92 protein-coding genes, 7 tRNA genes and 1 other RNA gene (2 of these 100 running past the window's edge) are annotated in these 115,343 nt (G+C 69.4%); 68 read left to right on the top strand and 32 right to left on the bottom strand.

Annotation, left to right across the window (positions count from 1 at the left end; translation table 11 throughout):
• From BLR49_RS01480 to BLR49_RS01415, 13 genes are all read left to right on the top strand, one after another.
• Positions 1-1,292 carry the 3' portion of an AAA family ATPase gene (locus BLR49_RS01480; protein ID WP_143013663.1) on the top strand. The gene continues 70 nt to the left of window position 1, outside the view, so the window shows 1,292 of its 1,362 coding nt (coding positions 71-1,362); the start codon falls outside the window, past its left edge; its stop codon occupies positions 1,290-1,292.
• Positions 1,293-1,396: 104 nt separating this feature from the next.
• Positions 1,397-2,461, top strand: coding sequence for a 3-isopropylmalate dehydrogenase (locus BLR49_RS01475; protein ID WP_092532284.1), 1,065 nt, complete (start codon positions 1,397-1,399; stop codon positions 2,459-2,461).
• A 157-nt stretch (positions 2,462-2,618) separates the two neighbouring features.
• Positions 2,619-3,788 (top strand): branched-chain amino acid aminotransferase, encoded by a 1,170-nt coding sequence (locus BLR49_RS01470; RefSeq protein WP_092532281.1) that lies wholly within the window; start codon positions 2,619-2,621, stop codon positions 3,786-3,788.
• Between the two features lie 75 nt (positions 3,789-3,863).
• Positions 3,864-4,991, top strand: a complete 1,128-nt coding sequence (locus tag BLR49_RS01465) for an LCP family protein (RefSeq protein ID WP_092532278.1) — start codon at positions 3,864-3,866, stop codon at positions 4,989-4,991.
• A gap of 127 nt (positions 4,992-5,118) precedes the next feature.
• Positions 5,119-6,369 (top strand): UDP-N-acetyl-D-mannosamine dehydrogenase, encoded by a 1,251-nt coding sequence (wecC, locus tag BLR49_RS01460; RefSeq protein WP_092532275.1) that lies wholly within the window; start codon positions 5,119-5,121, stop codon positions 6,367-6,369.
• A gap of 638 nt (positions 6,370-7,007) precedes the next feature.
• A complete protein-coding gene (locus BLR49_RS01455) occupies positions 7,008-9,449 on the top strand; it encodes a CDP-glycerol glycerophosphotransferase family protein (protein WP_176765725.1) in 2,442 nt (813 codons plus the stop codon).
• Entirely contained in the window at positions 9,442-11,352 is a 1,911-nt protein-coding gene (locus tag BLR49_RS01450) for a CgeB family protein (RefSeq protein WP_245690289.1), read from the top strand. The genes BLR49_RS01455 and BLR49_RS01450 overlap by 8 nt, the downstream gene beginning before the upstream one ends.
• Complete coding sequence (locus tag BLR49_RS01445) at positions 11,349-13,727, top strand: CDP-glycerol glycerophosphotransferase family protein (RefSeq protein ID WP_092532266.1); 2,379 nt, start codon at positions 11,349-11,351, stop codon at positions 13,725-13,727. Before BLR49_RS01450 ends, BLR49_RS01445 begins: the two co-directional genes overlap by 4 nt.
• A 50-nt stretch (positions 13,728-13,777) precedes the next feature.
• Positions 13,778-14,902 carry a glycosyltransferase family 2 protein gene (locus BLR49_RS01440; RefSeq protein ID WP_245690287.1) on the top strand — a complete coding sequence of 375 codons (1,125 nt, stop codon included), beginning with the start codon at positions 13,778-13,780 and terminating at the stop codon, positions 14,900-14,902.
• 163 nt (positions 14,903-15,065) lie between these two features.
• A complete protein-coding gene (gene tagD / locus BLR49_RS01435; protein ID WP_092532260.1) occupies positions 15,066-15,461 on the top strand; it encodes a glycerol-3-phosphate cytidylyltransferase in 396 nt (131 codons plus the stop codon).
• Between the two features lie 5 nt (positions 15,462-15,466).
• Positions 15,467-19,261: a bifunctional glycosyltransferase/CDP-glycerol:glycerophosphate glycerophosphotransferase gene (locus BLR49_RS01425; protein WP_143013662.1), complete on the top strand. Its 3,795-nt coding sequence runs from the start codon at positions 15,467-15,469 to the stop codon at positions 19,259-19,261.
• Between the two features lie 11 nt (positions 19,262-19,272).
• Entirely contained in the window at positions 19,273-20,145 is an 873-nt protein-coding gene (locus BLR49_RS01420; protein WP_092532257.1) for a capsular polysaccharide synthesis protein, read from the top strand.
• 19 nt (positions 20,146-20,164) lie between these two features.
• Positions 20,165-20,908, top strand: a complete 744-nt coding sequence (locus tag BLR49_RS01415; RefSeq protein WP_176765724.1) for a CatB-related O-acetyltransferase — start codon at positions 20,165-20,167, stop codon at positions 20,906-20,908.
• Positions 20,909-21,243: 335 nt separating this feature from the next.
• Here the strand turns inward: BLR49_RS01415 and BLR49_RS01410 are convergent, their stop codons facing one another.
• From BLR49_RS01410 to BLR49_RS01375, 8 genes are all read right to left on the bottom strand, one after another.
• Positions 21,244-22,155, bottom strand: coding sequence for an ABC transporter ATP-binding protein (locus tag BLR49_RS01410; RefSeq protein WP_092532251.1), 912 nt, complete (start codon positions 22,153-22,155; stop codon positions 21,244-21,246).
• Positions 22,139-23,065 carry an ABC transporter permease gene (locus tag BLR49_RS01405; RefSeq protein ID WP_245690286.1) on the bottom strand — a complete coding sequence of 309 codons (927 nt, stop codon included), beginning with the start codon at positions 23,063-23,065 and terminating at the stop codon, positions 22,139-22,141. The genes BLR49_RS01410 and BLR49_RS01405 overlap by 17 nt, the downstream gene beginning before the upstream one ends.
• Entirely contained in the window at positions 23,062-24,786 is a 1,725-nt protein-coding gene (locus BLR49_RS01400) for a glycosyltransferase (protein ID WP_245690285.1), read from the bottom strand. The genes BLR49_RS01405 and BLR49_RS01400 overlap by 4 nt, the downstream gene beginning before the upstream one ends.
• A 10-nt stretch (positions 24,787-24,796) precedes the next feature.
• Complete coding sequence (locus BLR49_RS01395) at positions 24,797-26,041, bottom strand: glycosyltransferase family 4 protein (protein ID WP_092532242.1); 1,245 nt, start codon at positions 26,039-26,041, stop codon at positions 24,797-24,799.
• 5 nt (positions 26,042-26,046) lie between these two features.
• Positions 26,047-27,084, bottom strand: coding sequence for an MraY family glycosyltransferase (locus BLR49_RS01390; RefSeq protein WP_092532239.1), 1,038 nt, complete (start codon positions 27,082-27,084; stop codon positions 26,047-26,049).
• A complete protein-coding gene (locus tag BLR49_RS01385) occupies positions 27,081-29,063 on the bottom strand; it encodes a polysaccharide biosynthesis protein (RefSeq protein ID WP_245690284.1) in 1,983 nt (660 codons plus the stop codon). The genes BLR49_RS01390 and BLR49_RS01385 overlap by 4 nt, the downstream gene beginning before the upstream one ends.
• Positions 29,060-30,232 (bottom strand): non-hydrolyzing UDP-N-acetylglucosamine 2-epimerase, encoded by a 1,173-nt coding sequence (gene wecB / locus BLR49_RS01380; RefSeq protein WP_176765756.1) that lies wholly within the window; start codon positions 30,230-30,232, stop codon positions 29,060-29,062. The genes BLR49_RS01385 and wecB overlap by 4 nt, the downstream gene beginning before the upstream one ends.
• A gap of 115 nt (positions 30,233-30,347) precedes the next feature.
• Positions 30,348-31,118: a DUF6270 domain-containing protein gene (locus BLR49_RS01375; RefSeq protein ID WP_092532234.1), complete on the bottom strand. Its 771-nt coding sequence runs from the start codon at positions 31,116-31,118 to the stop codon at positions 30,348-30,350.
• Positions 31,119-31,295: 177 nt separating this feature from the next.
• Here BLR49_RS01375 and BLR49_RS01370 point away from each other — a divergent pair, with 177 nt between their 5' ends.
• A complete protein-coding gene (locus tag BLR49_RS01370) occupies positions 31,296-33,098 on the top strand; it encodes an alpha-isopropylmalate synthase regulatory domain-containing protein (protein ID WP_092532232.1) in 1,803 nt (600 codons plus the stop codon).
• 455 nt (positions 33,099-33,553) lie between these two features.
• On the opposite strand, the gene BLR49_RS01365 is transcribed toward BLR49_RS01370, so the two are convergent.
• The 3 genes from BLR49_RS01365 to BLR49_RS01355 all read right to left on the bottom strand — a co-directional run bounded on the left by BLR49_RS01365 (position 33,554) and on the right by BLR49_RS01355 (position 34,675).
• Positions 33,554-33,629, bottom strand: a tRNA-His gene (locus BLR49_RS01365).
• Between the two features lie 205 nt (positions 33,630-33,834).
• On the bottom strand, positions 33,835-34,455 hold the full coding sequence (gene orn, locus BLR49_RS01360) for an oligoribonuclease (protein WP_092533329.1): 621 nt from the start codon (positions 34,453-34,455) through the stop codon (positions 33,835-33,837).
• Between the two features lie 144 nt (positions 34,456-34,599).
• A tRNA-Arg gene (locus tag BLR49_RS01355) sits at positions 34,600-34,675 on the bottom strand.
• Positions 34,676-34,814: 139 nt separating this feature from the next.
• On the opposite strand from BLR49_RS01355, the gene BLR49_RS01350 reads away from it, so the two are divergent.
• The 3 genes from BLR49_RS01350 to BLR49_RS01340 all read left to right on the top strand — a co-directional run bounded on the left by BLR49_RS01350 (position 34,815) and on the right by BLR49_RS01340 (position 40,689).
• Positions 34,815-37,457 carry an ATP-binding cassette domain-containing protein gene (locus BLR49_RS01350; protein WP_092532229.1) on the top strand — a complete coding sequence of 881 codons (2,643 nt, stop codon included), beginning with the start codon at positions 34,815-34,817 and terminating at the stop codon, positions 37,455-37,457.
• A 149-nt stretch (positions 37,458-37,606) separates the two neighbouring features.
• Positions 37,607-39,202: a GTPase domain-containing protein gene (locus BLR49_RS01345; protein ID WP_092532227.1), complete on the top strand. Its 1,596-nt coding sequence runs from the start codon at positions 37,607-37,609 to the stop codon at positions 39,200-39,202.
• Positions 39,199-40,689, top strand: coding sequence for a GTPase (locus tag BLR49_RS01340; RefSeq protein ID WP_092532225.1), 1,491 nt, complete (start codon positions 39,199-39,201; stop codon positions 40,687-40,689). Before BLR49_RS01345 ends, BLR49_RS01340 begins: the two co-directional genes overlap by 4 nt.
• A 189-nt stretch (positions 40,690-40,878) precedes the next feature.
• On the opposite strand, the gene ssb is transcribed toward BLR49_RS01340, so the two are convergent.
• Positions 40,879-41,550, bottom strand: a complete 672-nt coding sequence (gene ssb, locus BLR49_RS01335; RefSeq protein WP_092532222.1) for a single-stranded DNA-binding protein — start codon at positions 41,548-41,550, stop codon at positions 40,879-40,881.
• A gap of 282 nt (positions 41,551-41,832) precedes the next feature.
• Positions 41,833-42,483 (bottom strand): hypothetical protein, encoded by a 651-nt coding sequence (locus tag BLR49_RS01330; protein WP_092532219.1) that lies wholly within the window; start codon positions 42,481-42,483, stop codon positions 41,833-41,835.
• Positions 42,484-42,634: 151 nt separating this feature from the next.
• Between BLR49_RS01330 and ftsE the strand changes: the two genes are divergently transcribed.
• The 4 genes from ftsE (at position 42,635) to smpB (ending at position 46,349) form a co-directional block, all read left to right on the top strand.
• Positions 42,635-43,324, top strand: coding sequence for a cell division ATP-binding protein FtsE (ftsE, locus tag BLR49_RS01325; RefSeq protein ID WP_092532216.1), 690 nt, complete (start codon positions 42,635-42,637; stop codon positions 43,322-43,324).
• 60 nt (positions 43,325-43,384) lie between these two features.
• Complete coding sequence (gene ftsX, locus BLR49_RS01320) at positions 43,385-44,299, top strand: permease-like cell division protein FtsX (protein WP_092532213.1); 915 nt, start codon at positions 43,385-43,387, stop codon at positions 44,297-44,299.
• A 5-nt stretch (positions 44,300-44,304) separates the two neighbouring features.
• Positions 44,305-45,639, top strand: a complete 1,335-nt coding sequence (locus BLR49_RS01315; protein WP_092532210.1) for a peptidoglycan DD-metalloendopeptidase family protein — start codon at positions 44,305-44,307, stop codon at positions 45,637-45,639.
• Between the two features lie 179 nt (positions 45,640-45,818).
• Positions 45,819-46,349 carry an SsrA-binding protein SmpB gene (smpB, locus tag BLR49_RS01310; RefSeq protein WP_092532207.1) on the top strand — a complete coding sequence of 177 codons (531 nt, stop codon included), beginning with the start codon at positions 45,819-45,821 and terminating at the stop codon, positions 46,347-46,349.
• A 108-nt stretch (positions 46,350-46,457) separates the two neighbouring features.
• Here smpB and BLR49_RS01305 read toward each other — a convergent pair whose 3' ends face one another.
• On the bottom strand, positions 46,458-47,453 hold the full coding sequence (locus BLR49_RS01305) for an aldo/keto reductase (RefSeq protein WP_092532204.1): 996 nt from the start codon (positions 47,451-47,453) through the stop codon (positions 46,458-46,460).
• Between the two features lie 175 nt (positions 47,454-47,628).
• Between BLR49_RS01305 and ssrA the strand changes: the two genes are divergently transcribed.
• Positions 47,629-47,999: a transfer-messenger RNA gene (gene ssrA / locus BLR49_RS01300) on the top strand.
• Between the two features lie 433 nt (positions 48,000-48,432).
• Here ssrA and BLR49_RS01295 read toward each other — a convergent pair.
• The gene (locus tag BLR49_RS01295) at positions 48,433-48,636 is read right to left on the bottom strand and encodes a hypothetical protein (RefSeq protein ID WP_092532201.1); all 204 of its coding nucleotides are present in this window, start codon (positions 48,634-48,636) and stop codon (positions 48,433-48,435) included.
• A gap of 307 nt (positions 48,637-48,943) precedes the next feature.
• Between BLR49_RS01295 and BLR49_RS01290 the strand changes: the two genes are divergently transcribed.
• From BLR49_RS01290 to BLR49_RS01275, 3 genes are all read left to right on the top strand, one after another.
• Positions 48,944-49,876, top strand: coding sequence for a restriction endonuclease (locus BLR49_RS01290; RefSeq protein ID WP_092532198.1), 933 nt, complete (start codon positions 48,944-48,946; stop codon positions 49,874-49,876).
• A 538-nt stretch (positions 49,877-50,414) separates the two neighbouring features.
• The gene (locus BLR49_RS01280; protein ID WP_092532195.1) at positions 50,415-51,260 is read left to right on the top strand and encodes a MerR family transcriptional regulator; all 846 of its coding nucleotides are present in this window, start codon (positions 50,415-50,417) and stop codon (positions 51,258-51,260) included.
• A gap of 194 nt (positions 51,261-51,454) precedes the next feature.
• The gene (locus tag BLR49_RS01275; protein ID WP_092532192.1) at positions 51,455-52,576 is read left to right on the top strand and encodes an alpha/beta hydrolase fold domain-containing protein; all 1,122 of its coding nucleotides are present in this window, start codon (positions 51,455-51,457) and stop codon (positions 52,574-52,576) included.
• A 72-nt stretch (positions 52,577-52,648) separates the two neighbouring features.
• Here BLR49_RS01275 and BLR49_RS01270 read toward each other — a convergent pair whose 3' ends face one another.
• Complete coding sequence (locus BLR49_RS01270; RefSeq protein WP_245690361.1) at positions 52,649-53,365, bottom strand: FadR/GntR family transcriptional regulator; 717 nt, start codon at positions 53,363-53,365, stop codon at positions 52,649-52,651.
• 201 nt (positions 53,366-53,566) lie between these two features.
• Here BLR49_RS01270 and BLR49_RS01265 point away from each other — a divergent pair, with 201 nt between their 5' ends.
• The 13 genes from BLR49_RS01265 to BLR49_RS01205 all read left to right on the top strand — a co-directional run bounded on the left by BLR49_RS01265 (position 53,567) and on the right by BLR49_RS01205 (position 68,515).
• Positions 53,567-55,195: an ABC transporter substrate-binding protein gene (locus BLR49_RS01265; RefSeq protein ID WP_092532185.1), complete on the top strand. Its 1,629-nt coding sequence runs from the start codon at positions 53,567-53,569 to the stop codon at positions 55,193-55,195.
• 50 nt (positions 55,196-55,245) lie between these two features.
• Complete coding sequence (locus BLR49_RS01260; protein ID WP_092532182.1) at positions 55,246-56,211, top strand: ABC transporter permease; 966 nt, start codon at positions 55,246-55,248, stop codon at positions 56,209-56,211.
• Positions 56,211-58,355, top strand: coding sequence for a dipeptide/oligopeptide/nickel ABC transporter permease/ATP-binding protein (locus tag BLR49_RS01255; RefSeq protein WP_092532179.1), 2,145 nt, complete (start codon positions 56,211-56,213; stop codon positions 58,353-58,355). Before BLR49_RS01260 ends, BLR49_RS01255 begins: the two co-directional genes overlap by 1 nt.
• Positions 58,355-59,179, top strand: coding sequence for an ATP-binding cassette domain-containing protein (locus BLR49_RS01250; protein WP_086614381.1), 825 nt, complete (start codon positions 58,355-58,357; stop codon positions 59,177-59,179). Before BLR49_RS01255 ends, BLR49_RS01250 begins: the two co-directional genes overlap by 1 nt.
• A 49-nt stretch (positions 59,180-59,228) precedes the next feature.
• Positions 59,229-60,146, top strand: a complete 918-nt coding sequence (locus BLR49_RS01245; RefSeq protein WP_092532176.1) for a dihydrodipicolinate synthase family protein — start codon at positions 59,229-59,231, stop codon at positions 60,144-60,146.
• 1 nt (position 60,147) lies between these two features.
• Positions 60,148-61,188: an ROK family protein gene (locus BLR49_RS01240; protein ID WP_086614380.1), complete on the top strand. Its 1,041-nt coding sequence runs from the start codon at positions 60,148-60,150 to the stop codon at positions 61,186-61,188.
• A gap of 55 nt (positions 61,189-61,243) precedes the next feature.
• Entirely contained in the window at positions 61,244-61,933 is a 690-nt protein-coding gene (locus tag BLR49_RS01235; protein ID WP_086614379.1) for an N-acetylmannosamine-6-phosphate 2-epimerase, read from the top strand.
• Between the two features lie 204 nt (positions 61,934-62,137).
• Positions 62,138-62,422, top strand: a complete 285-nt coding sequence (locus tag BLR49_RS01230; RefSeq protein ID WP_092532173.1) for an HU family DNA-binding protein — start codon at positions 62,138-62,140, stop codon at positions 62,420-62,422.
• 230 nt (positions 62,423-62,652) lie between these two features.
• On the top strand, positions 62,653-63,483 hold the full coding sequence (locus BLR49_RS01225; protein ID WP_092532170.1) for an ABC transporter ATP-binding protein: 831 nt from the start codon (positions 62,653-62,655) through the stop codon (positions 63,481-63,483).
• The gene (locus tag BLR49_RS01220) at positions 63,459-65,189 is read left to right on the top strand and encodes a transporter (protein ID WP_092532167.1); all 1,731 of its coding nucleotides are present in this window, start codon (positions 63,459-63,461) and stop codon (positions 65,187-65,189) included. Before BLR49_RS01225 ends, BLR49_RS01220 begins: the two co-directional genes overlap by 25 nt.
• 205 nt (positions 65,190-65,394) lie before the next feature.
• Complete coding sequence (nagB, locus tag BLR49_RS01215) at positions 65,395-66,135, top strand: glucosamine-6-phosphate deaminase (protein ID WP_092532164.1); 741 nt, start codon at positions 65,395-65,397, stop codon at positions 66,133-66,135.
• Positions 66,136-66,320: 185 nt separating this feature from the next.
• Positions 66,321-66,701, top strand: coding sequence for a DUF3039 domain-containing protein (locus BLR49_RS01210; RefSeq protein WP_092532160.1), 381 nt, complete (start codon positions 66,321-66,323; stop codon positions 66,699-66,701).
• The gene (locus BLR49_RS01205) at positions 66,698-68,515 is read left to right on the top strand and encodes a DEAD/DEAH box helicase (protein WP_092532157.1); all 1,818 of its coding nucleotides are present in this window, start codon (positions 66,698-66,700) and stop codon (positions 68,513-68,515) included. The genes BLR49_RS01210 and BLR49_RS01205 overlap by 4 nt, the downstream gene beginning before the upstream one ends.
• A gap of 46 nt (positions 68,516-68,561) precedes the next feature.
• Here the strand turns inward: BLR49_RS01205 and BLR49_RS01200 are convergent, their stop codons facing one another.
• Complete coding sequence (locus tag BLR49_RS01200) at positions 68,562-69,956, bottom strand: nicotinate phosphoribosyltransferase (RefSeq protein WP_176765723.1); 1,395 nt, start codon at positions 69,954-69,956, stop codon at positions 68,562-68,564.
• Positions 69,957-70,242: 286 nt separating this feature from the next.
• On the opposite strand from BLR49_RS01200, the gene clpS reads away from it, so the two are divergent.
• From clpS to BLR49_RS01175, 5 genes are read left to right on the top strand one after another with little or no spacing between them, the layout of a single operon-like run.
• Positions 70,243-70,566, top strand: a complete 324-nt coding sequence (clpS, locus tag BLR49_RS01195) for an ATP-dependent Clp protease adapter ClpS (protein ID WP_092533323.1) — start codon at positions 70,243-70,245, stop codon at positions 70,564-70,566.
• Positions 70,566-71,294 (top strand): DUF2017 family protein, encoded by a 729-nt coding sequence (locus BLR49_RS01190; RefSeq protein WP_092532154.1) that lies wholly within the window; start codon positions 70,566-70,568, stop codon positions 71,292-71,294. The genes clpS and BLR49_RS01190 overlap by 1 nt, the downstream gene beginning before the upstream one ends.
• A 31-nt stretch (positions 71,295-71,325) precedes the next feature.
• Positions 71,326-72,174, top strand: coding sequence for a glutamate racemase (murI, locus tag BLR49_RS01185; RefSeq protein ID WP_218121292.1), 849 nt, complete (start codon positions 71,326-71,328; stop codon positions 72,172-72,174).
• Positions 72,171-72,971 (top strand): MBL fold metallo-hydrolase, encoded by an 801-nt coding sequence (locus BLR49_RS01180; protein WP_092532148.1) that lies wholly within the window; start codon positions 72,171-72,173, stop codon positions 72,969-72,971. The genes murI and BLR49_RS01180 overlap by 4 nt, the downstream gene beginning before the upstream one ends.
• 3 nt (positions 72,972-72,974) lie before the next feature.
• The gene (locus BLR49_RS01175) at positions 72,975-73,568 is read left to right on the top strand and encodes a DUF3054 domain-containing protein (protein ID WP_342706615.1); all 594 of its coding nucleotides are present in this window, start codon (positions 72,975-72,977) and stop codon (positions 73,566-73,568) included.
• Positions 73,569-73,627: 59 nt separating this feature from the next.
• Here BLR49_RS01175 and BLR49_RS13395 read toward each other — a convergent pair whose 3' ends face one another.
• The 5 genes from BLR49_RS13395 to BLR49_RS01155 form a co-directional block, all read right to left on the bottom strand.
• Positions 73,628-73,945, bottom strand: a complete 318-nt coding sequence (locus BLR49_RS13395) for a transcriptional regulator (RefSeq protein WP_218121277.1) — start codon at positions 73,943-73,945, stop codon at positions 73,628-73,630.
• Positions 73,938-74,384, bottom strand: coding sequence for a hypothetical protein (locus BLR49_RS13390; RefSeq protein ID WP_218121276.1), 447 nt, complete (start codon positions 74,382-74,384; stop codon positions 73,938-73,940). The genes BLR49_RS13395 and BLR49_RS13390 overlap by 8 nt, the downstream gene beginning before the upstream one ends.
• Before the next feature lie 198 nt (positions 74,385-74,582).
• Entirely contained in the window at positions 74,583-75,287 is a 705-nt protein-coding gene (rdgB, locus tag BLR49_RS01165; RefSeq protein WP_092532142.1) for an RdgB/HAM1 family non-canonical purine NTP pyrophosphatase, read from the bottom strand.
• Positions 75,287-76,138, bottom strand: a complete 852-nt coding sequence (gene rph / locus BLR49_RS01160) for a ribonuclease PH (RefSeq protein ID WP_092532139.1) — start codon at positions 76,136-76,138, stop codon at positions 75,287-75,289. The genes rdgB and rph overlap by 1 nt, the downstream gene beginning before the upstream one ends.
• 119 nt (positions 76,139-76,257) lie before the next feature.
• Positions 76,258-76,339 (bottom strand) — tRNA-Leu (locus BLR49_RS01155).
• A gap of 207 nt (positions 76,340-76,546) precedes the next feature.
• Here BLR49_RS01155 and BLR49_RS01150 point away from each other — a divergent pair.
• Positions 76,547-77,668 carry a Gfo/Idh/MocA family protein gene (locus BLR49_RS01150; RefSeq protein WP_092532136.1) on the top strand — a complete coding sequence of 374 codons (1,122 nt, stop codon included), beginning with the start codon at positions 76,547-76,549 and terminating at the stop codon, positions 77,666-77,668.
• A gap of 130 nt (positions 77,669-77,798) precedes the next feature.
• Here the strand turns inward: BLR49_RS01150 and BLR49_RS01145 are convergent, their stop codons facing one another.
• The 4 genes from BLR49_RS01145 to pip all read right to left on the bottom strand — a co-directional run bounded on the left by BLR49_RS01145 (position 77,799) and on the right by pip (position 80,373).
• A complete protein-coding gene (locus BLR49_RS01145; protein ID WP_092532133.1) occupies positions 77,799-78,278 on the bottom strand; it encodes a peroxiredoxin in 480 nt (159 codons plus the stop codon).
• Between the two features lie 345 nt (positions 78,279-78,623).
• Positions 78,624-78,791, bottom strand: a complete 168-nt coding sequence (locus BLR49_RS13195; protein WP_176760795.1) for a hypothetical protein — start codon at positions 78,789-78,791, stop codon at positions 78,624-78,626.
• 347 nt (positions 78,792-79,138) lie between these two features.
• Positions 79,139-79,215: transfer RNA gene (locus tag BLR49_RS01140), tRNA-Lys, on the bottom strand.
• Positions 79,216-79,320: 105 nt separating this feature from the next.
• Positions 79,321-80,373 carry a prolyl aminopeptidase gene (gene pip / locus BLR49_RS01135; RefSeq protein ID WP_092532130.1) on the bottom strand — a complete coding sequence of 351 codons (1,053 nt, stop codon included), beginning with the start codon at positions 80,371-80,373 and terminating at the stop codon, positions 79,321-79,323.
• Positions 80,374-80,443: 70 nt separating this feature from the next.
• Here pip and BLR49_RS01130 point away from each other — a divergent pair, with 70 nt between their 5' ends.
• The 3 genes from BLR49_RS01130 (at position 80,444) to BLR49_RS13495 (ending at position 82,813) form a co-directional block, all read left to right on the top strand.
• Complete coding sequence (locus tag BLR49_RS01130; RefSeq protein WP_092532127.1) at positions 80,444-81,364, top strand: ATP-grasp domain-containing protein; 921 nt, start codon at positions 80,444-80,446, stop codon at positions 81,362-81,364.
• A gap of 181 nt (positions 81,365-81,545) precedes the next feature.
• Positions 81,546-81,929 (top strand): YccF domain-containing protein, encoded by a 384-nt coding sequence (locus tag BLR49_RS01125; RefSeq protein ID WP_092532124.1) that lies wholly within the window; start codon positions 81,546-81,548, stop codon positions 81,927-81,929.
• A gap of 377 nt (positions 81,930-82,306) precedes the next feature.
• On the top strand, positions 82,307-82,813 hold the full coding sequence (locus BLR49_RS13495) for a GNAT family N-acetyltransferase (protein ID WP_092532121.1): 507 nt from the start codon (positions 82,307-82,309) through the stop codon (positions 82,811-82,813).
• 39 nt (positions 82,814-82,852) lie between these two features.
• Here the strand turns inward: BLR49_RS13495 and BLR49_RS01115 are convergent, their stop codons facing one another.
• On the bottom strand, positions 82,853-85,543 hold the full coding sequence (locus BLR49_RS01115) for a DEAD/DEAH box helicase (protein WP_176765722.1): 2,691 nt from the start codon (positions 85,541-85,543) through the stop codon (positions 82,853-82,855).
• A 126-nt stretch (positions 85,544-85,669) separates the two neighbouring features.
• On the opposite strand from BLR49_RS01115, the gene BLR49_RS13190 reads away from it, so the two are divergent.
• The 6 genes from BLR49_RS13190 (at position 85,670) to BLR49_RS01085 (ending at position 94,270) form a co-directional block, all read left to right on the top strand.
• Positions 85,670-86,905: a DUF4241 domain-containing protein gene (locus tag BLR49_RS13190; RefSeq protein ID WP_176765721.1), complete on the top strand. Its 1,236-nt coding sequence runs from the start codon at positions 85,670-85,672 to the stop codon at positions 86,903-86,905.
• Between the two features lie 118 nt (positions 86,906-87,023).
• Positions 87,024-88,484: an alanine/glycine:cation symporter family protein gene (locus tag BLR49_RS01105; protein WP_092532119.1), complete on the top strand. Its 1,461-nt coding sequence runs from the start codon at positions 87,024-87,026 to the stop codon at positions 88,482-88,484.
• A gap of 45 nt (positions 88,485-88,529) precedes the next feature.
• Entirely contained in the window at positions 88,530-90,041 is a 1,512-nt protein-coding gene (locus BLR49_RS01100) for an alanine/glycine:cation symporter family protein (protein ID WP_245690279.1), read from the top strand.
• A 3-nt stretch (positions 90,042-90,044) separates the two neighbouring features.
• Positions 90,045-91,565, top strand: coding sequence for an alanine/glycine:cation symporter family protein (locus tag BLR49_RS01095; protein WP_092532116.1), 1,521 nt, complete (start codon positions 90,045-90,047; stop codon positions 91,563-91,565).
• 241 nt (positions 91,566-91,806) lie between these two features.
• Positions 91,807-93,315 carry an alanine/glycine:cation symporter family protein gene (locus tag BLR49_RS01090; protein WP_425425745.1) on the top strand — a complete coding sequence of 503 codons (1,509 nt, stop codon included), beginning with the start codon at positions 91,807-91,809 and terminating at the stop codon, positions 93,313-93,315.
• A 124-nt stretch (positions 93,316-93,439) separates the two neighbouring features.
• Positions 93,440-94,270, top strand: coding sequence for a fumarylacetoacetate hydrolase family protein (locus tag BLR49_RS01085; protein WP_092532110.1), 831 nt, complete (start codon positions 93,440-93,442; stop codon positions 94,268-94,270).
• A gap of 72 nt (positions 94,271-94,342) precedes the next feature.
• Here BLR49_RS01085 and BLR49_RS01080 read toward each other — a convergent pair whose 3' ends face one another.
• Both BLR49_RS01080 and BLR49_RS01075 read right to left on the bottom strand, forming a co-directional pair.
• Positions 94,343-95,629 (bottom strand): MalY/PatB family protein, encoded by a 1,287-nt coding sequence (locus BLR49_RS01080; RefSeq protein WP_092532106.1) that lies wholly within the window; start codon positions 95,627-95,629, stop codon positions 94,343-94,345.
• A 143-nt stretch (positions 95,630-95,772) separates the two neighbouring features.
• Entirely contained in the window at positions 95,773-96,582 is an 810-nt protein-coding gene (locus BLR49_RS01075; protein WP_092532103.1) for a hypothetical protein, read from the bottom strand.
• 177 nt (positions 96,583-96,759) lie between these two features.
• Here BLR49_RS01075 and gltX point away from each other — a divergent pair, with 177 nt between their 5' ends.
• Both gltX and BLR49_RS01065 read left to right on the top strand, forming a co-directional pair.
• Positions 96,760-98,334, top strand: a complete 1,575-nt coding sequence (gene gltX / locus BLR49_RS01070; RefSeq protein ID WP_092532100.1) for a glutamate--tRNA ligase — start codon at positions 96,760-96,762, stop codon at positions 98,332-98,334.
• A 463-nt stretch (positions 98,335-98,797) separates the two neighbouring features.
• Positions 98,798-99,847 carry a hypothetical protein gene (locus tag BLR49_RS01065; protein WP_092532097.1) on the top strand — a complete coding sequence of 350 codons (1,050 nt, stop codon included), beginning with the start codon at positions 98,798-98,800 and terminating at the stop codon, positions 99,845-99,847.
• A gap of 268 nt (positions 99,848-100,115) precedes the next feature.
• Here BLR49_RS01065 and BLR49_RS01060 read toward each other — a convergent pair whose 3' ends face one another.
• Complete coding sequence (locus BLR49_RS01060) at positions 100,116-100,925, bottom strand: RAD23 family protein (RefSeq protein WP_245690278.1); 810 nt, start codon at positions 100,923-100,925, stop codon at positions 100,116-100,118.
• Positions 100,926-101,188: 263 nt separating this feature from the next.
• Between BLR49_RS01060 and BLR49_RS01055 the strand changes: the two genes are divergently transcribed.
• From BLR49_RS01055 to BLR49_RS01030, 6 genes are all read left to right on the top strand, one after another.
• Positions 101,189-101,260 (top strand) — tRNA-Gln (locus BLR49_RS01055).
• A gap of 84 nt (positions 101,261-101,344) precedes the next feature.
• A tRNA-Glu gene (locus tag BLR49_RS01050) sits at positions 101,345-101,417 on the top strand.
• A gap of 34 nt (positions 101,418-101,451) precedes the next feature.
• Positions 101,452-101,527 (top strand) — tRNA-Glu (locus BLR49_RS01045).
• A 192-nt stretch (positions 101,528-101,719) separates the two neighbouring features.
• Positions 101,720-103,354, top strand: coding sequence for a ribonuclease J (locus BLR49_RS01040; protein WP_092533308.1), 1,635 nt, complete (start codon positions 101,720-101,722; stop codon positions 103,352-103,354).
• A gap of 47 nt (positions 103,355-103,401) precedes the next feature.
• Entirely contained in the window at positions 103,402-104,316 is a 915-nt protein-coding gene (locus tag BLR49_RS01035; RefSeq protein ID WP_092533305.1) for a PfkB family carbohydrate kinase, read from the top strand.
• Between the two features lie 54 nt (positions 104,317-104,370).
• On the top strand, positions 104,371-107,079 hold the full coding sequence (locus BLR49_RS01030) for an FtsK/SpoIIIE family DNA translocase (protein ID WP_092532092.1): 2,709 nt from the start codon (positions 104,371-104,373) through the stop codon (positions 107,077-107,079).
• 50 nt (positions 107,080-107,129) lie between these two features.
• Here the strand turns inward: BLR49_RS01030 and BLR49_RS01025 are convergent, their stop codons facing one another.
• Complete coding sequence (locus BLR49_RS01025; protein ID WP_092532089.1) at positions 107,130-108,422, bottom strand: CapA family protein; 1,293 nt, start codon at positions 108,420-108,422, stop codon at positions 107,130-107,132.
• A gap of 68 nt (positions 108,423-108,490) precedes the next feature.
• Here BLR49_RS01025 and pgsA point away from each other — a divergent pair, with 68 nt between their 5' ends.
• The 6 genes from pgsA (at position 108,491) to BLR49_RS00990 (ending at position 112,615) form a co-directional block, all read left to right on the top strand.
• Positions 108,491-109,096, top strand: a complete 606-nt coding sequence (pgsA, locus tag BLR49_RS01020; protein WP_176765720.1) for a CDP-diacylglycerol--glycerol-3-phosphate 3-phosphatidyltransferase — start codon at positions 108,491-108,493, stop codon at positions 109,094-109,096.
• Positions 109,093-109,671, top strand: coding sequence for a CinA family protein (locus BLR49_RS01015; protein WP_092532084.1), 579 nt, complete (start codon positions 109,093-109,095; stop codon positions 109,669-109,671). Before pgsA ends, BLR49_RS01015 begins: the two co-directional genes overlap by 4 nt.
• 173 nt (positions 109,672-109,844) lie before the next feature.
• Positions 109,845-110,267, top strand: coding sequence for a helix-turn-helix domain-containing protein (locus BLR49_RS01010; RefSeq protein WP_176760792.1), 423 nt, complete (start codon positions 109,845-109,847; stop codon positions 110,265-110,267).
• A 217-nt stretch (positions 110,268-110,484) separates the two neighbouring features.
• A complete protein-coding gene (locus BLR49_RS01000) occupies positions 110,485-110,715 on the top strand; it encodes a DUF3046 domain-containing protein (RefSeq protein ID WP_092532078.1) in 231 nt (76 codons plus the stop codon).
• Positions 110,716-110,921: 206 nt separating this feature from the next.
• Complete coding sequence (gene recA / locus BLR49_RS00995) at positions 110,922-112,124, top strand: recombinase RecA (RefSeq protein WP_092532075.1); 1,203 nt, start codon at positions 110,922-110,924, stop codon at positions 112,122-112,124.
• The gene (locus BLR49_RS00990; RefSeq protein WP_092532072.1) at positions 112,124-112,615 is read left to right on the top strand and encodes a regulatory protein RecX; all 492 of its coding nucleotides are present in this window, start codon (positions 112,124-112,126) and stop codon (positions 112,613-112,615) included. The genes recA and BLR49_RS00990 overlap by 1 nt, the downstream gene beginning before the upstream one ends.
• 465 nt (positions 112,616-113,080) lie before the next feature.
• On the opposite strand, the gene BLR49_RS00985 is transcribed toward BLR49_RS00990, so the two are convergent.
• A complete protein-coding gene (locus BLR49_RS00985; RefSeq protein ID WP_092532069.1) occupies positions 113,081-114,373 on the bottom strand; it encodes a hypothetical protein in 1,293 nt (430 codons plus the stop codon).
• 226 nt (positions 114,374-114,599) lie between these two features.
• Here BLR49_RS00985 and BLR49_RS00980 point away from each other — a divergent pair, with 226 nt between their 5' ends.
• Positions 114,600-115,343, top strand: the 5' end (the start) of a protein-coding gene (locus tag BLR49_RS00980; RefSeq protein ID WP_092532066.1) for an NAD(P)/FAD-dependent oxidoreductase. The gene runs 759 nt beyond the window's last position; the window shows 744 of its 1,503 coding nt (coding positions 1-744); the start codon lies at positions 114,600-114,602; the stop codon falls past the right edge of the window.

Here is a 115,343-nt window from a genome sequence, read left to right as displayed (position 1 = left end):
CCTGCATCGCCGGCCCCAATGCGGTGGGCAAATCCAACCTGCTCAACGCCCTGGAGTTCCTCTCCCTGCTCAGTTGCAATTCCTTCCATGATGCCTGCGTGCAGGTGCGTCCCACCGCCCAGCAGCAGTTCGACGTCGCGGCCCTGCTCTCCGCCGATGTCTTGGCCGGGCGCAGTCACCTGTGCCTGGCGGCCGAGATGATCCTGCCTCCGCGGGCGGAGGATGAGTTCGGGCAGGCAGTGGCGCCATCGTGCGGATATGTGCGCTACGAGGTCCAGATCGCCGTGCAGCGCGATGTCGCCGTCCCCGGGGGACTGCGTATGCGGCTGGCGGGGGAGCGGCTTAGTCCCGTGAGCGGCGACGAACGCCCCCTCCGCTTCCCCGGGGCGGACACCTGCAGCCGGTTCATCGGCTCTCGTCCGGATGATTCTCGCGACTGCTATTTGGATTATGAGACGTCGGGAAACAAAAGCGTGGTACTTGTGCACCGCGAGGCCTCGGGCAGGTCACGTCAGGTGCTCGCCGACGGCGCCCAGAGAACGGTGCTCTCGGCCGTCGCCAGTGCCGAGTATCCGACCATTCTGGCGGCGCGCACGGAAATGGCCTCGTGGCGATTTCTGGCGCTGGAGCCCAGCGCCATGCGGGCTCCCGACGATCTAATGGAGCGCCGCCCAATAACTGCCGCCGGAGCGCATGTGGCGGCAGCACTGTACCGGCAGGATCTGGCAGCCGGGAGGGACGGCGCGGTGCTCCGGCGCGTGTGCGACGCCGTCAGCACGATGGTCGATATCCGCAGCCTGTCGATCGTGGAAGACCCGGTGCGGCAGGCGCTCGAGTTGCGTGCCCAGGTCGGGGACTCGCCGGAGCTGCCCGCGCGAGCGCTCTCGGACGGGACCCTGCGCCTGCTCACGCTTGCGGCCATCGGCGCCGCCCCCGACTACTCCGGGATGCTGTGCCTGGAGGAGCCCGAGAACGGGATCCACCCGGCCAAGATCGCCGATCTGTACAACCTGCTGCATGACTTGTCCGAGCCCACGGCGCAGCACCTGCGGCAGGTGGTCGTCAACACCCACTCGCCCTACCTGTTCCAGTGCGCCGACGACGACGAGCTGCTGTGTGCCGTCGGCAGGACGGCGCGCGGCGGGGACGGCGCCAGAATCCGGGTGGCGGACTTCCACCCACTGGCCGGGACCTGGCGCGCCCGCGGCTGGCGCGGCGGCGACGGCATCCGCCCGGTGCCACGCAGCGCCGTCCTCGCCTACCTGAAGAACCCGCAGCTGGCCGCCGACTAGCTGCCGCTGAGCCGGATCGCCGAGCGGCGCGCCCCTTTGCGTGCACTCCGCCGGTATCTGAGATGCCCGCCCGGGGCGTTGGCGGATCCGCCTAGGGTCGCGGCATGACGCAGACCATCAAGCTTGCAGTGATCCCCGGCGACGGCATCGGCAAGGAGGTGGTGCCCGAGGGGCTGAAGGCGCTTGAAGCCGCCCTGGAAGGCAGCGGCGTCGCCCTGGAGACCACCGCCTTCGACCTGGGTGCCGAGCGCTGGCACCGCACCGGCGAGACCATCACGGATGCCGAGCTGGAGGAGATCAAGGCCCACGACGCCATCCTGCTGGGCGCCGTCGGCGACCCCTCCGTCCCCTCCGGCGTGCTTGAGCGCGGCCTGCTGCTGCGCCTGCGCTTCGCCCTGGACCACTACGTCAACCTGCGCCCCTCCAAGTACTACCCGGGCGTGGCCACCCCCCTGGCCAACCCCGGAGACATCGACTTCGTGGTGGTGCGTGAGGGCACCGAGGGCCTGTACTGCGGCAACGGCGGCGCCGTCCGCGTCGGCACCCCCCACGAGATCGCCACGGAGGTCAGCGTCAACACCGCCTACGGTGTGGAACGGGTGGTGCGCTACGCCTTCGAGACTGCCCAGTCCCGCCCGGCCCGCCACCTGACCCTGGTGCACAAGCACAACGTGCTGGTCAACGCCGGGCACCTGTGGCGCCGCACCGTCGAGGCCGTGGGCGCCGAGTACCCCGAGGTGAAGGTGGACTACTCCCACGTGGACGCCGCCACCATCTACCTGGTCACCGACCCGGGCCGCTTCGACGTCATCGTCACCGACAACCTCTTCGGCGACATCCTCACCGATGAGGCCGGTGCCATCACCGGCGGCATCGGGCTGTCCGCATCCGGCAACCTCAACCCGGCCGGCGAGTTCCCCTCCATGTTCGAGCCCGTCCACGGCTCCGCCCCGGACATCGCCGGCCAGGGCAAGGCCGACCCGGTCGCCACCATCTCCGCCGTCGCCATGCTGCTGAACCACTTGGGCATGGCGCAGGCCGCCGCCCGCGTTCAGGCCGCCGTGGATGCCGACATGGCGGCCCGGGCCGTCGCCGAGGCCGCCGGGGCCCCGCTGGTACGTACCACCAGCGAGATCGGGGACGCCATCACCGCCGCCCTGCGCGGCTGACTCGCTCGCACCCACAGTCATCATCGCCCGGGCGGGCGACGTCGTCGTCGACGTGCTCGCCCGGGCACCGGCTCCGGCCCGGGAAGGACACGGGACGTATGGAGCCAGCATGTGAGAGACGCCCGTCCGCTCCGTGGAGCGGCGGTACAGTGCCGGTATGTCTGTGACCCCAGCCGCCGCTTCCACGCCCGATTCTCTCGAGACGCCTCTGGCTCGCGCCGCCGCTGTCCCGGTCCCTCCCGCCGACTCCCTCGCCGGCCGCTTCCCGCTGCAGCCACACCCGCGCCCCGCCACCGACGCCGAACGGGCACAGGCGCTGACCGACCTGCACTTCGGCCGGGTGTTCACCGACCACATGGCCCACGCCCGCTGGACCCGCGAGGGCGGCTGGGCGGGCCACGCCGTCGTCCCCTTCGGCGACCTGACCCTCTCGCCCGCCGCCGCCGTCCTGCACTATGCGCAGGAGGTCTTCGAGGGCATCAAGGCCTACCGGCACGCCGACGGGTCTATCTGGACCTTCCGGCCCCGCTACAACGCCGCCCGGATGAACCTGTCCGCCCGCCGCATGGCCATCCCCGAGCTGCCCGAGGAGGACTTCATCGCCTCCCTGGTGGACCTGGTGCGAGCCGACGCCGAGTGGGTGCCCTCCGGGGAGGGGGAGTCCCTCTACCTGCGGCCCTACGCCTTCGCCTCCGAGGCCTTCCTCGGGGTGCATGCCGCTAGCACCATTGACTACTACGTGATCGCCTCCCCGTCGGGCGCCTACTTCACCCACGGCCTGCAGCCGATCTCCATCTGGGTGTCCCAGGACTACCACCGGGCCGGCCGTGGTGGCACCGGCTTCGCCAAGACCGGCGGCAACTATGCCTCCTCCCTGCTGCCGCAGCAGGAGGCGGACGCCGAGGGCTGCGACCAGGTCTGCTTCCTCGACGACGTCACCGAGAAGAACCTGGAGGAGCTCGGCGGCATGAACGTGATGGTGGTGGACGCCGACGGCACCGTGCGCACTCCGCAGCTGACCGGAACCATCCTGGAGGGCAATACGCGCAGCGCCATCATCCGCCTGCTCAAGGACTCCGGCCGGAGGGTGGTGGAGGAGACCATTCCGCTGGAGAGCCTGCTGGAGGACATCTCCTCCGGCAAGGTGCGCGAGGTCTTCGCCTGCGGCACCGCCGCCGTCGTCGTCCCGCTGGGGCGCCTGAAGGGTAGGGGCTTTGATGTGGCCATTGAGGGCAGCGAAGTCACTCACGAGATCTACGAGCGGCTGACCGGCATCCAGTACGGCCGCCTGGAGGACCCCTACAACTGGATGTACCGCCTGGTGTGACGTCGCAGCCCGCTTGTGACCTGAACCCCACGCTTGCGTGGCTCTAAGCGGCGCCTGGTGTGGTCAGATTGAGCCATGAGCGATAGCGAACAGCGCGCGGGCGACGGCGCTCCCGGCAAGCTGAACGACGACGTGCTCGGAGGCGTCGGGCAGACCGACTCCGCGAGCAGAAGTTCCGGGAAGAGCCGCAGCGGGCGGCGCTGGCGCATTGCGCTGGTATCCGTGCTCGCCGTCGTGCTGGTCCTGGTCGCCGGGACGGCGGTGGGGGGCCTGTGGCTGCGCAACCGCCTGTCCTCCAACATCGAGACGATCGGCGATCCCTTCGCGTCCATCGCCACCGAGGACCGCGCCCCCGAGCAGGAGGCCGAGGACCCGGCCACGAACATCCTCGTGCTCGGCTCCGACTCGCGCATCAGCGCCGGCGACCCCGATCAGTGGGAGGCCGGCGCCCAGCGCACCGACGCGATCATGCTCGTACAGATCAGCCATGATCGCGAGGACGTCTCCGTGATGTCCATTCCACGTGACTCCTGGGCGGACATCCCCGGCTACGGGGAGAACAAGATCAACGCGGCCTTCTCCTACGGCGGGCCGAGCCTGACCATCCAGACCGTCGAACAGCTCACGGGCGTGCGCATCGACCACTTCGTGGTGGCGGACTTCGAGTCCTTCAGTGCGATCACCGACGCCATCGGCGGCGTGACCATCAACCTCAAGACCGCCCAGACGCTCGCCGGCACCGAGTTCCCAGCCGGGGCGCAGCTGCTCAACGGCCAGCAGGCGCTCGCCTACGCGCGGGAGCGCAAGAGCCTGCCGGGCGGCGACTTCGATCGCGTCAACCGCCAGCAGGCGTGGATGCGCGCCATGGTCGGCGCCGTGCTGAACAACGGCATCCTGTCCAATCCGACCAAGCTGTATTCCTTCCTCACCACGGTCACCGAGACCCTGGCCGTGGATGACGGCTTCACTATCGACGAGATGCAGTCCCTGGCCATGGGCCTGCGCGGTATTCACTCCACGGACATCAACTTCATGACCGTGCCTACCTCCGGCACCGGCACGAGCTCCGACGGGCAGTCGATCGTCATCCTCGACGCCGAAGCCGACGCGCCCCTGTTCGAGGCCTTCCAGAACGGTGACGTGGACGCCTACCTGGAGGAGAACCCCGACGCCGTCGAGCTGTTGCCCGCGACGGTGAACTGAGGCCCGTCCGACGCCGTCCTGGCTCTTTCGCGGCGGGACTGCTTGTGTCACTTATCGTCTAGGCTGTACGCAACCCACTGGCCAGGGCCCCGCTGGCCGTGGTCGATCCTTAGGAGATGGCCCGCCCATGACCTCGATCTGCGTGGTTGGACTCGGATATATCGGCTTGCCGACGGCGGCTGTGCTGGCGCGCACGGGGGCCGAGGTGATCGGGGTAGACGTGTCTGATCGGCACGTCGATGCGGTCAATCGGGGTGAGCTGCCGTTTGTTGAGGCGGGGCTGGGCGAGGCTGTGGCCGACGCGGTTTCCCGGGGCCGGTTACGGGCACAGAAGGACACGCCAGACGCAGACGTATACATCGTTGCGGTGCCTACGCCGTTCAGACAGGGGCCGACCGGCGATCATGAGGCAGACCTGTCATACGTGGATGATGCGGCGCGGGGGATTGCACCGCAGCTAGTCGGGGATGAGCTGGTGGTGTTGGAGTCGACCTCGCCCCCCGGGACCACCGAGCGCGTGGCCGAGGTGATCATGGGAGAGCGTCCGGACCTGTCGTTGGACGGGTCCGGGGGCCGGCCGGTGGTGCACTTCGCGCACTGCCCGGAGCGAGTACTGCCGGGTAGGATCATGACGGAGATGGTCACCAACTCTCGGATCATCGGAGGCCTGACACCGCGCGCGGCGGAACTGGCGCGTGATCTGTACGCCACCTTTTGCGAGGGCGAGTTGCGTTTGACGGACGCCCGCACGGCGGAGATGGCGAAGCTGACGGAGAACTCATTCCGTGATGTGAACATCGCCTTCGCCAACGAGCTCTCGATCATCTGCGAGAAGCTCGGTATCGATGTGTGGGAGCTGATCGAGCTGGCCAACCTGCACCCGCGTGTGAACATCCTGCAGCCCGGCCCCGGGGTGGGCGGTCACTGCATCGCCGTGGACCCGTGGTTCATAGTGTCTGCGGCGCCGGATGAGGCGCGGTTGATTCATATGGCACGGCAGGTCAACGATTCGAAGCCTCTGCATGTGATCCAGCGCGTGCGGGAAGCTGTTGCTGGCATGAGCTCCCCGAAGATTGCGACGCTGGGCCTAGCCTTCAAGCCGGACGTGGACGATTTGCGTGAGTCGCCCGCTCTATCCATCACCCGGGACCTGGCATCCCAGCTTCCCGCTGCAAAAGTGCTCGCGGCAGAACCGAATATCACCGAGCCGCCTGCTTCACTCACCGCAGCTCCGAACATTGCCTTCGTGGATTACCGCGCCGCGATTGCCGCCGCGGACGTGGTGGTGCTGCTGGTGGATCATCGGGAGTTCAAGGAACTGGACCGATCACTGTTGGAAGGCAAGCGCATGATTGACATACGCGGTGCTTGGCGCTGAACCGCCTGCACCGACCAGAGAGCAACGACGCCGTGGGGGTGAAAAGCACGCTACACAAGCTGGTTCGTCGTCGACGGCCGATGCTGAGCGTCGTCCTCTTGGCCGATGCTGGTGCTCATGTTGATCGAGCCGTGCGCTCCTTGCTGAATCAGCGTCCTGGGGACACTGAGATACTCGCCATCATTACATGTGAGTGCCCGACGGACGAGCAGACGGCACTGATGGCTCTCGCACGTCGCAACCGGAGCATTCGCATCGTCGATGGCGGATTGGCTGCTGCACTCGGTGCGGCTCGGGGGAGAGCACTCACCGTCATCTCTGCCGCGGACGCGGCAGCCAGGGACGGATATGCCCGGGTACCCGTCGATGACGCGGTCCACTTCGGGGGCGCCCGTCCACTTGCTCGGGGACCAGGCAACCACACGACCGCGCGAAGATGCCTTGGAGGGATCACCCACGAGCCTGAACTGCTGGACGGCTTCAACCCCGGCAGGGTGGTTGCATCTCCTCGTGTGTGGGCCGCTGCAGCCCAGTCGGTCTCGACTCCGGCGGGCGGCGCGGAGGCCGCTCCGGGCACAAACCCGGCCGAGGATGCTCGCCTCGCCGCGCTCAGGGTGATCGCTGCCGCGGATGAGCTCATGATCGAGCCGCAGGATCTGGTTCTGAGAGGGACCGCGCAGACCTCGGGCTGGGGCGCGTGCATGGCGGCGCTGGCAGCCAACGTCGCCGCGGACCGCCGAACGCTGGCTGACCTGGACCCCAGCTTGCTTGGTCACCTGCACCATCGCGCCCTGCTCGGCTTGGCGGCAGGAGCATCCGCCCAGCCGGATGCCGCAGTCGAGCGCCTGCGCGCCCTCGCCCGCACCGTGCTCCCTGAGGACGCCGCCGCGCCCCTGTGGTACGCGCTGCCGCTGCTCGATCGCGTACGGCTGTGGGTCCTCGCTCACGGGACCACGGTCGACCTACTCGAGGTCCTGGCCTCCCAGTACGAGGACACCACCGCCGTCCCACTCACCCTCGGGAAGGGCGACCTGCGCGCCGACCCGCCGGTTCTCGAGCGGATCGCGCCGATGCCCGCCTGCCTGTGTGCCGTCACCGAGGCGGATCTGTGCATACGCCAGGTGCTGCGCGAATGCAGCTGGTTGGACGCTGACCGGCTGGTGCTGGACGGTTGGGCATACGTCCCCGGCCTCGGCCCCGATGTCCTCCCCGCTCCTGAGATCGTGCTGCTCCCTGCCGATAAGGAAGTCGCTCCTGAGACCGTCGTCGGCGCCTGCGTCGAACGCGTCGAAGCACCGCTGGCTGACCTGGACGCCAATGACCCGTGGCGCACCTATACGGGCTCCGGGTATCGCGCCGTCCTGGACCTGGCGGGCCTCCCGGCCCGCCCCCTGCGCGCGCAGCTGCGCATCCGGGCCGGGGAAGCGCTCCTGGCCCAGCCGATTCCGCCTCCGCTCGGCTCACGCCGACTGTGCCCCTCACCTGCGGGGTGGAGCGTCGACGTCGACGGCGAAGCACTGCTGATCCGCCCCACCCTCCCCGGGGAATCGGCGGCAGGCAGCGCAGAGCCGAACTTCCACCCCACCGGCATGGTTGTGGTGGATGCCGCCGCCCTGGATGGCGACCGGCTAGTTCTGAGTGGAAGCATCCCCCGGGCTGCCGGACTCGCTGTCGAAGCTGTCTCCTCCCGCGTGGACATCCCGCTCGTGACCACCGTCACGGCTGAGGGTTGGACCGCGATCTTGGACCTCGCCGACCCCACATTCCCCTCCGGCGGGTATTTCCTGCGCTGGACCATGGCCGATGCCACAGGACGTTGCATAGCCGGAGTGGACCTGGACGGGCCCCCGACCGAGCTCGCCGGCCATGCCCGCCGCGTGCGCCTGCGCCCGCAGCCCGATGGCAGCCTGGACTTGAGCATTATTGCCCCGGTCGCCCCACAACACCGCTCCCTGTACGCGCGCAGGCTGCTGATCGAAGAGGATTGGGGCCCACTCGTCCCCGGCATCTTCTTTGAGACCTTCAGCGGTAAGTCCGTCGGCGACAACCCCGGTGCCATTCGGGATGAACTCATCCGCCGTGGTACCCAGGTCCCTCTGTGGGTATCCGTGCGGGACGGGACCGTGCCCGTGGCGGCGGGAGCCACGCCGGTCGTCGTCGGCACCCCCGAGTGGTTCCGGGCACTGCACACCGCCCAGCTGCTCGTGATCAATGACAACCTGCCTCACTGGTTCGCCAAGCACCCCGACCAGACGATTCTGCAGACCTGGCACGGCACCCCCATTAAGCACCTGCTTGCCGATGCCCCACGCAAATCGATCACCCTGCCCTACCGGCGGCTTATGGCCCGACAGGTGCCCCAGTGGGACCTCCTGCTCGCCCAGACCCCGGACGCCGCGGACGACCTACGTCACGGTCTGGGGTACGCCGGGCCGGTGCTCATTGGTGAGCAGCCGCGCAATGCTGGCCTTCTAGGCGGAGCGACGACGGCGCGGAGCACACGGCGGGAACTAGGCATCAGCGAGGACGAGGCCGTCATCCTGTACGCCCCCACCTGGCGCGAGGGATTGCGCCAGCCCCAAGGCGACGCCCCGGTCCTGCTGGATGCCGGAGCTTTGGCCCGCGCCACCGGTGCCGTGGTGCTGTTGCGCAGTCACCATATGAACGCACTGCAAGACACGAGCGAGCGAGTCCTCGACGTGAGTCGCCACCCGAGCATTGAGGCACTAATGCTCGCCTCCGATCTGCTCATCACCGACTACTCCTCGGTGGTCTTCGACTGGGCCCTGACCGGTCGTCCCGCCGTCCTCCATGTGCCGGACCTGGAGGCCTACCGGGACAGGGAGCGGGGCTTCTACCGGGACTGGCCTGGCGACTCGGGCCTGCCGGTAACCCGTACCCAGGCCGAGGCGGAGGCGCGGGCAGCCGAGCTGCTGGCCTCCGGCGAACAGCCGCCACAGGTGGACGGCGGGCCGATACGCGAGAGCCTGGACGCCATTTGCGCCTGGGTGGATATGGTGTTGTCAGGGTTGCCGGATGTGGCGCCGGCCCGCACAGGCGAGGAGGAGCCCCGTGAGTGACCTGATCCGCACAGCTCGAAAGACCCTGTGGCACGCCCGCCACGGCGGGATTGCGGGCGTGAAGGAGTTCCGCCGTCGGCGGCGTGCGAGCGCCTGGGCCCGTCCTACTAGGGGCCGCCGTTCCCGCAAGGGACAGGGCACCTTCCCCGAATGGGATGTACCCGCTCCCGAAGCCGCGGTACCGCGCCACGAGCTGACGGTCGGTGTGATCGCCGACGAGTTCACTACCCTCGCCCTGCAGTACGAGTGGCACGCCGTTGCCCTGACTCCGGCTGACTGGCGCGAGCAGATCGCCGCTGACCCGATTGATCTGCTGTTCGTCGAATCCGCGTGGCACGGCAACGGGGACGCGTGGCGCTACCAGGTCATCGGCAAGAATGGCCCCTCAGCCCACCTGCGCGAGCTGGTGGCGCAAGCGCGTGCCGCCGGCATTCCCACGGTGTTCTGGAACAAGGAGGACCCCGCCCACTACGACGAGGCCATCGCCACCGCCCGCCTGTTCGACTGGGTGTTCACCACCGACGCCACGCTTCTGGACCGCTACCGCACCGAGCTGGGCCACAACCGCATCGGTGTGCTGCCCTTCGCCGCCCAGCCCACCATCCACAACCCGATCCGCCTGTGCGACGACGACGGGCGTCCCGTGCCATTGCGGGACATCGCCTTCGCCGGCATGTACTTCGCCCACAAGTACCCCGAGCGGCGCGAGCAGATGGAGACCCTGCTGGGCGCCGCCGTGGACGCCGCCCCGAAGTTGGAGCACGGCCTGGATATCTTCTCCCGCTACCTCGGCGCCGACGCGAATTACCAGTTCCCGGCACCCTTCGACGCCTTCGTGCGCGGTTCGCTGAGCTACCCGGAGATGCTGTCCGCATACCGCGGCTACAAGGTCTTCCTCAACGTCAACTCGGTGGTCAACAGCCCCTCCATGTTCGCCCGCCGGATCTTCGAGATCACCGCCTGCGGCACACCGGTGGTGACCATGCCGTCGCCCGCCACGGGGCGTTTCCTGCCCGCCGGGACGCTCGCCGTCGTCGGCGACCGCAGGGAGGCCTACTGGGTGCAGGGCGCCCTGGTGAACAACCCGGAGCTGCGCGAGCGGATGACCTACCTCGCCCAGCGGGAGATCTGGCTGAAGCACACCTACACCGCCCGCGTCGACCAGGTCCTGGAGGCCGTCGGCATGGGGGGGCGGGCCTACCGCCGCCCCGCCATCGCCCCGCTGATCTCCACCATCCGCCCCGAGCGCATTGACGGCGTGCTCGACACCCTGGTCCGCCAGCAGGAGGTGGAGCAACGGCCCATCATCCTCACCCACGGCTTCGAGGCGCCCGATGCCGCCCGCGCCCGTGCCCGCGAGCTCGGCCTGGAGGTCGACTGGGTTGTGGGAGATGCCGCCGACTCGCTCGGCGCCAACTACAACCGCATGTTGGCGCGGGTGGAGGCGGACTTCATCGCCAAGCTGGACGACGACGACCTGTACGGCGACTACTACCTGTTCGAATCCCTGGCCGCCGCGGACTACGCCCGCGCGGAGGTGGTGGGCAAGCACGCCCACTACGTGCACCTGGAGGACCAGGACGCTGTGGTTCTGCGCTTCCCCGAGTGGGAGCACCGGTACACGGCGTTCCTGTCCGGGCCCACGCTGGTGGCCGCCACGGAGCTGGCGCGCGAGGTCGGCTTCCCCGACACGACCATTGGGGAGGACACCGGCTTCCTCAAGCGGGCATCCGCCGCGGGCGCCCGGATGTACTCCGCCTCCCGCTTCGGCTTCGTGCAGCGCCGCGGCGCCGGACCGGGCCACACCTGGGGAATCTCCTCCGCCGAGGTGCTGGCTACCGGCGGGATCGCCCACTGGGGCGCCCCCGGAGATGCGGAAATCCCCGGCTGGCGGGCGTCATGATCAGTATTACACCCCGCGTGGTGGTCATTGTCGACGGCGGCGGAGACCTGGAGACGACCCTCATCGGCCTGGCCGACGAGGGGATCAGCGACGTCGTCGTGTGTGTGGGCCGGGAGGGGCCCACCCCGGCGGAGGCCGCAGCGCTCGCGGAGCACGGCCTGGAGCCCGTGGCGGGGGAGACGGCTCTGGATGCCGCCCGGACGGTGCTCGCCAGCCTGCGCGGCGGCCGGGTGCTGGTGCTGCGGGCGGGGGACGTCCCGGAGCCGGGGCTGGTAGAGGAGCTGCCGACGAGCGGCAGCGCGGCGGTGGTCATGGTGCCGCTCAAGCGAATGGCTGACGGCCACGTATCGGACACGCACCCGCTGCGGGCACGCTTCCCCCATGGGTCGAGAGACACCAGCCTGTCGGCGGAGCCGCACCTGTTCACGCAGCGACTGTCCGGAGCGGTGATGGAGGTGCCCGCGGGTGGTCTTCCCCCCTGGGATGAGGACGACGCCGACGGCACCACACTGCTAATTCGTCTGCTTACGGACACCGGCCAGCGGGTGCGCCTGCATGCGGGGCCGGGGATCATTGAGCGCCCCCGCCCGGAGGACCCGCCCCCGCTGTCCACGCTGCCCGAGTACACCCAGGTGCTGGAGCGGGACATCCCCGCCTGGTATTCGGCGGCACGTGAGGGCGGCCGGACTCCGTCCTGGGTGCACCAGCTGGTACTGGCGCGTCTACTCGATGTCACCGACGCCGACCGGGGCCTGCGCTTCGCGGCCCACGCGTTGAGTCAGACCGAGCGGGCGCGCGTGGCCGAACTGCTGGTCGGCGTGCTGGCGCGTGTACCTGCAGACCAGGTGGAGGCGTACTGCGCCACGCCGGTGGCCCTCAACCGGCAGGCAGCATTGCTGGCCGCCACCGGCGCCCGCCTGCCCGACCCGGTGCTGCCATCGGAGCGATCATTCCGGGCGGACCGCCAGGTGTCCTACTTCTTCACCGGCTCCCTGCCAGACGAGCAGTGGTACGTGGACGGTGAAACGGTCGAGCCGACGAGCACGAAGATCGTCGACCACACCTACTTTGATCGCGTGTTCGTTCACGAGCGGCTCGTCTGGCTGCCCAAGGGATCGGTAACAGCCGTTATCGGCGGACGCGAGGCAACTCCCGCCGCCTATCGGGGCATGCGGCGTCCACCCGCGCCCCTGCCTGGCCCGGGTAACCGGGTGCGGCGCGCCGTGACCCGGAGGGCGCGGGCTCTGCGACGCCGTGCGTCCCGACTACTCGGCCGCGCCGGGACGACAGAGCGCACTCGCTTGGCTGTGCGAACGCCACCGGAGGAAGCGCCGGCGGTGGCGCTGGACGTGCCCAGCACCTGGCTGTACATGGACCGCCACGACTCGGCCGGGGACAACGCCGAGCCCCTGTACCGCTACGCCCGCGAACACGCTCACGGCATCCGGCACGTGTTCGCCGTCGACCGGCGCTGCGCTGACTGGGAGCGGTTGGAGGCGGAGGGATTCGAGCTGGTCTCTCCGGGAACGGCAGCCTTTGAGGACGCCTGGACGCAGGCCGACACCCTGCTGCTGGCCGACATCGGCGACACCGCCATCGCCGGACGCCTGATGGGTGCGGGCACGCGTAAGGACCAGCGGGTGGTATTCCTCCAGCACGGCGTGACCATGCGGCATATGTGGCGGTGGTTCAACACACGCCGCATTGACGTGCTCATCACGGCCCACCGCGCCGAGTACGCGGCTATCACCGCCGACCACAGTCCCTACCTGCTCACCGACCGGGAGGTGTGGCTGACCGGCTTCCCGCGCCACGATGCGATGTATGCGCCGCTCGGCCGTCGGCGTGACCGGGTGGTGCTGGCCCCGACCTGGAGCCCGTCGCTTTCGCGGACGCTTGATCGGGAGCCCAACCGCACCGACCTGCTCGATGCCTTTTATGAGCCCTGGCTCCAACTTGCCGAGGCACTGGGGGAAGCCGGTGTAGACGTGGTCCTGTTCGCGCACCCGAAGCTCGCCCTGACAGTGCCGGAGTGGTTTGCATCTCTGACCGTGCCTACGACTACGGGCACGGACGTGCCCGAGCAGCTCTCGCGGTCCTGGGCCGTGATCTCGGACCGCTCCTCGATCCTGGATGACGCGATGCTGCTCGGCGCCGTGGCGATTGTCTGGAGTCCGGACGGAACCGCCGACGCCGACGCCTACCGTCGCATGCACGTGGCGGCTGGCGCCGTCTCTGCGGCGAGCGTCGGGCAGGCGCTCGCGGCGGCGGTGGATGCGCGTGACGGCCGGCTGCAACCGGCCTCGGAGCTGATCATCACGGATGCGGGGGCGTGCGAGCGGATCCTGTCCCGGCTGGAGAAGGAGACGATCTGATGGCACCTGTTTGTCGTCGCCGGATTGGCCGAGGTCCGACCGTATCTCTGGTGGTCGCCGTGTACGGGGTGGCCGAGTACCTGCCGGGGTTCCTCGCCTCGTTGGATGCACAGGACTATCCGCATGACCGGCTGGAGGTGGTGCTCGTCCTGGACGGTGCCCGTGACGACAGCCCGGCCATCTGCCGGGACTGGGCTGAGCGAACAGACTTGCGCAGCCAAGTCATTGAGACCGACAACGGCGGTCAGGGGAGGGCAAGGAACCTCGGTCTGGCGCGGGCCGCGGGGGAGTGGATCGGTTTCCCCGACCCCGACGACGAACTCGCTCCTGCCTTCATCTCCACGCTGGTGGGTGCCCGGGACAGCGATGCGGGCATGCTCATCGGACGCACCCTCATCCGCCAGAGGGGAGTCGTCTCCCCGCACCCCTTGGACTTCCGCTTCCAGCGAGGGAGACGGAACATCGACGCGATCCGGTCTCCGGACGTGGTGCAGCTGTCCACACATGAGGTGCTGGTGCGCGGCGACATAGCCCGGAGATGCTGGTTCCCGGAGGACAGGGACGCGCCGACCTTCGAAGATGGGATGTTCATCGGCCGGGTGCGCGCCATCGAGCCGAGTTGCGTGCTGGTGCCCGACGCCGTCTACTACTACAACAAGCGTGCCGCCGGAGACTCGGCGGTCCAGACGGCGTGGGATCGGCCCGGCCGCTACATCGAGCAGCTCACTGATCGCTACCTGCCGTACCTAGAAGCGACCGACGGCGCCCCCTGGGCCCAACAGACGGTTCTGTACGACTTGGGCTGGTACTTCGGGGTTGTCGACCGTGGGGAGGCCCCGAACGTTCCCGGACTCGCTAAGCGGCACGAAGCGCTGATGCGGCGTCTCGTAGAACAGCTCGATGCTGGGCTGATCCGCCGGGCGCCGTGGCCGCACCTGAGTGCTGCAGCGCGCGCACGCATGTTGCTTTGGAAGGGCACAGAGGCGGTGGTCGTCGTCGACCGTGGGCAGGTGACGAGCTTGTACACCCGGGTCCCCTTGACTGCTTCGGCCACGCCGACGAACTATTGGGAACGGGACTGTGGTTACGTCGCCCATGGCGAGGCCGCTGAACGCGCCTATGATCCCGCCCACTGTGCACGCCTGACGGAGCAGGCTCGCCAGCCACGTTTGTGACGGGGCGATGACTGGCGCCGTTTCGTGATCCTCTACGTACATCGACAGGGGGAGATCCGTGGGCGGACGCAGCTAGGATCGTCACGTTCGCGTCTTCCGTGCTAGTCACATTTTGGCAAGCACCCAGCCGCAGCACGACTCCCCATCACCCATGCGAGGACCCATGAAGCGCGTAATCACCTACGGCACTTACGACCTGCTGCACTACGGGCACATCGAGCTGCTCCGTCGCGCGAAGGCGCTCGGCGACTATCTGGTGGTGGTGCTCTCCTCTGACGAGTTCAACGCCGGGAAGGGTAAGAAGGCCTACTTCTCCTACGACGAGCGCCGCCGGATGCTCGAGGCGATCCGCTACGTGGACCTGGTGGTTCCCGAGTACACCTGGGAGCAGAAGGTCGACGACGTCAAGAAGTACGGCATCGACATCTTCGTCATGGGCGACGACTGGAAGGGCAAGTTCGACGAGCAGCTTGCCGGCCTGTGCGAGGTCGTCTACCTCCCGCGCACGCCGGAGATCTCGACGACCCAGATCAAGCACGACATGCAGGGTAAGGACTAATAGCGATGGGAGCGAAAACCGCGATCGCAAAAGTAGTTCGCAGTCTTGGCGGTGACTTCATCGTCGAGTCTCCACGTGTTCGAGCGATGTTCGGTGCACCAATATACAAGCGAATGCTACCGAATTCTGTGTCTCGCGAAAATGGCTGGCGTTCAGGTGGAGTCGTAGCCGTCGCAAATGAGGCAAAGGAAATCGACCAGAAAGCGCCGGTGGAGCCAAAAGGTGGAAATGCGCGAACGTCCGTGAGCGGGCCGAAGCTATCTGTGATCGTTCCATCATATAACGTTGAAGAATACATTGCTGAGTGTTTGGAGTCCGTGCTACGGCAGACGCATAGCAATCTGGAGATCATCATCGTAGATGACGGGTCAACTGATCGCACTGGGGTTATTGCTGATCAGTATAGCCGCAAGGACTCTCGGGTCAAGGTAATTCATAAGGTCAATGGCGGTCTGGGTGCAGCGCGCAACACCGGCTTGAAGAGCGCAACCGGCAAGTACGTTACCTTTATTGACTCAGATGATGACATTCCGCAGACGGCATACAAAGCCCTAGTGTCAACTCTCGAGCGTACAGGATCCGCATTTGCGTCAGGGGCGATATCGCGATTCAATAGTCAGAAGGAATGGACTCCCGCTTGGGTACATGAGGTACACAGTGAGCAGAGGGAATCCATCTCCGCCACTGACTTCCCTCCCGTATTATGGGACCTGTTTGTGTGCAATAAGGTGTTCCGACGCGAGGTGTGGGACAATCTCGTCGGAAGTTTCCCAGAAGGCACGCTGTACGAGGATCAGGAATGCACTGCGAAGCTATTTGCGGCTGCTGTGAAGTTCGATCTGATCAAAGATAACGTTTACCGCTGGCGCTTGCGTGATGACGGGTCATCGATTACCCAGAATAAGTCAGATGTCAACGACCTGCGGCAACGCATTGGTGTTGCTGACACTGTGAGGCCAATCATCGAAAGTAGTGACGACGCGGGGCTCATTAGCTACTGGTACTCAAAGCTGCTGTGCGAGGACTTGTATTATTACTATCGCGAGGTTCCACGCGCAGTTCCGGAGTTCTGGGATGTGCTGTGTCAGGGTGTCGAGCGTTTTTACGACGACGAATCGCTGAAGTTGACCGGATGGCCGCTGGGACGTCGGCTGATGGCGCTCGCAGCTCGGCGAAAAGACTACCAGGCGTTTGAAACCGTCCTCATGGAGACCCTCGAACGTGGCGAAAAAACTCAACTCGTCCGAGGGGACGACGGCCTCATACGGGAGACAATGCCGTCTATGGCTACATTCAGCTCGACTGTGCCGGATGAGGTGTGCGCTGTAGCGGATGAGGGATCTATAGCCAATCAGGCGTTCATCACGCATATTGAATACGCTCCTGATGGACTGCTACGTTTGGATGGCGTCGTCTACTACGACGGAATGCTGCCGTCCGAGGAAAGGCAGCTAGAAGCCAAGCTAATTGATGGATCGGCAGACTCTCTTGCCGGGTTCGAATTGGAGGTCAGGGCCGATAAACGCGTGGATGAAACAGCTAATTCGTTCACAGAAAACCCCTTCGTCTCGGCTGCTGGCGGCGGGTTCACTGTCACTGTTTCACCGCAAGATATCTCCACGATTGCTTCCCATTATGGATCTACTGAGACGCCAGTACTTAAACTGTACATCCGGCTCGCCGAGCATGGGTTGAATCGGTGGGTGCCGGTGACCCGTGTCGTTTCGATGGCGAGCCGAAACACACTGCATGTCGGGTCATTTACCGCCGACGGGCATCGTGCGCTGCCAGCGTCCGATGGAGCAGAATACGGAGTGAAAGTATTGTCACCTCGTATTCGGGCGCGACGGCATCAACTGTCATCCGATGGGGCGCTAGAATTAGCGCTAGAACTCAATAACCGTAGCCCTGAGTCGCTGGCAAGGCGGTTCGATGTTAGTGAGCTGTATGTCGAGGCCGTCATCGATGGCGAGGTGGTCGCTAGCAACCGGCTCACTCTTGCGCGGGAGGGATCCCACCGGCTATGGCGGGGCGTGCTTCAATTGTCTACTCGGCGTTCGTATGCTGCACAGAACCTCGTATGGATTGACATTCGAGTGCGAACACCTGGAGGTGCGGTAGCGCCGATTGCAGCTAACAGCGGCGGGCCCTCGGCCCAGCTTGCTGGTGTATTCTACACGGAAGCAACCGGATATGGGTATCTGCGTGTTGCGTATATTAACCAGGCAGCGTATGTTTCGGATGTCAGCTTTGACGCGTGCAGTGGAATCCTGACAATTTGCGGGCGTGCTCAGATCAACGATCGCAGCGTCCGTCAGACGACGCCGTCATTTGCACTAGTCGGAAAGACCAGGAACATACTGCCTGCCGCAACGAAGTACGATAAGTCGTCGTCAAGTTATGAGGTGACATTTGATCTGCTCGAACTTGACATTGATGGCCGTCGTACCGCAGTTCCCGCTCAGAACTACGTATTCGAGATTCTGACCGCGACCGGGCGCAAGCTGCCGGCATCGATGTGGCCGCGACGTACTGTAGAACTCGCTGACCGGTTGCCGCTCCGCTATTACGGTGGCACCTATCGGTTGATCGTACAACCTGTGCAGAATAACGGCATCTCGGTAAATGTCGGCTCTCGGTTCACTTGGGACGAGTCTGGACCTTACTCGCAGCGCAGACTTTCCGAAATGAATTTCAGTGTCCTGACTCGGAAGATTGAAGACGCTGTCCTGTTCGAATCCTTCGGCGGTAGAGCCGTGACGGATACGCCGAAGGCGCTAGACGCATATGTGGCTAGCAATCGGACAGATCTGAAGCGTTATTGGACGGTCCGTGATGGGAGTGTTGCTGTTCCGGAGGGTGCTACGGCAGTAACCTTGTACTCAGAAGAATGGTACAGGGCAGCGTCACGATCGCTCTATTTGGTCAACAATAACAATTTCCCGTTCTCGTTCCGTAAGGCTCCTGAACAGGTATACGTACAGACGTGGCACGGTACTCCACTTAAGCGAATCGGTAATGATGTTCCGTCGGCTAACCTGTCGTTGTCATATAGACGTTTGATGCTGCGAGAAGCGCGCTACTGGAATTGGCTTATTGCACAGTCTCACTGGGCAGCACCTGTCCTCTCCCGTGCTTTCGGCTATGAGGGCGATGTCGTCACTGAGGGCTACCCGCGTAATGACTCTTTGTTGCAGGGCCGCGTGTCGGATGAACGGCGCGATCGAGTTCGGCGCTATTTGGGGATCCCGGACGGACAGCTCGCCGTTCTGTACGCACCGACGTGGCGCGACAACCGGCGAGCTGCCAATGGGCACTATGCTCAAACGCTGTTCCTCGAGTACTCGAAGGTGCAGAATGCACTAGGAGACTCAGCGGTCGTGCTCCAGCGAGGACACGTCAACACGGCATACACGCAGGGTGGGACGTACGGTCCGAACGTTATAGATGTAAACTCCTACGCAGACGTTAACGACCTGTATCTCGCCGCTGATGTGTTGATTACAGACTATTCTTCCGTAATGTTCGATTTCGTGACGACGGGCAAGCCGATCATGTTTTTGGCACCCGACCTGGCGACATATCGCGATGTGACACGCGGTTTCTATTTCGATTTTGAAAGATCAGCGCCTGGTCCTATCCTGTCGACGACTGCGGAATGCATCGACTGCTTGCGAAGCCTGCCGGAGATGGCGGCACGTTATGATGGCGCATACGGCAGATTCGTTCGCCGGTACGCGCCGTTCGACGACGGGCGTGCGGCGGAGCGTGTCGGCAAGATCGTTTTTGGTAGTAAGTAGGGAGTTGTCTGATGGTTGGGGAATCGCCGACGGTTTGGCTCTATTGGGATTCGCCAGAGTCGGGCGACCCCGGATATATTGAGCTTTGCATTCGGTCTATCAGGAAATGGGCGGGGCGGTTCGACGTCGTTGTTCTTTCGTCAGATTCGATTCGGAATTGGGTTCCGGACATTCATCCCGTTTTTTCAGACATTCCGGTGATAGCTCACCGTGCCGACTATGCTCGGGCTGCAACACTCGCGGTTAACGGGGGCATTTGGCTCGATATAGATACGGTTGTTGTTTCTCCGATTCAGCTCTTGTGGGAGCTCACTGCGCTCAATGGTGCCGTTTTCTATGGCTGGCGGTCGAAGGAACCTAGCATTGGGATGATCGCGGCGCGTGCAGGCCACCCGATGATCGTCGCCTGGAGGCAGGCAATCGAGCGGCGCATATCAGAGTCCGTTGAACAACGTTGGGCTGGATTCGGCTACGATTTGCTCTGGCCGATCGCAGCATATTCGGCTTTCTGTCAGGTTCCGCGTGAGCAGTGCGCGCCGACACATTGGACAGAGACCGGGCTTTTCGGTAGGAGAATGGGGGCGGAGAAGATCGTCGATGACGCGACGATGATGGTTCAGCTTTATAATCGGGGCCTATCGGAGAAGATGGGCGCGATGTCGGCTTCGGAGATTTGTTCCTCGGGCACTCTATTGGCCAGTTTGTTCGAGTTGTCCGAGGAGCGCTTGTTCAATGGGGCTGTCGTCGATCGCATTGTTGAAGATATCCGACTATCTGTCGCCGCCGCTCAGGACATTGGCGGGGGTTCCACCGACCGGTGGCTTGATGTCCGCCATTTGTCGATGCAGATGGTTCGTTCGTACTGGCGTGCCCTGGAAGATTGATGCGGATTGGACTTGTGTTATGCGTGAGGTGATATTCGGATCGCCGGAACTTGAAGGTTTCCTCGATGAGAGGGCGGTCTTCCTTGATGTCGTAAGAGGATGGGGTGCATCCACGGAGCGGCGCATCGAGTTCGATAGCGGCGTACGTGTTGAGGGCTACACCGGTTTTTACGGTGGCGGTCCGATCGTGGATATGGGGGCTTTTTCGTACTCTCAATCTCCACTGACTCTGGGTATGATCATTGGCCGGTACTGTTCTATTGGTTCCGGACTGACGGTGCAGAAGACTGTTCCGCGAATTGGTGCTTTTTCAACGTCTAATGTGGCGTATGAAAGGGGAGGGCCGGTCATGCGGCGTGCGGCAACGCTGACGTCCCTGCCTGACGCGGATCGCAGCTATCGCGTCGTTCATCGTGCGCCTGTTATTGGGCATGATGTATGGATTGGGATGAACACGTTCTTAGGGCGGGGCGTCAAGGTTGGCATTGGTGCGGTGGTTCGTGATTGCAGTGTCGTTCTTGATGATGTCCCTCCGTATGCCATAGTCGAAGGCAATCCTGCGAGCATCGTAGGATTCCGGTTTTCCGCGGATATTATTGAAAGGCTATTGGCGACCCGGTGGTGGAAGAGACCGCTTGATCAAGTCGTGGGGGTTTTGACTTCTGACGTCGAAAGTGCCATTGACGATCTTGAGCGGCAGCAACCCGGCGTTCTGGCGGTGCCAGTGGTTACAGGGAGCGACTTAATCGGCTTCTCGCGTTGATCGCTATTACGTGCTTGTTTTCAAGGTTGTCGATCTTGGAGGGTTAGGGGGCGATGCGCGTTAGTTTGTGGGGGTTCGTGTAGGGGGAAGGCTTTTTTGGGCTGTTCCGCATGAGTGTAAATGATGTGCTTGGGTATTGAGGGCATCTAGGTCAATGAGCGTCGAAGGCATACACGGTTGGGCTGTGGGGTGGTAGCGATCGTGTTTGTTCGGTTCCTGTAGTGTAGTGGGTTGGTGCGATGCTTGGCGGAGTCGCTTGAGCGTATGTGCGCTGCCTGTCTTGGTCGGTATTTGGCTGGGTGTCTGTTATTCTGCTCACCGCGCTTGGGGAATGCTCAGTATGCGTGTCGGGGCGCCCGCTTGTACATATCGGGATCGGCGATGACGGGTTCCCGGGGTGCCCACTTCTGGCGGCAGCGCGCCAGGATCTCGTCGGCCTTGGCGAACTCGTTCTTGGTGATGTTCCAGGACCACCAGCGGTAGTCGTGCGCGATTTCCGGGCCCGGCCCATCGCCAATGATCTCACCCTCCATGAGCCAGACTGCCCGCGAGCACATCTCCTCTATGGTCTGCGCGGCGTGGCTGACGATGAAGACCGTACCGGCTGCCTTGCGCAGCTCCGCCATCTTCCGCTCGCTACGCTCCTTGAAGGCCGCGTCACCGGTGCTCAGCGCCTCATCGATCAGGAGGATATCCGGGTTCGCGGCAGCGGCGATGGCAAACCTGAGCCGGGACCCCATACCAGAGGAGTAGGTCTTCATCGGGCGGTAGATGGCCTTGCCGATGCCGGCCAGCTCCACAACCTCCGGCAGCAGCTCGCGAGCCTGCGCCTTGGACAGGCCCATGGCCAGGCAGCCAAGGATAACGTTCCGTTCCCCGGGCAGGTCCGGCACCAGGGCTGCGTTCACCCCGAGCAGCACCGGTGTGGATCGCGCCATGACGTTGCCGGCTAGCGGTGTCTCCAGGCCGGCAATGATCCGCAGCAGCGTGGACTTGCCCGAGCCGTTGCGACCGAGAATACCGATGGACTCCCCGGCCCTTGCCACCAGGGAGACCCCCTTGAGCGCGTCTACCGTGACTTTCGGCTGCTGCCCGGTGGCTCGCAGAAAGGCGCGCTTGGCGGGGGAGACGGCGCGCATGGCTGCGGCGTCGCTCGAGGGGGAGCGGTAGCGTACGCGCACGCTGCGAACAACGACGGTCGGATCGGTCATAACCGAGTCCTCTTCATCGTCAGCGCTCCAAGCCATAGTCCACCTCCTTGGCCCAGAAGAACACGAACCCGAGGGCAAAGGTACCGAAGGCCCAGGCGATCAGCATGACCCATGAGCGCGCATCCGGCACGGTGCTGTACAAGATGCAATTGCGGTACATCGTCAGTATCAGGTAGCCGGGGTTCACGTCCATGAAGGCGAGCATGGTCGGATGGTCGATGAAGCGCTCATAGGAGAAGAAGACGCCCGAGCCGTAGAACCAGAATTGCGTGAGGAAGGGCCAGATGTTGCGCATGTCAGGCAGCAGGGCGGTGATCCGCGCCGTGAAGAAGGTCAGCCCCAACCCGAACGTGAACTGCAACAAGAAGATCGGTGCGATCAGGACCCAGTGCCAGGTGGGTAGTGCATGCGGCGGCAGCGCCATCACCAGCAGTAGCACCGCCAGCAGCGGTGGCAGCGAGTCGATCGCGGAGCGCAGTGTGTAGGAGATCGGCAGCACTGCCCGAGGGAAGGAGAAGCCCCGGATCATGTTCCGGCCGTTCTGGATCACCTGGGCCCCGCCGGTGATCGCCCGCTGCAGGGGTGGGAACAGGGTGACTCCGATGATCAGGTAGCCGATGAAGTTCTCGATCCCGCGGGAGGTCTGCAGCAACAGGCCGAAGATAATGAAGAAGACGAGCGAGTCCAGCATGGGCTTGACGATCAGCCAGGCGTTGCCGAGCAGCGTGCCGCGCTGAGAACCCAGGGCCTTCGCCCGGGCGTCCGCCCAAATGAAGTGCCGACGCTGCCACAGCTGTGCAATGTACTTCCCGAGCCGCGGCCGCTGGCCCACGGGGGAGAGCCTCTGAAGCTGTTGCACGGAGACCACGTGGGAACTGCGCGCGTACGCCTCGTACGCGCGGTCCAGCCACGTCATGGGGAATGACTCATGCGAGTGCTCGCTCATCTCAACCCCTCGTACAGTGTGGCGTAAACGGTTCCATTGCGACTCCAGGTGGGCAGGTCAGCGGGAACACTGGTATGACTCCCATTCTGCCCGCTAGCGTGTGGATTCCCTGCGCACCCGGCCGCCGCCGCTAAAGCCGTGGCCAACGCCACGGCGTCCTCGGCGGGAAAAACGCTGCCGTCGCCGTAGGCGGCCACCTCCCGCAGCGCCGGCAGATCGGACACCAGCACCGCTCGCCCCAGCGCCATGGCGGTGAAGGGCTTGATCGGTGTCACCGAGCGGCACACGGGCGTATCCCGCCGCGGCACACAGAACAGGTCCAGCGCCTGATACCAGGCCACGGCATCCTGCGGCGGCACCCGCCCGGGCAGCACGCACACCTCGGTTCCCAGGCCGAGCTCTGCGGAGCGCGCCTCCAGCCCCGCTCGGCTCACGCCGTCGCCCACCAGCAGGCAGCGCACATCCACCCCGCTCGCACGGCACCGGGCCACCGCCTCCAACAGCACATCGAAGCCCTCATAGTCCACCAGGGAGGAGACACTGCCCGCCCAGAAGCCCCCGCGCGGCAGCCCCAGCCGGGCGCGGGCCTCCGCTGCACTAACCTCCGGTACCTCCAACACCGCGTCATCCACCGCGTTGGGAATGATCCTGATGCGCTCCGTCGGCACCCCGCGGGCAATCAGGTCCTCGCGTTGCACCTGAGACAGGACCACCACCGCGTCGGCCGCGACCGCCATCTCGGTTTCCCTGGCACGCAACAGGCGGAACCGCTCTGAGGCCAGGGCCTCCGCCTGCTGGTCGGTCGGACGGGAGGCCACCCACGTCTGCTCCAGCACGCCGCGCATCTCATACACCCAGGGCAAGCCGTAGGACTCGGCCACGGCCCGCGCTACCAGGGCGTTCTGGAAGTTCGTGGTGGTGTGCAGCACGTGTGGGCGGTAGTCCTCAACCTCACGCGCCAGCAGGCGGGTCATCTGCACCAGCCGCGCCGCCGGGGTCGGGGCCAGCCGGGCCGGTAGCAACCGCCGGTAGGTGATCCCGTCCACCACGTCCTCACTGGCTGCGTTTACCAGCCCCACCGTCACCGGATAGCCGATCCGAGTCACCGCCCGCACCTCAACGCCCGCAGCGCGCTGGGCTCGCAGCACCGCGTGCGAGCGCACCGCGTACCCGGACTGGGTGCGCGAGAAGGAGTTAGTCAGCACGTGCAGCACGCGCGTGGGGCCGTCGCTTCGCGGCCCCTCCCACGCGGGGGAGGGGACGACCGCCGGGAGGGCGAAGCCCGGGCTCATCACCGCCAGCTGGGAACGCAGCCGCGCCCGTTGCGCCCGCGCTCCGCGCACGCCGTCGAGCACCGCCACCGCCGCATGCAGCCGACCCTGGGACCACAACTCGCGGGCCCGCACCGACGGCGGCAGTTGCACCTGCGCCTTGGGGGCGACTCGGCCGAGCTGAACCGCCAGCTCCGCCGCCACACGCCTACCCGCCCCTGTGCGCGGCGTAGCGGCCGCCAGTGCCTGCCCGGCCTGAGCGCGCCGGTCGGCGAGGAACTCGCCCAGCGCCAGCCGCACAGACTCGGCGCCGGCCCCCGCGCTCACCGCCCGCGCCAGGTGCCCCCGCACTCCGGGCGGCAGCCGCCGGGCCGACTGCACCGCCAGCAGCAGCGGGTCCTCCGCCACATGCCGGGCGGCTGTATCCAACAACAGAGACAGATTCCGCAAGCGCTGAGCCTCAGGCACCGGTCACCTCCGTAAGCAGTGACTCGTAACGGGATACCAGGGCTTCCTCGCGTGCGTGCTCCTCCAGCCACCGCCTGCCGCCGGTGGGGGCCAGGCGGGCGCGGTCGACCGCCAACTCCGCCCACAGCGCGGCCAGTGCCTGCGGATCCTGCGGGGCGACGACGTCGCCGGCGCCCGACTCACGTAGGATCGCCGCGGCCTCGCCCGCTACGGCGCCGCTGATGTGCCGACCGGTGGCCAGGACCTCATACAACTTGGACGGCACCGTCAGTGACATCGCCGGCCAGTCCTGCAAGGACACCAGCACCGTATCCGCCCACGCGTAGTGCTCGCCCACCTGTTCCGCCGGGACGGGTGCCAGCGCCTGAACGGGGGCACCCAGCCGCGCCGCCTCCTCACGCACGGCCGTGGCCTCCGCGCCGTCGCCGACAATCCGCAGTACCACGGGGGTGCCCTGCTGGGCTGCCAGGGCGGCGGCGCGCACGGAACTGACCATCCCCTGGGCTCGGCCCACCGTGCCCAGGTACAGCACGTGCAAGGCGCCGTCCTCCCTCGCGGCGGGCACAGGTGCCGACGAAGGGGTGCTGGAGGGCGAGGTGTTGCGCACCGTGACCACACGCCCCAGGCCGCGCCCGCGCAGTACCGCAGCGAAGGAGTCCGTGGTGGTCACCACGGCGTCGGCGTCGCGCTCCAGCCGGGTGATTACCGGCGGGACAGCACCGCGCATGGCGTACACGGCCCGACGTCGCAGACGGGGGCGCTCTGCTCCGGCCCAACTGGAGGCGGAGTCCAGAATGTCCGGCCAGGCGTCGCGCAGCTCGGCCACCACCGGGCGGCGCAGCACTCGCCCCAGTGCCAGGGCCGCCGGCAGCGTCGGCAGGCCCGGCACCGATCCGACGACGACGTCTGGACGCCACTGCCCGGAAAAGCGCCGCAGCCCCAGCCGCAGGGCGTCGGCCGCCGCCACGGCCTGGTCAGCGCCCCGGCCGCCCAGGCCCGCGTCGTAGGGGCGGAAGGCGGTGCGGTGGATCATCGCCCCCGTCGCATCCCGGCACGCGGCCCCCGGGGCATGCCGCGGATCGGCGTCGAGCAGGCGTCCGGCGGGGTAGTGCGGGGACGGTGCCAGCACGGCCAGCTCGTGGCCGCGCCCCACCAGACCGCGGGCCAGCCAGCGCCAGCGTTTCTGTGGGGCACCCGTCTCCGGCGCCCAGTAGTGGGTCAGCAGCAAGATTCGCATGGCCCTCACCTCACCGGCCTGAGCGTGCGGAACGGGTCCCCGGCCCCCACGGCCAGCGGGAGGTACAGGTACGCGATCAGGACCACGGAAATAAGCCCCCAGGCGAGCGATTGCCGGTTCAGCACCAGCCCCGCCCACGCCAGCGTCGAGCACAGCGCGGCCGTGCTCGCGACCAGCAGCGCCACGCCCCAGTGCGGCCACCCGAAGGTGACCAGCCGCTGATAGACGTGCAGCTTGTGCGGCTCATACCAGCGCTGCCCGGTGCGCACCCGCATCCACAGCGTGAATCCGGCATCGGTCACCAGCACCAGCAGCGGGGCCACTGCGGCGCTCACCGGAGCCCCGGAGGCCAGACAGACGGTGGCCGCGAAGGCCCAGGCTCCGCCCAGTGCGTAGGAGCCCGTGTCGCCCAGGAACAGGCGTGCGCGCGGCGCGTTGAAGGGCAGGAAGCCGGCTGCCGCCCCGGCCACCGTGATCATGACGAAGCCCAGCCCCGGCACCGGGTGCATGACGGAGACCACCACGAACCACAGGGCGCAGACCACCGCATGCCCCGCGGCCAGCCCGTTTGCGCCGTCCATGAAGTTGGTGGCATTGACCACCCCGGTCGTGCACACGGCCACCGGCACCGCCACCCACGGGCTCGCCCCCGCCTGTGCGGCCGCCGCCAGCCCCAGGAACAGGCCCAGCCCCAGTTGCAGGCACAGGCGCGACTGCGTCGACAGGGCGAACAGGTCCTCCACCAGGCCCACGACCGCGAAGGCCAGAATCGCCACGAAGCCCAGCATCACTGTGCTGAAGCGGGCTGACAGGTCGGTCAGTCCAACCCGGTGCCAGGCGATCAGGGGAGCCACCCCCATCACCAGCACGGCGGCCAGCACCACGGCCAGGCCACCGCCGCGCGGCGTCGGCGCCGCGTGCAGTGAACGACCCACCGGGATGTCGACGACCTGGGCACGCCGCAGCATCGGGATCAGCGCCAGTGTTGCCAGCGCCGACGTGGCTGCGGCGGCCAGGAAGCCGAGGAGAAGGGCAAGTGTCATGCCCCGCTCTCCGCTTCCATCCAGCGGCGTACCAGGGCGCCGTGCTGCCCCCACTGGGCGCGTTCGCGCAGGTCGGCTATGGCCTCCAGCTTCTCCATCGGGAACGGTGGGACCGAGGTCTGCGAGATGAGCGGGTGATTCGGACGCAGATCCGCCTCGCCCCGGCCGAACAGGTCCTCGGTGAGCTTCTCTCCCGGGCGCACGTGCGTATAGGTCACCTTGGTGTCGGGCTGACCCATCAGGGTGGCGAAACGCCGTGCAATCTCCTCAATGTTGTGCGGCTCGCCCATGTCCAGGATGAGGACCTCGCCCGAGCGGCCGAGCACGCCGGCCTGGAGGACCAGCTGACAGGCCTCGTCCACGCTCATGAAGAAGCGCTCCATGCTCGGGTCCGTGATCGTCAGCGGCAGCCCGCGCTCCAGCTGGGCGGCGAAGGTCAACAAGGCCGAGCCGCGTGACCCCAGCACATTCCCGAAGCGCACCGACATGAAGCGGCGGTCCGGTGCCAGCGTCCGGCCTACTGTCGCCGTCAGTCGCTCCGCTACCCGCTTGGAGTAGCCGAGCACGCACTGCGGGTCCGCGGCCTTGTCCGTGGAGATGTTGATGAAGCGCCGTACGTCGTGGCTCGCCGCCGCCAGGAGCAGGTCACGTGTGGCTGCCACATTCGTAAGGAACGCCTCCTCCGGGAAGCGCTCCGTGAGCGTCACGTGCTTCAGGGCGGCAGCGTGGAAGACGATGGTTGGCCGGTTCTCATCGAACAGGGCCTGAATGAAGCCCGGGGTGCGCAGGTCCCCGAGAATCAGGTCGGGGGAGTCGAGCATGGCCTGCCCGTCCAGGGACAACTGCACCGCGTGCAGGGCCGAGTCGTCCCGGTCCACCATGATCAGCCGCTCGGGCTCGTAGCGGGCGATCGCCTGGCAAAGCTGGGAGCCGATCGACCCGCCCGCACCGGTCACCAGGACCCGCTCGCCGGTCAGGTAGGCGCCGATGGCGTCGACGTCGGTGTCGATCTCACGGCGTCCGAGCAGGTCTGCGATCTGCGGGGCGCGGAAGACGTTTGTTGACTGCAGCTGTGAGGCATCAGGGCGGTATGAGGGTGCTCGGTCGACCAGCTCCTCCATGGAGGGCATGATGCGGATCTCGAGCCCGAGGTTCTGGGCGTTTCGTACCACCTCATCGACCTTGTCCGGACCCGCAGAGGGGACCGCCAGCAGTACCAGGTCGGCGCGCGTCTCCTGGGCGACCTGCCCCAGGGCGTCCCACGGGCCGAGCACGCGCACTCCGCTGATGCGCAGGTGCCGCTTGGACGGGTCGTCGTCAAGGATGGCCACCGGCGTGAAGACGCCATCCTGATCTTGCTGCATCAGGCTGATCGCCTGCACCCCGCCGTAGCCGGCGCCGAGCACGATCGTACGCCGGGTGCGGTGCGCCTGCGGGCGACGCCGCCAGGCAACGAAATGCTGAAAGAGCCACCGCGCCGCCAGGTGCAGGGTCAGCGCCACCGCGCCGGAAACCCCAGCGGTGCCCAGCGGCAGCAGCACGCCCTGGGACAGGGCCGAGGTGAGCATGAGGACTGCTGCCACGAACAGGTCGGTGACCAGGATCTGCGGGATCTCGTCGCTGGTGGCGAAGCGGACGCGGCCACGTAGGAACAAAAGCCAGGCCAGCAGCTGCAACACCACCGCGAGCAGTATGGTGACGCCGACGGCGGCGCGGGCGGGCTCGGCGGGACCGCCGTCGATATTCAGAGAGACGACCAGCACGATCGCCAGCACCCACATAGCGCAGTCAAGCGCCGGAATGGTCCCGTGGGGCAGGTGCAGGCGGGAGCCGCCAATGTCCGTCGTCGGCCAGGAATCGCGGACGCTATGCGCCACGCTGCGGCCCGCCGCCGGGACGGACGCGGGGTGGGATGCGGCCGCGGAGTCGCCACCGGGCTGGGAGTCGGGCGGTGCGGTGAACGAGTTCAGGGAATTCACAGTGATACTGACCTCAGGTGATCGGTGGGACGTGACGGGACAGGACGGAAGTCGGGCAGACGTTCACCCACACCGAGCAGCGCGGCGATCGCCGCCACCGCTCGCTGGGCGGCTTGGCCGTCCCCATAGGGGTTGGCGGCATGAGCCATCTGCTGATACAGGGCGGGGGAGTCGATCAATGCGGAGACTTCCGTGACCAGACGGTCCTCCGCCGTGCCGATCAGGCGCACGGTGCCGGCCTCCACGCCCTCGGGGCGTTCGGTGTTCTCGCGCATCACCAGCACCGGCTTGCCCAGGCTCGGTGCCTCCTCCTGCACGCCTCCGGAGTCCGTCAATACGATCTGGGCGGCACTCATGACGGTGGTGAACTCCCCGTAGGCCAGCGGTTCGGAGACGAGTACATTGTCCAGGCCTTCCACCCGTGGCAGCACGGCCTCCCGCACGAGCGGATTGCAGTGCGCCGGCAGCACGATCATATGCTCGGGGTAGCGGGCCGCCAGGCGGGCCAGCGCGCGGCCGACATTCGCCATTGCCTCGCCCCAGTTCTCGCGCCGGTGCGCCGTCACCAAGATGATGGGACGTTCCTGCCTGATCGCCTCCCGCAGACGGCTGTTCGCCGGGAGTATGTTCTGGGCGCGCGTGTGCAGGAGCGCGTCGATCACTGTGTTACCCGTGACCACAACGTCTTCGGGCGTCACTCCCTCGCGCAGCAGATTCGCGCGGGAGGGATGTGTAGGTGCCAGGTGCAGAGCGGTCAACTGCGTGGTGACCCGCCGGTTGGCCTCCTCGGGGAAGGGCGAGGAGATATCACCTGACCGCAGTCCCGCCTCCAGATGGACCACCGGTACCTGCCGGTAGAAGGCCGCCAGCGCGGCGGCGGCGACCGTCGTGGTATCGCCCTGCACCAGCACCGCGTCCGGGTTAACGGCGTCAAGGACGGGGTCCAGGCGAGCGAAGATCTTGGCGGTGAGCGTGTTCAGGTTCTGCCCGGCCTCGAAGACGTCGATGTCATGGTCGGGCCTCAGGCCGAAGATCTCATTGACCTGCTCCAGCATCTCCCGGTGCTGCCCGGTGGATACCAGTGTGGGATGCAGCTCAGGGTGCTCCCCCAGTCCTTGGATGACCGGTGCCAGTTTGATCGCCTCGGGGCGCGTGCCGTAAACGACCATGACATTCTTTGGCACGGGCACTCCTGATGGGAACTCTGATGTCAGAGAGGGGGTTCCCTGACAAAGATGTTTCAAAGGATAACCGGTGAGTCGGATACCGCCTGCACGCTGTCCACTACGCGGCGGTACCGTGACCTTTGGCGACGAAGTGTGCGATCCGGTCCGCCAACCACGTGTAGGCGGCGTCCTGGTAGTGGAACGGTGCCGGACCCCAGGTGTGGTGGGTGCCCGCAACGGTCAGCTCGTCCGGCAGTCGCAGCACCCGCACGCCCGTCGCCTCCGCCGCGGCCTGGTAATAGCGCTCGGCGAACCAGTTCGCCTCCACCGCGCCCACGCCCCACGACGTCGGCGTGTGCTCGCCGCCCTCGTCCACGATCGCCCACGGTGTATGCAGCAGCAGCGTCCGGTCGGCCAGGCCAAGCCCGGCCAGCTCCGCGCGCCAGGCCGGCAGCGCCGCCTCCCATCGCTCGAAGTGCTCATCCGAGCCGAACTCCAGCAGGCGCGCCCCCTCCAACGAGTCGTACAGGCCCGCCGTGAGCCCCTCGGTGGTGCGGGTCAGCAGCTCGCCGTCGGGCAGCTCCAGCACTCCCAGGCGCTCGTCCACGATGTCCCACAGCAGTACGTCTGTGCGCGCCGCCGCGGCCGCCAGGCGGGAGTGGCGGTCGCCCGCCAGGTCCTCGGCGTGTACCCGCCTGACGAAGGCGGAGTCGAAGCCCTCCAGATCTAGGGCGTCCCCCGGCGCTCGCGAGCCCGCCGACAGCAGGGACTGGCGCGCCACATACGCCCCTACCCGCCAGCCCCGGCGGCGCAGCACCTCCACCGTGTCCCGGCTCACGCAGGAGCCGAACACGGAGACGGTGCGCGCGGTGCCGACGTCAGCGCTCATCGGTTCCTCCTTCACGTCTGCTCTTGTGCCGGCGGGGTGGCGCGGCAACGCGTAGACGCTACCGGGCTCGCCATGCGCATGCCATGGATTGGCGCCGCCAGGTGAGCACCCTCTCAGCCGGGAGCCGACACTGTGTCAGACTCTGCGGTGAAGGACCCAACCCATCGGGGAGAGCAAATGCCCGCACAGACTCCCGCCACCGCTACGACTCCGGCCGCTGCCGACCGGGCCGTTCGCGTCGCCGCCTATGACACCACCCTGCGCGACGGCGCCCAGCAGCAGTCCATCGCCTTCACCGTCACGGACAAACTCGCCGTCGCCCGGCTGCTGGACGAGCTCGGCGTGGCCTACATCGAGGCCGGCTGGCCCGGCGCCATCCCCAAGGACACCGAGTTCTTCGCGCGCGCCCGCACCGAGCTGGAGCTGCGTACCGCCCGGCTGGTCGCCTTCGGCTCCACCTGCAAGGCGGGCGTGTCCGCGGCCGACGACCCGCAGGTGCGGGCCCTGCTGGACTCCGGCGCGCCCGTGGTAACCGTGGTCGCCAAGTCCGATCCGGTGCACGTCGAGCGCGCCCTGCGCACCAGCCTGGAGGAGAACCTGCGCATGGTGCGGGACACGGTGGCGGTGCTGGCCGCCGCTGGGCGTGAGGTGATGGTTGACCTGGAGCACTTCTTCGACGGGATCGACCACGCCGAGGCGCGCGCTGCCGGTGAGGCGGTCGGGGGCGGCCAGGCCGCGGCAGGCGCGGTTGCCAGTGACGCGGCGGGCGTCGTCGACCCGGCAGCCGGAGAAACAGACCTGCCCTACCCGATCGCCGTCGCCCTGGCCGCGGCGCAGGCCGGTGCCGGCGCCGTGATCCCCTGCGACACCAACGGCGGCACCCTGCCCGACGTCGTCGGTCGCCGGGTGGCCCGACTGCGGGACGCGCTGCGGGAAGCCGGATACGGCCAGTGCACCATCGGCATCCATACCCATGACGACGCCGGCGTCGCCGTCGCCGGGGCCCTGGCCGCCGTCGAGGCCGGCGCCCGGCAGGTGCAGGGCTGCGTCAACGGTCTGGGCGAGCGCACCGGTAACGCCAACCTGCTCACGCTCATCGCCGACCTGGAGCTCAAGACCGACTGGACGGTGCTGCCCGGCGACGCCGCCGAGCGCGCCCGCCGCCTGGCGGAGCTGTCCGCCGTCTCCCGGCACGTGGGCGAGATCGTCAACCGTCCGCCGTCGGGACGCCTGCCGTACGTGGGCGCGAAGGCCTTCGCCCACAAAGCCGGGCTGCATGCCTCCGCCATTCGCGTGGACCCGAACCTGTACCAGCACATCGACCCGGCGCGCGTGGGCAATACCATGACCATGCTGGTCTCGGAGATGGCCGGGCGCGCCTCCATCGAGCTCAAGGCCCGCGAGTTCGGCATCGACGCCGCCGGAGACCACGAACTGCTTACCCGGGTGACCGAGACCGTCAAGGCGCGCGAGGCGGTCGGCTACACCTACGACGCCGCCGACGGCTCCTTCGAGCTGCTGCTGCGTGCCGCCCGGGGCGACCTGCCCGAGTACTTCCGCATCGAGTCCTGGCGCGCCTCCATTCAGGCCCGGCCGCTGCCCGGGCAGCGGCTGCTGTCCACCGAGGGCGATACGGTCACCGAGACCGAGGCCACCGTGCGGCTGTGGGCCGGCGGGCGCCGCTACGCCGTCCTGGGGGAGGGCAACGGCCCCGTCAACGCCCTGGACCACGCCCTGTGCGCGGCACTGGAGCAGGTCTACCCCGAGACGGCCGAGTTCGAGCTGACCGATTACCGGGTGCGCATCCTGGATACCGAGCGCGGCACCCGCTCGGTGGTGCGCGTACTGATCGACATCACCGACGGGGAGGACACCTGGTCGACCGTCGGGGTGGGCACGGACGTGGTCGAGGCCTCCTGGGAGGCACTGATCGACGGGCACATCGTGGGCCTGCTGCGCCGCGGCGTCGAGCCGCGGTAGGCGCGCGCAGGAATCCGTCGGCCCGCGGGGTCGGTCGGGAGTCGGCCCGCGGGGCGTCGGCCAGACTGTCCTAATCGATTACAAACGTCATTCGCGCCCGTTCGACGAGCTTCGTAAACCGCATGATTCCAACGTTTTGGTCGTGGCCTGGGACGCTGCCTGCACCGTTTGTCCCGAATCTGGACACTTTTCAGGCCTCCGCCCATCGGGATGTGCGGCGGCGATTGCCTCTGCCGGTCGGCCTACCGCAGGTGGGCAGAGCAGCACTCGACCCACGCGCGCGCCAGACAACACACCCTCAAGCCGGAAGAGCAGGAAAACGCTGCGCGTTGCACTGGGTGCCTTTGTCATCGATTTTGATAGCTTGCGGGCGCGGGCGGGGTCGGCGCATGCGTCGACCCGGCACGGATCGAAAAAAGAAAACCCCGGCATACGTTGGAATGCCGGGGGAATCGTGGGGTGGCTGACGGGGCTTGAACCCGCGACCTCCTGGACCACAACCAGGCGCTCTACCGACTGAGCTACAGCCACCATCGGGCGACGGCGTCGCACCGAGTCGGTACTTTATCGGCTAGCCCGTGCTGGCACCAATCCAGGCTCCGTGTACTGCGTCACCCTCGCGGCAGGGCAGCGAGCGCAAGCGCCCGGGGATGGGTGCCGTCGTCGGGGTAGTGGCCCTGGCGACGCGGGGGCGCCGCCGTCCGCCGGCGGCGAGAAGCCGGGAGAGCCGACGTCGTCAGAGCAGCTCCGCCGTCGGGTGCGCGACGATCTCGGCGGCGGCCGCCTGGCACTCCTCGCTCGTGGGGCCCTCGTCCTTGGGGAACAGCACCGCGCGGTAGTAGCGCAGCTCGTCGATCGACTCCAGGATGTCCGCCAGCGCGCGGTGGCCGCCCTGCTTCTCCGGGGCGTGGAAGAAGGTGCGCGGGAACCAGCGCTTGGCGACCTCCTTGATGGAGGAGACGTCCACGATCCGGTAGTGCAGGTAGTCGATGAGCTCCGGCATGTCGCGTGCCAGGAAGGCCTTGTCGGTGCCCACCGAGTTGCCGGCCAGCTGCGCGGAGCCGGCCTCCGGCACCAGGGACTTCACGTACTCCAGGACGGTGCGGCCGGCTGCTTCCAGCGTCAGCCCCTCCTGGAGCTCCTCCAGCAGGCCGGAGCTGGTGTGCATCTCGCGCACGTAGTCGCCCATCTGCTCCAGGGCGGCGGCCGGGGGCCTGATCAGGACGTCGATGCCCTCGTCCAGCGGCTTGAGCTCGTAGTCGGTGACGATCACGGCCACCTCGATCAGTGCGTCCCTCTCCAGGTCCAGGCCCGTCATCTCGCAGTCGATCCACACCAGGGGATCGGCGGTAGTTATCTGTCGACTCACGGTCGCCGAGTCTAGACCCGGGGGCACGAGCCGGGGCCAGTGCCCACGAGGGGAGAGGCGGTAGCCAGCGGGCGGCGACGTCCCCCAGGGCCGTGTTCGGGGAGGCGACGGGTCGCGTGATTCCGCGGTTTGTGGTGCCCCCGCCCGGACTCGAACCGGGAACCTGCGGATTAGAAGGCCGATGCTCTATCCATTGAGCTACGGAGGCTTGCCGGGTCAGCGTACGTCACGATCGGCATGAGTTCACACTCGGGGCGCCCCGGGAATCGCGGCCCGCCACCGGGCAATGAAGGTATCGTTTCGGCCAAGCTGGTGAGCTTTCGCCCCACGATCCCGGAAGGACCCCCGTGCCAACAACAGCGCTCGCGGTTCGCTTGACCAACGCCCCCGCCTACGAACAGCCGCGCGTCTTCACCGCCGCCTTCACCGTAGGCAGACGGCCCACCTGCGACGTGGTGGTGTCCACCTCCAATGTCGTCTCCGGCGAGCACCTGCGGGTGACGCCGACGCCGGAGGGCTGGGTGGTCGAGTGCATCTCCCGCACCAACGGCATGGTGGTGGCAGGCCAGGACACCCGCCGCGCCCTCATCGCCGGTCCCACCCGCGTCTATCTGGCCAACAGCTCCGGCCCCGGCATTGACTTCATGCCGACGACGCCGACCGCTTCCGCCCCCGCGTCGGCTTCCGGGACGGCGCCTGCCGCCCCCGCATCCAAGACACAGCAGTACGCGCCCGTGGCCTACGGCTACCAGACCCCGGCGCCCGCCCCGGTCGGCTATGGCATCGCCACCGGCTCGGCGGCGTCGGCCACCGCCACCGGCGCTGCCCCGGCCTCTTCCGCTGCCACGGTTGCTGGCCCTCCAACGCCTCCCGGGCCGCCCCGATCGGTCGGCTCCGCCGGCACCGGCGACTTCCCCGCCGGGCGACGTCGAACCGTCGCCAAGGTGACCATCACCTCCTCCGGCACCATCGGCCGCGCCCCGGACGCCAGCCTGCGCCTGGACGATCCGCGCGTGTCCGGCCATCACGCGCGTGTGGACTTGACCCCGCAGGGCATTGTGGTGACGGACCTGCGCTCCACCAACGGCGTTTTCGTGGGGCAGCAGCGCGTGCAGAGCTACACGGTCACCCGGCCGACCACCTTCGGCATGGGCTCGACCTTCGTGGTCATCAGCCCTGACGGCACCTGTGAGGTGCAGGTGGCTACGGCCGCCGGGGAGCTGGTGGGCCGCGATCTGACCTTCTCCGTCAACGACGGCAAGCTGACCCTGCTCGACGGCGTCTCCTTCGCCCTGCCGGGCAATGAGCTGCTGGCGGTGGTCGGCCCCTCGGGCGCGGGGAAGTCCACGCTGCTCAAGGCCCTGACCGGGGAGCAGAAGGCCCAGCGGGGGCAGGTGCTGTTCGACGGGCTGGACGTGTACGAGCACTACCCGGTCATGCGCAACAAGATCGGGGTGGTGCCGCAGAACGACGTGGTCCACGCCGCCCTGACCGTGCGCCAGACCCTGGAGTACGCGGCCGAGCTGCGCTTCGCCAAGGACGTGACCAAGGCCGAGCGGCGCGCCCGCATCAGCGAGGTCCTGGAGGACCTGGACCTGTCCGAGCACGTGGACAAGAAGGTCAAGCAGCTCTCCGGCGGGCAGCGCAAGCGCGTGTCCACCGCCATCGAGCTGCTCACGCGCCCCTCCCTGCTGTTCCTGGACGAGCCCACCTCCGGCCTGGACCCGCAGCTGGACCGGGACGTGATGGACCTGCTGGCCTCCCTCGCCCACGGCACCCGCCCCGGGGATGCCGGCCGCACCGTGGTGGTGGTCACCCACAACGAGAACCACATCGACCGTGCGGACAAGGTCCTCATCCTGGCCGCGGGCGGTACTCCGGTGTACTTCGGGGCGCCCCGTGAGGTGATCGGCTACTTCCGGGGCCGCCTGGCCGAGTTCGGGCGGGCCGGGCGGCTGGTGGTCAATCCGCCGCGCGGTGGCTTCCCGGACCCGGTGTCGATTGACGGCTTCGCCGATGTTTACGCCCTGATCCGCAACCACGCCGCCGAGCTGCGCGCCCACCTGGAGGCCACCGTCCCCTCCACTCGCCGCGGCGACGGCCGCAGGCTCACCACGTCCGCCGACGTCGCTGCCCGGCAGGCGCCGCAGCAGACCGCCCTGCGGCAGGTGTCCACCCTGGTGCGCCGCCACCTGCGGATCATCGCCGCCGACCCCTCCTACTTGCTTTTCATGCTGGCGCTGCCCGCGATAATCGGCTTGCTGACTAAGGCCATAACCGGTGCCGACGGCTTCGCCGTCCCCGACCTGCCCGAGCCGACGGCCGAGCAGCCGTGCGTGAACTACTCCATGCAGGCCCTTGAACTGCTGGTCATTCTCATCACCGGTGCCGCCTTCTCCGGCATGGCCGCCACCGTCCGCGAGTTGGTGGGGGAGCGGGACGTCTACCTGCGGGAGAAGGCCGTGGGCCTGCGGGCGGGCTCATACCTGGCGGCCAAGGCGCTGGTACTGGCCCTGATCGTCACGGTGCAGACCGCCATCATGGTTGGGATTGCGCTGACACTGAACCAGGCCCCCACCGACGCCGTCCTGCTGGGTGCCCCGGGCCTGGAGCTGGCCGCCTGCTGCTGGGCGGTGGCCTTCGTCTCCGGTCTGCTGGGGCTGGCGGTCTCCGCCTTTGTCTCCTCCTCCGAGCAGGTCATGCCGGTGCTGGTGGTCACCATCATGGCGCAGCTGGTGCTGGCCGGCGGCGTGATCCCCATCGCCGGGCGGGCCGTGTTCGAGCAGCTGGCCTGGTTCGTCCCCGCCCGCTGGGGCTACGCCATGGCCGCCTCCACCGTGCAGATGAATGAGATCCTGCCCGGCCGTGCCGAGGACCTGTGGGAGCACACCATCTCCCAGTGGGGAGTCGACCTCGCCGCCCTGTCCGCCATCGGGCTGGTCTGCCTCCTGGCCTGCTACATCGGCCTGGCCCGCCGCGACCGCCGCTGACCCGCCCCGGTGCAACTCTCCGGGCAGCCCGGAACGACCGTGCGGACGTCCGGGGGCGCGCTTGCGTGCCCGGCCTCCTCATGACCGCCTTAGGGCGGTGAGGGCGGGTCAATACCGGCTGCGCACCGCCTTCCGCCTAAGGTTGGACCATGGCCTCAATTGCCTCCCCGCTGCCCGCCGGAGAAGACGTCCCCGTCTCTGCGCTCAGCCGCGCGCAGCTCATCGACGTCCTCACCGACACCGTGGGGGACCTGGAGAACCTCGATCTCAGCCTCAACGCGGACGGCGTCGAGGACGCCCGACGCCTGCGCTCCGGCCTGGTAGCCCAGATCCGCGACCACGTCCTGCCCAGGCTGGCCGACGCCGACATTCCGGCGATCGTCGTCGTCGGCGGCTCCACCGGCGCCGGCAAGTCCACCCTGGTCAATTCCGTGCTCGGTCAGGAGGTATCCGACGCCGGGGTCCTGCGTCCCACCACGCGCACGCCGGTCCTCGTGGTCAACCCCGAGGACCGTGACGCCCTTGACGACCACCCGATCGCCTCGGTGTGCCTGACCGTCGCCTCCGCGGCCGTCCCCGCCGGGCTGGCCCTCGTGGACGCCTCCGACCTGGATTCCGTGCAGGAGAGCAACCGGGTGCTTGCCTCCCGGCTGCTGGAGGCCGCCGACCTGTGGCTGTTCATCACCACCGCGGCCCGCTACGGCGACCACACCCCCTGGGCCTCCCTGGAGGAGGCGGCCGGGCGGGAGACGCCCATCGGCGTCGTGCTGAACCGGGTGCCCGCCACCGTGCTGCCGGAGGTGCGCCGCGACCTGATCGGGCGCCTGGACGCACTCGGCCTGGCCGAGTCCCCCTTCTTCGTGGTCCCCGACGCCGGCCCCCACGAGGGGCTGCTGCCGGACGCCTCCGTCGGCGAGCTGCGCGACTGGCTGCGCCTGCTGGCCGGTCGACACCGGGCCGCCGGACTCGTGCGCCGCACCGGCCGCGGACTTTGGACCGGCCTGCGCGCCGACCTGATCACCCTCGCCGACGGCGTCGACGCCCAGGACGACGCCGCCACCCGGCTGGAAGCGGCCTCCCGCAGGCTCCTGGAGGCTCCCAGTGCCGATCTGCGCGCCGACGTCGCCCGCGGCACCTGCGGCCAGGGCGCTCCCACCACCCGCTGGGTCACGCTCGCCTCCTCCGGCGGTCCGCTGGCCCCGCTCGCCCAGGGAGGCAAACTCCGCTCCGGCTGGTTCGGCCGCACCGGCAAGGCGCGCGCCGCCGCCCTGGAGACGCTCGCCGCCGACGCCCGCGAGTCGATCGTCTCCCGTCTGGAAGCGGCCCTGGTCTCTGTGCAGGACGACGCCGCCCGCATCTGGCAGGCCGCCGGTGCCGCCTCGCGCAGCCGGGAGCTTCTGCCCGCCGGTGCCGACGCTGCCGTCGTCGTCGATGCGTGGGCGGCGGAGCAGACCGCCCATGTCACCGCCCCTCCCAAGGGCCTGACCCCACAGGGAACCGGTGACCTGGTGGTCTCCGCCGCCGCCGGCATCGAGGGGTCCCGCGCCGCCGCCGAGCGCCTGGGGCTGGGGCAGGCGATCATCGAGGCCAAGGACTCCCTGACTGAGGTGCTGACCGGGGTGCTCGACGCCGCCGTCCCGGTCGGCGCCGCCCGCGCCCTGGCCCCCGATCCCGCCCTGGCCGCCGCGCTGCGACTACGCGCCGGCGAACTCGCACCGTTCACCCGCCCCGGAGCCTCCGCATGACCACAAACCCGACCGCCGCCCCCGCCGGGGACAACAACGTGCTCGACGCCGCCCATCTGCAGGCGCGCCTGGAGCGCCTGCGCGCCGCCCTGGACGACTGCCCCATGGAGATCCCCGCCTCCCTGGCCATCCCCGCCCGGGAACGCCTGGACGAGGTCTCCGAGCGGCTCGCCCTCGGAGTGGATCACACGGTGGTGTCCCTGTTCGGCGGCACCGGCTCGGGCAAGTCCTCCCTGTTCAACGCCCTGACCAGCCTGCAGTTCGCCGACGTCGGCGCCCGCCGCCCCACCACCTCCCGCGCCACCGCCTGCACCTGGGGCGACGATGCCGAGGCCCTGCTCGACTTCCTCGAGGTGGCCGACGACCGCCGCATCCGCCGCGAATCCCTCCTGGACGCCACCGATCAGGACGCCTTTGCCGGCCTGGTGCTGCTGGACGTTCCCGACTACGACTCGGTTAACACCGAGCACGCCCTCCAGGTGGACCGGCTGGTGCCGCTGGCCGACATTCTGGTGTGGGTAGTTGATCCGCAGAAGTACGCCGACGCGGTCCTGCACGAGGGCTATCTGAGGGGGCTCGGCGCCCGCCAGGAGGACATGCTCGTCCTGGTCAACCAGGTGGACACGCTGCCCGCGGGCGGCACCGACGCGCTGCTGGCGGATGTACGCGCCCTGCTGGACGCCGACGGTCTGCGCGACGTGCAGGTCCTGCCGGTCTCCGCGGTGCGCGGCGACAACCTCGCCGCCGTGCGCGAGCTGTTCCTGGAGCGGGTCTCGCGCGAGTCCAATGCCGCCCGCACCGCATCCGCGCAGCTCGACGACATCGCCATGCAGCTGCGTCCGGCGGCCGCCGCACAGCCGGTGGTCACCCGCCCCGAGCTCGCCGACGCGGCCGTGACCACGCTCGTGCACGCCTGCGGCGCCCAGGCGGTGGAGGACTCCGTGCGCTCCGGCCTGGCCCACACCTTCCCGCGCGCCATGGCCCGGCCCGGCCCGCCCGCCCGCGACGCCGTCGCCTCCATCCAGACCACCTGGCTGCGCCGCACCACCGAGGGGCTGCCCGGTGCGTGGCTGCGCAGCGTGGAGAACGTCGTCGCCACCCCCGAGGCGCTCGCGGCCCGTACGGCCGAGGCGGTCGGCAGCGTGCAACTGCCCCGACACCGCGCCCCCGTCATTGAACTGGCCTGGTGGGGCGGTGTGCTGGCCGCGCTGGTCGGGGTGGTGTGGACGGTAGTCGCCCTGTTGCAGGGGCAGGATTTCGGCACCGGTCTGGTCGCTCCACTGGCGGCAGCGGGGGTCGGACTGGTGGCGATGGCGAGCGCCCTGCTCGCCCGCCGTTCCCGAGCCCGCCGAGAGGCCGACGAGTACGCCCGGGCCGTGCGTGCGCGTCTGGTCTCGGTGGTCGCCCGTGACCTCACCCGCCCCGCCGACTCCGTGCTGGCGCGGCACCGGATGCTCCGCCAGGCGTTGGAGCTGCCCCGGCAGTAGCCCGGCAATAGCTCGGCAGCGGCCCGGCAGCAGCGGTGCTGCACTCGTCGCCCACCCGCGCCGAGATCGGTAGAAATCACCGGCGAGATCGGTAGAAGTAACGTGCCGAAATCGGTAGATATGGCACGGCTCCAAGTGTCCTGGCCGGCTTGTGCCCGGCTGCGGCAATGGCGTGTGACGCGGCCCGGCTCAGTCCTCCTCGTCGGCAAGCAGGTAGTCCGTGTCGAACTGACCGTCAACGGCCTGCGGCTCGGAGGCCGGCTCATCACCACGGGGATCTCTCAGTTCCTCCTGATGCTGTGGCGACGTCGAGTGGTCGGCGAAGGGCTCAGCGGCCGGCGTGGTGTCGAGGGGCGCTGTGGCGGGCGGCAGACACTGATCGGAACTCGACTGCCTGGGTTCGTCCGGGGAAGGCGCGGATCCGGCGGTCTGCGCCGAGCCGGAGGAGGTGGTTGCCGCCGCGTCCGGCGCGCCGGCATCACCGTTATCGGCGGGGTCGGCCTTGTGGATGATGCGCATGAAGCGCGACTCTCCGCGAGTGAGGTCATGTCCGCCGCAAGACACGTTCAGGACGTTGGTGAGGTACTCGTCGGAGCCCTTCGACCAACTCTCTTGGGTGAAGCGCCCAACCAGCACCACCGGGTCGCCCTTGTGCAGGGAGCGGCCGAGGTTCTCCGCTAGCGCTCCCCACGCCTTGGCGGTGAACCAAATGGTCTGCCCGTCCCGCCAGCCCTCGGCGGTGCGGAATGACGGGGACGTGGCCAGACGGAAGTAGCAGTAGGCGCGTCCACCGGTAGTGCGGGTGACGGCGGGGTTCGTGCCGAGGACGCCCTGGACGACGAGATCGAGTTGACGGCTCATGAGATGCTCCTTGCGTTGAGCGCCGGCACCGTGCCGGCTGCTTCAACGGTCCCGCAACCGCGCTCCGAGCCGCCACCGACCTGTTGATGCCGGATGAGCACCCCTGCACGAACGCCGCCTGTGGACGCCGGTGCCTTCGCCCGCCCGCAGGTACTTGATGGCGCAGACGGCAGGCGATGAGCCATAGCAACCGATCTGGGCGCGTGACTTCTACCGATTTGGGCGCGTGAGTTCTACCGATCTCGGTACGTAACTTCTACCGATCTCGGTGAAGGGGGCGGTTCAGGCTGCGGGCGGCACCGCATGCTCGACGGCGATGGCCAGGTCCGCCGGATGGGCGACGTCGAACACCTCGATCAGCACCCGCGCCGCCAACCGGGCCGCCGACTCCGCCCCCAGCGCACTCTGCATCATGGCGCCCTCACGGCGTCGCCAGCCCAGGGCGGCCAGTGCTGCCAGGGCATCCTCGCCGAGCAGGGCTCGGCCGGCGTCGTCGCGCAGCGGTGCCGTCAGCTTCACGCCGTCTAAGCGGGACTGCGCCGCAAGCATCGGCGGCAGTGGTGAGGGCGGGAGGCGGTGGCGACGGCGCAGCAGGCGCAGGGGGCCGGGTCCCGAGCGCTCCCGCGGGGCCGTCTCGGTGGTGACGATCGGTACGGCGGCGGCGAGGCGCACGGCGGGCACAACATCCTCCCGGCCCGTTTGCAGCCACCGGGTCAGAGACGGGATGAAACGGTTCCAGGAGCCCACATCGATGGCGGCCTCCGCATCTTGACGGGCGTCTTCGCGGCTGGCCGGCGCAGTCTGGGCCGCATGGTTGGCGGCCTCGCGGGTGGCGCCGTCACGGTCGGCGCGGGCCGATCCGTCCGGGACCGCGGCGCCGGCACTGGGCGGGGGAGCCGTGGGGGAGCCGTCGTCGGGATGCGTTTCAGCCATGTCCGGAACGGTAGAACGCCGAAGCGGGCGGCACCACACCTCGACTCGGCGTGTTCTGGCGTGTCACCGCCGGGATTCCAAGCCCAACTGGTTACCGTGGCTTGTAGCCCCGGCGTGCCTGCGTCGGCCACGAGCAGGAAGCAGCTACCCCATGATTCGATTCGACAACGTCTCCAAGGTGTACAAGCGCGGAGCCCGGCCCGCGCTCGACGACGTCTCCATAGAGATCGAGCGCGAGGAGTTCGTGTTCCTGGTGGGCGCGTCCGGCTCCGGCAAATCCACCTTCCTGCGGCTGACCCTGCGCGAGGAGCGCCCCACCTCCGGGCGCATCCACGTGCTTGGACGCGATCTGTCGCAGATCTCCAGCTGGAAGGTTCCCAAGCTGCGCCAGGAGATGGGCTTCGTCTTCCAGGACTTCCGCCTGCTGGAGAACAAGAACGTCTTCGAGAACGTGGCCATAGCCTCCCAGGTGATCGGCAAGCCCCGGCACTACATCCTCTCGGCCGTGCCCGAGGCACTCGAGCTGGTGGGACTGTCCGGCAAGGAGAAGCGCCTGCCGCACGAGCTGTCCGGCGGTGAGCAGCAGCGCGTGGCCATCGCCCGCGCCATGGTCAACCGTCCCAAGCTGCTCATGGCGGACGAGCCCACCGGCAACCTCGACCCATCGACCTCCGTGGGCATCATGCGTCTGCTCGACCGCATCAACCGGCAGGGCACCACCGTGGTCATGGCCACCCACGACGACGAGATCGTCGATCAGATGCGCAAACGCGTCATCGAGCTCAAGGCCGGCGAGGTCGTGCGCGACCAGGCGCGCGGCGTATACGGATCGGACCGTTGAGCCCGGCCCCGTCGGCAATCGGGGCCGCGACTCCCGTGAAAGAGGTATTGAGGTAACCGCATGCGATTCCGTTTCATCGTCTCCGAGACCTTCAAGGGGCTCAGCCGCAACCTGGTCATGACCGTCTCGGTGATCCTGGTGTCCTTCGTGTCACTGCTGTTCGTCGGCGCCTCCGTACTGCTGCAGAACCAGATCTCCGTGATGAAGGGCGACTGGTACGACAAGGTTGAGGTCAGCGTCTACATGTGCCCGGCGTCGTCCACCGCGGCGGCCTGCGTCGATGGCGAGGCCACGCAGGAGCAGATCGACGCCGTGGAGGACCTGGTCAACTCCGACACCCTGGCCCCCTATATCGAGAACTACAGCATCGAGTCCAAGGCCGACGCCTACAAGCGCTTCATGGACGCCTACGGCGAGTCGCGCATCGGCCGCAACGCCACCGAGGACATGATGCCGGTGTCCTTCCGCATCAAGCTCGTCGACCCCGAGAAGTACCAGGTGGTCGCCGAGCAGTTCACCGGCCGCGCTGGCGTCGAGCGCGTCATCGACCAGGCGGACACGCTCGAGCCCCTGTTCGTGGTGATGAACCGGGTCACCTGGATCACTGGGGGACTGGCCGCCATCCTGGCGTTGACGGCGGTGCTGCTGATCTCCACCACCATCCGGCTGTCCGCCATGAGCCGCTCCAAGGAGACCGGCATTATGCGGCTGGTCGGCGCCTCGAACCTGTTCATCCAACTGCCCTTCATGCTAGAGGGGGCCATCGCCGCCCTGATCGGTGCTATCGGGGCCGTGGCCGGGCTGTGGGCGATGGTGCGCTACGTCGTCGTCGACTGGCTGGCCACGTCCGTGCAGTTCACCGCCTTCATCGGCACCGGCGACGTGCTGCGCCTGGCCCCCTGGCTACTGCTGTCCGCCGTCGTACTGGCGGTGGCCTCCTCCGCCTTCTCACTGTCGAAGTACACAAGGGTCTGATTCCCATGCTCTCAGTGCGCTCCCCGCTCCACCCCCGCCCCGGCAGCCGTCGCCTCAGGCGGCGGGCCCGCCGTGCCCTCGTCGGCGCCGCCACGCTCGTGCTGGTTGCCGCCCCCCTGTGCGCCGGGGCGCAGGCCGATGAGCGCCAGGACGCCGTCGACGACCAGGCCGCCGCCCAGCGCAAGCAGGCCGAGCTGGCCGCCTCGCTGGAGGGCGTGTCCGCGGAGCTGGGCCAGGCCTACATCGAGCTGCAGAACGCGGAGGCGTCCCTGGCCACCGCGCAGTCCGAACTCGACGACGCCGAGACCGTCCTGGCGCAGAAGGACCGCGAGCAGCAGACCGCCGCTAACCGCCTGGCCGTCGCGGAGTCCGAGCTGGCCGCCCTGCAGGAGGAGTCGGAGCAGACACAGACCACCGTGGAGGAGAACACCAGTTCCGTGGCAGACCTGGTAGTGGCCACCTACCAGGGCGACAGCGCGGTGACCTCCTGGACTTACGTGCTCTCCTCCGACTCCGTGGAGCAGCTCACCGACCGGGCCTCCACCATGGAGATCGCCACCGGCGTGCAGGAGTCCGTCCTGTCCGCCGCCGAGGAGGAGCGCGCCCAGGCGGCCAACCGGGAGGCCCGCCAGGATGCCACCACCGAGCGTGTGGGGACGCTCAAGGCAGAGGCCGACGCCGCCAAGGAGGCCGCGCAGACCGCCAGGGACGCCGCCCAGACCAAGCGGGACGAGGTCGCCACGCTCAAGAGCGAGAAGGAGACCGCGGCCGCCAACCTGGAGAAGCAGAAGTCCGGGCTGGAGGCGCAGCAGGCGCAGGCCGCCGCCGATGAGGAGGCCGCGGCCGCAAAGATCGCCGAGCTCGACGCCGCGAACCAGGCGGCCGCTGGATACACCGGATCGTCATCGGGCGCGAGCGCGTCCTCCTCATTGGGAAGCGGGGCGATCGGCCATCCCATCGCCGGACCGCTAATCGTCGCCTCTCCCTTCGGCTACCGCATCCACCCCATCACGGGGCAGAGTCGGCTGCACGCCGGGGTGGACCTGGTGGCCTCCTCCGGCACGCCCCAGTACGCGGGCGTAGCCGGCACGGTCACCCACAACATCAACAGCTCGTGCGGTAACGGCGTCTTCATCAACGGCGGTGTCATTAACGGCCAGTCGGTTGTGCTGGCTTACTGCCACCTGTCCGCGATCTCGGTGCCCAACGGCGCCACCGTAACCAGGGGACAGACCATCGGGCTCACGGGCATGACCGGAGGCGCTACAGGACCTCACGTCCACTTCGAGGTAATCATCAACGGTACCGAGATCGACCCCATGACCCTGCCGGGGTTCTGAGGGGAGAGCCGGCTACGTGCGTCGGTGCCGTCGCCTCCGGCCTCGGAGGCGACGGCACCGCGGTGTTGATAAAGACCCGGGCTTGCGCCGGCTCGGGCGGGTGCCTTGGCGGTCGCCGTCGGCCGCAGTATTATGCGGCGCCGAAGTATTAGCGCCGAGGACGAGGGAAGGAGACGCCGGTGGCCAAGAAGACCGAGGGAACGAGGAAGCCCACCCCGGCGGAGCGCGCCAAGGCGGCCGCCGACGCGCACAAGACCATCGCCCGCAACCGCAAGGCGACGCACGACTACTTCATCGAGGACCGCTACGAGGCCGGACTCGCCCTGACCGGCACCGAGGTCAAGGCCCTGCGCATGGGGCGGGCCTCCCTGACCGAGGCGTGGATCGAGATCGACCGCAACGGCGAGGCCTGGCTGCAGGGCGCCCACATCCCCGAGTACCTGCAGGGCACCTGGAACAACCACTCCCCGCGCCGCAAGCGCAAGCTGCTGCTGCACCGCGCCGAGCTGGACAAGCTCGCGCAGCGGGTGCAGGCCAAGGGCTACACGATCGTGCCCCTGGAGCTGTACTTCACCGGTGGGCGCGTGAAGCTGGAGATCGCCCTGGCCCGCGGCAAGCAGGACTGGGACAAGCGCCAGGCCCTGCGGGAGGCGCAGGACAAGCGGGAGGCGGCCCGCGCCATGGCCGCCGCCAACCGACGCCGCGGCTGACGCGGAGCGCACGGCTCGCGTCAACCGCGACGGCGTCTGGTGGTCAAGGGGACGGCGCGGTCCCGTCGTCGTCGGGCGCGGCGTCCGGACGACGACCGGGACGGCGCGCTACCAGCGGTCGTGCACGTGGGCGCGGATGCGCCGGTCGTACAGGTCCGCCAGGGCGGCGTGCAGCTGCTCGCTCAGCGGCTCCAGCGCGGCGGCTGCGGCGTTGGCACGGGCCTGCTCGGCGTTGCGCGCCCCGGGGATCACGGTGGTCACGCCCGGCTGATCCAGGATCCAGCGCAGCGCCACCTGGGCGGGGGTGGCGCCCGCGGGGCCGAGCTCGCGGCACAGGGCGGTGAATTCCTGGGCGGCCTTGACGCCGACGTCGAAGGGCACGCCGGAGAAGGTCTCGCCGATGTCGAAGGCGGAGCCGTCGCGGTTGTAGTTGCGGTGGTCGGAGGCGGGGAAGGTGGTGTCCTCGCGGTAGCGGCCGGACAGCAGCCCGGAGGCCAGCGGCACACGGGCGATGATGGCGGTGCTGGTGGCCTGCGCAGCCGGCAGCACCTGCTCCAGCGGCTTGCGGCGGAAGACGTTGAGGATGATCTGTACGCTGGCGCAGCCGGGGCGCCGCATGGCCTCCAGCGCCTGCGCGCAGGTCTCCACGCTGACGCCGTAGGCGCGGATGCGACCGGCGGCGACCATCTCCTCCAGCCAGTCCCAGGTGTGCTCGGCGGCGATGACCTCGCTGGGCGGGCAGTGCAGCTGCACCAGGTCGAGGGTGTCCACGCCGAGGTTCTCCCGGGAGCGGTCGTTCCAGGCGAGGAAGGCCTCGCGCGTGTAGTTCTCGGGGAGCTGGGCCACGCGCCGCCCCATCTTGGTGGCGATGGTCAGTCCGGCGTCGGGGTGCGCGGCGGCGAAGGCGCCGACGAAGCGCTCGGAGCGGCCGTCGCCGTAGACGTCGGCGGTGTCGATGAAGTTGACGCCGGCGTCGAGCGCCGCCTGCAGGGTGGCGGTGGCGGCCTCGGCGGTGACCTCGCCCCAGTCGGTGCCGAGCTGCCAGGTGCCGACGCCGACGGCGGAGATGCGGCGGTCCAGAGCGGGAAGCGGACGGGTCTCCATGGTGTTGTGCCTCCTGTGGTGTGAGCTGATGGCACCAGCCTAGCGGCTCTAGTGGCTCGGTGAAACAAAACCAGTGGTGAAGGTCTCGTGCCGGGGGAGGGGGTGGCTGGTATCCTTGAATCGCTGAGGTTTCAGCGTGTTCCCGCCGGCCCTGCCGGGCGGGGATAACTCAACAGGGGATGATCGGTTTCGACGACGGTCGTGGATTCAGGAGAAGCGGGTCGAGGATGCACAGTCATCTCGTCAACGCTCTGTGCGAACCAATAGGTGCCGATAACACTCGCACCGACTTCGCCCTCGCCGCCTGAGGCGAGCCTCGAAGTCCGTCAGCCCGGGGGAGCTTCCGCCCCGGTTCCTGGCGTCATCTAGGAAGCCACTGCTGAGGCCCCACGCCACCGGGGGTCTCGGGACTTTCAGGTGGCTGAGCCCGTCGGCGTCCTTGTTCGCGTGAGACGCCGGGGCCGAGAAAAACAGCAGCGAACTGCACCCGGAGAAGTCCTGTTGCACCACCGTCGGACCGGGGTTCGATTCCCCGCATCTCCACTACCCGTTGAAATACCAACGAAAACCCTCCCGTGAGCCCCCCTGTGGGTACATGGTGGGTACATGAGAATGGGCAACACGGTACGGGCGCGCCTGAACAGGAAGGCCCAGCCATGACCACTCCCACGCTCCCCACCCGCGCCTCCCGTCGCGCCCTCGCCCGCGCCGTCGTCGTCCGCCCCGGCGACACCACCGGCGACGCGATCCGACGCCTCTTCGGCACGGGCACCGCGCTGCGCGTGCGCCGGGCACCGCTGCGCTACCTCGAAGACCCCGACCGCCCCGGGCTCCCCTACTGCGAGGCCGCCACCGCCCATCTACAGGCCGTTCGGATCACGCCTGCCCGCGCTCGCGGTCCACTCCGCCTCAGCCCGCGCACCCCCACGTGTCCGCCCCTGGCTCCACCGAGACGGCCATACGGTCCAGAATCTCCCGCTCATATTCCGCCATATTCCGCGTCCGCCCGCTGATAGGCCATCGCCTGCTCCGGCTTACTCCACCCGTACCAGTGGATGAGCGCCGCCGTCGTCGCCACCGCCTGCCCGAGCCGGGTAGCCGAGTAATGGCGGAACATTTGCCAGCCACCGAGCTTGTCCGCCGGAATCACGATGCCGACATCTGCCATCAGCCCCCAGGTCATCAATCCCCAGCGTGAGGGTGCCGGAGGCAAACTCCTTGACCACCTCAGATGCATAGTCATCGGCATACAAGGTTGCCTCGGCGACCTCCCTCCAACTCGGCAGAGATCGGCTTGGCCAGCTGTAGGTATCGGCACCCGTAGCCGGGTCCTTGGTGATCGTGGCGTAGTAGGGTTTGTCCAACCTGATCGGAGCCATGGTGATGTCCTTTCAAGAAGCAGACGGCAAGAGATTCCGAGGACGGGGTGCCCTTGGTGGGAGACTGTGTGGGCAATGGGCTGAAACCAGGCGTTTTCGAGGAGGCTGGCAATGCAGGCAGATCTGACCCCGACAATCGACGAGTTCCGTCCTGTGGTGCTGCGGGTTCTGGCTGACGGTCAGACCCGCCAGGTGCGGGATGTGTGCGAGCTCGTCGCCGGCCACATGGGCCTGACCCCTGATGTCCGGGCAGAGAAGATCGCCTCGGGGCAGTTGCGATACGTGAACCGGATCAACTGGGCCTGCTCCGCACTGACGCATGCCGGGCTGCTGGACCGCCCGGTGCGCGGCCATTACCGCATCACCGACGACGGCCGCAGCGTCGATGCACGGTCGCTGACCAGCTACTCCGAACAGGACATGCTGGAATGGCCGATCTGGCGCGACTATCAAGCTGAACTCGCCGCCCGAAAGTCAGACAGCGTTCCCGCGCCGGTGGTGACCGAGTCCGGTCAAGTCGACCCGGTCGAGGTGATGGGGGCCGCGGAGCGGGACTTCAACGCCCAAGTCGAGGCGGAACTGTTGGCGAACCTGAAGAACTCGTCGCCGGAGTTCTTCGAGAAGGCCGTCATCGACGTGCTGTGGGCGATGGGGTATGGCGGCGACTACGGCGAGAAGCAGCACGTTGGCCGCACTGGCGACGGTGGCGTGGACGGCATCATTCGCCAAGATGCTCTCGGGTTGAGCAACATCTACGTTCAGGCCAAGCGCTACACCACCAGTTCGGTCGGCAGTGGCGACATTCGCGACTTCATGGGTGCCATGGACACGCGTGGCGCATCTCAAGGCGTGTTCATTACCGCCTCCACGTTCGCGCCTGCCGCGGTCGAGACCGCCCAGAACTACCGCCACGGCAAGATCGTGCTGATCAACGGTCTCGAGTTGACCTCGCTCATGATGCGCTACGGCGTCGCCGTCCAGAAGACCCACGAGTTCGCCCTGTTCGAGATAGACGAGGACTACTTCGACACTGAGCTTGGCTGAACTGTCCACCTGGTTACGTCGATGGCGTGGTGGTGGAATCTGGTGTCGGGTTCGTAACCGACATACTGCCACCGGTGATCGTGAGCCCGGCCCCCCAACAGGGCGGTGGTGATCCGGTCACGGAGGGGTAGATAGTTGCTGCGTGTGTAGACCGCAACGCATGCCTTCTCGGTCTGGAAGCCGGGAGTGTTGTCGGCGAACACCTTGAGTGTGTCGGCCAGTGGCGTGATCACCAGGTACGTGTCGGGGCTGGTATCTTCGTGTACAGCGCAACGGCTGACGCGGTATGCCGAGCCCTGGGTTTTGTGGAGGGTGTTTCATCTGGTTCCGATGGTTGCTGGCTAGCTGTTGTGGGTCATGACGCTGTAGACGCCGGGGCATGTACATGTAGGGGCGGCGTCGGGTGGTCCATGCCCCGACGGCCTCCGCCCGGACTTTGACGCGCTGCGTCAACTACGACTCGAGTTACAAGCACCGCGCTCGCATCGACGACCCTGCGGGTTGACCCTGACACGGTGTGAGGGCGCATGGTGGAGCCATGGCCGAGACCACGAGCCTCATGACGATCGGGGAGTTCAGCGCATTGACGCGCCTGTCGGTGCGCATGCTGCGCCACTATGACGCGCACGGTGTCCTGGTACCCGCAGAAGTCGACCCGTGGACGGGATACCGCCGCTATGCGCCGCACCAGCTGCGCGACGCTGCGGACATCCGGAATCTGCGCGATGTCGGGTTCGGCGTCTCCGCCATCTCGGCCCTGCTCGCCGCCCGCGGCACCCCGGCATGGTCCGCTGCGCTGGAGCTCCAGCGCGAGACCGTCGTCGAGGAGGCGCGCGCCGCCCAGGCTCGGCTGGCTCTCATCTCTCGCCTCATCGAAGGAGAAACCAGCATGTCCATCACCGTCGAGCGCCGCACCATTGCGGCCATGACCATCGTCGCCCTGCGCGACGTCATCCCCACCTACGCCGACGAGCACCTTCTCTGGGCTCGCATGATGCCCGAGATCGCCCGCCAGGGCATCAAGCCCATCGGCCCGTGCGGAGTGATCGAGCACGACGCCGAGTTCACCGAGCACGATGTCGACGAGGAGATCTTCCTGCCCGTCGCGCCCGGGACGACGGCCGCGGCGCCGCTGCAGGTCCACGAGCTTCCGGCGCGAGACTGCCTCGTGGCCCACGTCGTCGGGCCGTACGACCAGATCACCGAGGCTCATGACCGGCTGGCCACCCGCATCGCCGCCGAGGGGCTGACGCCGCCGACCGACGACTTTCTGCCGGGCAAGGCGTTCAACATCTACCTCACGACGCCGGACGAGGTCCCGGCAGACCAGCTCGTGACCGAGGTGTGCCTCCCGCTCGGTTGGGCGTGCGGCCGCACGGCGTAGAAGCCCTGGCGCGCCTGCGGCAATTCACCTTGCCAGCGAAGCACAGGACGGGTGCATCAGCGGCGGTGATCGAGCCATACGGGACGGGTGATTGACCCGGCAGTGGATAGATGACGACACATGAGTGGGAATCGTGACCGCGGTGCGGGCCTTCGACGCGCTTCAAGCCCCGGCGCCCCACGTACGCTTCGCGCATGCCGACGTCGTCTCCCCGGCCGCCCTACGAGCCCGCCACCGCACTGGTGCTGCAGCGCCTGGAGGAGGCGGGTGGTATCCCGCCCCTGAACGACGCCACGCTCGCCTCCCGCCGCATTCCCGTTGCCGCCCGGCGCGACGCCTACCTGGCCGCCTGCCCGGACGCGCGCCTGCGAGAGGAGGCCCTGCTCCGCGACGACGGCACAACCATGCCGCTGACCGTGGTGCTCCCGCCCGACGGCGCGGTGCAGCCGGGCGCCCCGCTGCTGCTGTCGATCCACGGCGGCGGGCGGGTCATGGGCTGCCGCTTCGACGACCTGGCCGCCCCCACCGCCTGGGCGCGGCGCTTCGGCGGCGTCGTCGTCGCCCCGGAGTACCGCCTGGCGCCGGAGCACCCCGCCCCGGCCGCGGGGGAGGACTGTCTGGCCGCGCTGACCTGGGCCGCCGATCACGCCGCGGACTACGGGGCCGATCCGGGGCGCATCGTCGTCGTCGGTCCCAGCGGCGGCGGGGGACTGGCCGCCTGCCTGGCCCTGGCCGCCCGGGACCGCGGCGGGCCCCGCGCACTGGGCTACCTGCTCGACTACCCGATGCTGGATGACCGCACCGGGCTGGTCGGCCCCGACGGCGCGGTGCAGCCGCCGTCGGCCCGGCAGTACCCCGACGACGGGCTGTGGCCGGCGCACTGGAACGACTGGGCCTGGGAGCAGATCCTGCCCGGCCGGCGGGGTGGAGCGGCGGTGAGTGCGCATGAGGCGGCCGGCCGCGCCGTCGACCAGCCGGGCGCGCTGGCCGGGCTACCCCCGATCTTCCTGTCCGTCGCCGGGGCCGAGACCTTCCGGGACGAGGTGGTCGCCTTCGCCGCGGCCCTGTGGCGCGACGGCGGGGACTGCGAGCTGCACGTGTGGCCGGGCGCCACCCACGCCATGGAGCACGTCAGCGCCACCTGGCTGCGCGACGGCCTGGAGGCGGCGCGGCTGAGCTGGCTCACCCGGCTGCTTCGGCCCGAGGACCCGCGCATCAACCTGGCGCGGGTGGTGGGGGAGGGGACCTTCCCGATGATCGCCGCGAATGACTGCGGTGGCGAGCTCGATGATGAGCTCGGGCGGCCGCAGCCGTGACTTCTACCGATCTGGGCACGTAACTGCTACCGATCTCGGCGAGGGGGCGCGGGGATTAGACGGCGGCGGGGCTCAGGAGCGGGTGAGGGCGTTTGCCAGTGGCTCGTAGTGGGCCACCACCGCCTCGCGGTAGGCCTCCACGTCGCCGGAGCGGGCCGCCTGGAGCATGGCCCGGTGGGCCTTGGCGGTATTGACGATGTCCTCCGGGCGGGGGGCGTCGAGCATGGGGACGGTCAGCGTGTGGACCGCCCAGAAGGCCTCCATCAGGTGGGCGAAGAGCTGGTTGGGGACCGGCGCCAGCAGCATCCGGTGAAAGCTGCGGTCCTGGTCGGTGAAGGTCTCTCCCCGCTCGGCCAACGCCTCCATCTGATCCACGACGTCGTCGATCGCAGGGTCCTCACGCCCCTGCCACGCCTCCACCACCGCCTGCGCCAGGGCGGTGTCCAGGGTGCGGCGAACCTGAACCACCTCGCGCAGGCTGCGGTAGTCGTCCCCGGGCTTGAGCAGACCCCGGAAGACGAGGGACTCGACCATGGGCCGCATGGAAACCTGCCCCACGAACATGCCGTGTCCGTGGCGCACCTCGACGATATCCAGCGCCGCCAGGGTGCGTACGGCCTCCCGCACGGAGGAGCGGGACATGCCCAGGGTCTCGCACAGCTGCGACTCGGTCGGCAGCGGATCGCCGGGCTGGAGGTGGGACTGGAGGATGTAGTCCTTGATGGAGTTCATCGCACTGGTGGCCTGCGTCGTCGTTCCACTCGTTGAGGCGTAGGCGCCTCGCTTCATATCCACCACGGTTCGTTCCTCTTCAGCTTCGGTCTCGGTGTTCTGCGCGTGCGTGCGGGCCGGCCAGGGGCGGCCGGGCCGGTTCCCAGGTCATCGTTACACATAATCCACACTCCATCCGGGGATTGATCAGATGTCTGATACCTGCTACAGTCATTCTACCGACGTCAGACAACAGACGTCCGATCTCAGGAGACCTCAATGACGATCTCGACTCCCCGCGCCTCCCGCCGCGACTTCATCCGCCTCACCTCCACCATGGGGCTCGCAGCCGGACTGGCCGCCACCCTCGCCGCCTGCGGCGGCTCCGAGTCCGCCGACGCCGGCTCTACGGAGGTGGCGGGCGACTCCGCAGCCAATGCCGCTGCCTCCAACTCCGAGGGCACCATCACCGCCGGCATCTCCTACGAGCTGGGCACCAACGGCTACGACCCCATGACCACCACCGCCGCACTCACCGTGGCCGCCAACTGGCACACCATGGAGGGGCTCACCGAGCTCCACCCCGCCACCCGCGAGTGCTACGCCGCCCTCGGCGCCGACCTGCCCACCCGGGTGGACGACACCACCTACGAGGTCACCCTGCGCGACGGCGCCGTCTTCTCCGACGGTACGCCCGTGACCGCCGACGACGTCGTATTCTCCTTCGAGCGCGTCCTGGATCCGGACAACAACTCGCTGTACTCCCAGTTCATCACCTTCGTCGACGCAGTGACGAAGAAGGACGACGCCACCGTAACCATCACCACCAAGTACCCATACTCTCTGGTGGCCGAGCGCATCAGCGTCGTCAAGATCGTGCCCCGCGCCGCCGTCGAGGCCGACGCCGCCGCCTTCGACATGAACCCCATCGGCACCGGCCCCTACACCATGACCGACAACGGCGCCGCCTCCCAGACCATCGTCTTCGAGCGCAACGACCACTACAACGGCCCCCACCCGGCGCTGGCCAAGTCCATGACCTGGCAGATCCTGCCCGACGACACCACCCGCACCAACGCGATCACCTCCTCCGCCGTCCAGGCCATCGACGCCGTCCCCGTGGCCAACCTCGCCACCATGCAGGCGCCCATCACCGTGGCCGCCCAGCAGGGCTTCTCCCTGCTGTTCGCCATGTTCAACAACGCCACGCTCTCCGACGTCAAGGCCCGCCAGGCGATCCTGTACGCCCTGGACTACAACAAGATCTGCGAGACCGGCATGGGCACGCTCGCCACCCCCGCCACCTGCTTCGTCCAGGAGGACCACCCCGCCTACAAGCAGGCCGGCACCGTCTACACCTACGACGCCGACAAGGCCAAGACCCTCCTCGCGGAGGCCGGCGTGACCAGTGTCAACCTGCTGTGCTCCGACCACGGCTGGTTCGCCTCCGTCCGCCCGATCATCCGTGAGAACCTCGAGGCCCTGGGCATCACCGTCAACTACGAAGAGAAGAAGTCCGCGGACGTCTACGCCTTCCTGGACTCCGACCAGGGCGACTGGGACGTCGTCATCGCCCCCGGCGATCCCTCCGTCTTTGGCAATGATGCGGACCTGCTCCTGCGCTGGTGGTACGCGGGCGACATCTGGACCGACACCCGCATGCACTGGAAGGGCGCCGACGCCTACAACCAGGTGCAGGCCGCCCTGGACGAGGCCGTCCAGCTCGACGGCGACGCCCAGGTGGCCAAGTGGCAGGAGATCTTCGACCTCATCGCCGCCGAGGTTCCGCTCTACCCGATCTTCCACCGCAAGTCGCCCACCGCCTACGACACCGAGGCCCTGGTCGGCTTCCAGCCGATCGCACTGACCGGACTGTCCTTCGTCGACGTCGGCACCACTGCCGCCTGACCGGCCGCCCCGAAGACTCCCGACGCAGATCCCGGTAAAGGAGCAACCCGGTGTCCAACCTCCTCCGCCTGATCGGCCGCCGCCTGCTGGCGCTGCCGATCATGGTGCTGGGCGTGACGCTGCTCGTGTTCGTCGTCATGTCGTTCTCCTCGGCCGATCCGGCGCGCCTGGCGCTGGGGGAGGCCGCCTCGGCAGACGCGCTTGAGCAGTACCGCCAGGCCCACCACCTCAACGATCCGCTGTTGCAGCGCTACTGGGACTACCTGGTGGGGCTGGCGCACGGCGACCTCGGCACGACCTTCACCGGCGTGAAGATCACCGACATGGTCGCCGCCGCCTTCCCCATCACGCTGCAACTGACCTTCATCGGCATTTTCGTGGCCGTCGTCCTGGCCACCATCCTCGGTGTCATCGCCGCCCTGTACCGCGACGCCTGGCCCGACCAGGTCATCCGGGTGATCTCCATCCTGTGCCTGGCCACCCCCTCCTTCTGGCTCGCCCTGCTGCTGATCCAGTGGTTCGGCGACATCCCCGGCGCCACCGGCACCTTCCCCTCGGTGGTCACCCAGTGGACGTCCTTCGGTGACGACCCCGGTGCCTACGCGCGGCAGATCTGCCTGCCCGCACTGGCCGTGGCCGTGCCCAACACCGGCACCCTCACCCGGGTGGTGCGCACCGCCATGGTCGAGGAGCTCGACCGCGACTACGTGCGCACCGCCATCGGCGCCGGCATCCCCAAGCACGTGGTGGTGGCACGCAACGTGCTGCGCAACGCCCTGATCACCCCGCTGACGGTGCTCGGCCTGAGACTGGGCTACGCCATGGGCGGCGCCGTCGTCATTGAGATGATCTTCAACATCCAGGGGATGGGGCAGCTCATCTTCCAGGGGATCACCCGCAATGACATCAACATCGTCCAGGGCGTGTCCATCACGGTCGCACTGGCCTTCATCATCATCAACATCGTCGTTGACATGCTCTATGTGCTGGTCAACCCGAGGATCAGGAGCGTGTGATGCCCCACCGCCGCACACTGGACAAGGTCTCCGCCCCCGGCTTGCGCTTCCAGGGCTGGCGGCGCCTGCCGCTCGGCTCCAAGATCGCCGTCGTGGTCCTGGCCGCCATCGCCCTCATGGCGATCTTCGCCCCCCTCGTGGCCCCCTACGCCCCGGGCGCCACGGGTCTGGCCTCCGCCGAGACCGTCACCCATGTGGAGGGCGTGGGCGACGTCGTCTCCTCCGACCCCGCCGTCGCCCCCTCCACCGCCCACCTGTTCGGCACCGACGCCACCGGCCGGGACATCCTCTCCCGCGCCGTGTACGGGGCCCGGGTCTCCCTGGTGGTGGGCCTGAGCGCCACCGGGGCCGCCCTGGCGCTGGCCGCCGTGCTCGGCGCCGTGGCCGCCACCAGTCGTAAGTGGATCGGGGAGGTGGTCATGCGCGTGCTCGATGTGCTCATGTCCTTCCCCGGGATCGCGCTCGCGGCCGTGCTGGTGCTGGCCATGTCCGCCTCCGGGCTGCCGATGGTGGCCGTGATCGTCATCGCCACCGCGATCGTCTACACCCCCCAGCTCACCCGCGTGGTGCGCGCCAACATCCTGGCCCAGTTCGGTGAGGACTACGTGGCGGCCTCCAAGGTGATGGGCGCCCGCGTGCCCTGGATCCTGGCCAAGCACGTGGTGCGCAACTGCGTGGCCCCGATCATGGTCTACGCCACCGTGCTGGTTGCCGACGCCATCGTCTTCGAGGCCTCGCTGTCATTCATCGGTGCCGGCATCAAGGCGGTCAACACCCCCACCTGGGGCAACATGCTCTCCGAGGGCAAGGCCCTGCTGCTCTCGGGGCACTGGTGGCCGACGTTCTTCCCGGGGCTGATGATCCTGATCACCACCCTGTGCCTGAACATCCTCTCCGAGGGCCTGACCGACGCCATGGCCGCCCCGCGCATCCGCACCCAGGTGGACGTGGAGGCGGACGAGGAGGCCATGCAGACCCAGCAGGCCTGGGACGAGGCCGACACCGCCGTGCGCGCCCACGCCGAGGCGGCCGCGGACTCCGCTCCCGGCGGGCAGCTGAGCGCCCTGACCGGCGTCGTCGCCCCCGCCGCCGAAGAGGTTCCGCTCGCCGAGCGACTGGCCGCCCTGCGCACCGCCGAACGGGCCCGTCACGACCGGCTGGTCTACCCCACTCCCGAGGCCGCCCCCGTCCTGGAGGCGGAGGACCTGTCCATCGCCTTCCCCGCCCAGCACGGGGACGTCAACATCGTCGACGGCGTGTCCTTCTCCGTCCGCCCCGGCGAGACCATGGGGCTGGTGGGCGAGTCCGGCTGCGGCAAGTCGATCACCTCCATGGCAGTCATGGGGCTGCTGCCGCCCACCGCCCGCATCGCCGGACGGATCCGCTTCCAGGGCCGCGACCTGCTGGAGCTGACCCCCAAGGAGCACAACGCCCTGCGCGGCCACGAGATGAGCATGATCTACCAGGACGCCCTGTCCTCACTGAACCCCTCCATGCTCATCCGCGCCCAGATGAAGCAGCTCACCTCCCGCGGCGGCACCCGCAGCGCCGAGGAACTGCTCGAACTGGTCGGGCTCGACCCGGTGCGCACCCTGAAGAGCTACCCGCACGAGCTGTCCGGCGGGCAGCGCCAGCGCGTGCTGATCGCCATGGCGCTCACCCGCGACCCCAGCCTGGTCATCGCCGACGAGCCCACCACCGCCCTGGACGTCACCGTGCAGAAGCAGGTCATCGACCTGCTGAACCAGCTGCGCGAGAAACTCGGCTTCGCCATGGTGTTCGTCAGCCACGACCTGGCCCTGGTGGCCAAGGTCGCCCACCGCATCACCGTCATGTACGCCGGGCAGGTGGTTGAGCAGGCCGCCACTGCGGAGCTGCTGGCCAACCCCGTGCATGAGTACACCCGTGGCCTGCTCGGGGCGGTGCTGTCCATCGAGGCCGGCTCCAAGCGCCTGCACCAGGTGCGCGGCACCGTCCCCAGTCCGCAGGAGTTCGTGGCCGGAGACCGCTTCGCCCCGCGCTCCAGCCACCCCGACGTCGGCCTGAACACCCGCCCGGTGCTGAAGCCCGTGGCCGGCGCCGCCGAGCACTACTACGCCACCACGCCCGAGCTCGAGGCGATCCTGGCCAAGGAGGCCCACTGATGAGCGCCGACAAGCACCCCGGCTGGAACCCCGAGACCGACCCGGTCATCGAGCTGCGCCACGCCCACGTCATCCACAAGTCCCGCACCGGCAGGCTCTTCCGCCCCGACACGGTCCACGCCGTCAACGACGTCTCCCTAACGGTGCGCCGTGGCGAGACGCTGGGGCTGGTGGGCGAGTCCGGTTGCGGGAAGTCCACCACCGCCCGCGTCATGACCGGCCTGCAGCCGCTGACCCGCGGCGAGGTCTACTTCAAGGGCCGCCCGCTCGGTCACTCCGCCGCCGACCGCCGCGCCCTGGGGCGGAGCGTGTCCGTGGTCTTCCAGGACCCGGCCACCGCCCTGAACCCGCGCATGATCGTGCACGACACGCTCATCGACCCGCTCAACGTCCACGGCATCGGCTCACCCGCCGAGCGGGAGGCGAAGGTGCGCGACCTGCTGCACCTGGTCGGCCTGCCGCCCAGCGCCCTGGACGTGCTGCCCCGGCAGATCTCCGGCGGGCAGCGCCAGCGCGTCGCCATCGCCCGGGCCCTGGCCCTGGACCCGGACATCATCGTCGCCGACGAGCCCACCAGCGCCCTGGACGTGTCCGTGCGCGCCCAGGTCCTCAACCTGCTGCAGGACCTCAAGGCCGCCCTCGGCCTGGGCCTGGTGTTCATCAGCCACGACATCAACACGGTCCGCTACGTCTCCGACCGCATCGCCGTCATGTACTTCGGGAGGATCCTGGAGACGAACACGACCGCGGAGATCTTCGCCCACCCCCAGCAGGAGTACACGCGCACCCTGCTCGCCGCCGTGCCCTCCCTGCTCGAGGCCTGAGACCACGGCAGCCAGTTCAACCCCGCACACTCGCAAGGAAAACCATCACATGGACACCCGTTTCACCGGCGTCATCCCCCCGGTCATCACCCCGTTCAAGCACGGCGAGGTGGATCTGGACTCCCTCCGCCGCGTCGTCGAATTCCTCATCGGATCCGGCGTGCACGGCCTGTTCGTCGGCGGCTCCTCCGGGGAGGTCGCCTACCTGACCGACTCCCAGCGCGACGCCGTCATCTCCGCAGTGGTCGAATACGCCTCCGGCCGCGTGCCCGTGCTGGCCGGCGCCATCGACACCACCGCCCACCGCGTCATCGAGCAGGCACGGCGGGCCGAGGCCCTCGGCGCCGACGCCGTCGTCGCCGCCTGCCCGTTCTACGCACTCAACGACGCCGCCGAGATCGCCGACCACTTCCGCGCCATCGCGGCCGCCATCTCCGTCCCGCTGCTCGCCTACGACGTCCCCGTGCGGCTGAACGGCAAGAAGCTGGACCGCGACATGCTGGTGACCCTGGGGGTGGAGGGCGCCCTGGCCGGGGTGAAGGACTCCTCCGGCGACGACGTCGGCTTCCGCCGCCTCGTGGCCGCCAACGCCGCCGCCGGCCACCCGCTGGCCCTGCTCACCGGACACGAGTGCGTCGTCGACGGCATGCTGCTGCTCGGCGGGGACGGCTGCGTCCCCGGCTACGGCAATGTGGAGCCCGGCGCCTACGTCGAGCTGTGGGAGGCCGCCCGGGCCGGGCGGTGGGACGAGGCGCGTCGCATCCAGGACCGGCTGTGCGCCGGATTCGAGATCGTGTTCGTGCCGCGCGGCCGCTCCGGGGACGCCTCCGGCATCGGCGCCTTCAAGACCGTCATGGCCGCCCAGGGCACCATCGACGCCAACGAGATGGCCTTCCCGGTACGCGCCCTGGAGGGCGCCTCCCGGGAGGGGGTACTCGCCATCGCCCGCAGTCAGGGCCTGATCTGAGATGACCGGCGCACCCGGAGCGCTCGACCGCCCGCCCGCGACCGCGGGGGACCTGATCGGCGTGGACGTGGGCGGCACCAAGATCGCCGCCGCCCGCGTCACCGCCGAAGGGACGCTGCGCGGACGCGTGCACGAGGTGCCCACGCCCGCGCACGCGGGTCCCGACGCCATGCTCGACGCCATCGCCGGCCTCATCCTCTCGATCTCCGTTGGGGAGGCCGCCGACGGCGCCGACGGCGTGGGGGAGGGACCGGCCGTCCCCACGGCGGTGGGCATTGGCGCGGCCGGCGTCATCGACTCCCGGCGCGGCACGGTCATCTCCGCCACCGACGCCATCACCGGCTGGGCCGGCACGGACATCGCCACCGGAGTGGCGAAGCGGCTGGGAGCCGCGGGCATGCATCGCCCGGACGGCTCCGTCCCCCCGGTGCACGTCGACAACGACGTCAACGCCTACGCCGCCGGTGAGGCCTGGCGCGGGGCCGGGACGGATGCCGCCTGCGCGCTGGTGGTCGCCGTCGGCACCGGCGTGGGCGGGGCGGTGATCCTGGACGGACGCGTCCACCACGGGGCGCACTTCCTGGCGGGGGAGATGGGGCACATGCCCGCGGCCCTGGCCGCGGGGGAGCGGTGCACCTGCGGGCGGATCGGCCACCTGGAGGCGGTCGCCGCCGGACCGCAGATCGCCCGCCGCTTCTGCGAGGCCACCGGCGCCCAGGACATAACCGGCGCGCTGGCGGTGGAGCAGCTGGCCCGCTGCGGCGACCCCGATGCGCGCCGCCTGTACCGGGAGGCCGCCACCGCGCTCGGGCAGGCCATCGCCGGCATCGTCACCGTGCTCGATCCCGACCGGGTCATCATCTCCGGCGGCCTGGCCCGCTCCGGGAGGCTGTGGTGGGGGCCGCTGCGCGAAACCCTGCGCCGCGAGCTGGTCGACCTGGTCGCCACGGACTTGCAGCTCGTCCCGGCCGCCCTGGGGACGACTGCGCCCATCATCGGCGCCGCTCACGAGGCCGCGCTGCGCCTGAACCGCCCCGAATGAACCGGGGCGCCGCATACCGCCCGTCGGCACCACACATCCGCATCAAGGAGGACCCATGCCCGCCCTCAACCCCGTGCTCGAGCGCCTGCGCGGAGGACTTATCGTCTCCGCACAGGCCTACCCGGGCGAGCCCATGCGCGACCCGCGCACCATGGACCAGGTCGCGCAGGCCTGTGTGGCAGGCGGCGCCGTCGGCATCCGCGCCCAGGGCCTGGCCGACCTCGCCCTGATCACCCAGCACCTGGACGTCCCCGTCATCGGCCTGTGGAAGGACGGGCACGACGGCGTATTCATCACCCCCACCCTCACTCACGCCGTCGCCGTGGCCGCCACCGGTGTGCAGCTCGTCGCCCTGGACGGCACCCGCCGCCCCCGGCCCGACGGGCGCACTCTGGCGGAGACGATCGCCGAGCTCAAGGCCGCCCGCCCGGGCGTGCTGGTCATGGCCGACTGCGGCGGCCTGGACGATGCCCGGGCGGCCCAGGATGCCGGCGCCGATGTCCTCGGCACCACCCTGGCCGGCTACACCGGCGAGCGTCCCCCAACCGACGGGCCGGACCTCGAGCTCATCGACCAGGTGGCGGCGATCGCCGAGGTGCCGCTCGTCGCCGAGGGCAGGGTGCACACCCCCGCACAGGCCGCACGGGCCATGGATCACGGTGCCTTCGCCGTCGTCGTCGGCACCGCCATCACGCACCCGACCACCATCACCTCCTGGTTCGTCGATGCGGTCGCCCGCCGGTGACGGGAACGGTGTTGCGCATGTGACCAGAGCGGCAAAAGTGTTTGGTGTGGGCCACAAAATGGTACGCCACGCCGGGGAAAACGCCGTCATATCTGACAAATCGGCCCGTTTATGCATAGCGTTACGGCCAGCGGCACCGCACCGAGGTGCCCAACCGTCGCTCAGACGCCTAGACAAACGAGTACCCAACCGAGAGGTAGATACATGTCCATCAACCGCACCGAGCTCATTGCCGCCATCGCTGAGAAGGCCGGCCTGACCAAGACCGACGCCGACGCCTTCCTCGGCGCCTTCCAGGACGTTCTCGTTGAGAACGTCGCCAAGGGAGAGGCCGTCAAGGTCACGGGCCTGATGGGTGTTGAGCGCGTCGAGCGCGCCGCGCGTACCGGCCGCAACCCCCGCACCGGTGAGGAGATTCAGATCCCCGCCGGCTACGGTGTCAAGCTGACCGCCGGCTCCGCCCTGAAGAAGGCCGCTTCCGGCAAGTGACCGGGATGCGGGCCGAGCCCCACGGCACGGCCCGCTGGTCCCAAGGCGCGTCGTCCCGACCCGGGCGGCGCGCCTTCTTCATGCCCGCCCGCCTCACCGAGATCGGTAGAAGTTACGTGCCGAGATCGGTTGAAGTTACGTGCCGAGATCGGTTGATATGGCGCCGGGCCGGGAACCGGTTCCTCCTGACGGATGAGCCGCCCAAGACGAGCCCTCGATAGCTTCGGTCCATGACCGCGCCGTCACCGCCTGCACAACCCGTCCTCTCGGGAGCCGATGGCAGCCAACAGGCCTCGGCTCCGCATCCCGCCCTGCTCCTGAACGGCCTGGCGAAGGCCTTCGGGCAGAAGATCGCCGTCAACCTGCTGTCGCTGGCAGTCCCCGCGGGCAGCGTCTACGGCATCGTCGGCCCCAACGGCGCCGGAAAGACCACCACCCTGTCCATGGCCACCGGCCTGCTGCTGCCCGACGCCGGTCGCGCCCTGGTCCATGGCGTCGACGTGTGGGCCGAACCCGTCCGCGCCAAGGGCCTGCTCGGCGTGCTGCCCGACGGGCTGCGCACCTTCGACCGCCTCAGCGGCCTGGAACTGGTCACCTACTCCGGGCTGCTGCGCGGCCTTGCCCGCGATGTCGTCGTCCCCCGCGCCACCCAGCTGCTGCACGTACTGGACCTGTGGGACGCCGGCACCACCCTGGTGGCCGACTACTCCGCCGGCATGCGCAAGAAGGTCCACCTGGCCTGCTCCCTGGTCCACTCGCCCAGCGTGCTGGTGCTGGACGAACCCTTCGAGGCGGTCGACCCCATCTCCGCCAAGACCATCCAGAAGATCCTCACCGACTTCGCCGCCGCGGGCGGCACCGTCATCATCTCCAGCCACGTGATGGCCACCGTGCAGCGCCTGTGCACCCACGTGGCCATCATCGACCAGGGACGCGTCGTGGCCGCGGGCACCACCGAGGAGGTGGCCGCGGGCGCCGATCTGGAGGACCGCTTCGCCCAGCTCGTGGGGGCGCAGATGTCGCGGGAGGAGCTGTCATGGTTGCGACCCTCGTCCGCCTGAGATGGCGAATCACTCTCAATCTGCTGCGCAACAACATCTGGGCCGCCATCGGCCTGATCCTGGGCGTGGCGACGGCGGTGGGGGCGCTGGTGCCACTGGTCGGCGGAGCCGTAGCCCTGGGAGGAACCGACGCCGTCACCATCACCACGGTGCTCGGTGCAGTCGGCGCCGTCCTCGGCATCGGGTGGATGGTGGTGCCCTTGCTGTTCACCGGTGCCGATGCGACCCTCGACCCGCGCGCCATGGCCGCCTGGACGGCGCCCTCCCGCGCGCTGACGGTGGGGCTGGCGGTCGCTGGTGCCTGCGGACTGCCCGGTATCATCACCGGCCTGGTGCTGCTCCTCCCCGCCCTGACCTGGGCGGTCGCCGGACAGGCGGGCGCTGCCGTGCTTGCGCTGGTTCTGGCCCCGGCGGCCCTGGCCACCTGCGTGCTGCTGGGGCGCAGCGTGGTTGTGGGCGCGGGACTCTCCTCCTCCCGGCGCGGCCGCGAGCTGCTCGCCGTCCTCGGTTTCTTCGCCGTCATGGCGATCGCCCTGCTGCCCTCCCTGCTAAACATCGTGCTGGACATGGAGCGCCTGGACTTCGGCGGCCTGGTCAGGATTGCCCGACTCCTGGGCCTGATGCCCCTCGGCTGGGCGCTGGCGGCTCCCGGCTACCTGGCCCAGGGGAAGGCGGCGATGGCGGTGCTGTTGGCAGTGGGCGCCCTGGCGGTGCCACTGGCGCTGCTGCCGCTCTGGCACCGGGTGGTGGTGAGGGGCATGACCGGGCCGGCCCGCACACGGGCGCACTCGCGCGCATACAAGGACGCTCGTGAACCCGACGAGGCGGGCGGAACAAGGGGGACACTCGACGTGCTGCCCTGGCAGCGACGACTGGCGCGCGTCAGCTCCGGGCCGACGGCGGCCGTGGCCGCCCGCTGCCTGCGGTACTGGCGCACCGACCCGCGCTACCTGATACAGGTGGCGGTGATCATCATGCTGTCGCTGCTCTTCACCGGGATGATCGCAGCCAACTACGACACCATGACGAGTACCAGCGGTGATGTGACGACTGTTACGTTCACCGGCGTCGACCTCACTCCGGGACGGGCGCCGGGAGTGTTGTTCATACTGGGGCCGATTATCGCGCTCCTATGCGGCTGGATGGTGCACGACGACCTGGCCTTCGACTCCACCGCCCTGTGGATCCACATGGCCGCCGGACTGCCCGGGCGCAGCGACCGCCTGGGGCGTGTGCTGGCGGCTGTCACCTGGCAGCTGCCGCTGCTCACCGCGCTCATCCTGATCGCTGGTTGGTTTACTGGAAACTGGGCGCAGGCGCCCACCTACCTGGGGGCGAGCCTGGGCGTGTACGGCGTAGCTCTGGCCTGGTCGAGCATCACCAGCGTGCTGCTGCCCTACGAAACGAACCCGCCGGGGGAGAGCCCCATGAAGTCGCGCACCTCCGGCACCGCATTCGTCGCTGCGCTCCTGCAAACGTTGGGATTCTTCGTCGTCGCCACGGTCAGTGCGCCGGTGCTGGTGTCACTGGTCGTGGTGGTGGCGAACAAGGCCTGGCCCTGGGGCTGGCTACTGCTCGCCGGGGGCATGCTGTGGGGCGGGGGAGTTGCTTGGGGCGGCGTCGTACTGGGCGGGCGCCAGCTCGACCAGCGCTATGTGCAAGTGCTGGCCACCATTCGCTCCTGGCCCGGTCACGACGCCGCCTGACAGCCGCCGTGGGTACGGCCGGGTGGCGGTGACTTCGGTGAGCCTCGCGCCGGCATGTGCATTGCGCTCCAACCTCAAGGGTCCGCCTTCCCGCAACCCGTTCCCTCACGCCGTAGCATGAACACGCGGCGCGGGCGCGCCGTCCACCGGCCTCGCCGACGAGGCCGCCAGGTCCGCTTCACCCAAGCAACATAAGGAACCAACCATGGAGCTCGTCATCCTCGACACGGCCGAAGAGATCGCCTCCCGCGCCGCCGACGTCATCGAATCCCTGCTGAGCGAGAAGCCGAATGCCGTACTCGGCACCGCCACCGGCTCCAGCCCCCTGCCCCTGTACGACGAACTCGCCCGCCGCTGCGCCGACGGCCGCATCTCCTTCAAGGACGTCACCGGCTTCATGCTCGACGAGTACGTCGGCCTGCCCGAGGGCCACCCGGAGCGCTACGCCACCTTCATGGAGCGCAACCTGCGCTCCCGCGTGGACATGGCCCCCGGGGCCCTCCACGGCCCCGACGCGCTCGCGGACGACCTGGAGCAGGCCTGTGCCGACTACGAGGCGCAGATGGCGGCCGCCGGCTACTGCGACCTGCAGATCCTCGGCATCGGCGCCGACGGGCACATCGGCTTCAACGAGCCGGGCGGGCCGCTGGACTCCGTCACGCACGTGGACGTGCTGACCGAGCAGACTCGCTCCGACAACGCCCGGTTCTTCGACGGCGATATCGACGCCGTCCCCACCCACTGCCTCACCCAGGGGCTGGGCACCATCATGAAGGCCCGCAAGCTGGTACTGATCGCCACCGGCACCAACAAGGCCGAGGCCGTCGCCCACCTGGTGGAGGGCGACATCACCCCAGACTGGCCCGCCACCGTCATGCAGAACCACCCCGACGCCCTCGTGCTCATCGACCGGGAGGCCGCGAGCCTGCTCAAGCAGCAGCACTGAGCGAAGGCCTGCGCCTGGGAGAGTGGCGGCAGCCGACCGTGCCCGTACCAGGCGCAGGCCACGCAGGCGCCTCTTGACGACCCGGCTCGATGCGGACCGCATCGGAGCTGCACCGGACCGGAAGGAGAGAGCTGCCACAGATCCGGGTCGCGGCTGCAGCCGCCGGGCGGCATAGACTGGGGCACATGCGTCAGCTCATCGTTCGGCCGCAGGCCAGCACCGATCCCGCCGGACCCGGTTCCCCCGAGCAGCCGGCCGACGAGCCCGCACAGTCCGTCGGCACCGCCGTCCTCGAACGCGAGGAGCTGGAGTCGACCGACGACGGCGACGCGGACCGCTTCGCCCACTACGTGCGCAAGGACAAGATCGCCGCCGCGGCCGCCACCGGCCGGCCCGTCGTCGCCCTGTGCGGCAAGGTCTGGACGCCCGGCCGCGACCCGTCGAAGTACCCGGTGTGCCCCACCTGCAAGCAGATCTACGAGCAGATGCGCCCCGGCGGCGACAGCGGCCAGGGCGGCTCCGGCCACAAGCGGCCCCGCTTCCCCTTCTCACGAGGCGGTCGGTGAGTCCCGCACGCCGCTCCCAGCCGTCACACAACCCGACCCAGCCCTCCATCTTCGCCGCGGAGAATCTCTCCCCGGCCTACCCGCAGCGCGCCGCCTGGGGCACTACCCGTCCGCTGCGCGCCTGGCAGGCCGCCGCCCTGAAGCAGTACCTGGAGGCCATGCCGCGGGACTTCCTCGCCGTGGCCACCCCCGGCGCCGGCAAGACCACCTTCGCGCTGCGCATCGCCACCGAGCTGCTCACCGCCGGTGACGTGCACAAGGTCACCGTCGTGTGCCCCACCGAGCACCTGAAGTACCAGTGGGCGGAGGCCGCCGCCCGGGTGGGTATTCGCATCGACCCCTCCTACGTCAACTCCCAGGGTGCGCTCGGCGCCCAGTTCGACGGCGTCGCCGTCACCTATGCGCAGGTTGCCGCCAATTCCAACTTGCACCGGGCCCGCACCGACCGCACCCGCACCCTGGTGATCCTCGACGAGATCCACCACGGCGGCGACGCCCGCAGCTGGGGGGACGCCATCCGGGAGGCCTTCACCCCCGCCCGCCGACGCCTGTCCCTGACCGGCACGCCCTTCCGCTCCGACGAGTCCCCGATCCCCTTCGTCACCTATACCGAGGAGGCCGGCGGCATCAAGCGCTCCCGGGCGGACTACTCCTACGGCTACGCCGAGGCCCTGGCCGACGGCGTGGTGCGGCCGGTGATGTTCATGAGCTACTCGGGGCAGATGCACTGGCGCACCAAGGCCGGCGATGAGGTCGCCGCGCGCCTGGGAGAGCCACTGACCAAGGACATGGAGTCCCAGGCCTGGCGCACCGCCCTGGACCCGGGCGGGGAGTGGATCCCCGCCGTGCTGGCCGCCGCCGACCAGCGCCTGACCGAGGTGCGCCGCCAGGTCCCCGACGCCGGCGGCCTGGTGATCGCCTCCGACCAGAACTCCGCCCGCGCCTACGCGAAGCAGCTGCGCGCCATCACCGGGCAGGCACCCACCGTGGCCCTGTCGGACGACACCGGCGCCTCCAGCCGCATCGAGACCTTCGCCGCCTCCACCGACCGCTGGCTGGTGGCCGTGCGCATGGTCTCCGAGGGCGTGGACGTGCCGCGGCTGGCCGTGGGCGTGTACGCCACCTCCGCCTCCACCCCGCTGTTCTTCGCCCAGGCCATCGGCCGCTTCGTGCGCTCGCGCGCCAAGGGGGAGACCGCCAGCGTCTTCCTGCCCTCGGTCACGCCGCTGCTGGCCCTGGCCGGGGAGATGGAGGCCGCCCGTGACCACGTGCTCGGTAGGCGGGGCGCGGAGCAGGACTCCCGGTTCGGCTCCCCGGAGGAGCGGCTGATCGCTCAGGCCAACAAGGCGGAGAACGCCTCGGACGACCTGCTGGGTGGCTTCGAGGCCATGGACTCCACCGCCGAGTTCGACCGGGTCCTGTTCGACGGCGGCGAGTTCGGCACCGGAGCCATGGTGGGCAGCCCCGAGGAGCAGGAGTACCTGGGCCTGCCCGGCCTGCTGGAGCCCGAGCAGGTCACCGCCCTGCTGCGCCAGCGGCAGAACCAGCAGATCAAGCAGCAAAAACGACAGCGGGCGGCTGCGGAGCAGCGCCGCGCCAACTCCGGCGTCGACGACGCCCGCCGACGCGCCGCCGCCCGCAAGGAGCTGTCCAAGCTGGTGGGCGCCTGGGCGCGCCGCTCCGGGCAGCCCCACGGGGTGATTCACACCGAACTACGGCGCGTGTGCGGAGGCCCGGAGGTTTCCCAGGCCACCACCGAGCAGATCGAGGGACGCATTCAGACGCTGCGCCGCTGGTTCGTCGGGCGGCGCTGACCGGCGCCACCGGCTCAGCGCTCCCGGGGCCGACGGGGGTACGGCCTCAGCCGTGCAGTACCTGACGGTTGTCGATGTCCACGTGACGCGTCGGGATGGCCGGGTCACCCTCGCTCAGGCGCCAGCCCTGGTAGGGCAGCTCGGCGCGCGAGACCTGGTGGCGCTCGGCGGCAGCCGCCAGCGCATCCGGGCCGCGGTGCTCCTCCATGATCACGCCGTCGCGCACCAGATCCACCTGCAGCGGCCGGGCCCCGGCCGCCTCCAGCGCGGCCAGCCCGGCGGCCTCGGAGCGTGCGGAGACCACCAGCTCCTCGGTGGCCGAACCGGCCGCATCCAGCACGCGGCCCGCCCACTTGCGCCCGCCGACCGTCGACTTGCCGCCGGTGGAGAACTTGGCGACCTCCTGCATCTGGCCGTCTGCGCCGGCCCGCTCCACCAGCTTGTACACCAGGGCCGCCGTCGGGCGGCCCGAGCCGGTGACCAGCTTGGTGCCCACGCCGTAGGAGTTGACCGGTGCCGCTCCCAGGGCGGCGATCGCGTACTCGTCCAGGTCGCTGGTGACGGTGATCTTCGTCGTCGTCGCCCCCAGCGCGTCCAGCTGGGCGCGCACCTTGAAGGCCTCGGCCACCAGGTCGCCGGAGTCCAGGCGCACCGCGCCCAGCTCGCCGCCGACCGCCCGGGCCGCGGCCACCGCCCGGGCCACGCCGCGCTCGATGTCATAGGTGTCCACCAGGATGGTGGTGCCCGGGCCCAGGCTGGCGACCTGAGAGGCGAAGGCATCCTCCTCGGTGTCGTGCAACAGGGTGAAGGAGTGCGCTGAGGTGCCGACGGTCGGGATGCCGTAGCGCATGCCCGCCTCCAGGTCGCTGGTGCCCACGAAGCCGCCGACGATGGCCGCCCGGGCCGCCGACACGGCGGCGCGCTCGTGCGCCCGCCGGGCGCCGAACTCCACGCAGGGGCGGCCGTGCGCGGCGATGGTCATGCGCGAGGCGGCTGCGGCGACCGCGCAGTCGTAGTTGTAGATGGACAGCGCCAGGGTCTCCAGGATGCAGGCCTCCGCGAAGGAGCTCTCCACCGTCAGCAGCGGGGAGCCGGAGAAGTAGCACTCGCCCTCCGCGTAGCCGCGGATCGTCCCGGAGAACCGGTAGGAGCGCAGGTAGTCGAGGGTGTCGTCGTCGACGATGCCGGCGGAGTGCAGGTAGTCGATCTGGGCGTCGGTGAAGGTGAAGCGCTCAATGGCGTCCAGGAGACGGCCGACCCCGGCCACCACGCCGAAGCGGCGCGAGGCCGGCAGGTTGCGGCCGAACAGTTCGAAGACGCTGGCGCGCTCGGCGACGCCGCCGTGCAGCGCGGCCTGCAGCATGGTCAGCTCATACATGTCGGTGAGCAGAGCGGTGCTGGAAGTGGCCGGGGCGGGCACACCCCGCAGATTGGCTGTCATGACAGCAACTTACAGTAGGACCTGCGCGCAGGAAACGAGCTGATCGCCACAATGCGGTGCGCAATGCCCCCACAGCGGACGCGATTCCGAGAAGAAGAGGGACAGGGGCACGAGCGCCGCGGCGACTGCCCTGCTCGGCCGCCATCTTGTGGGTTGTTGTCGCCCCAGGCGGGGTGGAAGCAGGCGGGGCGGGCAGGGCCACGCTGCCTCGGCCGTCGCCTCGCTCAAGGAGCTCATCATCTACGCTGGACACATGCAGCCCGCAGTGCCCGTCGGCTCCGTCTCCATGCCCGAGGCGGAGACCGTGGCGGATGCCCACGCGGCCTCCCAGCGGCTGTGGTGCACCGTGGTCCATGACGACCCCGTCAACACGATGGACTACGTCACCTGGGTGTTCCACTCCTATTTCGGCTTCCCGATCCCGGTGGCGCGCCGGCGCATGCTGCAGGTGCACACCACCGGCCGCGCCGTAGTCTCCCGGGGCGCCCGCGAGCGCATGGAGGTGGATGTCACCGCCATGCACTCCTATGGTCTGCACGCCACGGTCGAGCCGCTCGCCGACGGCGACGCCGGGCCGGGCGCGGACGGCCCGGTCGGAGGAGACGCCTGATGCGCGCGTTCCGTCCCGACCCGCGGGGCTGGACCAGCGCCCTGGAGGCCTGGGAGCGCGAGTACCTGGCCGGGCTGTTCAAACAGATTGCCGACCTGCTCGCCTTCGATACGCCTGCGGCAGGCAACGACGCGGACGCGCTGACGGGCTTAGCCGCGCACGGCTCCGGTGTCGGCGACTCGGCGCCCCGCCACGCCGGCACGCGGGCGGGCGAGAGCCCCCGCGACGGCGACGTGCTGGCCGCCCTCGACTTCGACCCCGAGCCGGCCGACGACGTCGAGGCGGGGACGCCCCGCGCCGTGCCCGCCTCCCTGGCCCCGCTGCTGGACGTGCTCCTGCCCGACGCCTCCGAGGACCCGGACGTCGCCGTCGAGATCGCCTCCCTGACCCGTGGCAGACTGCGGGCGGACAAGCGTTCCCGCCTGGAGGACGTGGTGTGCGAGCTGCTCGAGCCCACCGGACCCGACGGGACCGTACTCGTGCGCGCCGGGCAGGAGGGACGCTGGCTGGGGGCGCTGAACGACGCCCGCCTGGTGCTCGCCGAGCGCCTGCAGATCGACACCCCCGAGGCGGCCGAACAGGTGCACGCCGCCGCCTGGGGCGAGGCCCCCGCCGAGGAGGGGGAGACGGCCCGCTGGAATCGGGCCATGGCGCTGTCCTACGACATGCTCTCCTGGTGGCAGGAATCACTGGTGGCCGTGCTATTGAATGGGGATGGGGCCGCATAGTCTCGGCGCTGTGAATGATGCGGCCATCGGGATGTTCGACTCCGGCGTCGGCGGCCTCACCGTGGCCCGTGCGGTCATCGACCAGCTGCCCGGCGAGCAGGTGCTCTACATCGGTGACACCGCCAACACGCCATATGGTCCCCGCCCGGTGCAGGAGGTGCGCCGCCTGGCCCTGAGCATCATGGACGAGCTGGTCGACTCCGGGGTGAAGATGCTGGTGATCGCCTGCAACACCGCCTCCGCCGCCGTCCTGCACGACGCCCGCAGCCGCTACACCCGCGACAAGGGGGTGCCCGTCGTCGAGGTCATCCACCCGGCCGCCCGCGCCGCCGCCCGCGTCACCCGCAACGGGCGGGTCGGGCTGATCGCCACCGAGGGGACCGTGGACTCCAACGCCTACGCCGACGCCCTGGCCGCCGTGCCCGGCGTCCACCTGTTCTCCCAGGCCTGCCCGCGGTTCGTGGAGCTGGCCGAGCGCGGTATCACCACCGGCCCGGAGGTGATGGCCACCGCCGAGGAGTACCTCGCCCCCGTCAAGGCGGCGGGTGTGGACACCCTGATCCTGGGCTGCACCCACTACCCGCTGCTGGCCGGCCCCATCTCCTACGTCATGGGGGAGGACGTCACGCTGGTGACCTCCAGCCAGGAGACCGCCAAGGACGTCTACCGCGAGCTCGCCCGCCGGAACCTGCTGCGCGCCCCCGACGCCCCGGCGCCCCGCCACGAGTTCCGCTCCACCGGTGACCCCGCCTCCTTCGCCGTGCTGGCGCGCCGCTTCCTCGGCCCTGAGGTGGGCCGTGTGCGCCGCGCCGAGGTCATCCCCGCAGCCCCGTCCGCAGACCCCGCCCCTGTCCCCAATTCGAGCGAGGATCCCGCATGAAACTCACCATCATCGGATGCACCGGCTCCATGTCCGGCCCCGAGGCCGTGGCCTCCTCCTACCTGGTGCAGGCCGACGACGCCGCCGGGCGCACCTGGTCGGTGGTGCTCGACCTCGGCCCCGGCGCCATGGGGCAGCTGCTGCGCTACCTGGACCCCGCCGACCTGGACGCGATCGCCATCTCCCACTGCCACGCCGACCACATGGTGGACCTGGTGGGTATGCATGTGTTTAGGCGCTGGAACCCGGCCGGCCGACTGGCGCCCGTGCTCACGCTGGGGCCCGGGGAGCTGCTCGCCCGCCTCAACGGCGTCGACGGGACCTCGGCACAGGAGACCTACGCCACCGAGTTCTCGTTCCGCACCGTGGCGGCGGGTGCGAGCATGCAGGTCGGCCCGCTGACCATCACCCCGTTCCCGGCGCTCCACCCGGTGGACGCCTTCGGCTACCGAGTGGAGGGCCCCGGGCGCGACGGCGACCGCGTCAGCCTGGCCTTCACCGGGGACACGGACCTGTGCGAGGGCGTCGAGGCCATGGCCGACGGCGTCGACCTGCTGCTGGCCGAGGCCGCCTTCCTGGAGGGGCGCGACGCCGTGCGCGGCATCCACCTGACCGGGCGCCGCGCCGGGCAACTCGCTGCCGGTATCAGCGGCCGGGGCGGGCGGCGCCCCGCCGGTCGGCTGGTGCTCACCCACATTCAGCCCTGGACCGATCCCGCCGACCCGCTGGCCGAGGCCGCCGCCGTCTACGATGGGCCGTTGGCGTGCGCCGTCCCCGGCGCCTTCTGGGAGATCTGAGCCGTGCAGGACCAGTACTCGCAGGACCGGGCGGAGGCCGGATCGCGTGACGCGGTCGACCGCCAGTACAACGGCGGGCACAAAGACGGAACCGAGCCCGCACCGATCAGTTACACGCCACCGGTGCCCGACGGGCCGGACCGGCCCTGGACGCGCGGGCGCCGCACCCGTTGGTGGCTGGTACTGCTGGCCGACACGATTTCGGTTGCGCTCGTGGCCTGCTTCGCCGCCGCGTCGGCCCATGACCTGGCGCAGGTGCCGGGTCTGCTGGTCTGCGGCGGGATCGCCGTCGTCGTCGCCTGGGCGGTGGCATGGCTGGTGCGCCGTCCCGGCGATCACCTGGAGGTGGGCTGGCCGGACGGCGGCTGCGTGATCACGGCGACCTGGGCGGTGTGGACCGGTCTGTGCGCCTGGGGCGCGGCGGCCGGTGCGATCGCCGGTGCGGGCGGGATGGCGTCGTTCGCGGTCATGCTGGCCGCGTTCCTGGCGGTCTTCATGGGCGGATGGCGCAGCCTGTACGGCTACGTCAAGGCGCATGACTCGCTGGTGCCCAAGGGCGTCCAGCGTCGGCTGGACGCCCAGCAGCGAGATCGGTAGAACTTACGTGCCGAGATCGGTAGAACTTACGTGCCGAGATCGGTAGAAGTGGTGCTGCGTCAGTCCCCGGCGATCTCCCGCAGCGCGGCCATGTGGCTGTCGAATGCCTTCAGACCGCGCGGGGTGAGGGAGACCCAGACGACGTCCATGGCTCGAACCACGCCGTAGTCGCGGTGCCGCCGGATGTAGTCGGCTTCCTCCAGCGCCTTGAGCTGCTTGGACAGGCTGGCGTCCGATAGGCCGACGGCGTCGCGAAGCGCGGAGAACTTCATCTCCGTGCCGGTCCACACCGGCGCGCCGTCGTTGACGGCCCCGACGGACTTGAGGGTGGCACAGATCCGCAGGCGGCCCAGCGGGTGGATGACGGGATCAAGCACGGCTGCCCTCCGGCCAGACGACGGCGGCACAGTACGAGGCGTGCGCGGCGGCGAGCACCGCGAGGACGCCGATAAGCGCCGTCGGAACGGTGAATCCGCGTAGAGTCGGGGCGAGGAACAGTGCCCACAGCAGGAGGCTGTTGCGCTTCCACCACTGCTGGTCGGTGCCGATGAGGTCGTCTCGGGTACGGACCCCGGGGCGGAGGAGCTGGTTCCGCAGCAGTACATGTATGAGCGCGAGTGCGGCGAGACTGCCGAGCAGCACCCAGTAGTGCTCGGTGAGCAGTGCGCCGACCGAGGTCCCGAAGGCGACGGCGAAAATGGCGACGGCCCAAGTTGCCGGGTGCCATCGCGCGGCCGTTTGCTCGACGGCGTCGACGTCGCGCAGATGAGTGCGTGCCTCGTCAGGGGACATGGCTCGGGGAGAGGATGCAGACATGACCGGCGCCTCACTTTCCTGCGTGGAAAGTATCTTGCTTTCCCCCGCGGAAAGCAAGAGTTGCGGAGCGAGTCGATGCGTGCCGGATCTTTCCAGCCCGCCGCTTGTGCCGATCTGGGCACGTAACTTCTACCGACTTCGGCACGCAACTTCTACCGATCTCGGCGAGGAGGGCGGGGGAGAGCGGGGAGGGGAGAGCTAGGAGAGCAAGTCGCGCAGGGTGGGGGCCAGGGCGCGCATGGCCTGGCCGCGGTGGGAGATGGCGTTCTTCTCCGCCGCGCTCAGCTGCGCCGTCGTCCGCCCGGACCCGCCTGGGGCGTCCTCCTGGGCGGGCACGAAGATCGGGTCGTAGCCGAAGCCGCCCGCACCGACCGGCTCGCGCAGCAGCCGCCCGACCATGGAGCGCTCCACCGTTGTGACCGTCGCCGGCTCGCCATCCCGACCGGGCACCACCAGCACCGCCGCGCAGGTGAAGCGCGCTGTGCGGTGGGGGTCGGCGACGTCGGCCAGCTGATCCAGCAGCAGGTGCAGGTTGGCGAGGTCGTCGCCGTGGCGGCCGGACCAGCGGGCCGAGAAGATTCCCGGTGCCCCGCCCAGCACATCAACGCACAACCCCGAGTCGTCCGCCACCGCGGGCAGGCCGGTGGCCTCCGCCAGGGCGCGTGCCTTGAGCTCGGCGTTGGCGGCGAAGCTCAGCCCGTCCTCCACCGGCTCGGGGGCCCCGAGTCCGGCCGAGGAAATGATCTGCTCGGCCTCCAGCCCGTCCACAAGCGGAGCCAGGATCGCGCGCAGCTCGGCCAGCTTGCCGGGGTTGTGGCTGGCCAGCACCAGCCGGGCCCCTGCCGGCACGCCTGCCGACGACGGCGTCGCAGCGTCTTGCGGCTCGGGCGCAGATGCCGACATCAGCCCTCCTCAATCGCGATCGCGGCTGCACTCGTATTGATACCGGCCGCTCCGGTGGGGGAGCTCGCTGCCAGGACTGCGCTTGAGACGGTGAAGGGTGCGTCGTCGGGACCGGCCAGCACGCGGGCCTGGAGCGCCGCCAGCTCGGCGTTGCCCTTGGCGGCCAGGTCGAGCAGAGCGCCCAGCTCGGTGCGGTTGAAGGGGGCGTGTTCGGCAGTCCCCTGCACCTCGATGAACTCTCCGGCGCCGGTCTGCACCACGTTCATGTCGGTCTGGGCGCGCACATCCTCCTCGTAGGGCAGGTCCAGGCAGGGAGCGCCGTCGATGATGCCCACCGACACCGCGGAGACGGAGTCGGCGATGACCTGCTTGTCGGCACGGGGCTTGACAAGGCCGCGGCGCGTGCCCCAGGCGACGGCGTCGGCCAGGGCCACATAGGCGCCGGTGACGGCGGCCGTGCGGGTTCCGCCGTCGGCCTGCAGCACGTCGCAGTCCAGGGTGATCGTGTTCTCTCCCAGGGCGGCCACGTCGACCACTCCGCGCAGGGAGCGGCCGATCAGCCGCGAGATCTCGTGTGTGCGGCCACCAATCTTGCCGCGCACGGACTCCCGCCCGGAGCGCTCGGAGCCGGCGCGCGGCAGCATCGCGTACTCCGCCGTCACCCAGCCCTCGCCACCGCCCTTGCGCCAGCGCGGTACGCCCTCGACGAAGGAGGCGACGCACAGGACGCGGGTGCGGCCGAACTCCACGAGGACCGAGCCCTCGCCGTTGACCTGCCAGTTGCGGGTGATGGAGACGGGGCGCAGCTGGTTGGGGGAACGCCCGTCCTTGCGGGTCTTGGTGTCAGTCACGCCGCCCAGGGTACCTGGGGGAGTGCCGGGGGTCGGAACCAGCGACGGCGGACCGGACCGGCGTCGTGACTTGGCCGGGCGCCACGGCGCGAGGGCGCCGGGTGCGCCACCGCCGGTAGTGCGCGAGAAGGGACTCGAACCCTCACGCCCGAAGGCACCAGAACCTAAATCTGGGGCGTCTACCAGTTCCGCCACTCGCGCTCGCGGTCACGCGCCGGGACCGGTGCACCCATCTGGGTGCTCAGCCGGCCGCACTCGGTCGTTGACCGGGGGACAGCCTAGCAGCGGTCGGTGCGTGGGGACCTCGTGGCTCGTCCGAGCGCGGTGGCGGCCCCTAGTGACGTGTGGCCGACGTACAGCCGCGGCCCGGGGATGGCGTTGGCGCGCGCACCGGCCTAGTATTTTGGTATGGCGCTAAACAATTCCTTCCGCACCACCGACCGCCTGCCTGTTGTTCCCGCTCCCGTGCTCGACGCCCTGGCCGAGGCCGGCAGCCCCTTCACCCTGGCCGACGCCGTCCCCGAGCCCCAGGACGCGCCCGCCCTGCGCTGGGGCATCCTCGGCGCGGGCGGCATCGCGAACGTCTTCGCCACCGACGTGCCCGCCCGCTCCTCGGGTCGGATCGTCGCCGTGGCCAGCCGTGACCACGCCCGGGCGCAGGCCTTCGCCGACGCCCACCCGGACGCCGGCAAGGGACAGCCCGTGCGCGCCCACGGCTCCTACGAGGCGCTCGTGAACGACCCGGATGTCGACGCGGTGTACATCGCCACACCCCACAACTTCCACTGCGAGCAGGCGCTTCTCGCCCTGGAGGCCGGTAAGCCCGTGCTCGTGGAGAAGTCCTTCGCCCGCAATGCCGCGGAGGCGCGTCGGGTCTTCGCCGCCGCCCGGGCGGCGAATCTGTTCGTCATGGAGGCCATGTGGACGCGCTTCCTGCCCGGCCAGGTGCTGCTGCGGGCACTGGCCAGCAGCGGCGCACTTGGGGAGCTCCGCTACGTGCGCGCCGAGCACTTCCAGTCCCTGCTCCACGTGGAGCGCCTGAACCGCCTCGATCTGGCCGGTGGCGCACTGCTCGACCTGGGGGTGTACTCGGTCAGCTTCGTGCACTCGCTGCTGGGTGCGCCGACGTCGGTGACCGCCGTCGGGCGGTTGTCCGAGGCGGGCGTGGACGTGGATGAGGTGATCGCCATGGCCTACCCGGGCGCCTGCGCGACGGCCGCCTCCGGCATGGCCGCCGCCTCGAACACGGCGGCCGAGGTGGTGGGCACCCGCGGCCGGGTGATCCTGCCCACCCAGTTCTACCGCCCCAGTGCGCTGCAGATCGTCCTGGGCGGCGGACATGACGCCCAGCGCTACGAGTGGGACGCCACCTTCGACGGCGGGTTCCAGTTCCAGGCCGCCGAGGTCGCCCGCTGCATTGCCGCTGGCAGGACCGAGTCGGAGACCATGCCGTGGGGCGAGACCCTCGCGGTCCTGGAGACCATGGACGAGGCGCGCCGTCGGCTCGGCGTCGCCTATCCCGGGGAGTAACTGCCCGGTTCCGTCCGGGTAGGGGTGATGCCCCGGGAGCGCAGGGCGGCGCCGGCAACCGATCCGGGTACGTAACTTCTGCCGATCTCGGCCGGGTGGCGGGGCCGGAGGAAGTACTGCGCCCCGGCCCTCAGTCGTCGATGCCGAGCTCGCGGCGCAGACGGTCCACGTGACCGGTGGCGCGCACGTTGTAGCGCGCCAGGACGACGTTGCCGTCGGGGTCGACCACCACCGTGGAGCGGATTACCCCGGTGACGGTGCGGCCGTAGTTCTTCTTCTCGCCCCACGCGCCCCAGGCCTCCAGCACGGCGTGGTCGGGGTCCGACAGCAGCGGGAAGGGCAGGGCCTGCTTGGTGGCGAAGCGCGTCAGCGCCTGCGGGGTGTCCGGGGAAAGGCCGACGACGGCGTATCCCGCGCGCCGCCATCCCGCCAGCGAGTCGCGGAAGTCACAAGCCTCCTTGGTGCAGCCGGGTGTGGCCGCGCGCGGGTAGAAGTAGACGACCACGCCGCGCTCGGCGCCTGTGCGCAGCTCGGCCAGGGACACCGGGGTGCCGGACTGGTCGGGCAGGATGAAGTCGGGGGCGGCGTCGCCGACGGCGAGCTGGGGCACGGTGTCCTCCTGGGGGCTGCGGAACGTAACTGCTGAGTCGGCAACCAACCTAGTCGGTCGCGCGGATGGGCGTGCCTCCGGTGTTGCTGCGGAAAGTGCTTGCGCGTTCAAGTCGCGGGCGTGCGCAATGCGGGCGGGACGGCGTGGGAGTTACGAGGGCCGCCCACCGCGGTGCGCGGGGACGGCCCAGGAGTAAGCCGCCGGCGTCCGAGGCAATGAGCCGAGTCGAACGCCGCCGGTCATTTCGACCGGTCCCGGTACGTGACGAGCGCCGGCTTGGGCGCGTCATGATGCCGGTCCGGGTGTGTTATTCGTGCCGGTCTCGCGCAGTGGGGCGTGGAGGCGTCAGGCGGCGGGCGCCAGCGCGTCCTGCGCCGCCCGCAGGCGCTCGAGCGCGCGCTCCAGGCGCGAGGGCGAGGCGGTGGCGTCCAGAGACGCCAACTCGGTGCGGGCGGCGTCCAGCTCTCGCTCGGCGGCGTCGCGTCCGCTGTTGGAGGTGATCAGGTGCATCATGTCTTCCTTCCCTTCATGGCCCAGGTGGGCCCCTCTGTGCCGGGCGGAGTGCAGGTGGCTCCTGCGGCCCGGTGTGGTGGGTCTGTCCCGGCTCACCGAGGCTGCGCGTCCATGCGGCGCCCCACGGTCTTGCCGTGGTGGACAGGGGAGCGCGCTATCCGGCGCCCGATCGCTTCGAGGATTTCGAGGCGGCAGGTCCTGTCTACCTACGCATGGGCAACACCTGCCGACACGGGTGGTATTCCCGCAGTCGGTACGGGTTGGAGGGAACCGCGCGGACCGTAAGCGGTGGCGGGAACAATGCTCACCGGATCCGATGCGGCGTCGCAGCTGTGTGCTGCCCTGCGTGGTACCCCCTCAGGGACTCGAACCCTGGACACCCTGATTAAGAGTCAGGTGCTCTAACCAACTGAGCTAAGGAGGCCTGGTCGTTCAGGCGCTCGCGCCTGGCGACGGGTAAGACTCTACGCGCCCGATTGCCCGACGTCCAACTCGGAATGCCTGAAAACGCCATTGTGTGCGAGAAGTCTCAGTCTTGGTGGTACCTGCCTGCGGCGCCGGTGGGGGAGAGCTCGGCGGCGAAGCGGTCGGTGGCGGTGATCAGCGCGGAGAGCGTCTCAGGCTCGGCGAAGGAGTGTCCGGCTGCCGCCGAGATGTGCAGCTGCGCCTGCGGCCAGGTCCGGTGCAGGGCCCAGGCGGTGCCCATCGGGCAGACGACGTCGTAGCGGCCCTGGACGATGACACCCGGGATGTCGTGCTCGGCGAGCACGCGCGCGTCGGTGATCAGCTGCCCATCGTCCATCCAGCCGCGGTGGCGGAAGAAGTGGTTCTCGATCCGCGCGAAGGAAATGGCGAATGCCGGGTCCTGTACCTCGTCGATGTACGCCTGGTCGCGCAGCAGTGTGGAGGTGGCCGCCTCCCAGGTGGTCCAGGCGCGAGCGGCGGGGCCGTGCACCGCCGGGTCCGGGTTGCTCAGCAGCTCGTGGTAGCGGCCGATGAAGCCGCCCGGGCCGACGCCGTCGCCGGCTCCCGCCACGTAGCGCTCCCACTCGTCGGGCCAGATCATGTCCGCGCCGGCGCCCTCGTAGAACCAGTCCAGCTCGCGCTTGCGCAGTGTGAAGATGCCCCGAAGCACCAGGGCGGACACGCGGCGCGGGTGCCGCTCGGCATAGGCCAGTGCCAGCGTGGAGCCCCAGGAGCCGCCGAAGACCAACCAGGCCTCGACGCCCAAGTGCTCGCGCAGCCGCTCCATGTCCGCCACCAGGTGCCAGGTGGTGTTGGTGGTCAAGTCCGCGTCCGGCTCCCACGCATGCGGTAGCGAGCGGCCGCAGCCGCGCTGGTCGAACAGGATGATGCGGTAGCGCGCGGGGTCGAAGCAGCGCCGGTGCTCGGGAGAGCAGCCGCCGCCGGGGCCGCCGTGCACGAATACGGCGGGAATCCCATCCGGGTTGCCGCAGGCCTCCCAGTAGATGCGCTGCCCATCGCCGACCTCGAGCAGGCCCGACTCGTAAGGCTCGAGCGGCGGGTAGAAGGCGCGGGAGTGATTCGCTGTGGTGACGGCTGGTGCGGCGGTCTCATGCATGGGCTCATCCTGCCCGATCCGTGTCGTGGCCAGGCCGCGCGGGCTCGCTGGGGACGGTAGCGTATGGCTCGTGAACGCCCCGATCGTGACCCTTGCGACCTCAGCCGACTACGCGGACCTCGACGACGATGACCGCGGGCTGCCCGACGCGCTGCGCGAGCGCGGTATCGAGCCGCGAGTCGCGGTGTGGAATGACCCGGACGTGAACTGGGAGGACGCCGGCGTGGTGGTGCTGCGCTCCGTGCGCGACTATGCCAAGAACCGCAACTATGCGGACTTCCTCGCCTGGGCCCACTCGATCAAGCGGCTGATCAACCACGCCGACGTCGTCGACTGGAACTCCGACAAGCACTACCTCAAGCGCATGGCGGAGCTCGGTGTCCCCATGATTCCCACCACCTGGCTGGAGCCCGCCGCCGGCTACTCCAAGCACCAGGTCCACACGCGTTTCCCCGCCCACGGCGACTTCGTGGTCAAGCCCGCCATCTCCTCCGGCGGGCGCGGCACCGGCCGCTACACCGCCACCGACGCCAAGTCCCGTGCCGACGCCATCAACGACACCATGCACCACCTCGGCCGCGGCCGCAGCGTCATGGTGCAGCGCTACCTGGAGGAGGTGGACCGCAAGGGCGAGCTGTCGCTGGTGTACTTCAACGGCGTGCTGTCCCACGCGGTGGAGAAGGCCCCCATGCTGCACCCCTCCTTCCGCTCCGTGGACGAGGTGCACGAGGAGATCGTCACCGCTCGCGAGCCCAGCGAGCAGGAGTGGCTGTGGGGCGAGAAGGTCCGCAAGGCCATCCACACCATCATCAAGGAGCGCTCGGGCCGGGACATGCAGCTGCTGTTCAACCGGGTCGACGTCGTCGGCGACGGGCAGGGCGGCTTCTACCTGATGGAGGTCTCCCTCATCGACGCCGGCCTCTACCTCGGCTCCGCCCCCGCCGCCCTGAACAACTTCGCCGACGCCATCGCCCAGCGCGTCTTCTGGTGAAAGCGCGCCGGCGCTCCGGCCGTGGCGCTCCGCGGGCGGATATTCGCGGCCGGTCTCGGGAATAGGCGGTGATCGGGGCAGCTGCCGGAGTACTTCCCCAACGCCCATCGGGGATGAATCAGGGGAACCTCCTGCGCGAGGATGAGGCAGCGGTTGCCCGGACCGGGGTAGATATGGGGCCATGCGCACACTGCTCAACGTCATCTGGGTGGTCCTTGGCGGCTTCTGGCTGTGGCTGGAGTACATGTTCTTCGGCATCATCGCCTGCCTGCTGATCGTGACGATCCCCGCCGGCATCGCCTCCTTCCGCATTGCCTCCTACGCGCTGTGGCCATTCGGCCGGGAGGTGGTGGAGACGCCGAACGCCGGGATCATGAGCGGTCTGGCCAACATCATCTGGTTCCTCGTGGCCGGTCTCTGGCTCGCCATCGGCCACATCACCACGGCGGCCGCCCAGGCGATCACCATAGTCGGCATTCCGCTGGCCGTCGCCAACCTGAAGATGATCCCGGTGACCTGCTTCCCCTTCGGCAAGCAAGTCGTCCCCGGCCGCGGCATCATCTGACCCGCCGTTTCTCCGGCCTGACGGCCCGCGTGTAATGACGGTTCGTGGGTTTCGACGACGATTCGTCACCTGCCACCGACGCTTCGGCACTTCCTGCGCGGGGTAGACGCGCGAACCGTCGTCGCAGGGGACTAACCGCCGGGCTCCTGGCCGGCCTCGCCCCTGGCTGAGGTCCTCCGGCCGCGCTGCCCGGGCACACGAGTCCGCCTCTCAGACACGAGTAGTCGTCAAAGACACGCGTTTTGGACTTCTACACGGGCTTTACACGTGTAGAAGTCCAAAACGCGTGATCCTGGCGCAAACCCGTGTTCGTGGAGACAACCCGTGTTCGTGGTGCGGGGACATATCAGCGGCCGCCAACGAAATGACGGGAGGCCATCCACCTCAGGTATTGGCCTCGAGGGCTCACCGACCGAACTCGGCACGTAGCTTCTGCCGACCTCGGCCTGCAGGACGCGGGCGAGATCCTGACGCTGCAGCGGGCCGCCTACATCACCGAAGCCGCAGCCCATCAGGACTTCAGCCTCCCGCCCCTCACGCAGACCCTGGCGGAGCTTCAGGAGGAGCTCTCCGACCCCGCCATCACGGCGCTCGGCATCCGTGAGCATGGTCGTCTCATCGGGGCCGTGCGCCTGCGCCGCCGTGCGGAGGTGATTGAACTCGGACGGCTGATCGTCGCCCCCGACCGCCAGGGGCAGGGGCTGGGCACGCAACTTCTGCACCATGCCGAGGCGGTCTTCCCGCATGCGCGGGAGATCCGGCTGTTCACCGGTGAGCACAGCGCCGCCAACATCCGGCTCTACAAGCGACTCGGTTACCGCGAGAACGGCAGCACGCTCGCGGGCACCTACCGCCTCCTCCACTTTGTCAAGCCGCTGGCCTGACGGAGTCTGAAGACAGTCCTACGCCGGGGGCGGACGCGCTCAGGCCTGCGGCCCGACCTTGAGCAGGTGGACGACGGCGGCGTCGGCCTTGTCGCATTCGGCCAGGTCCACCAGGGCCGTCAGCCGCCAGTCGTGGTCACCGGCGGAGTCCTCCAGGATCTGGGTGGCCAGCCACACCCGCCGCCCGGAGGCGGCCAACGCCTCGCGCAGCCGCTCCGACACCCCGGCGCTCGCCAGGGCGACGTCGTCCGGATCCTCGTCCAGCGGTGCCAGCGCCACGGCCCGGGCGGGCGTATCCGTACTGATCCAGTCGTACTCGTCCCAGTAGCGGCCCAGCGCCTCGTCCCAGCGGTCCTCGCCCCAGCCGGAGGCGGCGTCCAGTCGGCCCAGGCCCTCGACGTCGTCGCGCGCCATCAGCTCCACGCGGCGGAACATCTCCCGGCGCACCGCCACCCGGAAGGCGTGCCGGTTGCGGGTGAAGGGCAGCCTGCCGTCGGCGTCGGCCCCGAAGGCGCGCTCGGCGCCGGCCGCGCCGTCGGACACCTCCCGCTCCAACAGCGCCGCACCCTCCTGGGCGTGTCCGGCCTGGGCCGCCCCCAGAGCCTCCCACTCGTCCAGCAGGGAGGAGTCCACGGCGCGCACCAGGGAGCCCAGCCAGTCCGTCAGCTCCTCCACCTCCGGCGTGCGGTGCTCCTCGGGCACCACCTGGCGCAGCGCCCGGTAGGCGTCGGTCAGGTACCGCAGTACCACGCCCTCGCTGCGGCCCAGGTCGTAGCGGGAGATCAGGTCGGAGAAGGTCATGGCGCTCTCCACCATGTCACGCACCACCGACTTCGGACTCAACTCGTACTCGGCGACCCACGGATTGGACTGCTTGTACATCTCCAGCGCCGGGGACAGCAGCTCCGCCAGCGGCTGCGGCCAGGTGATGTCCTCCAGGGCCGCCATGCGCTCCTCATAGTCCATCCCCTCGGCCTTCATGGCGGCCACCGCCTCGCCGCGGGCCTGCCGCTGCTGGGCGTACAGCAGCGGGCGCGGATCATCCAGGGTCGACTCCACCACCGAGACCACGTCGAGCGTGTGCTCGGGGTCCTCAAGGTTGAGCAGGTCCATGGCCGCCAGGGCGAAGGGGGCCAGTGGCTGGTTCAGGGCGAATTCGTCGGGCAGGTCCACGGCCAGGCGCAGCCGGGGGCGGCCATCGGCGGCGGCCTGCGCGGAGGAGACATGCTCCAGCACGCCGGCGGTGCGCAGCGACAGGTAGATCTCAACCGCCCGGCGCACATGCCTGCGCCGCGCCGTCTCCGGCTCGTGCACCCGCTCCAGCAGCTGCGCCATGGCCTGCACCGGGTCGCCGGCGCGCTCCATCAGGTTCAGCACCATGGTGGTGGTGACCTGGAACTGGCTGGTGAGAGTCTCCGGGGCGGCGTCGCGCAGCCGCTCGAAGGTCTTGTCCGTCCAGTTGACCCGCCCCTCGGGCGCCTGCTTGCGCACGATGCGGCGGCGCTTGCGCGGGTCGTCGCCGGCCTTGGCCAGGGCGCGGGCGTTCTCGATCACGTGCTCGGGCGCCTGCACGATCACGTAGCCGCGCGTGTCGAAGCCGGCGCGGCCCGCGCGCCCGGCCACCTGGTGGAACTCCCGGGCGGTCAGGTGCCGCTCCTTGGCGCCGTCGAACTTGACCAGGCTGGTAAGCACCACCGAGCGGATGGGCACGTTGATGCCCACTCCCAGGGTGTCCGTGCCGCAGATGACCGACAGCAGCCCGGTACGGGCCAGGCGCTCCACCAGTCGCCGGTAGCGGGGCAGCATGCCGGCGTGGTGCACGCCGATGCCGGCGCGCAGCAGCCGCGACAGCGTGCGCCCGAAACCGGGCCCGAAGCGGAAGTCGCCGATGGCCGCCGCCAGCTCCTCCTTGCGCCGCTTGGCGCCCAGGTCCACGCTCAGCAGTGCGGTCGCCCGCTCCACCGCCTCCTTCTGGGAGAAGTGCACCACGTAGGCGGGCGCCTTGTCTTGCTCCACCAGCCTTTGCAGCAGGTCGCCGATCGGCTCGATCGCGTACTCCCACTCCAGCGGCACCGGCCGCACGGCGTCGTCGACGACGGCGACCTCCCGGCCCGTGCGCTCACGCAGGTCCCGCACGAAGAAGGACACGTCCCCCAGCGTCGCGGACAGCAGCACCATTTGGGCCTGGGGCAGCTCCAGCAGCGGCACCTGCCAGGCCCAGCCGCGCTGCGGGTCGGCGTAGTAGTGGAACTCGTCCATCACCACCGTGTCCACGTCCAGCGCCTCGCCCTCACGCAGCGACTGGTTGGCCAGGATCTCCGCGGTGCAGCAGATGATGGGGGCGGCGGCGTTGATCGCGGTGTCGCCGGTGACCATGCCGACGTTGTCGGCGCCGAACAGGCCCACCAGCTCGAAGAACTTCTCGCTGACCAGCGCCTTGAGCGGTGCGGTGTAGTAGGAGCGGCCCCCGCGGGCCAGGGAGGCGGTGTGCGCGGCCAGGGCGATCATGGACTTGCCCGAGCCGGTCGGGGTGGCGGCGATGACGTGCCGACCGGACAGGATCTCGCTCAGGGCCTCGTCCTGGTGGGGGTACAGCGGCCGCCCGGTGGACTCCGCCCACTCGGCGAAGGCCAGGTAGACCTCCTCCGGCTCCGGGACGCGCTCGGGGTCATCGGCGGGGATGAGGGAGTCGAGCATGACGTTGAGCGCGGGCGCGGAGGTGGCGGGCATGCGGCCATCGTCTCATGTCCCCCCTGGTCTGGTTCGGGCTCCCGAGGGGATGCGGGGTGACGGCTTGGGCGGGGCATACGGGTCTGGCAGGCTTGAGACCTCATCGCCCTCAAGACAGGACCGAACATGGATCCTCGTAGCCGAGTAGAAGCATTTCTGGCCGACTATGCCGCCGCGCACGCGCGGGTCAAGCCGCTGTTCTATCCGCCGGATGACGAGGACGCCGACCGGCGCGCAGCCTCCCGCAGAACCCGTAAACGGGGCAAGGACGGGTCCGACCATGATTCGGCCCCCGATCCCTTCGCCGTCTGGAGTCAGGCGCTGCACGCCGTCGATGTGGCCCACAGGACCGAACGGTCCTGGACTAAGCGCCGATACGGCTTCTCCTCATACAGCGACTACAGCCCGCAGACCTGCAAGGTGGAGCAGGTCGAGGAATACGGGAACTGGGCGCGGGCGCGGATGACGCGTACCGGTGTCCCGGGCGGGTCCATAATCGAAATAACTCTGCTCAACCAGGCCGGGGATTGGCTCATAGACAGGATCGACGAGTACCACGAGAATCCCGGCCGGCCCCTGGTTCCCGAGGAAGGCCACCACAAGTGGCTCCGGGCGCCTAACGGCATGGCGCCCTGCGAAGAACTGGCACTCCACCCCGAGACAGAGAACCCCAATCCCGGCGCACTGTTCCACGACGGCTGGTCCCGCGTGCCCGTGGACACGTTCCAGCTGGCGCAGCGGGTGGATGAGACCGAGGGGCCTCAGTGGCAGCGGACGCTCGCCGAGGCCCAGCGCCGGGCCCCGGTCCTAAGGGTCAGGGTGCAGACCGTCGGCTCCTTCCCGCATGCCGGAGTGCTCGCCGTGGGCGACGCCGGCTCGGGGACGGACTTGATGTACTCGTGCGCGCTGCGCGTGCGGCCGGGGATCGCCACAGCCCAGGCGCTGCTGGCGACCATCGACACCAAACAGGGGCCCTACGAGCGGGTCGCCGCGGTGCGGGCGGTACTTGACGACGGCGAGCCCGTGCGCTGGTGTGCTGCTGTGCTCTTCCCCGGAGTCGGGACCGCAGTGGGCGTGGACTCCGGCACCGCCGCGATCGTCGACGCCACCGCATACATGAGCCTGACGCGGCGGCAGTGGTGGAACGCCTGGAATCCGTTCCCGGAGCGCCGCTGGGAGGATATGGGGATGTTCGACTGCGGCACCGGACCCATTGGCGTCATGACCAGCTCCGGCTGGGGCGACGGCACCTACGCCGTGTACTGGGGGCTGGATCGCGACGGCCGCCCGCTGCAACTCATGATCGACTACGGGGTCGTCCAGGAGGCGGTGGCGTCGCCGTTAGGAGAGGCACGGCCCTGAGCCGGTATCCGGACGCCCGCGGTGGTGTATGGATATGCGGACGGGTGAGAGGCCGCTCCCGGGATTGTGCGATGATGCGGCGCGTTCCCGTCTGCCCACGTGGAAGGCCCACTCGTTCATGGAAGCTCTCGCCGACAGCCTGCTGACGATCGCCGACTGGATCACCGCGCACATCACCATGTGGGTGCTGGTGGGCACCGGGCTGTTCCTGACCATCCGCACCCGCGGCGTCCAGGTGCGCCACCTGCCCGCCATGTTCCGCGCCGTGGCCTCCTCCCGCGCCGGCGCCCGCGGCGGCATCTCCTCCTTCCAGGCCTTCGCCATTTCGCTCGCCGCCCGCGTCGGCGTCGGCAACATCTTCGGGGTGGCCGCCGCGCTGCTCATGGGCGGACCGGGCGCCGTGTTCTGGATGTGGGTGGTGGCCCTGGTGGGCATGGCCACCGCCTTCTTCGAGGCCACCCTCGCCCAGATCTTCAAGGTCCGCGCCGCCGACGGCTCCTTCCGCGGCGGCCCCGCCTACTACATGCGCGCCGGCGTGGGCAGTCCGGTGCTGGCCGGCGTCTACGCCGTCATCACCCTGGTCACCTGCGGCTTCATCATCACCTCGGTGCAGTCCAACGCGGTGGCCGGCACCCTCCTGGGCGCCATCGGCGACGACGGCTCCGCCATCGAGGGCTTCGGCGGCTTCTCCGCCGCCCAGCTGGTCATCGCCGCCCTCGTCTTCGTGTTCACCGCCATGGTCATCTTCGGCGGCATCCGGACCGTGGCCCGGGTGACCGAGTGGATGGCCCCGATCATGGCGGGCATCTACATCATCATGGTGTTCATCATCTGCCTGATGCACCTGGGCCGGTTCGTGGAGGTGCTGGGCCTGATCGTCTCATCCGCCTTCGCCCCGCAGCCGCTGGTGGGAGGCCTGGGCGGCGGCATCCTCGCCGCCGTCGTCAATGGCACCAAGCGCGGCCTGTTCTCCAACGAGGCCGGCCAGGGCACCGCCCCGAACGCGGCCGCCACCGCCACCGTCGCCCACCCGGTGCAGCAGGGCCTGATCCAGTCCCTGGGCGTGTTCATCGACACCATCGTGGTGTGCACCGCCACCGCCTTCGTCATCCTCATCGCCGGGCCCGAGGTGTGGGGAGCCGACGGCGCCAACCCCTCCACCCTGACCATCATGGCCGTCTCCCACGAGCTCGGTGGCTGGACCATCCTGCCCATCGCCGTGCTCATCTTCGTGCTCGCCTACTCCTCCATCATCGCCGCCTACGTCTACTCCGACACCAACATGTCCTTCCTGACCGGCGGCAAGACCTGGGCCACCTGGACGGTGCGCGTGGTCTCGGTGGTCTCCGCCACCGCCGGCGCCGTGCTGTCGCTCGACGTCGTGTGGAACGCCGTCGACATCGCCATGGCCGTCATGACCGTCACCAACCTGGTCGCCCTGATCCTGCTGTCCAAGTGGGGGGTGGGTGCCCTGCGCGACTGGGAGACCCAGCGCCGCGCCGGGGTGGCCCACCCCGTCTTCCGCGGCAGGGACAACCCCCACCTCCCCGCCGACGTCCCCGGCGACGTCTGGAACTGACCCGACTGACCCCGCCCCTCGAATCCCCACCAGCAAGGAGCCCCAATGCCTCAACCCGTCTTGAACCTCGCCGACCTCGAGAACACCCTCAACCAGGTAGACGACCTCTTCTACACCTACTTCCTGGCCGCGCTGCTGATCGCCGTAGGCATCTACGTCACCATCCGCACCCGCGGCGTGCAGCTGCGCCACTTCGGCTCCATGCTGCGCGCGGTGGCCTCCTCCCGCACCGGTGCCGCCGGCGGCATCTCCTCCTTCCAGGCCTTCGCCGTCGGCCTGGCGGCCCGGGTGGGCATCGGCAATATCGCCGGGGTGGCGCTCGCCGTCGTCGCCGGCGGGCCCGGCGCCCTGTTCTGGATGTGGGTGGTGGCGCTGATCGGCATGGCCACCAGCTTCACCGAGTCCACCCTGGCCCAGATCTTCAAGGAGCGCGGCCGCGACTTCACCTTCCGCGGCGGCCCCGCCTACTACATCAAGAACGGGCTCGGCTCGAGACTCTGGGGCGCCGTCTTCGCCGGCCTGTGCATCGTCAGTGTCGGCGTGACCGTGGTCATGGTTCAGACCAACTCCCTGGCCGGCGTCATCAACGCCACTGTTCCCGAGGTGTCGCCGTGGATGGTCGGGGTGGCCCTGGTGCTGCTCACCGGTCCGGTGGTGCTCGGGGGGCTGAAGTCCGTCGCCCGTGTCACCGAGGTGGTCGCCCCGTTCATGGCCCTGGCCTACGTGCTGGTCACCCTCGTGGTCATCCTCATGCACCTCGGTGAGATCCCCGCCGTCTTCGGCCAGATCTTCCGCGGCGCCTTCGGCATGGACCAGGCCCTGTTCGGCACCGCCGGCGGCATCCTGGCGGCCGTCCTCAACGGCGTGCGCCGCGGCCTGTTCTCCAACGAGGCCGGCCTGGGCACGGTGCCCAATGCCGCGGGCACCGCCACCACCAGCCACCCCGTGCGCCAGGGCCTGATCCAGGCCTTCGGCGTATTCGTCGACACCGGCCTGGTGTGCACCGCCACCGGCCTGCTGATCCTGCTGGCCACCGACACTTACCAGCCCGGCAACGAGGGGCTGGTTGGCGCAGTCCTGACCCAGCAGGCCGTGGCCGAGCACCTGGGGGCCTGGACCACCTGGCCGATCGTCGTGCTGATCTTCGTACTCGTCTTCTCCACCGTGCTGGGCTGCTACTCCTACTCCCAGGTCAACGTCAATTACCTGGGCGGGGAGAAGCGCGCCGAGCAGGCCTTCGGCATCCTGCTCACGGCCGCCGCCTTCGCCGGCACCGTGCTGACCCTGCCGATCGTGTGGGCGCTGACCGACATCGCCCTGGGACTGCTGGGCGTGATCAACCTGGTGGTGATCGTGCGGCTGTTCCCCTGGGTGCGCGGCACCCTGCGCGACTACGAGGCCCAGCGCGCCGTAGGCGCCGAGCCGGTATTCGTCGGTCACGGCAACCCCGAGCTGCCCGGGGACGTCCTGCCCGGCGTGTGGGAGCCTCCCGTCGACCCCGCCGCGCCCTACACCCTTGACCCTTCCGACGCCACGCCTGAGAACGTGGGGAGCTGAGCCATGGACGCCATCAACGCCTTCCTTAACAGCGCCTCCAACCTGCTGTTCGGCACGATCCTGATCTGGCTGCTCCTGGGAGCGGGCGCCTGGTTCACCATCCGCACCCGCGGTCTGCAGCTGCGTCACCTCGGCTCCATGCTGCGCTCGGTGGCCTCCTCCCGGTCCGGCGCCCGCGGCGGCATCTCCTCCTTCCAGGCCTTCGCCGTCGGCCTGGCCTGCCGGGTGGGTACCGGCAACATCGTCGGCGTGGCCCTCGCCCTGGTCCTGGGCGGGCCGGGTGCCGTGTTCTGGATGTGGGTGGTGGCCCTGCTCGGCACGGCCACGGCCTTCGCCGAGGCGACCCTGGGCCAGCTGTTCAAGGTGCGCCGCGGGGACGGCACCTACCGAGGCGGACCCGCCTACTACATGGCCCGCGGCATGCGCCTGCCCGTGGTCGGCGGCGTATTCGCCGTCGTCTTCATGGTGGCCAACGGCCTGGCCATGCCCATGGTGCAGGCCAATGCCATGACTGCGGCGCTCGGCGCCTCCAGCAGCCTGACGCCCTGGCAGGGCGCGGTGATCGTGACCGTGCTCGTCGCCCCCGTGCTGCTGGGCGGGCTGCGCTCGGTGGTGCGGGTGACCGAGTGGCTCGCCCCCGTCATGGCCTGCCTGTACCTGTTCCTGGTGCTGCTCATCATCGTCACCCACCCGCTCCAGGCCCTCGCGGCCATCGGCGACATCTTCGCCGCCGCCTTCAACCTGCGCGCGGGCCTGGCCGGCGTCGCCGGCGGTGTCACCGCGGCGCTGCTCAACGGCGTGCGCCGGGGCCTGTTCTCCAACGAGGCCGGCCTGGGCGGGGCCGCCTGCGCCGCCGGCTCGGCCACGGTGGCGCATCCGGCCCAGCAGGGCTTCGTGCAGGTCTTCGGCGTGCTGGTGGACACCCTGTTCGTCTGCACCGCCACCGCCCTGGCTATCCTCATCGCCGGCCGCTCCGACGCCGCCGTGTACACCCCCGGCGTCACGGGCATCGAAGATCCGAACGTCTCCGGAACCCTCACCCAGACCGCCATCGCGTCCACGCTGGGGCAGTGGACCAGCTGGCCAATGACGCTGCTGGTGCTCGTACTCGCCTACTCCACCATCCTGGGCGCCTTCTCCTACGCCGAGGTGTGCCTGGACTACCTCACCCGCGCGCCCTGGGCGACGACGACGCTGCGCATGGCCGCCGTCGCGTGCGCCTGCATCGGGGGCGGGGCGGCCCTGACGACCGTGTGGACGCTGGCCGACGTGCTCCTCGGCGTCGGCGCCGTCCTGAACCTGATCGCGCTGGTGACCCTGACGCCGTGGGTGCTGGGCGTCCTGCGCGACTGGGAGGCCCAGCCAACCTGGGATGGTGTCGGCTGGATGCCGACCGCGGAGGTCCGCTTCGTCGCCACCGACAACCCCTACCTGCCGGGGCGGCTGCCTGGCGACGTCTGGGACGACGACGTCGACGAGTCCCTCGCATCGGGTGAACAGGTCCGCGGCGCCGAGTACTACTGATTCACCGGCGCGTCCCTCGCTGTGACGCGTTTCCGCGGCCTCCCGCGATGCCGTGAGATCGCATACATTGCGGGCGATGGGACCGGCAGACTCAATACAGTGAGCTGCATACCCGTCCCGGATCCTGGCCTCAGCGCCTGTGGCCTGGGACAGTTGCAACCGTTAAGGGCTCGTCCGCGAGGCGGTCCCGCGCGCCCGCCCACCGGCGCACCCCGACTACGTCCGGAGACCCATGAACCCCATGCTCCTGCCGACCGCCGGCCTCTTCGACGGCCCCGCCGCCGTACTCGAGAACATTTCCGACCACCTGTACGGCCAGCTGCTGGCCTGGCTGCTGATCGCCGCCGGACTGTGGTTCACCTGGCGCACGCGCTTCCTGCAGCTGCGACTGTTCCCCCAGATGCTGCGCGCCATCACCGCCTCCCGCGGCGACGTCGGCGAGGGCATGTCCTCCTTCCAGGCCTTCACCGTGGGACTGGCCTCGCGCGTGGGCACCGGCAACATCGTCGGCGTGGCCATCGCCATCACCATGGGCGGTCCGGGCGCCGTGTTCTGGATGTGGGTGGTGGCCCTGGTGGGCATGGCCACCGGCTTCGTTGAGTCCACCCTCGCCCAGCTGTTCAAGGTTGCCCATCCCGACGGCACCTTCCGGGGCGGCCCCGCCTACTACATCCACAAGGGGCTGGGGTCCAAGAAGCTGGCTAGTGTCTTCGCGGTCGTCATCACCTTCGTTTTCGGCTTCGCCTACGAGGCCACCCAGGCCAACGCCATCTCCAACGTGCTCAAGGGCACTTTCAACGTCGAGCCGTGGGTCACGGCGATCGTCCTGGTGCTGATCACCACCCCGGTCGTCTTCAAGGGCATCAAGCGGGTAGCCGCCATCACCGAGTGGCTGGCGCCCCTCATGGCCCTGGTCTACGTGATCATCGCCGTGGTCGTGCTCGTGCTCAACATCGGGGCGATCCCGGCGGCCCTCGTGTCCGTGTTCAAGGGCGCCTTCGGCGCCGACCAGGCCTTCTGGGGGCTGAGCGGCGGGTTCATGGCCGCGGCCCTCAACGGCATCAAGCGCGGCCTGTTCTCCAACGAGGCCGGCGAGGGGTCCGTGCCCAACGCCGCCGCCACGGCCACCGTGCACCACCCCGTGCAGCAGGGCTTCATCCAGTCCATGGGCGTATTCGTGGACACCATCGTGGTGTGCACCGCCACCGCCCTGATCATTCTGCTGTCCGGTGTCTACGACCCGGCCACCGCCGACCTGGATGCCGCCGGCACGCTGACCGTCACCTCCGTCGCCAATGTGCTCGGCCCCTGGGCCCAGTACCTGATGGCGATCGTGGTGTTCGTCTTCGCCTACTCCTCGCTGCTGGGCAACTACGCCTACGCCGAGGTCAACATGGACTTCCTGCGGGGCATGGGTCGGAGCCACTACGGGGTACGCGCCATGATCGTCGTCGCCGCCGCCCTCGGCGCGGTGGCCTCGCTTTCCTTCGTGTGGAACCTCTCCGATGTCGCCATGGGGGTTATGGCGATCATCAACATTGTCTCGGTGGTCCTCCTGGGTAAGTGGGCCTTCGGCGCCCTGCGCGACTGGGAGCAGCAGCAGTACGAGATCGATGAGGGACTGCGGGACACGATCTACTTCGTCGCCACCGGCAACCCCTATCTGCCTCGCGAACTGCCTGGGGACATCTGGACCGAGGAGGCCGCGGCCGAGCGCCAGAACGAGCCGACCGCGGTTCGCGCCGACTGAGGCCTCGGCGCATGCTCGCGGAGGCCCCTCGGCCCCCGCGCGAACTCATGCCTCAGCGGGTGACATGCTCGGAACTGGGCCGCCGCCCCAACCAGCGCCGGCAGCGATCATCTAGGGTCGTCCCATGAAGATCGCACGCTTCTCCACCGGAGATGAACTCCGCTACGGCATCGTCGACGGCCTGCCCGCCGATGAGGCCACCCCCTCCGGCGAGTCCGCCGGACGCCTGCTGGTGCTCAAGGGCGACCCGCTGTACACGCCCCCCGAGGCGACCGGGGAGGTGGTTCCCCTGGCGGAGGCCCGCCTCGTCTCCCCGGTGATCCCGCGCTCGAAGGTGGTGGGCATCGGCAAGAACTACGCCGCCCACGCCGCCGAGATGGGCGGGCAGGCCCCCGCCGAGCCGATCGTCTTCCTCAAGCCCAACACGGCCGTCATCGGCCCGGACACGCCCATCGTGCTTCCCTCCTGGTCCAGCGAGGTCCACTACGAGGCCGAGCTGGCCGTGGTCATCAAGTCGGTGGTCAAGGACGCCACGCCGGTTCAGGCCGCCTCCGCGATCTTCGGCTACACGGTCGCCAACGATGTCTCCGCCCGCGACTGCCAGCGCGAGGACGAGACCTGGACGCGTGCCAAGGCCTTCGACACCTCCTGCCCGCTCGGTCCCTGGATCGAGGTCCCGGAGCCGTCGACCGGCGACCGTCCCGGCTTTGACCCGGCCGACGCCGCGGTGCGCACCCGGGTGGACGGGCGGATCGTCCAGGAGGGGACGACCGCCGACATGATCCGGCCCGTCCCCGAACTGATCTCCTACGTATCGCACGTGTTCACGCTGCTGCCCGGCGACGTCGTGCTCACGGGCACGCCCGCGGGCGTGGGCGAGATCCGCGCCGGCCAGCGCGTCGAGGTCGAGGTGGACGGCATCGGCGCCTTCGGCAACCCGGTGGTGCGCCGCTGAGCCCTCTCTCGTTCGGGTGGAAGCCTTCTCGACCGGGAGCACGCGCCCGCCTCACGCCCGGGGCGGCTCGCCTCAGGCGCGCAGGCGGGCGACGGCGTCCACCAGGCGCTGCACGGTCTGCTCCTCAATGCGCCGCCCCGTGGCCAGGTTGAGCCGACAGTAGGACTCGTAGCCGACCCCGAAGGCGGCGCCGGCGTTCATCGCCACCCCGGGCTCGCGGCGGAAGAAGTCGGCCGGGGAGACGCCGTCGGGCAGGGGCAGTCCGGAGCAGTCCAGCCAGGCGAGGTAGGTGCCCGACGGGACCGTGAGCTCAACGCCGTCGACCGCGGAAAGCGCCTGCTCCACCAGCTGGGCGTTGTTACGCACATACGCCCGCACGCAGGCGTTCCACTCCCGCCCGTCCCGCAGGGCGGCCACGGTCGCCCGGGCGCCGAGCAGTGACGCCTCGTTGGCCAGGTGCCGGGACAGCGGGCTGTCCTCCCAGACCCGGCGCGCCCCGGCGGAGGCGATCAGCTGGGCGCACTTCAGGCCGGGCGTGTTCCAGCCCTTGGAGGCGGCGGTGGCGGTGAAGGTCAGGTCGGGGTCGGCGCCTGAGCGCGAGGCGTAGGGGATGTGCGCGGTCTGCGGGTCCAGGATCAGTGAGTTGTGGATCTCGTCGGCGAAGACCGGCACCCGGTAGCGTGCGGAGAGCTCGGCGACGGCGTCGAGCTCGGCGGCGGGAAGAACCCGCCCCACCGGGTTCCACGGGTTGCACAGCACCAGCAGGCCGGCGCCGTCCGCCATGGCCGCCTCAATGCGGTCCAGGTCCAGCGCCCAGCTCACGCTCGCAGCGCCGCCGACGGAGACCGCGGTCCCCGGCCCGCGCAGGGCGGGCACCTGCACGCACTCGCGCCCGTATCTGCCGGGAATGGACAGGAACGGCATGTAGGCGGGGGTGGGCACGATCACGGGGCTGCCGGGGCGCGTGTGGTGGGCGATCACCGCGCCCAGGGCGGAGAGCACGTCCGGCAGCAGGCTCACGTCCCGTGCATCCACCCGCCAGCCGAATACCTCGCGCTGGAAGCGGGCGGTCTCCTCCTGGGCGGCCCTGCCGACGTGCGGCGGCAGGTAGCCGTAGGAGCCGTCGGTGACGGCGCGCTGCAGGACGGCGGTGACCGACGGTGCCGTACCCAGGTCCATCTCCGCCACCCAGGCGCCGATCACGTCGCCGGGGTACATGCTCCACTTCAGCGAGCCGCGCTGCCGCATGGCCTCGGGGGTGAGGGCATCGAAGGCGGCCTCGGTGGCGGCGGCGTCGAACGCGGGCGCCGGTGCGGTTGGCCCGGGGACGGGCGCCGGGGCGGGGCTGGAGACAGTCATGCGGGCAGTTTATGGAAGCCGCACGCCGAGTCCCAGAGCCAACGACGCCGACCGGCGGGCGGTGCCGTCCGCGCCGGCCGGCGACATGACGGCGCCCCGTACCCTCCGGTACGGGGCGCCGCCGGGCGGGGAGGGCACCGGGATCAGACCATGTCGTCGTTGCCGGTGGAGGAGCCGCCGGAGGACTTGCCCGGTGCGCCGTCCTCCATCTTGGCCGGGCCGGGGTTGACGATGTGCGTCCTGGAGACCAGGCGGCTCAGATCCGTTTGGTCGACGTCATCCACTCCGCAGGTGTAGCTGAGCATGAGCATGGTGTAGTCGTCGGCGGAGGAGAACACTCGCAGCCAGGAGATGTTGCGCACGGCGTCGCCGTCGTCCTCGTTGTACTGCGAGTCGACCATGATCATCTCCACCGGGTCACCCTCGGAGTCGGTGACGGAGGTGGACACCTCCTGTGTGGCGGTGACGGTGCCGTGCTCATCCTCGAGGAATTCCACCCAGCGGTCCGCCTGGTACTCGGTCTCGTCCTGGTCGCCCCAGTCGGAGCCGCCGTCGTAGTAGTACTCGGCGCTCGTGTAGGTGCAGGAGTCGGCGTTGTAGAGCTCGTTGATCCCGTCGTCGTCCAGGGTGTACACCCACCATCCGGACGCGGAGGTGGGGAAGTCCCAATAGGCGGCCCCGGCGCCGACGGCGTCGTCGTCGACGGGCGCCTGGCTCTCCCGGGTGAGCGGGCTGAGCCCGGTGGTCGGGGTGTCGGCGTCGGCGGACGAGGTGGGGTCGGGGGAGGGGGAACTGTCGGCGTCGGCGGCCTTCGAGTGCTCGGTCTCAGGGGCTGTGACCACCGGAACCTCGTCGTTGCAGGCGGCAATGCCGGGCAGCGCGAGCCCGAGCGCCAGCAGCGCCACTGCACCGCGGCGGAGGACAGGCGCCGGCCGGAGGATGGTCGTGTTCATGGGGGTGCTCCTGAGCTGGGGTTACGGGTTCATCACGTACGTTAGTGGGATATGGCGATGAGCGCCATGGGGAGCGCTCCCCGGCAGCGCTGTTCGGGGATCACATCGGGCGCGGTGGGCGACGACGTCGGGGCGCATGCGGGAACCGGCCGCACGGGCGGCTAGGGTTGGCCCATCATGAGTGACGACACCTCCAAGGCCCCGGCCTTCACCCCGCCCGCCCCCGGCTCCGCTCCGATCCGCGTCCGCTTCTGCCCGTCCCCCACGGGCACGCCCCACGTCGGCATGGTGCGCACCTGCCTGTTCAACTGGGCCTATGCGCGTCACACCGGCGGCACCTTCGTGCTGCGCATTGAGGACACCGACGCCGCCCGCGACTCCGAGGAGTCCTTCGAGGCGATCCTCGACTCACTGCGCTGGCTCGGGCTGGACTGGGACGAGGGCGTGGCCAAGGGCGGCCCTCACGCCCCCTATCGCCAGTCCCAGCGCACCGAGCTGTACCGGCAGGTAGCCGCGGAGCTGCTTGAGGCGGGTTACCTGTACGAGTCCTTCTCCACCCCCGCCGAGATCGAGGCGCGTCACCGCGCCAACGGCGAGGACCCCAAGCTCGGTTACGACGGCTACGACCGCAACCTCACCGAGGCGCAGAAGGCGGCCTTCCGCGCCGAGGGCCGCCGGCCCGTGCTGCGGATGCGGATGCCGGACGAGGACATCACCTTCAACGACCTGGTGCGTGGCCCGGTTACTTTCAAGGCCGGTTCCGTGCCCGACTACGTGGTGGTGCGCGCCGGCGGCGACCCGCTCTACACGCTCGTCAACCCCGTCGATGATGCCGCCATGGGGATCACCCACGTGCTGCGCGGGGAGGACCTGCTGTCCTCCACCCCCCGGCAGATCGTGCTGTACCGCGCCCTGATGGAGATCGGACGCGCGCAGCAGGTGCCCGAGTTCGCCCACCTGCCCTATGTGATGGGGGAGGGGAACAAGAAGCTTTCCAAGCGCGATCCCGAGTCGAACCTGCTGATCCACCGCTTCCGGGGCATGGCGCCGGAGGGGCTGCTGAACTACCTGGCCCTGCTGGGCTGGTCCCTGGCCAAGGACGAGGACGTGTTCACGCCCGCCCAGCTGGTGGCCGCCTTCGACATCACCGACGTCAACCCCAACCCGGCGCGCTTCGACCCCAAGAAGTGCGAGGCCATCAACGCCGAGCACCTGCGTCGGCTCGAGACTGACGACTTCCGCGACCGGCTGGTGCCCTACCTCGCCGACGTCTACTCCGACCCGGCCGACCCCGACTGGACGCCGCGCCCCCTGGTGAGCGCCGCCGCCTTCGCCGACCTGACGGAGCGCGAGCAGGAGATCCTCACCGCCGGCGCCCCGCTGATCCAGACCCGCATCCAGCTGCTGCGTGAATCCCGCGACATGCTCGGCTTCCTGCTGGTGGAGGACACGGCGCTCGAGGTCGACGAGCGGGCCGTGTCGCGACTGAAGGACTCCGCCCCCCAGGTGCTGGACACCGCCATCGCGGCGCTGGAGTCACTACCCGGCCCGTGGCGCACCGAGGTGCTGGAGGAGACGCTGCGCGCGGCGATCGTCGACGGCATGGGGATCAAGCCGCGGCTGGCCTTCGGGCCGCTGCGCGTGGCCGTCACCGGGCGGCAGGTCTCCCCGCCGCTGTTCGAGTCCATGGAGATCCTGGGAGCCGAGCCCTCGTTGGCCCGCCTGCGCGCCCTGCGGGACCGCCTGGGCTGACACAGGGGGCGATGCTGGAGCGGGGTTGGCGGGCGCGCATATTGGGTGCGCTCCCGCTAACCGCCCACCGGGTCTGCTTCCCCACCGAGGGCGCGGCCCGCTTCATCATCGACGGCCCGCCAACCGCACCCGGCCTACTCGCGTTTGCCTCTCAGACACGAGTTCATGCCACGTACACGAGTTTTGGAGTTCTGCACGGGTTAAACACCTGCAAACCCCCAGAAACTCGTGTGTGCGGCGCCAACTCGTGTGCGTCGTCGTAGGCAGTCACCAGGCCGACGGCGGGGGACGGCGGCCGGCCGCGCACACTGCCCGGTTGACCGCCACAGTTCGCCACCGAGGTACACCACCGAGTGTCGAGGCTCGCCTCCCCGGCGTCCACAGGCGCGGTTCGTGCACCCCCAATCCACAGGGCTCGACGCCTCCGCTGGTGCTGGGTGACGCCGGAGCCCAGGATCGGCGCATGGACGCCTATCCGACCCCGCCCTCGCTCCCGCCGGTCACCCTGTCGGCGGCAAGCAACCTGCGGCACCTGCCGCGCCGTCCCGAACTCATCCGCCTCATGCGCGGCGTTTACTACCGCCCCTCCGAGGCAGTCGAGGTCTGGCAGCAGCAGCTTGAGGCCAGCCTCGCGCGCTGCCGAGGCGCCTGGGAGACGCGTCGCAGCACAGTCGCCTTGACCCACGAGTCCGCCGCCCTGCTGCATGGTCTGTGGGTACGCGATCCCGAGCCGGATGTGTGGACCGCACTGCCACGACGCCCGTCGTCGGCCACCCTGGTCCTGCCGGGCCTGGACTTCCGGCGCGGGCGTCCGCCCCGACCTCGGTCGGCGGGAGCAGGCAGACGGCTCACACGGCTGCGGCGGCGGAGACTGGACATTCCTGCCGAGCAGCTCGTCGCGATTCAGGGCATCGTTGTGACCGACCTGCTGAGAACCGCGGTCGACTGCGCCTTCGACCTGCCCGCGTGCCAATCCATCACCATCGTCGACTCGGCTATGCGCGCCCTGGTCCGCCCGGACCGTCGTGAGCCCGCCGAGTCGCGACGACGGTGGGAGGAGGTTCGTGCCAGGCTCCTGCAGGCCGTCATGGATCAGGGCCCGCGGAGAGGAGCGGCCCGGGCGCGTGCCGTGGCGCAGATCGCCAGCCCCTTCTCCGAGTCACCGGGGGAGAGCGTCGTGCGCTGGCAGGTCGAGGCCTTCGGGCTGCCCTCCGCGGTGCTGCAGCAGCGCATCGACATTCCGAGTCAGTCACGCAGCTTCTTCCTGGATCTGGCCTGGCTGGCGCTGCGAATCGCCGCCGAGTACGACGGCCGCGACAAGTACCTGGTTACGGGCACAACCTGGGATGAGAAGGTCCGCCAGGATCTCATCCAGGAGTCATCCGGCTGGACCTTCAAGCGCTTCACCGCCGAGCACCTGCGCGACCCGACCCGGCTCGGCCAGGACGTCCTGGCGATGTTCCCCGCGACTGTCGTTGCCAAGGCCCGACGACGGCCGGCACTGTGGGATTGAAGTCCCGGCGCGCACACGAGTTTGGGTCGCGGACACGAGTTGGCGCCAGGAACACGACTTTCTGGAGGTTTGCAGGTGTTTAAGCCGTGCAGAACTCCAGAACTCGTGCGTCTGGGTGCAAACGCGTGTTCATGAGGCGAATGCGTGTGCGTGTCCGAGGCCGCATCGTCCGCTCGCGTGTCCGCCGCGGCCGCCGTCCGCGCCGTGAGGGCCCGTGAGTCGGCCGACGCCGCTGAACCTTCCGCTACCGCCCGCCGCGCGCGCGGTGTCAACTGCTCATCTTGCCGGCCTTCAGCCCCTCGATGCGGATGCCGGACAGGATTGTGTGCCACTGGTCGGCCGAGACGTTGTTGCCGCTGGAGCAGATGATCTCCACGCTGAAGTCGAGCCCGGCGTCCCCGACTGCGCGGGCGAACTTATAACCCTCCACGGACTCGCTCGTGCCGTCGTCATAGTTGAAGGTGCCGGTCCAGGTCACCGAGTACCCCTCCATGGTGCCGCCGTCGTCGCGCACCAGGTCCAGGGTCTCCCGGCCGGTCTCGTTGTAGTCGGAGATGACGGAGTCGGTCACGGGAACCAGCAGCGAGCTCATGGTGTCGTCATCCAGGCCGAGGTCATGGATGCGCTCGGAGATGTCGCGGGTCTCGTAGCCGATGCACATGCCGTTGTGGGTTCGGTAACCCTCGATGTTGCCGTTCTCGGAGACCGCGTCGGTGTTGACCACAGAGTCGTCCTGGTACCAGACGGAGGTGTCCTCGTTGTAGAACTTCAGTGACGGCGCACTCCAGGCCTCCTTGGTCTGCTTGTCCTCGGGGGCGGGGGTGGCCGCCGGTGCCTTGGAGCTGAGCGGGCTCAATCCGTTGCCCGACGACGAGCTCGCCGCGGCCGTCGGCGTCGGGGCGGGTCCGGGGGTGGAATTGCGCAGGGACAGCCCGGAGCCGCTGGAGGTGGTGGCGGAATCGGCGGCCCTGTCGGACCCGGCGCCGCAGGCGCCCAGGGCGAGGCCGGAGGCCAGACAGAGGGTGACGGCCAGGGCGCGTGCACTGCGGTGTGAGATGGGGAAGCGTGGAGAAGTCATCATTGCCTCCGGGGAGCGAGTCGGGCACGGCCTGGTAGTGCCATGGGCAACGGCAGTCTAGGGCGAGTGGCTTCACGGCGCAGCCTTTGCGGCGGGGGGAGTGCTCCCCATCTCCGGATGCCCGGGAGCGGTGCGCGGCTCCCGAGCGCACCGCCGGCGCGGGTGTGGCTGCACTCACGGCGATCTGACTTGGCGTCGGGCGGGAGGCCGTGTAAATTACCGATCGCTGCCGGGGCGCAAGCCGCTCTGGTGCACCAATCTCTTGGGGTATGGTGTAATTGGCAACACAGGTGATTCTGGTTCATCCATTCTAGGTTCGAGTCCTGGTACCCCAGCCGAGTACTGATAAGCCGTCCAATCCGCTCATCAATCATGGGGGCGATTGCGGCCTCGGTGCCTCGTACAAATTCCATATCCGAGCCCCGTTCGTCTAGCGGCCCAGGACACCGCCCTCTCACGGCGGCAGCACCGGTTCAAATCCGGTACGGGGTACGAGCCACGGTTCCCATGCGGAGCCTGTTGGCAGGCCCCGTTCGTCTAGCGGCCCAGGACACCGCCCTCTCACGGCGGCAGCACCGGTTCAAATCCGGTACGGGGTACCACCCGCTTCAGGCGTGAATTCGCCCGAGTAGCGTCAGACCCGACCCGCAAGGGTCGGGTTTTCTTGTTTCGGCCAGGCCATTCGCCGTGTGCTCGGGGTGGGCGAGCGCGGCCCGGCCGCGCGAGTGGCTACACTCGCCGCCGTGACCAACTTCCCCAAGCTCAGCGCCCCCGGCCCGCTCCCCGACGGTGCGATGCGCATCGTCCCCCTGGGTGGACTCGGCGAGGTCGGGCGCAATATGACCGTCTTCGAGGTCAATGGCAAGCTGCTCATCGTCGACTGCGGCGTCCTTTTCCCCGAGGAGGACCAGCCCGGCGTCGATCTCATCCTGCCCGACTTCACCTACATCGAGGACCGCCTCGACGACGTCGTCGCAATGGTGCTGACCCACGGCCACGAGGACCACATCGGCGGCGTTCCCTACCTGCTGCGGCTGCGCGAGGACATCCCCCTGGTCGGCTCGGACCTCACCCTCGCCTTCGTGTCCGCCAAGCTCTCCGAGCACCGCATCCATCCGGTGCTGCGGGTGGTTCAGGAGCACGAGCGGGTCGCCTACGGGCCCTTCGACCTCGAGTTCGTCGCGGTCAACCACTCCATCCCGGATGCCATGGCCGCCATGATCCGCACCGGTGCAGGCTCGGTCCTGATCACCGGAGACTTCAAGATCGACTCCCTGCCCATCGACGGGCGCATCACCGACCTGCGCTCCTTCGCCCGCTTCGGCGACGAGGGCGTGGACCTGTTCTGCGTGGACTCCACCAACGCCGAGGTCCCCGGCATGATCGGGCATGAGAACCAGATCGGCCCGGTCCTGGACGGAGTCTTCGCCGAGTCCGACCAGCAGATCATCGTGGCCTCCTTCGCCAGCCACGTTCACCGCGTCCAGCAGGTGCTCGACGCGGCCGCCCTCCACGGACGCCGGGTCGCCCTGATCGGCCGCTCCATGGTCCGCAACATGGGGATCGCCGCCGAACGCGGCTACCTCAACGTCCCCGAGGGCGTACTCATCAACGCCCGCGACCTGACCTCGCTGCCACCGGACGAGCGGGTGCTGATGGTCACCGGTTCCCAGGGCGAGCCGATGGCCGCGCTGTCCCGCATGGCGCACGGCGAGCACCGCTCCGTCACCGTGGAGCCCGGGGACACGGTCATCTTCGCCTCCTCCCTGATCCCCGGCAACGAGAACTCCGTCAACCGGGTCATCAATCAGCTCATGCGCCTGGGCGCGCGCGTGGTCCACCAGGGCAACGCCAAGGTGCACGTGTCCGGCCACGCCTCCTCCGAGGAGCTGCTGCACGTGTACAACATCGTCGGTCCCCGCAACGTCATGCCGATCCACGGTGAGGTCCGCCACCTGGTGGCCAACGGGGCCCTGGCGGTCAAGACCGGGGTGGATCCGGGGCGCGTGATGCTGTGTGAGGACGGCGTCGTTGTCGACCTGCACGAGGGCAGGGCCAGGATCGTCGGCCAGGTTCCCTGCGGCTACGTGTACGTGGACGGCTCCTCGATCGGCGAGATCGATGAGACCGAGCTCAAGGACCGGCGCATCCTCGCCGAGGAGGGCTTCGTCTCGGTCTACGCCGTGGTCGAGACCTCCACCGGCACCATCCTGGCCGGACCGGACATCCAGGCCCGCGGCGTCGCCGAGGACCCCTCCGTGTTCGACGAGATCCTGCCCGATGTCACCAGCGCGCTCGCCGACGCCCTGGACAAGGGCAACGCCGACGCGCACTCCCTCCAACAGGCGATGCGCCGCACCCTGGGGAGATGGATCGGTCGCCGCCTGCGCCGTCGGCCCATGATCGTGCCGGTGGTAATCGAAGCATGAGCGCGCTTCGCAGCACCCTGATCAGCAAGGAGAACGGGCACAAGGCCATGCGCCGGCCCGCCTGCTTCATCTCCACCGGCTCCGTACTGATCGACCTGCCCCTGCACGTCGAGCGCATCCCCGCCCCCGGCGGCGCCGTCACGGCCACCTCCGCCGGACCGACGGTCGGCGGCGGCTACACCGTCGTCTCCGCCGTCGCCCGGCAGGGCCTGCCCGCTGCTCTGGCCGCCACCCTGGGCACCGGGCCGAACTCCGCCCAGGTGCGCGAAACCATGATGCACGACGGCGTGGAGCTGCTGGTGGAGGAGCTGGTCGGCGACATCGGCACCTGCACCACCCTGATCGAGCCCAGTGGGAGGCGCACCTTCATCACCACCGAGGGTGTGGAGGCCGAGCCCCAGCTGGAGGATCTTCAGCGTCTCGAGCTGCAGGCGGGCGACTGGGTCTACGCCACCGGCTACGACCTGGTCCACCGCTCCAGCCGGGATGTGCTCACCTCCTGGCTGTTGGACCTGCCCGACGGCGTCGGGCTCGTCGTCGACCTCGGCCCCGTCCAGCCGGAGATCCCCGACCGGGTGCTGCTGCCCATCCTGCGCCGCACCACCCTGCTGACCGGCAATCACTTCGAAACCACCCAGTTGACCGCCCGGCTGGGCAGCCCCGAGGCCATGCGCCGCGCCTGCCCTGACGGGCTGCTGGTACGCCGCACCGGCGTACACGGCTGCGTCCTGTGGCCCGCCGACGGCGATCGCATCGAGGTGCCCGGCTTCGCCCGCGACGTGGTGGACACCACCGGCGCCGGCGACACCCACACGGGCGTGCTGGTGGTCGGTCTCATGGACGGTCTCGACGTCGTCGCCGCCGCCCGCCGCGCCAACGCCGCCGCCGCGGAGGCCGTCAGCCGGATCGGGCCCGCCCGCGCCCCGCGCCGAGACGAGATAGACGCGTTCCTGCGCGAGTAGCCCGGCGTGGCAGGTCGGCCGCCCCGGCAACGCACAGGTAGCGTTGCGACCACCATGGCCAATCGTCGCACTAAGACCTCGCCGCCCCCCTCCCAGCCCGCCGGCGGGCGCTACCGCCGTACCGGCTGGGCGTTCGTCGTGCTGGCGCTCGCCGTCGTAATCGGACTGCGCGAGTGGTTCGGCATCTCGGGCGCCGCCGGCGGCGTGCTGCACCACATCGCCGCCGGCCCCCTCGGGGTGCTCGGCATCATCGTGCCCGTGCTGCTGGCGGCTGCGGGTGTGGCCATGCTGCGCGCCCGCGCTCTGGGCACCACCCACGTGCGAGTGGGGGTCGGCTGCCTCGGGGCGCTCACCGGCGTGGTCGGCATCATCCACGTCTCCTCCGGCAACCCCGACCTCGATCACGGCATCGCCCCGCTCGAAGAGGCCGGAGGGCTGCTCGGCTGGGTGGTCGGCTACCCGCTGGCCACCCTGTTCAGCGCCATCGGCGCCGTCATCCTGTTCATCCTGCTGATCGCCTTCTCCGCCCTGGTCATCTCCGGGAAGACGGTGGCGGAGATACGCGAGCGCCTGGCGGAGCGGCGCGGCGACGCCCCCGACGATGCCGCGCCCAACCTCGCCACCCGCACCCTCAGCCGCGTGCGCAATGCCGTGTCCGGCCCGGACGACGCCGACGCCGCCCCGACCACCAGGCTTGAGGCCTACGACGGCGACGAGCCCTTCCGCAGCGCCATCGAAACCGACAAGCGCCCCCGCGGCAGCGGTCGCCGCAAGCGCACCAGGCCCCGAGCCGAGGCTGCCCCCGCCAACGACGCCGTCGTGCCCGGCGACGCCGCCACCGGCGTCCTGCCCGACCCGCCGGTCGACGTCCCCCTGGACGATGCCGACGCCGTACCCGCTGTGCCCGCGCGCCCGAGCAAGGCCGCCAAGGGCGGCAAGGGCGGCAAGGGCGGCAGGGCGAACAGGGGCAAGACCGGCCCCGTCCCCCGGTCCGAGCCCGACGCCGTCACCCAGGAGACCCCCGCCGTCGACGACGCGCAGGACTTCGCCGACGCGATCGCCCTGGGGCAGATGCAGCTGCCGGACGGCTCCACCTACCGCCTGCCGGAGGACTCCCTGCTTGAGCCCGGTCACGGCCACGCCACCCGCACCGAGGCCAACGACGCCATCGTCAACCGGCTCCAGGACGTGTTCACCGAGTTCGGCGTGGACGCCACCGTGACCGGCTACACGCGCGGCCCCCAGGTCACCCGCTACGAGGTCCACCTGGGCAGGGGCGTGAACGTCTCGCGGGTGACCAGCCAGGCGAAGAACATCGCCTACGCGGTCGGCTCGGACGAGATCCGCCTGCTCACCCCGATTCCCGGCAAGAGCGCCATCGGTGTGGAGATCCCCAACTCCGACCGGGAGATGGTCAAGCTCGGCGACGTGCTGCGCTCCCAGGCCGCCAAGAAGCAGACGCACCCGCTGGTGGTGGGCCTGGGCAAGGACGTCGAGGGCGACTACGTGGTCACCAACCTGGCCAAGACCCCCCACCTGCTGGTGGCCGGGCAGACCGGCTCCGGAAAGTCCTCCTTCGTCAACTCCATGATCACCTCGATCATGATGCGGGCCACCCCCGAGGAGGTCCGCATGGTGCTGGTGGACCCCAAGCGTGTGGAGCTGACCATCTACGAGGGCATCCCGCACCTGATCACCCCCATCATCACCTCCCCGAAGAAGGCCGCCGAGGCCCTGGAGTGGGTGGTGCGGGAGATGGACGCCCGCTACGACGACCTGGCCTCCTTCGGCTTCAAGCACATCGACGACTTCAACAAGGCGGTCCGTGCCGGCGAGGTGCAGCCCCTGCCCGGGTCCCAGCGCGTGATCGCCCCCTACCCCTACCTGCTGGTGGTGGTTGATGAGCTGGCCGACCTGATGATGACGGCGCCCAAGGACGTCGAGGCCTCCATCCAGCGCATCACCCAGCTCGCCCGCGCCGCCGGCATCCACCTGGTGCTGGCCACCCAGCGGCCGGTCGCCCAGGTGGTCACCGGGTTGATCAAGTCCAACGTGCCCTCCCGCCTGGCCTTCGCCACCGCCTCCCAGCTCGACTCGCGCGTCATCCTGGACCAGAACGGCGCCGAGACCCTCACCGGCCAGGGCGACGCCCTCTACCTCGGGCCCGGGGCCTCCGCCCCCGTGCGCGTGCAGGGCTCCTGGGTCACCGAGTCGGAGATCCGTGCCGTCGTGGACCACGTCAAGGGGCAGCTGCAGCCCGACTACCGCGAGGACGTGATCGTCCCCGAGGTCAAGAAGCAGATCGATGAGGAGATCGGCGACGACATGGACCTGCTGCTGCAGGCCGCCGAGCTGATCATCACCAGCCAGTTCGGCTCCACCTCCATGCTTCAGCGCAAGCTGCGGGTCGGCTTCGCCAAGGCGGGAAGGCTGATGGACCTGCTGGAGACGCGCGAGGTCGTGGGCCCATCCGAGGGCTCCAAGGCCCGCGAGGTTCTGGTCCAGCCCGAGCAGCTGGAGGAGACCCTCGCCTGGATCAAGGGGGAGGGATCCGCCCCCGGCGGCGACGAGGCTCCCGAGGACGTCCCGGAGGCAGCTGCCACACCCGACGCCGCCACGGCGACGCTCCCGGCGGACCGTTACGGGGCCGACCCGCTCGAGGCCGACCGCGGTATCGGCGAGTCGGAGTCCTGGGACGACCTGGCGGCCGAGGAGGACTCCGAGGACGCCTGGAGCCTCACCGGCCGCGGCGCCTCCTGGTGAGATCCGTGCGTGTCGCAGCCGGGCGGTGCGCGCATTGATGTGCGGCGGCCTCAGGACCGCGGCAGGGGCACCGGCGGCTCGCCGCTGGGCACCGGGATCGTGTCGGAGTAGGTCTCATTGTTGACGGTGTCCATGACGGCCCGCCAGCGCCGGTCTATCTCCTCGGCGCTGAGCGTGCAGCCCGCATCGATCTCGCCCCGCTGGGCCGCCGCCAGGTCGACGAGCCGGTGTCCCCCGAGGTTGTCCACGGTGAAGGGATGCCAGTTGAGTGCCTCGACGCGGGCCTCCTGGGTGCCGTCGGCGTCGGTGGAGACGACCACATCCGCCCATACGAACAGGCCCACGCCGGCCAGGACGGTGCCCTGGGCCTCGGACTGGTTGGACAAGTAGTTTCCGGCTGAGTAGGACACCCACATGCCCTTGCCGCCGGGGCCGCCCGGGAGGAGCTCATTGGTCTGCGGCACATGAGGGTGGGCGCCGAAGAGCAGGTCCACCTCCCCGGTGGCGGCAACGGCCCGGGCGTACTCGGTCTGCGCGGTCACCGGCTCGAGCAGGTACTCCTCGCCGATCTGCGTATGGAGGACGACGACGGCGGCGCCCTGCCGGCGTGCCGCCCTCGCCCGGGCGGCGACGGCGTCGACGTCATTGAGGTCCACCGCCCAGGCGGGATCCGCGGTGAAGCCGTTGAGTCCGTAAGTCGTCGAGAGCTCGGCGACCGTGATCGTCACCCCGTTTCGGGCGATCTTGTAGAGCTGGTAGCCGGTGGCGGCCTCCGCCTCCGTCCGGTTGGTGCCGACGTAGCCCATGCCGTTGTCCTCAAGCGTGTCTGCCGTCGTCACAACCCCGGCGAAGCCCTGATCCCAGGCGTGGTTCGAGGCGGTGGCACAGCCGTCCCAGCCGGAGGCCGATAGTGCTGAGACCACTGTCGGCAGGGTGGCGAACACCGGGTAGCCGGAAGCGACGCCGGTGGGGGAGACCGGCACCTCCATGCCGCACAGGGCCAGGTCCACGCCGGCTGACCAAGGGGTGGCGGCGGCGACGAGCGGGGCGATGTCGCCCTGCCCTCCGGTCGTGTCCGCTATGACCGGCATGTGGGTGAGGACGTCACCGGCATAGCCGATGGTCAGGTGGATGTCCGGTGGTCGCGTAGGGCTCGGCGCCGTCGAGGTCGAGGAGAGGCCCGGTGTCCATGTGCTCGGCTGAGATGGCGACGAGGTAGGTCCGTGGAGCAACTGGAGCGACTGCGTCAGTGCCACTGCGAGCCCGGCGATGGCGAGGACGACCGGGAGCGGGCGCACAGCCGGTCGTCTGGCCGTACGTTCACGACGTCGTGACACATGCATGATTCTACGCGTGCACCTGCCGGCGTACCGACTGCATGAGCGGCCCCGGGCGAACTAAGCTGACTGTGATGAACACGAAGACTCCCATTCCGCCGGAGCGAAGTGCTCCGCTGCTCAACGTCGCCAACGCGCTCACTGTGCTGCGGCTGATCCTGGTCCCCGTCTTCGTCTGGCTCATGCTTCAGCCCGGAGATCCGATTCGGCTGGTGGCGACGGCGGTGTTCATCGTGGCGGCCATCACCGACCGCCTGGACGGCCAGCTGGCTCGCTCTCGGAACCTGATCACCAGCTTCGGGAAGATCGCCGACCCCATCGCCGACAAGGCGCTGACCCTGTCCGCCTTCATCCTGCTTTCCGTGGACGGGCGCCTGTGGTGGTGGGTGACGATCGTCATTATCGCACGCGAGCTGGGCATCACACTGCTGCGCTTCATCATGCTGCGCCGCGCCGTCATGGCGGCCTCCCGCGGCGGCAAGCTCAAGACCACCCTGCAGATGATCGGAATCATCGGCCTGCTCACCCCCTGGGCGCTGTTCCTGCCGGATGCGCTCGCCACCGTGCTGACCGCCCTCGCCTACGCCGCGATCGGCGCCGCGCTGGTGGTCACCGTTGTCACCGGGGTGGACTACGTGCTCCAGGCCCGGCGCATCGCCCGCGCGGAGGAGGCCGCATGACGTCGGCATCCCCGGCCTCCGGCCCGGCTCCCCGGGAGGCGGCTCCGGAGGGAGGGCGTGAGACCCTCGTGGAGGCGGCCCGCTTCCTGCTGGCCAAGGCGGAGGAACGCGGTCTGACCCTGGCCGTCGCCGAGTCGCTCACCGGTGGTGAGGTCACCTCCACGCTGGTAAGCGTGCCCGGGGCGTCCGCCGTCGTCGTCGGCGGGGTCGTCGCCTACGCCACTCGGATCAAGGCGGAGGTCCTCGGCGTCGATCCGGAGCGCCTGGCCCTGACCGGTCCGGTGGACGGCGAGGTCGCCGAGCAGATGGCGGCCGGCGTGAGTCGGCTCATGGGGGCGGATCTCGGCCTGGCCACCACCGGGGTGGCCGGGCCCGGCGCTGCCGACGGACACCCGGCCGGCACCGTGCATGTGGCTGTCGCCTCACCCTGGGGCGCTTTATCCCGTGAGCTGCGCCTGTCCGGCGATCGGGAGGCGGTTCGCGACGGCGCCACCACGGCGGTGCTGGCACTGGCCGGCGCCTTGCTCGAGACGGCCCCGGATCGCGGCGCCGAGGCCGCGTCGGGGCCAGACTGACCCGGGCGGCCGAGTCGAGCCGGCGACGAACCACCGACCCGGATCACCTGGATAACACTGACGCGGCCTCCAGGTTCCTCCCAGATTCCTCGGAGAGGATCTAGACATCGCCACCGGGGGAGGACCCGCCGGAGGCGGGAATGAAACCGCCACATGAATGGTTGTGCCCCACGATGAACAACGTGACTCACCCCCGCACCAACCGCCCTGCGCGTCCGGTTGGCCGCGCACCGATGCGGCAAGCCTCCGCGGCGGGGCACGGCGCCGTCGTGGACAACACGACGAACAAGCATGACAACATCCTTCTGCGCCGCGAGATCGGCGAGGTGCTTCGCTCGGTGCGCCAGCACCAGGGCCGTACCCTGCGCGAGGTCTCCAGTCAGGCCCGCGTCTCCCTCGGCTACCTCTCCGAGGTGGAACGCGGTCAGAAGGAGGCCTCCTCCGAGCTGCTGGCCTCGATCTGCCAGGCCCTCGACGCTCCCCTTTCCGCGGTGCTGCGCGAGGTCTCCGACCGCATCGCCGTCGCCGAGGGCGTGGCCGTGCCCGACACCGTTCCCGACGAGCTCGTCCGCCAGCAGGGCATGACGCTGCGCTGAGGCGGCTCAAGGGGTCATAACCACCTGTGCCCGGTCGTGGCCGCTGCGGCGGTCAGCGGCCGGGCACAGCTGCGTGCGGACCCGGTGATGCGCCATACTGCCGACGGCGATCCGCACGGGCGGACGGGTGGTCCGCGCCCGGTCCGGAACCAGTGCGTGATCCGCCTCGGCAAGCGCCGGGTTCCAACAGTCCATACGCATCTGAGCGAAGGCAGGCATGAAGCACTCCGAGTTCTGGCGCGCCGTCGACGCCGTGTTCGGCTCCGCCTATGGGCGCTCGCTGGCCCAGGACCTGGTCCTGACCGGCATCGGGCGCACCAGCGTCGAGGCCCTCGAGACGGGTGTCCCGCCGCGTGACGTCTGGCACGCCCTGTGCGACGACACCGAAAGGACCGAGGCGGAACGCTGGGTGTTCCGCGATGACCCGCGCCGCCGCGACACGCGGTGAGCGCCTCCGGTATTCGAACAGTTGTTCGCCTACTGTTGTCCACAGGCGACGTTCACGCGCCCCGCCTCCACAGGGACGGCGGAGGGCGGGTGATTCATGTCAGTGGTCCGGCATAACGTCGTTCACAAGCCCCGGAGAGGGGCCGCGTAACCAGGACCAGCCGTATCCGCCGCGGCGGCGAGCCGCACGAGAACAGAGGAATACCAATGCCCGCTGCAACCCAGACGCAGGACCGCTCCAAGGCCCTGGCCACCGCCCTCGCCCAGATCGACAAGTCCTTCGGCAAGGGCTCCGTAATGCGCCTCGGCGACGACACCCGGCCGCCCGTGGCCGTGATCCCCACCGGGTCCGTCGCACTCGACGTCGCCCTGGGCATTGGGGGCCTGCCCCGCGGCCGCGTCGTCGAGATCTACGGCCCGGAGTCCTCCGGCAAGACCACGGTGGCGCTGCACGCCGTCGCCAACGCCCAGAAGGCCGGCGGCAATGCCGCCTTCATCGACGCCGAGCACGCCCTGGACCCGGTCTACGCCAAGGCCCTCGGCGTAGACACCGACAACCTGCTGGTCTCCCAGCCGGACACGGGCGAGCAGGCCCTGGAGATCGCGGACATGCTCATCCGCTCCGGCGGGCTGGACATCATCGTCATCGACTCCGTCGCCGCCCTCGTGCCCAAGGCCGAGATCGAGGGGGAGATGGGCGATTCTCACGTGGGTCTGCAGGCGCGGCTGATGAGCCAGGCGCTGCGCAAGATCACCGGCGCCCTGTCCGCCACCGGCACCACCGCCATCTTCATCAACCAGCTGCGGGAGAAGATCGGCGTCTTCTTCGGCAACCCCGAGACCACCACCGGTGGCAAGGCCCTGAAGTTCTACGCCTCCGTGCGCATCGACGTACGCCGCATCCAGACCCTCAAGGACGGCGACCAGCCCGTCGGCAACCGCACCCGCGCCAAGGTCGTCAAGAACAAGATGGCGCCGCCCTTCAAGCAGGCCGAGTTCGACATCCTCTACGGCCAGGGCATCTCCCGCGAGGGCGGGCTCCTCGACCTGGGTGTGGAGAACGGCATTGTGCGCAAGTCCGGCGCCTGGTTCACCTACGGCACCGACCAGCTCGGCCAGGGCAAGGAGAACGCCCGCACCTTCCTCAAGGACAACCCCGAGCTCGCCGAGGAGATCGAGTACAAGATCCTCGCCGCCCTCGGCATCGGTGAGCCCGGACGCCAGGCCCGGGAGGCTGCGGAGCAGGAGGCGGCGGAAAGGGCGGCCGCTCAGGCCGCGGCGAAGGAGGGGACGTCCTCCACCGGGAAGGGCGCCGCGGCTTCGGCCTCCAAGCCCGGCGGGCGTAAGAAGAAGGCGTCCGCGGCGGACGAGGCCGATGCCATGTTCGGTGAGGACGCCGGCGGCTTCTGATGCCCTGGCTGACTCCCGACGCTCACACCGAGCAGGTCGAGGCGGCGCGCGACGTCGTCCTGCGCCGCCTCGACCGCAGTGCCGCTCCACGTGCGGCACTGGCCCAGCTGCTGGAGCGCAAGCAGACCGATCCCGCCGTCGCCCAGGAGGTCCTGGATCGCCTCGAGGCGGCCGGGGTGATCGACGACGCCGCCTACGCCGCCCGCCTGGCGCGCACCCGCTTCGCGGAGAAGGGCGCCGCCCGGCGCGCCATCGCGGACGAGCTGCGCCGCAAGGGGGTGGGGGAGGGGCACATCCGCACGGCCCTGGAGCAGATCGACGGTGAGGACGAGGCCGCGGCCGCCCTCGCCCTGGCCCGCAAGCGCCTGGCCGCCAGCCGCGGCCTGGAGCCGGCCGTGCGCCGCCGCCGCGCCCTGGCGGCGCTGGGCCGCAAGGGCTACTCGGCGGACGTTGCTGCCGACGCCGTCGAGCGGGCACTGGCGGAGGAGTAGCTCCGGCGTTTCCCCGCCGACGACGCACGTAGGCTGCGGCCCTGCCCGGTACCGACCGGGGCGCCTAGGTCCGGTTGTGTTGGAGCTTGGGCGGGGGTGCGCGGCCGGGTGTCTGTGCGCGTGGCCGTTGAGCCTGCCGGTTGGACCCCTGTGCCCCCGTTGGACCGCCGTAGCCGCCGGTTACAGCTGTCCATCGGGGCGTGAGCGGTCCATCGGGGCGTGAACGGTCCAACGGGGCGTAAGCGGTCCAACGGTGAGCGTGCTCCCGAAGGAGACTCTGCGTCCTCCACGGGCACACGCAGCCCACTCAAACTCAGGCCCGCAGCCACCAGCTGCGACCAACTCGCCATCCGCAACCAGACCACCACCCACAGCACCAGCACCGCCCCACCACCACGAACGACTCACGCAACACGACCTACCCCCTGGCGCCTAGCCCTGCCCGGCGGTGCTCGGCGGTCGACGTCACTGCTGCGCCGGCAGCAGATCGCGGTAGTCGTAGACGTCTACGAACGTGCTGTCGGAGCCGTCCACGATGCTGACGATGTGGTCCGCGTGCACCTCAACCGGGCCGAGGCTGTCCAGCTCCACCGCCTCTGAGCGGTCCGCCGGGACCAGCCATGTGCCGCGCACCTGCGCGTTGGACAGAGCTGATGTGAGCAGCAGGGCGCCGTCGGAGAACTCCCCGGCGATCTTGGCGTCCGGGGTGGGGGCGATATCTGCCAGGCACTCCACCGACTGGTCGGCGAGTGATACACGGGCGAGGCCCGTGTACAGGGCCGTGTCGGAGATTGTCGGGTACAGGTGGTTGTTGCCCAGCTCGCAGGCACTGGTGTCCACCGTGGTGACGCCTCCGGTCCCATCCACGAGCCACAGGTCCTCGTTGTGCTTCAGCCCCAGGTGTGTGGGGCCGGGGATGTACCGGATGGCGTCACTGTCGGCGGTCAGCAGCTCGGTGGAGCCGAGCTGCACGATGTTGTTGCTGTCGTCATTCTTGTCGACGAGCGTGAACAAAGGCACGCTGTTCCACTGGGATACGCCGCTCAATTGGAAATCGCCCTCAGCCGAGATCAGTTCGCCCCAGGCCGAGCCGCCCAAGGTGAGGTCGGCGTCGACATGCAGCACGCCGGAGGTCGTCGACTCGTCCTCCATGACGATGGCGCCCACGAAGTCCTCATTCGTGCGCACAGACGCCCCCGCAAGATCGAAGGCGCTGACCATCAGATCCTCAGAGACGGCCCTACCGGTCTCCACGTCCAGCCAGGTGACCTGATTCGCCATGGCGTCGGTGTTCCTCAGGATGATGGCGCCGTCCTCACTCGGCGCGTCCGGGCCGGAGAACCACACCGAGACGACGCCGATCGCCGGGTCCAGGCTCAACTGTGCCTGCATGTCGGCGGCGCCATCGGGTACCGGAACCGTGGCCGACCAAGCCTCGGTGCCGTCCCACAGGGCGCGGCGGACCGTCAAGTCCGCGGATTCGTCAACACGCGGCTGGATGAAGGTGACGCCGAGCTCGTCGGTGCGCACCGTGCCCGCCTCGGCCTTGATGCTGAGGGTGGTGGCGGTCAGGCCGATCGCCCCGTAATTCGAGTTGCCCACCAGGGGGGTCTGCGTGCCGTAGGTGGAACGACTCGGCGACGCGGCGGCGGAGGCCTCGGCGTCCGTCCCTGTGGGGGAGGAGCAGGCGGTTGCGGCGGCCAGGGTGGCGGCGGTGAGCAGCACAGCCGTGCGGCGGGGGAGGGTACGAAACAGCATTTCTTTATAACCTTGGGTCAAGGAATGGGACAAAGACCAGTCTAGGTGGGAGCGCGCCTGTCGTGGCAAGGCCTGCACACGGGCCCCGGTGCAGGTGCGGTGGCTGGCGCTGCGGCTTCTCGCTGGCGTCGGCTGCGGCGTGCCGGCGCGGGGATGTGAGGCGAATCATGGGAGGTGGCGCAGGCGCCGCTTCCCTCTTACGTAAGGCAACCCTTACATTTCTCCTATGAGACGTCCTGTCGCCATCGCACTGGGCACCGTGGGCCTCGCCGCTGCTGGCGCCGCGCTCGCCCTTTCCGCCCGTCCGGCCCGCCCGCACGTGCCCGCCGTCGCCGTCGGCCCCGACCGCCACCGGCCGCCGCGCGTGGTCATAGCCGGGGGCGGCTACGTCGGCTTCACCACTGCCAGGGAGCTGCGGAGGCGGCTGAACACCGACGAGGTGGAGATCGCCGTCGTCGACCCGCGGCCGTACATGACCTACCAGCCATTCCTCCCGGAGGTGGCCGCCGGCTCCATCCAGCCCCGGCACGTCGTGGCCCCACACCGGCGCAGCCTGGACGGCATCACCATCATCACCGGCTCGGTCGCCGGCATCGATCACGCCGGCCGCACCATCACCATCACGCCCCCGGTGCCCGAGTCCACGCTAGTGGCCCCCGAGCCGTACCCGCTCGCCTATGACCAGCTGGTGCTGGCCCTCGGCGCCGAGGCCCGTACCCTGCCCATCCCCGGGCTGGCCGAGCAGGCCCTCGGCTTCAAGCAGGTGGAGGAGGCCCTTGCCCTGCGCAACCGGGTGCTCTCCCGCATCGAGGACGCCGCCTCCACCTGGGACCACGCCCGACGCCGCCGCCTGCTCACCTTCGTGTTCGTGGGCGGCGGATTCGCCGGCGTCGAGGCGATCGCCGAGCTGGAGGACATGGCGCGTGCCGCCGTCGCCAAGATCCCCAGCATCGAGCAGGAGGACGTGCAC

The sequence above is a fragment of the Actinomyces ruminicola genome (assembly GCF_900103885.1).
Taxonomy (GTDB): Bacteria; Actinomycetota; Actinomycetes; order Actinomycetales; family Actinomycetaceae; genus Actinomyces; species Actinomyces ruminicola.
The sequence above is the reverse complement of the archived record's forward strand: the minus strand, read 5'-3'. Positions and strand labels throughout refer to the sequence as shown.

Bases quoted from the DNA above. Each gene is read 5' to 3' on its own strand.
- BLR49_RS01190 (WP_092532154.1), top strand. From the start codon at position 70,566: ATGCGCGCGTTCCGTCCCGACCCGCGGGGCTGGACCAGCGCCCTGGAG.
- BLR49_RS01470 (WP_092532281.1), top strand. From the start codon at position 2,619: ATGTCTGTGACCCCAGCCGCCGCTTCCACGCCCGATTCTCTCGAGACG.
- BLR49_RS01095 (WP_092532116.1), top strand. From the start codon at position 90,045: ATGGACGCCATCAACGCCTTCCTTAACAGCGCCTCCAACCTGCTGTTC.
- BLR49_RS01010 (WP_176760792.1), top strand. From the start codon at position 109,845: ATGAACAACGTGACTCACCCCCGCACCAACCGCCCTGCGCGTCCGGTT.
- BLR49_RS01100 (WP_245690279.1), top strand. From the start codon at position 88,530: ATGCCTCAACCCGTCTTGAACCTCGCCGACCTCGAGAACACCCTCAAC.
- nagB (WP_092532164.1), top strand. From the start codon at position 65,395: ATGGAGCTCGTCATCCTCGACACGGCCGAAGAGATCGCCTCCCGCGCC.
- BLR49_RS01225 (WP_092532170.1), top strand. From the start codon at position 62,653: ATGACCGCGCCGTCACCGCCTGCACAACCCGTCCTCTCGGGAGCCGAT.
- BLR49_RS00985 (WP_092532069.1), bottom strand. From the start codon at position 114,373: ATGCTGTTTCGTACCCTCCCCCGCCGCACGGCTGTGCTGCTCACCGCC.
- BLR49_RS01415 (WP_176765724.1), top strand. From the start codon at position 20,165: ATGCGTGAGGTGATATTCGGATCGCCGGAACTTGAAGGTTTCCTCGAT.
- BLR49_RS01060 (WP_245690278.1), bottom strand. From the start codon at position 100,925: ATGACTTCTCCACGCTTCCCCATCTCACACCGCAGTGCACGCGCCCTG.
- wecB (WP_176765756.1), bottom strand. From the start codon at position 30,232: ATGGTCGTTTACGGCACGCGCCCCGAGGCGATCAAACTGGCACCGGTC.
- BLR49_RS01220 (WP_092532167.1), top strand. From the start codon at position 63,459: ATGGTTGCGACCCTCGTCCGCCTGAGATGGCGAATCACTCTCAATCTG.
- BLR49_RS01395 (WP_092532242.1), bottom strand. From the start codon at position 26,041: ATGCGAATCTTGCTGCTGACCCACTACTGGGCGCCGGAGACGGGTGCC.
- BLR49_RS01065 (WP_092532097.1), top strand. From the start codon at position 98,798: ATGGACGCCTATCCGACCCCGCCCTCGCTCCCGCCGGTCACCCTGTCG.
- BLR49_RS01475 (WP_092532284.1), top strand. From the start codon at position 1,397: ATGACGCAGACCATCAAGCTTGCAGTGATCCCCGGCGACGGCATCGGC.
- BLR49_RS01150 (WP_092532136.1), top strand. From the start codon at position 76,547: ATGGCGCTAAACAATTCCTTCCGCACCACCGACCGCCTGCCTGTTGTT.
- BLR49_RS01085 (WP_092532110.1), top strand. From the start codon at position 93,440: ATGAAGATCGCACGCTTCTCCACCGGAGATGAACTCCGCTACGGCATC.
- pip (WP_092532130.1), bottom strand. From the start codon at position 80,373: ATGCATGAGACCGCCGCACCAGCCGTCACCACAGCGAATCACTCCCGC.
- BLR49_RS00990 (WP_092532072.1), top strand. From the start codon at position 112,124: ATGCCCTGGCTGACTCCCGACGCTCACACCGAGCAGGTCGAGGCGGCG.
- BLR49_RS01315 (WP_092532210.1), top strand. From the start codon at position 44,305: ATGCTCTCAGTGCGCTCCCCGCTCCACCCCCGCCCCGGCAGCCGTCGC.
- BLR49_RS01305 (WP_092532204.1), bottom strand. From the start codon at position 47,453: ATGGAGACCCGTCCGCTTCCCGCTCTGGACCGCCGCATCTCCGCCGTC.
- ftsX (WP_092532213.1), top strand. From the start codon at position 43,385: ATGCGATTCCGTTTCATCGTCTCCGAGACCTTCAAGGGGCTCAGCCGC.
- BLR49_RS01455 (WP_176765725.1), top strand. From the start codon at position 7,008: ATGATCGAGCCGCAGGATCTGGTTCTGAGAGGGACCGCGCAGACCTCG.
- BLR49_RS01235 (WP_086614379.1), top strand. From the start codon at position 61,244: ATGCCCGCCCTCAACCCCGTGCTCGAGCGCCTGCGCGGAGGACTTATC.
- BLR49_RS01280 (WP_092532195.1), top strand. From the start codon at position 50,415: ATGGCCGAGACCACGAGCCTCATGACGATCGGGGAGTTCAGCGCATTG.
- BLR49_RS01075 (WP_092532103.1), bottom strand. From the start codon at position 96,582: ATGAACACGACCATCCTCCGGCCGGCGCCTGTCCTCCGCCGCGGTGCA.
- BLR49_RS01180 (WP_092532148.1), top strand. From the start codon at position 72,171: ATGAAACTCACCATCATCGGATGCACCGGCTCCATGTCCGGCCCCGAG.
- BLR49_RS01345 (WP_092532227.1), top strand. From the start codon at position 37,607: ATGGCCTCAATTGCCTCCCCGCTGCCCGCCGGAGAAGACGTCCCCGTC.
- gltX (WP_092532100.1), top strand. From the start codon at position 96,760: ATGAGTGACGACACCTCCAAGGCCCCGGCCTTCACCCCGCCCGCCCCC.
- BLR49_RS01025 (WP_092532089.1), bottom strand. From the start codon at position 108,422: ATGCATGTGTCACGACGTCGTGAACGTACGGCCAGACGACCGGCTGTG.
- BLR49_RS01125 (WP_092532124.1), top strand. From the start codon at position 81,546: ATGCGCACACTGCTCAACGTCATCTGGGTGGTCCTTGGCGGCTTCTGG.
- BLR49_RS01465 (WP_092532278.1), top strand. From the start codon at position 3,864: ATGAGCGATAGCGAACAGCGCGCGGGCGACGGCGCTCCCGGCAAGCTG.
- BLR49_RS13390 (WP_218121276.1), bottom strand. From the start codon at position 74,384: ATGTCTGCATCCTCTCCCCGAGCCATGTCCCCTGACGAGGCACGCACT.
- BLR49_RS01250 (WP_086614381.1), top strand. From the start codon at position 58,355: ATGAGCGCCGACAAGCACCCCGGCTGGAACCCCGAGACCGACCCGGTC.
- BLR49_RS01405 (WP_245690286.1), bottom strand. From the start codon at position 23,065: ATGAGCGAGCACTCGCATGAGTCATTCCCCATGACGTGGCTGGACCGC.
- recA (WP_092532075.1), top strand. From the start codon at position 110,922: ATGCCCGCTGCAACCCAGACGCAGGACCGCTCCAAGGCCCTGGCCACC.
- BLR49_RS01200 (WP_176765723.1), bottom strand. From the start codon at position 69,956: ATGACAGCCAATCTGCGGGGTGTGCCCGCCCCGGCCACTTCCAGCACC.
- BLR49_RS01030 (WP_092532092.1), top strand. From the start codon at position 104,371: ATGGCCAATCGTCGCACTAAGACCTCGCCGCCCCCCTCCCAGCCCGCC.
- BLR49_RS01230 (WP_092532173.1), top strand. From the start codon at position 62,138: ATGTCCATCAACCGCACCGAGCTCATTGCCGCCATCGCTGAGAAGGCC.
- BLR49_RS01425 (WP_143013662.1), top strand. From the start codon at position 15,467: ATGGGAGCGAAAACCGCGATCGCAAAAGTAGTTCGCAGTCTTGGCGGT.
- tagD (WP_092532260.1), top strand. From the start codon at position 15,066: ATGAAGCGCGTAATCACCTACGGCACTTACGACCTGCTGCACTACGGG.
- BLR49_RS13190 (WP_176765721.1), top strand. From the start codon at position 85,670: ATGGATCCTCGTAGCCGAGTAGAAGCATTTCTGGCCGACTATGCCGCC.
- BLR49_RS01390 (WP_092532239.1), bottom strand. From the start codon at position 27,084: ATGACACTTGCCCTTCTCCTCGGCTTCCTGGCCGCCGCAGCCACGTCG.
- ftsE (WP_092532216.1), top strand. From the start codon at position 42,635: ATGATTCGATTCGACAACGTCTCCAAGGTGTACAAGCGCGGAGCCCGG.
- BLR49_RS01000 (WP_092532078.1), top strand. From the start codon at position 110,485: ATGAAGCACTCCGAGTTCTGGCGCGCCGTCGACGCCGTGTTCGGCTCC.
- BLR49_RS01090 (WP_425425745.1), top strand. From the start codon at position 91,807: ATGCTCCTGCCGACCGCCGGCCTCTTCGACGGCCCCGCCGCCGTACTC.
- BLR49_RS01265 (WP_092532185.1), top strand. From the start codon at position 53,567: ATGACGATCTCGACTCCCCGCGCCTCCCGCCGCGACTTCATCCGCCTC.
- BLR49_RS01330 (WP_092532219.1), bottom strand. From the start codon at position 42,483: ATGGCTGAAACGCATCCCGACGACGGCTCCCCCACGGCTCCCCCGCCC.
- rdgB (WP_092532142.1), bottom strand. From the start codon at position 75,287: ATGTCGGCATCTGCGCCCGAGCCGCAAGACGCTGCGACGCCGTCGTCG.
- BLR49_RS13195 (WP_176760795.1), bottom strand. From the start codon at position 78,791: ATGATGCACCTGATCACCTCCAACAGCGGACGCGACGCCGCCGAGCGA.
- BLR49_RS01290 (WP_092532198.1), top strand. From the start codon at position 48,944: ATGCAGGCAGATCTGACCCCGACAATCGACGAGTTCCGTCCTGTGGTG.
- BLR49_RS01040 (WP_092533308.1), top strand. From the start codon at position 101,720: ATGCGCATCGTCCCCCTGGGTGGACTCGGCGAGGTCGGGCGCAATATG.
- BLR49_RS01445 (WP_092532266.1), top strand. From the start codon at position 11,349: ATGATCAGTATTACACCCCGCGTGGTGGTCATTGTCGACGGCGGCGGA.
- BLR49_RS01410 (WP_092532251.1), bottom strand. From the start codon at position 22,155: ATGGCTTGGAGCGCTGACGATGAAGAGGACTCGGTTATGACCGATCCG.
- BLR49_RS01245 (WP_092532176.1), top strand. From the start codon at position 59,229: ATGGACACCCGTTTCACCGGCGTCATCCCCCCGGTCATCACCCCGTTC.
- clpS (WP_092533323.1), top strand. From the start codon at position 70,243: ATGCCCGAGGCGGAGACCGTGGCGGATGCCCACGCGGCCTCCCAGCGG.
- BLR49_RS01420 (WP_092532257.1), top strand. From the start codon at position 19,273: ATGGTTGGGGAATCGCCGACGGTTTGGCTCTATTGGGATTCGCCAGAG.
- murI (WP_218121292.1), top strand. From the start codon at position 71,326: ATGTTCGACTCCGGCGTCGGCGGCCTCACCGTGGCCCGTGCGGTCATC.
- BLR49_RS01210 (WP_092532160.1), top strand. From the start codon at position 66,321: ATGCGTCAGCTCATCGTTCGGCCGCAGGCCAGCACCGATCCCGCCGGA.
- BLR49_RS01375 (WP_092532234.1), bottom strand. From the start codon at position 31,118: ATGAGCGCTGACGTCGGCACCGCGCGCACCGTCTCCGTGTTCGGCTCC.
- BLR49_RS01115 (WP_176765722.1), bottom strand. From the start codon at position 85,543: ATGCCCGCCACCTCCGCGCCCGCGCTCAACGTCATGCTCGACTCCCTC.
- BLR49_RS01240 (WP_086614380.1), top strand. From the start codon at position 60,148: ATGACCGGCGCACCCGGAGCGCTCGACCGCCCGCCCGCGACCGCGGGG.
- BLR49_RS01080 (WP_092532106.1), bottom strand. From the start codon at position 95,629: ATGACTGTCTCCAGCCCCGCCCCGGCGCCCGTCCCCGGGCCAACCGCA.
- BLR49_RS01275 (WP_092532192.1), top strand. From the start codon at position 51,455: ATGCCGACGTCGTCTCCCCGGCCGCCCTACGAGCCCGCCACCGCACTG.
- ssb (WP_092532222.1), bottom strand. From the start codon at position 41,550: ATGAGCCGTCAACTCGATCTCGTCGTCCAGGGCGTCCTCGGCACGAAC.
- BLR49_RS01295 (WP_092532201.1), bottom strand. From the start codon at position 48,636: ATGACCTGGGGGCTGATGGCAGATGTCGGCATCGTGATTCCGGCGGAC.
- BLR49_RS01340 (WP_092532225.1), top strand. From the start codon at position 39,199: ATGACCACAAACCCGACCGCCGCCCCCGCCGGGGACAACAACGTGCTC.
- BLR49_RS01255 (WP_092532179.1), top strand. From the start codon at position 56,211: ATGCCCCACCGCCGCACACTGGACAAGGTCTCCGCCCCCGGCTTGCGC.
- wecC (WP_092532275.1), top strand. From the start codon at position 5,119: ATGACCTCGATCTGCGTGGTTGGACTCGGATATATCGGCTTGCCGACG.
- BLR49_RS01015 (WP_092532084.1), top strand. From the start codon at position 109,093: ATGACGTCGGCATCCCCGGCCTCCGGCCCGGCTCCCCGGGAGGCGGCT.
- BLR49_RS01370 (WP_092532232.1), top strand. From the start codon at position 31,296: ATGCCCGCACAGACTCCCGCCACCGCTACGACTCCGGCCGCTGCCGAC.
- BLR49_RS01270 (WP_245690361.1), bottom strand. From the start codon at position 53,365: ATGAAGCGAGGCGCCTACGCCTCAACGAGTGGAACGACGACGCAGGCC.
- pgsA (WP_176765720.1), top strand. From the start codon at position 108,491: ATGAACACGAAGACTCCCATTCCGCCGGAGCGAAGTGCTCCGCTGCTC.
- BLR49_RS01035 (WP_092533305.1), top strand. From the start codon at position 103,402: ATGCGCCGGCCCGCCTGCTTCATCTCCACCGGCTCCGTACTGATCGAC.
- BLR49_RS01105 (WP_092532119.1), top strand. From the start codon at position 87,024: ATGGAAGCTCTCGCCGACAGCCTGCTGACGATCGCCGACTGGATCACC.